The sequence below is a fragment of the Paludibacterium purpuratum genome (assembly GCF_004363805.1).
Classification (GTDB): Bacteria; Pseudomonadota; Gammaproteobacteria; order Burkholderiales; family Chromobacteriaceae; genus Paludibacterium; species Paludibacterium purpuratum.
The window spans coordinates 1-113,515 of the sequence record NZ_SNZP01000003.1; the positions used below are offsets into that span (position 1 = coordinate 1).

110 protein-coding genes and 1 tRNA gene (1 of these 111 cut by a window edge) are annotated in these 113,515 nt (G+C 62.0%); 66 read left to right on the plus strand and 45 right to left on the minus strand.

Going from position 1 to position 113,515, the window contains the following annotated elements:
* Window positions 1–2: 2 nt before the first annotated feature.
* On the plus strand, window positions 3–95 hold the full coding sequence (locus DFP86_RS04020) for a hypothetical protein (RefSeq protein WP_481848688.1): 93 nt from the start codon (window positions 3–5) through the stop codon (window positions 93–95).
* 74 nt (window positions 96–169) lie between these two features.
* Here DFP86_RS04020 and DFP86_RS04025 read toward each other — a convergent pair whose 3' ends face one another.
* The 3 genes from DFP86_RS04025 to DFP86_RS04035 form a co-directional block, all read right to left on the minus strand.
* Complete coding sequence (locus DFP86_RS04025; protein WP_133678733.1) at window positions 170–1,228, minus strand: patatin-like phospholipase family protein; 1,059 nt, start codon at window positions 1,226–1,228, stop codon at window positions 170–172.
* 122 nt (window positions 1,229–1,350) lie between these two features.
* Window positions 1,351–1,908 carry an adenine phosphoribosyltransferase gene (locus DFP86_RS04030; protein WP_133678734.1) on the minus strand — a complete coding sequence of 186 codons (558 nt, stop codon included), beginning with the start codon at window positions 1,906–1,908 and terminating at the stop codon, window positions 1,351–1,353.
* 17 nt (window positions 1,909–1,925) lie between these two features.
* Window positions 1,926–3,221, minus strand: a complete 1,296-nt coding sequence (locus DFP86_RS04035) for an NCS2 family permease (RefSeq protein WP_133678735.1) — start codon at window positions 3,219–3,221, stop codon at window positions 1,926–1,928.
* A 164-nt stretch (window positions 3,222–3,385) separates the two neighbouring features.
* Between DFP86_RS04035 and gmk the strand changes: the two genes are divergently transcribed.
* From gmk to DFP86_RS19705, 11 genes are all read left to right on the plus strand, one after another.
* Window positions 3,386–4,015, plus strand: a complete 630-nt coding sequence (gene gmk, locus DFP86_RS04040; RefSeq protein ID WP_424991620.1) for a guanylate kinase — start codon at window positions 3,386–3,388, stop codon at window positions 4,013–4,015.
* 64 nt (window positions 4,016–4,079) lie between these two features.
* The gene (gene rpoZ, locus DFP86_RS04045) at window positions 4,080–4,286 is read left to right on the plus strand and encodes a DNA-directed RNA polymerase subunit omega (RefSeq protein WP_133678737.1); all 207 of its coding nucleotides are present in this window, start codon (window positions 4,080–4,082) and stop codon (window positions 4,284–4,286) included.
* A 22-nt stretch (window positions 4,287–4,308) separates the two neighbouring features.
* On the plus strand, window positions 4,309–6,465 hold the full coding sequence (locus DFP86_RS04050) for a RelA/SpoT family protein (RefSeq protein WP_133678738.1): 2,157 nt from the start codon (window positions 4,309–4,311) through the stop codon (window positions 6,463–6,465).
* Window positions 6,462–6,674 carry a sulfur carrier protein ThiS gene (gene thiS, locus DFP86_RS04055; RefSeq protein ID WP_279526888.1) on the plus strand — a complete coding sequence of 71 codons (213 nt, stop codon included), beginning with the start codon at window positions 6,462–6,464 and terminating at the stop codon, window positions 6,672–6,674. Before DFP86_RS04050 ends, thiS begins: the two co-directional genes overlap by 4 nt.
* 17 nt (window positions 6,675–6,691) lie before the next feature.
* The gene (locus DFP86_RS04060; protein WP_341802658.1) at window positions 6,692–7,492 is read left to right on the plus strand and encodes a thiazole synthase; all 801 of its coding nucleotides are present in this window, start codon (window positions 6,692–6,694) and stop codon (window positions 7,490–7,492) included.
* Between the two features lie 111 nt (window positions 7,493–7,603).
* Window positions 7,604–7,816 carry a 30S ribosomal protein S21 gene (rpsU, locus tag DFP86_RS04065; protein WP_133678739.1) on the plus strand — a complete coding sequence of 71 codons (213 nt, stop codon included), beginning with the start codon at window positions 7,604–7,606 and terminating at the stop codon, window positions 7,814–7,816.
* Window positions 7,817–7,917: 101 nt separating this feature from the next.
* Entirely contained in the window at window positions 7,918–8,364 is a 447-nt protein-coding gene (locus tag DFP86_RS04070) for a GatB/YqeY domain-containing protein (protein WP_133678740.1), read from the plus strand.
* Between the two features lie 15 nt (window positions 8,365–8,379).
* Window positions 8,380–10,146 carry a DNA primase gene (gene dnaG, locus DFP86_RS04075; protein ID WP_133678741.1) on the plus strand — a complete coding sequence of 589 codons (1,767 nt, stop codon included), beginning with the start codon at window positions 8,380–8,382 and terminating at the stop codon, window positions 10,144–10,146.
* Window positions 10,147–10,206: 60 nt separating this feature from the next.
* Window positions 10,207–12,126 (plus strand): RNA polymerase sigma factor RpoD, encoded by a 1,920-nt coding sequence (gene rpoD, locus DFP86_RS04080; RefSeq protein ID WP_133678742.1) that lies wholly within the window; start codon window positions 10,207–10,209, stop codon window positions 12,124–12,126.
* A 44-nt stretch (window positions 12,127–12,170) separates the two neighbouring features.
* A tRNA-Ile gene (locus DFP86_RS04085) sits at window positions 12,171–12,247 on the plus strand.
* 127 nt (window positions 12,248–12,374) lie between these two features.
* Entirely contained in the window at window positions 12,375–13,700 is a 1,326-nt protein-coding gene (locus tag DFP86_RS19705; protein WP_208108218.1) for a methyl-accepting chemotaxis protein, read from the plus strand.
* Between the two features lie 36 nt (window positions 13,701–13,736).
* Here the strand turns inward: DFP86_RS19705 and DFP86_RS04095 are convergent, their stop codons facing one another.
* The 5 genes from DFP86_RS04095 to DFP86_RS04115 all read right to left on the minus strand — a co-directional run bounded on the left by DFP86_RS04095 (window position 13,737) and on the right by DFP86_RS04115 (window position 16,602).
* Window positions 13,737–14,060, minus strand: a complete 324-nt coding sequence (locus DFP86_RS04095) for a hypothetical protein (RefSeq protein ID WP_133678744.1) — start codon at window positions 14,058–14,060, stop codon at window positions 13,737–13,739.
* 82 nt (window positions 14,061–14,142) lie between these two features.
* Window positions 14,143–14,367 (minus strand): hypothetical protein, encoded by a 225-nt coding sequence (locus DFP86_RS04100; RefSeq protein ID WP_133678745.1) that lies wholly within the window; start codon window positions 14,365–14,367, stop codon window positions 14,143–14,145.
* Between the two features lie 305 nt (window positions 14,368–14,672).
* Entirely contained in the window at window positions 14,673–15,977 is a 1,305-nt protein-coding gene (locus DFP86_RS04105) for a hypothetical protein (protein ID WP_133678746.1), read from the minus strand.
* The gene (locus tag DFP86_RS04110) at window positions 15,974–16,186 is read right to left on the minus strand and encodes a DUF2249 domain-containing protein (RefSeq protein ID WP_133678747.1); all 213 of its coding nucleotides are present in this window, start codon (window positions 16,184–16,186) and stop codon (window positions 15,974–15,976) included. Before DFP86_RS04110 ends, DFP86_RS04105 begins: the two co-directional genes overlap by 4 nt.
* Window positions 16,183–16,602, minus strand: coding sequence for a hemerythrin domain-containing protein (locus DFP86_RS04115; protein WP_133678748.1), 420 nt, complete (start codon window positions 16,600–16,602; stop codon window positions 16,183–16,185). Before DFP86_RS04115 ends, DFP86_RS04110 begins: the two co-directional genes overlap by 4 nt.
* Before the next feature lie 107 nt (window positions 16,603–16,709).
* On the opposite strand from DFP86_RS04115, the gene DFP86_RS04120 reads away from it, so the two are divergent.
* The gene (locus tag DFP86_RS04120; RefSeq protein ID WP_133678749.1) at window positions 16,710–17,402 is read left to right on the plus strand and encodes a Crp/Fnr family transcriptional regulator; all 693 of its coding nucleotides are present in this window, start codon (window positions 16,710–16,712) and stop codon (window positions 17,400–17,402) included.
* 119 nt (window positions 17,403–17,521) lie between these two features.
* Here DFP86_RS04120 and DFP86_RS04125 read toward each other — a convergent pair whose 3' ends face one another.
* The 7 genes from DFP86_RS04125 to DFP86_RS04155 form a co-directional block, all read right to left on the minus strand.
* A complete protein-coding gene (locus tag DFP86_RS04125) occupies window positions 17,522–17,758 on the minus strand; it encodes a hypothetical protein (protein WP_133678750.1) in 237 nt (78 codons plus the stop codon).
* Window positions 17,759–18,013: 255 nt separating this feature from the next.
* The gene (locus DFP86_RS04130; RefSeq protein WP_133678751.1) at window positions 18,014–18,838 is read right to left on the minus strand and encodes an ABC transporter permease; all 825 of its coding nucleotides are present in this window, start codon (window positions 18,836–18,838) and stop codon (window positions 18,014–18,016) included.
* 20 nt (window positions 18,839–18,858) lie between these two features.
* Complete coding sequence (locus DFP86_RS04135; protein WP_133678752.1) at window positions 18,859–20,127, minus strand: ABC transporter permease; 1,269 nt, start codon at window positions 20,125–20,127, stop codon at window positions 18,859–18,861.
* A 70-nt stretch (window positions 20,128–20,197) separates the two neighbouring features.
* Window positions 20,198–21,232, minus strand: a complete 1,035-nt coding sequence (locus DFP86_RS04140) for an ABC transporter substrate-binding protein (protein ID WP_133678753.1) — start codon at window positions 21,230–21,232, stop codon at window positions 20,198–20,200.
* 37 nt (window positions 21,233–21,269) lie between these two features.
* Entirely contained in the window at window positions 21,270–22,382 is a 1,113-nt protein-coding gene (locus DFP86_RS04145) for an ABC transporter ATP-binding protein (protein WP_133678754.1), read from the minus strand.
* 151 nt (window positions 22,383–22,533) lie between these two features.
* Complete coding sequence (locus DFP86_RS04150; protein WP_133678755.1) at window positions 22,534–23,163, minus strand: response regulator; 630 nt, start codon at window positions 23,161–23,163, stop codon at window positions 22,534–22,536.
* Window positions 23,160–25,457 carry a PAS domain-containing sensor histidine kinase gene (locus tag DFP86_RS04155; protein ID WP_208108219.1) on the minus strand — a complete coding sequence of 766 codons (2,298 nt, stop codon included), beginning with the start codon at window positions 25,455–25,457 and terminating at the stop codon, window positions 23,160–23,162. Before DFP86_RS04155 ends, DFP86_RS04150 begins: the two co-directional genes overlap by 4 nt.
* Window positions 25,458–25,939: 482 nt before the next feature.
* On the opposite strand from DFP86_RS04155, the gene vioA reads away from it, so the two are divergent.
* The 7 genes from vioA (at window position 25,940) to DFP86_RS04190 (ending at window position 34,738) form a co-directional block, all read left to right on the plus strand.
* A complete protein-coding gene (gene vioA / locus DFP86_RS04160) occupies window positions 25,940–27,196 on the plus strand; it encodes a flavin-dependent violacein biosynthesis tryptophan-2 monooxygenase VioA (RefSeq protein ID WP_133678757.1) in 1,257 nt (418 codons plus the stop codon).
* Window positions 27,197–27,217: 21 nt separating this feature from the next.
* A complete protein-coding gene (gene vioB, locus DFP86_RS04165) occupies window positions 27,218–30,205 on the plus strand; it encodes an iminophenyl-pyruvate dimer synthase VioB (protein ID WP_133678758.1) in 2,988 nt (995 codons plus the stop codon).
* Window positions 30,206–31,495, plus strand: a complete 1,290-nt coding sequence (gene vioC, locus DFP86_RS04170; protein ID WP_133678759.1) for an NADP-dependent violacein biosynthesis oxygenase VioC — start codon at window positions 30,206–30,208, stop codon at window positions 31,493–31,495. It begins immediately after the preceding gene.
* Window positions 31,495–32,616 carry a flavin-dependent violacein biosynthesis monooxygenase VioD gene (gene vioD / locus DFP86_RS04175; RefSeq protein WP_133678760.1) on the plus strand — a complete coding sequence of 374 codons (1,122 nt, stop codon included), beginning with the start codon at window positions 31,495–31,497 and terminating at the stop codon, window positions 32,614–32,616. The genes vioC and vioD overlap by 1 nt, the downstream gene beginning before the upstream one ends.
* Window positions 32,617–32,625: 9 nt before the next feature.
* A complete protein-coding gene (gene vioE, locus DFP86_RS04180) occupies window positions 32,626–33,207 on the plus strand; it encodes a violacein biosynthesis enzyme VioE (RefSeq protein ID WP_208108220.1) in 582 nt (193 codons plus the stop codon).
* Window positions 33,208–33,257: 50 nt separating this feature from the next.
* Window positions 33,258–34,205, plus strand: a complete 948-nt coding sequence (locus tag DFP86_RS04185) for an L-threonylcarbamoyladenylate synthase (protein ID WP_208108221.1) — start codon at window positions 33,258–33,260, stop codon at window positions 34,203–34,205.
* A gap of 77 nt (window positions 34,206–34,282) precedes the next feature.
* Window positions 34,283–34,738: a ferritin-like domain-containing protein gene (locus DFP86_RS04190; protein WP_133678763.1), complete on the plus strand. Its 456-nt coding sequence runs from the start codon at window positions 34,283–34,285 to the stop codon at window positions 34,736–34,738.
* A gap of 51 nt (window positions 34,739–34,789) precedes the next feature.
* Here the strand turns inward: DFP86_RS04190 and DFP86_RS04195 are convergent, their stop codons facing one another.
* Window positions 34,790–35,794 (minus strand): glycosyltransferase family 2 protein, encoded by a 1,005-nt coding sequence (locus DFP86_RS04195; RefSeq protein ID WP_133678764.1) that lies wholly within the window; start codon window positions 35,792–35,794, stop codon window positions 34,790–34,792.
* A gap of 336 nt (window positions 35,795–36,130) precedes the next feature.
* Between DFP86_RS04195 and kdpF the strand changes: the two genes are divergently transcribed.
* The 9 genes from kdpF to DFP86_RS04240 all read left to right on the plus strand — a co-directional run bounded on the left by kdpF (window position 36,131) and on the right by DFP86_RS04240 (window position 49,831).
* Entirely contained in the window at window positions 36,131–36,220 is a 90-nt protein-coding gene (gene kdpF, locus DFP86_RS04200; RefSeq protein ID WP_133678765.1) for a K(+)-transporting ATPase subunit F, read from the plus strand.
* Window position 36,221: 1 nt separating this feature from the next.
* The gene (gene kdpA, locus DFP86_RS04205; protein WP_133678766.1) at window positions 36,222–38,030 is read left to right on the plus strand and encodes a potassium-transporting ATPase subunit KdpA; all 1,809 of its coding nucleotides are present in this window, start codon (window positions 36,222–36,224) and stop codon (window positions 38,028–38,030) included.
* 22 nt (window positions 38,031–38,052) lie between these two features.
* Complete coding sequence (kdpB, locus tag DFP86_RS04210) at window positions 38,053–40,125, plus strand: potassium-transporting ATPase subunit KdpB (RefSeq protein WP_133678767.1); 2,073 nt, start codon at window positions 38,053–38,055, stop codon at window positions 40,123–40,125.
* Window positions 40,126–40,136: 11 nt separating this feature from the next.
* Complete coding sequence (gene kdpC, locus DFP86_RS04215) at window positions 40,137–40,706, plus strand: potassium-transporting ATPase subunit KdpC (protein ID WP_133678768.1); 570 nt, start codon at window positions 40,137–40,139, stop codon at window positions 40,704–40,706.
* Window positions 40,707–40,806: 100 nt separating this feature from the next.
* Window positions 40,807–43,491: a DUF4118 domain-containing protein gene (locus tag DFP86_RS04220; protein WP_133678769.1), complete on the plus strand. Its 2,685-nt coding sequence runs from the start codon at window positions 40,807–40,809 to the stop codon at window positions 43,489–43,491.
* A 4-nt stretch (window positions 43,492–43,495) separates the two neighbouring features.
* The gene (gene kdpE, locus DFP86_RS04225; protein ID WP_133678770.1) at window positions 43,496–44,194 is read left to right on the plus strand and encodes a two-component system response regulator KdpE; all 699 of its coding nucleotides are present in this window, start codon (window positions 43,496–43,498) and stop codon (window positions 44,192–44,194) included.
* A 139-nt stretch (window positions 44,195–44,333) separates the two neighbouring features.
* Window positions 44,334–45,620 (plus strand): murein transglycosylase A, encoded by a 1,287-nt coding sequence (mltA, locus tag DFP86_RS04230; RefSeq protein ID WP_243729300.1) that lies wholly within the window; start codon window positions 44,334–44,336, stop codon window positions 45,618–45,620.
* 16 nt (window positions 45,621–45,636) lie between these two features.
* Window positions 45,637–46,713, plus strand: coding sequence for an efflux RND transporter periplasmic adaptor subunit (locus DFP86_RS04235; protein WP_166642144.1), 1,077 nt, complete (start codon window positions 45,637–45,639; stop codon window positions 46,711–46,713).
* A 10-nt stretch (window positions 46,714–46,723) separates the two neighbouring features.
* Window positions 46,724–49,831, plus strand: a complete 3,108-nt coding sequence (locus tag DFP86_RS04240) for an efflux RND transporter permease subunit (protein WP_133678772.1) — start codon at window positions 46,724–46,726, stop codon at window positions 49,829–49,831.
* Window positions 49,832–49,900: 69 nt separating this feature from the next.
* Here the strand turns inward: DFP86_RS04240 and DFP86_RS04245 are convergent, their stop codons facing one another.
* Together DFP86_RS04245 and DFP86_RS04250 are read right to left on the minus strand one after the other, a co-directional pair.
* Entirely contained in the window at window positions 49,901–50,608 is a 708-nt protein-coding gene (locus DFP86_RS04245) for an alanyl-tRNA editing protein (protein WP_133678773.1), read from the minus strand.
* 25 nt (window positions 50,609–50,633) lie between these two features.
* Complete coding sequence (locus DFP86_RS04250; protein ID WP_133678774.1) at window positions 50,634–51,347, minus strand: alanyl-tRNA editing protein; 714 nt, start codon at window positions 51,345–51,347, stop codon at window positions 50,634–50,636.
* 187 nt (window positions 51,348–51,534) lie between these two features.
* On the opposite strand from DFP86_RS04250, the gene DFP86_RS04255 reads away from it, so the two are divergent.
* On the plus strand, window positions 51,535–52,071 hold the full coding sequence (locus DFP86_RS04255; RefSeq protein WP_133678775.1) for a hypothetical protein: 537 nt from the start codon (window positions 51,535–51,537) through the stop codon (window positions 52,069–52,071).
* A 2-nt stretch (window positions 52,072–52,073) separates the two neighbouring features.
* Here the strand turns inward: DFP86_RS04255 and DFP86_RS04260 are convergent, their stop codons facing one another.
* From DFP86_RS04260 to murJ, 3 genes are read right to left on the minus strand one after another with little or no spacing between them, the layout of a single operon-like run.
* The gene (locus DFP86_RS04260) at window positions 52,074–52,472 is read right to left on the minus strand and encodes a DUF2799 domain-containing protein (RefSeq protein ID WP_133678776.1); all 399 of its coding nucleotides are present in this window, start codon (window positions 52,470–52,472) and stop codon (window positions 52,074–52,076) included.
* A gap of 7 nt (window positions 52,473–52,479) precedes the next feature.
* A complete protein-coding gene (gene queF, locus DFP86_RS04265) occupies window positions 52,480–53,316 on the minus strand; it encodes an NADPH-dependent 7-cyano-7-deazaguanine reductase QueF (protein ID WP_133678777.1) in 837 nt (278 codons plus the stop codon).
* An 18-nt stretch (window positions 53,317–53,334) separates the two neighbouring features.
* Entirely contained in the window at window positions 53,335–54,864 is a 1,530-nt protein-coding gene (gene murJ / locus DFP86_RS04270) for a murein biosynthesis integral membrane protein MurJ (protein ID WP_133678778.1), read from the minus strand.
* Between the two features lie 184 nt (window positions 54,865–55,048).
* Between murJ and rpsT the strand changes: the two genes are divergently transcribed.
* The gene (rpsT, locus tag DFP86_RS04275) at window positions 55,049–55,315 is read left to right on the plus strand and encodes a 30S ribosomal protein S20 (protein WP_133678779.1); all 267 of its coding nucleotides are present in this window, start codon (window positions 55,049–55,051) and stop codon (window positions 55,313–55,315) included.
* A gap of 140 nt (window positions 55,316–55,455) precedes the next feature.
* The gene (locus tag DFP86_RS04280; protein WP_133678780.1) at window positions 55,456–56,286 is read left to right on the plus strand and encodes a hypothetical protein; all 831 of its coding nucleotides are present in this window, start codon (window positions 55,456–55,458) and stop codon (window positions 56,284–56,286) included.
* A 40-nt stretch (window positions 56,287–56,326) separates the two neighbouring features.
* Here the strand turns inward: DFP86_RS04280 and DFP86_RS04285 are convergent, their stop codons facing one another.
* Genes DFP86_RS04285 through fabI form a run of 3 tightly spaced genes read right to left on the minus strand, consistent with a single transcriptional unit; the run spans window position 56,327 to window position 59,209 of the window.
* On the minus strand, window positions 56,327–57,487 hold the full coding sequence (locus DFP86_RS04285) for an acetate/propionate family kinase (protein WP_133678781.1): 1,161 nt from the start codon (window positions 57,485–57,487) through the stop codon (window positions 56,327–56,329).
* On the minus strand, window positions 57,484–58,422 hold the full coding sequence (locus DFP86_RS04290) for a phosphate acetyltransferase (RefSeq protein WP_133678782.1): 939 nt from the start codon (window positions 58,420–58,422) through the stop codon (window positions 57,484–57,486). Before DFP86_RS04290 ends, DFP86_RS04285 begins: the two co-directional genes overlap by 4 nt.
* 10 nt (window positions 58,423–58,432) lie before the next feature.
* The gene (fabI, locus tag DFP86_RS04295) at window positions 58,433–59,209 is read right to left on the minus strand and encodes an enoyl-ACP reductase FabI (protein WP_133678783.1); all 777 of its coding nucleotides are present in this window, start codon (window positions 59,207–59,209) and stop codon (window positions 58,433–58,435) included.
* A 237-nt stretch (window positions 59,210–59,446) separates the two neighbouring features.
* Between fabI and DFP86_RS04300 the strand changes: the two genes are divergently transcribed.
* The 6 genes from DFP86_RS04300 (at window position 59,447) to DFP86_RS04325 (ending at window position 65,185) form a co-directional block, all read left to right on the plus strand.
* On the plus strand, window positions 59,447–59,695 hold the full coding sequence (locus DFP86_RS04300) for an FmdB family zinc ribbon protein (RefSeq protein WP_133678784.1): 249 nt from the start codon (window positions 59,447–59,449) through the stop codon (window positions 59,693–59,695).
* A 1-nt stretch (window position 59,696) separates the two neighbouring features.
* A complete protein-coding gene (locus tag DFP86_RS04305) occupies window positions 59,697–60,323 on the plus strand; it encodes a DUF502 domain-containing protein (protein ID WP_133678785.1) in 627 nt (208 codons plus the stop codon).
* 149 nt (window positions 60,324–60,472) lie between these two features.
* On the plus strand, window positions 60,473–62,257 hold the full coding sequence (aspS, locus tag DFP86_RS04310; RefSeq protein WP_133678786.1) for an aspartate--tRNA ligase: 1,785 nt from the start codon (window positions 60,473–60,475) through the stop codon (window positions 62,255–62,257).
* 360 nt (window positions 62,258–62,617) lie between these two features.
* Entirely contained in the window at window positions 62,618–63,235 is a 618-nt protein-coding gene (locus DFP86_RS04315) for a peroxiredoxin (RefSeq protein WP_133678981.1), read from the plus strand.
* A gap of 307 nt (window positions 63,236–63,542) precedes the next feature.
* Window positions 63,543–64,091: a VCBS domain-containing protein gene (locus DFP86_RS04320; RefSeq protein ID WP_133678787.1), complete on the plus strand. Its 549-nt coding sequence runs from the start codon at window positions 63,543–63,545 to the stop codon at window positions 64,089–64,091.
* Window positions 64,092–64,204: 113 nt separating this feature from the next.
* Window positions 64,205–65,185: an alpha/beta hydrolase gene (locus DFP86_RS04325; protein ID WP_133678788.1), complete on the plus strand. Its 981-nt coding sequence runs from the start codon at window positions 64,205–64,207 to the stop codon at window positions 65,183–65,185.
* Here DFP86_RS04325 and DFP86_RS04330 read toward each other — a convergent pair.
* Both DFP86_RS04330 and DFP86_RS04335 read right to left on the minus strand, forming a co-directional pair.
* Window positions 65,142–66,380, minus strand: a complete 1,239-nt coding sequence (locus DFP86_RS04330) for an MFS transporter (RefSeq protein ID WP_166642145.1) — start codon at window positions 66,378–66,380, stop codon at window positions 65,142–65,144. The two genes, DFP86_RS04325 and DFP86_RS04330, sit on opposite strands and share 44 nt — an antisense overlap.
* Before the next feature lie 91 nt (window positions 66,381–66,471).
* On the minus strand, window positions 66,472–67,071 hold the full coding sequence (locus DFP86_RS04335; RefSeq protein WP_133678790.1) for an arylesterase: 600 nt from the start codon (window positions 67,069–67,071) through the stop codon (window positions 66,472–66,474).
* A 10-nt stretch (window positions 67,072–67,081) separates the two neighbouring features.
* Between DFP86_RS04335 and DFP86_RS04340 the strand changes: the two genes are divergently transcribed.
* Window positions 67,082–67,774: an ABC transporter ATP-binding protein gene (locus tag DFP86_RS04340; RefSeq protein WP_133678791.1), complete on the plus strand. Its 693-nt coding sequence runs from the start codon at window positions 67,082–67,084 to the stop codon at window positions 67,772–67,774.
* Entirely contained in the window at window positions 67,771–70,251 is a 2,481-nt protein-coding gene (locus DFP86_RS04345; RefSeq protein ID WP_133678792.1) for an ABC transporter permease, read from the plus strand. Before DFP86_RS04340 ends, DFP86_RS04345 begins: the two co-directional genes overlap by 4 nt.
* A gap of 33 nt (window positions 70,252–70,284) precedes the next feature.
* Here DFP86_RS04345 and DFP86_RS04350 read toward each other — a convergent pair whose 3' ends face one another.
* The gene (locus DFP86_RS04350; protein ID WP_133678793.1) at window positions 70,285–70,914 is read right to left on the minus strand and encodes a DUF3313 family protein; all 630 of its coding nucleotides are present in this window, start codon (window positions 70,912–70,914) and stop codon (window positions 70,285–70,287) included.
* Window positions 70,915–71,084: 170 nt separating this feature from the next.
* On the opposite strand from DFP86_RS04350, the gene mltG reads away from it, so the two are divergent.
* The 6 genes from mltG (at window position 71,085) to DFP86_RS04380 (ending at window position 76,719) form a co-directional block, all read left to right on the plus strand.
* A complete protein-coding gene (gene mltG / locus DFP86_RS04355; protein WP_208108223.1) occupies window positions 71,085–72,077 on the plus strand; it encodes an endolytic transglycosylase MltG in 993 nt (330 codons plus the stop codon).
* A gap of 3 nt (window positions 72,078–72,080) precedes the next feature.
* The gene (tmk, locus tag DFP86_RS04360; RefSeq protein ID WP_133678795.1) at window positions 72,081–72,701 is read left to right on the plus strand and encodes a dTMP kinase; all 621 of its coding nucleotides are present in this window, start codon (window positions 72,081–72,083) and stop codon (window positions 72,699–72,701) included.
* A complete protein-coding gene (locus DFP86_RS04365) occupies window positions 72,701–73,675 on the plus strand; it encodes a DNA polymerase III subunit delta' (RefSeq protein WP_133678796.1) in 975 nt (324 codons plus the stop codon). Before tmk ends, DFP86_RS04365 begins: the two co-directional genes overlap by 1 nt.
* Window positions 73,676–73,708: 33 nt before the next feature.
* A complete protein-coding gene (locus DFP86_RS04370) occupies window positions 73,709–74,506 on the plus strand; it encodes a TatD family hydrolase (protein ID WP_133678797.1) in 798 nt (265 codons plus the stop codon).
* Entirely contained in the window at window positions 74,503–75,276 is a 774-nt protein-coding gene (locus tag DFP86_RS04375) for an MBL fold metallo-hydrolase (RefSeq protein WP_208108224.1), read from the plus strand. Before DFP86_RS04370 ends, DFP86_RS04375 begins: the two co-directional genes overlap by 4 nt.
* A gap of 240 nt (window positions 75,277–75,516) precedes the next feature.
* Window positions 75,517–76,719, plus strand: coding sequence for a dicarboxylate/amino acid:cation symporter (locus DFP86_RS04380; RefSeq protein WP_243729301.1), 1,203 nt, complete (start codon window positions 75,517–75,519; stop codon window positions 76,717–76,719).
* Window positions 76,720–76,804: 85 nt separating this feature from the next.
* Here DFP86_RS04380 and trpS read toward each other — a convergent pair whose 3' ends face one another.
* Complete coding sequence (gene trpS / locus DFP86_RS04385; protein ID WP_133678798.1) at window positions 76,805–77,827, minus strand: tryptophan--tRNA ligase; 1,023 nt, start codon at window positions 77,825–77,827, stop codon at window positions 76,805–76,807.
* A gap of 210 nt (window positions 77,828–78,037) precedes the next feature.
* Window positions 78,038–78,859 carry a posphoenolpyruvate synthetase regulatory kinase/phosphorylase PpsR gene (ppsR, locus tag DFP86_RS04390; RefSeq protein ID WP_133678799.1) on the minus strand — a complete coding sequence of 274 codons (822 nt, stop codon included), beginning with the start codon at window positions 78,857–78,859 and terminating at the stop codon, window positions 78,038–78,040.
* Between the two features lie 298 nt (window positions 78,860–79,157).
* On the opposite strand from ppsR, the gene ppsA reads away from it, so the two are divergent.
* Together ppsA and DFP86_RS04400 are read left to right on the plus strand one after the other, a co-directional pair.
* Window positions 79,158–81,545 carry a phosphoenolpyruvate synthase gene (ppsA, locus tag DFP86_RS04395; protein ID WP_133678800.1) on the plus strand — a complete coding sequence of 796 codons (2,388 nt, stop codon included), beginning with the start codon at window positions 79,158–79,160 and terminating at the stop codon, window positions 81,543–81,545.
* 154 nt (window positions 81,546–81,699) lie between these two features.
* Complete coding sequence (locus tag DFP86_RS04400) at window positions 81,700–82,572, plus strand: DMT family transporter (protein WP_133678801.1); 873 nt, start codon at window positions 81,700–81,702, stop codon at window positions 82,570–82,572.
* An 89-nt stretch (window positions 82,573–82,661) separates the two neighbouring features.
* Here DFP86_RS04400 and DFP86_RS04405 read toward each other — a convergent pair whose 3' ends face one another.
* Entirely contained in the window at window positions 82,662–85,607 is a 2,946-nt protein-coding gene (locus DFP86_RS04405) for a ricin-type beta-trefoil lectin domain protein (RefSeq protein ID WP_133678802.1), read from the minus strand.
* Window positions 85,608–85,766: 159 nt separating this feature from the next.
* A complete protein-coding gene (gene mfd, locus DFP86_RS04410) occupies window positions 85,767–89,171 on the minus strand; it encodes a transcription-repair coupling factor (protein ID WP_133678803.1) in 3,405 nt (1,134 codons plus the stop codon).
* Between the two features lie 137 nt (window positions 89,172–89,308).
* Here mfd and DFP86_RS04415 point away from each other — a divergent pair, with 137 nt between their 5' ends.
* The 7 genes from DFP86_RS04415 (at window position 89,309) to rplI (ending at window position 95,297) form a co-directional block, all read left to right on the plus strand.
* The gene (locus tag DFP86_RS04415) at window positions 89,309–92,542 is read left to right on the plus strand and encodes an EAL domain-containing protein (protein ID WP_243729302.1); all 3,234 of its coding nucleotides are present in this window, start codon (window positions 89,309–89,311) and stop codon (window positions 92,540–92,542) included.
* Window positions 92,543–92,639: 97 nt separating this feature from the next.
* A complete protein-coding gene (rlmB, locus tag DFP86_RS04420; protein ID WP_133678804.1) occupies window positions 92,640–93,395 on the plus strand; it encodes a 23S rRNA (guanosine(2251)-2'-O)-methyltransferase RlmB in 756 nt (251 codons plus the stop codon).
* The gene (locus tag DFP86_RS04425; RefSeq protein ID WP_133678805.1) at window positions 93,392–93,706 is read left to right on the plus strand and encodes a metal-sensitive transcriptional regulator; all 315 of its coding nucleotides are present in this window, start codon (window positions 93,392–93,394) and stop codon (window positions 93,704–93,706) included. The genes rlmB and DFP86_RS04425 overlap by 4 nt, the downstream gene beginning before the upstream one ends.
* A 200-nt stretch (window positions 93,707–93,906) precedes the next feature.
* Entirely contained in the window at window positions 93,907–94,284 is a 378-nt protein-coding gene (gene rpsF / locus DFP86_RS04430; protein WP_133678806.1) for a 30S ribosomal protein S6, read from the plus strand.
* Window positions 94,285–94,294: 10 nt separating this feature from the next.
* The gene (gene priB, locus DFP86_RS04435; protein ID WP_133678807.1) at window positions 94,295–94,594 is read left to right on the plus strand and encodes a primosomal replication protein N; all 300 of its coding nucleotides are present in this window, start codon (window positions 94,295–94,297) and stop codon (window positions 94,592–94,594) included.
* Between the two features lie 4 nt (window positions 94,595–94,598).
* Entirely contained in the window at window positions 94,599–94,826 is a 228-nt protein-coding gene (gene rpsR / locus DFP86_RS04440; protein ID WP_133678808.1) for a 30S ribosomal protein S18, read from the plus strand.
* Between the two features lie 21 nt (window positions 94,827–94,847).
* On the plus strand, window positions 94,848–95,297 hold the full coding sequence (gene rplI, locus DFP86_RS04445; protein ID WP_133678809.1) for a 50S ribosomal protein L9: 450 nt from the start codon (window positions 94,848–94,850) through the stop codon (window positions 95,295–95,297).
* Between the two features lie 85 nt (window positions 95,298–95,382).
* Here rplI and DFP86_RS04450 read toward each other — a convergent pair whose 3' ends face one another.
* The 10 genes from DFP86_RS04450 to purM form a co-directional block, all read right to left on the minus strand.
* A complete protein-coding gene (locus DFP86_RS04450) occupies window positions 95,383–95,937 on the minus strand; it encodes a hydrolase (protein WP_133678810.1) in 555 nt (184 codons plus the stop codon).
* An 82-nt stretch (window positions 95,938–96,019) separates the two neighbouring features.
* Window positions 96,020–97,264, minus strand: a complete 1,245-nt coding sequence (locus tag DFP86_RS04455) for a uracil-xanthine permease family protein (protein WP_133678811.1) — start codon at window positions 97,262–97,264, stop codon at window positions 96,020–96,022.
* Between the two features lie 33 nt (window positions 97,265–97,297).
* The gene (locus DFP86_RS04460; RefSeq protein ID WP_133678812.1) at window positions 97,298–97,936 is read right to left on the minus strand and encodes a hypothetical protein; all 639 of its coding nucleotides are present in this window, start codon (window positions 97,934–97,936) and stop codon (window positions 97,298–97,300) included.
* A 91-nt stretch (window positions 97,937–98,027) separates the two neighbouring features.
* Entirely contained in the window at window positions 98,028–98,660 is a 633-nt protein-coding gene (upp, locus tag DFP86_RS04465) for a uracil phosphoribosyltransferase (RefSeq protein ID WP_133678813.1), read from the minus strand.
* A 212-nt stretch (window positions 98,661–98,872) separates the two neighbouring features.
* Window positions 98,873–99,190, minus strand: a complete 318-nt coding sequence (grxD, locus tag DFP86_RS04470; protein ID WP_133678814.1) for a Grx4 family monothiol glutaredoxin — start codon at window positions 99,188–99,190, stop codon at window positions 98,873–98,875.
* Window positions 99,191–99,247: 57 nt separating this feature from the next.
* Window positions 99,248–100,615, minus strand: coding sequence for a chloride channel protein (locus DFP86_RS04475; RefSeq protein ID WP_133678815.1), 1,368 nt, complete (start codon window positions 100,613–100,615; stop codon window positions 99,248–99,250).
* 51 nt (window positions 100,616–100,666) lie between these two features.
* Window positions 100,667–101,920, minus strand: coding sequence for an RsmB/NOP family class I SAM-dependent RNA methyltransferase (locus tag DFP86_RS04480; RefSeq protein ID WP_208108235.1), 1,254 nt, complete (start codon window positions 101,918–101,920; stop codon window positions 100,667–100,669).
* Window positions 101,920–102,972: a DUF3108 domain-containing protein gene (locus tag DFP86_RS04485; RefSeq protein ID WP_133678817.1), complete on the minus strand. Its 1,053-nt coding sequence runs from the start codon at window positions 102,970–102,972 to the stop codon at window positions 101,920–101,922. The genes DFP86_RS04480 and DFP86_RS04485 overlap by 1 nt, the downstream gene beginning before the upstream one ends.
* Entirely contained in the window at window positions 102,969–103,604 is a 636-nt protein-coding gene (purN, locus tag DFP86_RS04490) for a phosphoribosylglycinamide formyltransferase (protein ID WP_133678818.1), read from the minus strand. The genes DFP86_RS04485 and purN overlap by 4 nt, the downstream gene beginning before the upstream one ends.
* Before the next feature lie 63 nt (window positions 103,605–103,667).
* The gene (gene purM / locus DFP86_RS04495; RefSeq protein ID WP_166642146.1) at window positions 103,668–104,705 is read right to left on the minus strand and encodes a phosphoribosylformylglycinamidine cyclo-ligase; all 1,038 of its coding nucleotides are present in this window, start codon (window positions 104,703–104,705) and stop codon (window positions 103,668–103,670) included.
* Window positions 104,706–104,913: 208 nt separating this feature from the next.
* Between purM and hda the strand changes: the two genes are divergently transcribed.
* The 5 genes from hda to DFP86_RS04520 are packed head-to-tail and all read left to right on the plus strand — an operon-like array spanning window position 104,914 to window position 108,489.
* A complete protein-coding gene (gene hda / locus DFP86_RS04500) occupies window positions 104,914–105,588 on the plus strand; it encodes a DnaA regulatory inactivator Hda (RefSeq protein ID WP_133678820.1) in 675 nt (224 codons plus the stop codon).
* Window positions 105,585–106,250, plus strand: coding sequence for an HAD family hydrolase (locus DFP86_RS04505; protein ID WP_133678821.1), 666 nt, complete (start codon window positions 105,585–105,587; stop codon window positions 106,248–106,250). The genes hda and DFP86_RS04505 overlap by 4 nt, the downstream gene beginning before the upstream one ends.
* Before the next feature lie 9 nt (window positions 106,251–106,259).
* Window positions 106,260–107,123 (plus strand): ATP-binding protein, encoded by an 864-nt coding sequence (locus DFP86_RS04510; RefSeq protein ID WP_133678822.1) that lies wholly within the window; start codon window positions 106,260–106,262, stop codon window positions 107,121–107,123.
* A complete protein-coding gene (locus DFP86_RS04515) occupies window positions 107,123–108,070 on the plus strand; it encodes a Nudix family hydrolase (RefSeq protein ID WP_133678823.1) in 948 nt (315 codons plus the stop codon). The genes DFP86_RS04510 and DFP86_RS04515 overlap by 1 nt, the downstream gene beginning before the upstream one ends.
* A complete protein-coding gene (locus DFP86_RS04520) occupies window positions 108,067–108,489 on the plus strand; it encodes a hypothetical protein (RefSeq protein ID WP_133678824.1) in 423 nt (140 codons plus the stop codon). The genes DFP86_RS04515 and DFP86_RS04520 overlap by 4 nt, the downstream gene beginning before the upstream one ends.
* A 68-nt stretch (window positions 108,490–108,557) precedes the next feature.
* Here the strand turns inward: DFP86_RS04520 and DFP86_RS19235 are convergent, their stop codons facing one another.
* The 4 genes from DFP86_RS19235 to DFP86_RS04530 form a co-directional block, all read right to left on the minus strand.
* On the minus strand, window positions 108,558–108,713 hold the full coding sequence (locus DFP86_RS19235; protein WP_166642147.1) for a hypothetical protein: 156 nt from the start codon (window positions 108,711–108,713) through the stop codon (window positions 108,558–108,560).
* Window positions 108,714–108,858: 145 nt separating this feature from the next.
* Window positions 108,859–109,002, minus strand: a complete 144-nt coding sequence (locus tag DFP86_RS19240) for a hypothetical protein (protein WP_166642148.1) — start codon at window positions 109,000–109,002, stop codon at window positions 108,859–108,861.
* A 39-nt stretch (window positions 109,003–109,041) separates the two neighbouring features.
* A complete protein-coding gene (ubiA, locus tag DFP86_RS04525; RefSeq protein WP_133678825.1) occupies window positions 109,042–109,911 on the minus strand; it encodes a 4-hydroxybenzoate octaprenyltransferase in 870 nt (289 codons plus the stop codon).
* Entirely contained in the window at window positions 109,908–110,438 is a 531-nt protein-coding gene (locus DFP86_RS04530; protein WP_243729303.1) for a chorismate--pyruvate lyase family protein, read from the minus strand. The genes ubiA and DFP86_RS04530 overlap by 4 nt, the downstream gene beginning before the upstream one ends.
* Before the next feature lie 81 nt (window positions 110,439–110,519).
* Between DFP86_RS04530 and DFP86_RS04535 the strand changes: the two genes are divergently transcribed.
* From DFP86_RS04535 to DFP86_RS04560, 6 genes are all read left to right on the plus strand, one after another.
* Window positions 110,520–110,873, plus strand: a complete 354-nt coding sequence (locus tag DFP86_RS04535) for a CidA/LrgA family protein (protein ID WP_133678827.1) — start codon at window positions 110,520–110,522, stop codon at window positions 110,871–110,873.
* Complete coding sequence (locus tag DFP86_RS04540) at window positions 110,870–111,580, plus strand: LrgB family protein (protein ID WP_133678828.1); 711 nt, start codon at window positions 110,870–110,872, stop codon at window positions 111,578–111,580. Before DFP86_RS04535 ends, DFP86_RS04540 begins: the two co-directional genes overlap by 4 nt.
* Before the next feature lie 30 nt (window positions 111,581–111,610).
* Complete coding sequence (locus DFP86_RS04545) at window positions 111,611–112,069, plus strand: SixA phosphatase family protein (RefSeq protein ID WP_133678829.1); 459 nt, start codon at window positions 111,611–111,613, stop codon at window positions 112,067–112,069.
* Between the two features lie 70 nt (window positions 112,070–112,139).
* Entirely contained in the window at window positions 112,140–112,766 is a 627-nt protein-coding gene (flgA, locus tag DFP86_RS04550) for a flagellar basal body P-ring formation chaperone FlgA (protein ID WP_166642149.1), read from the plus strand.
* Window positions 112,767–112,841: 75 nt separating this feature from the next.
* Window positions 112,842–113,138 carry a flagellar biosynthesis anti-sigma factor FlgM gene (flgM, locus tag DFP86_RS04555; RefSeq protein ID WP_133678831.1) on the plus strand — a complete coding sequence of 99 codons (297 nt, stop codon included), beginning with the start codon at window positions 112,842–112,844 and terminating at the stop codon, window positions 113,136–113,138.
* A gap of 35 nt (window positions 113,139–113,173) precedes the next feature.
* Window positions 113,174–113,515 carry the 5' portion of a flagella synthesis protein FlgN gene (locus tag DFP86_RS04560; protein ID WP_133678832.1) on the plus strand. 123 nt of this gene lie beyond the right edge of the window, so 342 of the gene's 465 nt are visible here — the first part of the coding sequence; it begins with the start codon at window positions 113,174–113,176; its stop codon lies beyond the right edge, outside the window.

The window sequence follows — 113,515 nt, forward strand, 5'->3', positions numbered from 1 at the left end:
ACGTGTTCGAGTCGCCGATGTCGCTGGTGTTCGAGCAAGCGGAAAACCGCATGCACACCATCAAGTCCATCCTGGTCTCCACGCTGGGCGACTAAGCGTAGTCGGGTAAAATACAGCCCCTCGGCCGCAAGGCCGGGGGGCTTTGTCTTTTATGGCCGCGGCGGCGCGGCTATAGGCCCAATGCCGCCGCGTTTTGGTCGCAGAACAGGTGGCCCGCTTCGTAGCCGATGTCGTAGAGTCGCGCCAAGTTACTGTGCGACCAGGCCAGCTCCTGGGCGAAGTCCGCCGTGCTCAACAAGGACTCGTAGTTGACCCGCAATACCTCGCTACGCTTTTTCCCCGTGTCCGGGTCGATGTTGTGCAATGCCTCGAATAGTTTCAGGTCGTCGCGAGCCAGCTCGACCAGCGGGGTGATGATCGACTGTACCCAGGCATCGTAGAGGTCGGTCGGCGGATGCATGATGCGTTCGCAGCCCAGGACGTCGAACACCACGATGCTGTCGATCGGCGCGCGGTGGTGCTGGTATAGGCTTTTGAAGTTCAGCGTGTCGATGGCGGCGCCTTCGATGTAATAGTCGCCGTCAAGCAGATAGGGTGGGTAGATAAAGGGGAAGGACAGTGCGGCGAGGAACTGGTCTTTGCCGATCTGCGTTTTGTCCCAACAATCCATGCGATGCTTGGTCAGATTGTAAGCGTTCAAATAGAACTGCGAGTCGCTCGTGGCCAGGGCATCGAAGTCGACGATGTGGTCGATGAACGGGACGTGGGCGCACAGGCCGGTGCTCTTGGCGCTGAGGTCGCTTGGGCACAGGGTGGCCAGGATCAACTGGGCCCAGTCATTGAGAAAACGCCCGCCCGCACCATCGTCCTGTTGCCGTTGCAGTGCGGCCACCAATGGATTGGCGGCGACCAGTTGGCGCCAGAAATCGGCTAACGGTCCCGGTTTGTTGAAGACCTTGTAATTGACTGGAAACCGATCGTAGATGGCGTCATCCACGCCCATATCGATCAGGGCGCGCAGCGAGGCGCGCGGATCGCCGGATTTGGGGGCGCTGTAGAGCAGGCCGATCAGGGCGCCGGCACCGGCGGTGGAGATGACGTCGAAGTGGACTTTACGGTCGATGAAGGCTTCCAGCGAGCCTGCCATCAGTGTGGCATTGGGTGCGCCGCCCCCCAGAACCAGGGCAACGGATTTCGTGTCGGCGGCGGCTTTGCGCGGCGTGGCCATGACGCGGCTCCTTGTGGTGGGATTCACGTCGTAATGTAGCAGGAATGGTTGAAAGCACAATGTCATTTGTGCGGTTGCAGCATCGGGTGGAGCGGGGAGAGCGGTTTCTCTCCCGCGTCAGCTTACAGACCTTCGAATTCGCACACGGTAAAGAGCGGCAAGCCTTCGTTGCGAACCAGCTTGCTGCCGCCCAGTTCGGGCAAGTCGATGATCGCCGCGGCTTCCAGTACCTCGGCGCCTAATTTCTTCAGCAGCTTGTAGCCGGCGATCATGGTGCCGCCGGTGGCCACCAGGTCATCGATCAGCACCACGCGGTCGCCTTGCTTGCAGGCATCGGTATGCATTTCGACCGAGGCGTTGCCGTATTCCAGCACGTACTCTTCGGCGACCGTGGTGAAGGGCAGCTTGCCCTTTTTGCGGATCGGCACGAAGCCGACATTGAGTTCGTAAGCCAACACCGAGCCGATGATGAAGCCGCGGGCGTCCAGGCCGGCGATCAAGTCGACCTGCTCGGACATGTAGCGGTGCACGAACAGATCGATCAGAACGCGGAACGACTTGGGGTTTTGCAGCAGCGGCGTGATGTCGCGAAACATCACGCCCTCGTGCGGCCAGTCGGGAACGGTACGGATCCAGCCCTTGAGGTAGCTGGCGTAATCCAGGTTGCTTAGATTTTCCATACCGCTATTGTACTCAATCAGAACATGGCCAGCTTGAAAATCCACAATGCGGCGATGACCACTACCGCCGGCTTGAGGTCGCGGAAACGACCGGCCAGAATCTTGATCACGGCATAGCTGATGAAGCCGAAAGCGATGCCGTCGGCGATCGAGAAGGTGAACGGCATGGCCAGTGCGGTCATGACGGCCGGCGCGGACTCGGTCAGGTCGTGCCACTCGATTTCAGCCAGGCCGCGCGCCATCAATACGGCGACATAGCACAGGGCCGGCGCGGTGGCATAGGCCGGTACGGTCTTGGCCAGCGGCGACAGCCACAGGCAGGCCAGGAACAGGATGGCGACCACGGTGGCGGTCAGGCCGGTACGGCCGCCGACGGCGGTGCCGGCCGCGGATTCGATGTAGGCGGTGGTGGACGAGGTGCCCATCACGGCGCCGACGGTGATGGCGATCGAGTCGGCCAACAGCGCGCGCTTCAGGCGCGGCAGTTTGCCGTTCGCGTCGAGCAGGCCGGCGCGGTGCGATACGCCGATCAAAGTGCCGGTGGTGTCGAACAGATCGACGAAGAAGAACACGAAGACCACGCCGAGCAGACCGATGCTGGCCGCGCCGTGCAGATCCATCTTCATCCAGGTGGGCGATATGCTCGGAACCGGTGCGACGATGCCCTGGAACTTCGACAGGCCGAGCAGGATCGACAGGACGGTCACCACCAGAATGCCGATGATGATCGAGCCGTGCACGCGGCGGTATTCCAGCGCGACGATCAGGAAGAAGCCGAAGATGGCCAAGAGGGTGGTTGGGTTGTGTAAGTCGCCCAGGGTCAGGTAGGTGACCGGGTGCGAGGTGACGACACCGGCGTTCTTCAAGGCGATGATGGCCAGGAACATGCCGACGCCTGCGGAGATGGCGAATTTCAGCGATTGCGGAATGGCGTTGACGATGGCCTCACGCACTTTCAGCAGGCTGACGGCCAGGAACACCAGGCCGGAAATGAACACGGCACCCAGCGCGACCTGCCAGGGCACGCCCATGCCCTTGACCACGGTGAAGGTGAAGTAGGCGTTCAAGCCCATGCCCGGCGCCAAGGCCATCGGGTAGTTGGCGACCAGGCCCATGATGGCGGTGCCCAGCGCGGCGGCCAGACAGGTGGCGACGAAGACGGCGTTCAGATCCATGCCGGTGGACGACAGGATCAGCGGGTTGACCAGGACGATGTAGGCCATGGTCAGGAATGTGGTGAAACCGGCCAGCACTTCTGTCTTGACAGTCGTATGGTGTTCTTTCAGCTTGAAAAAACTTTCCAGTAGCTGCATTGTTCTTCGCTCCCTCAGCAACTCATGCATTGCAACAAAACCGGGGATTCTAATCGCTAAGTCAGTGATTTTCCTAAATTTTGACGTGAAAATAGTTGGCCGGATTCCATGGGGCTCCGGTTTGTGGTATCCTGAAAAATTATATTTTTACGGGTTTTCGGCGCATCATGACACAGGCAAGCGGCACGATCTTCATCGTCGTAGCGCCTTCCGGGGCGGGTAAGACTTCGCTGGTGGCAGCCTTGCTGGAAGCCGAGCCGACGGTCGGCCTGTCGGTGTCCTATACCACGCGCAAACCGCGCGAGGGCGAGATCGACGGCAAGCATTATCACTTCATCTCGCACGCCGAGTTCGAATCCATGATCAGCCGCGGCGATTTCCTCGAGTACGCCGAGGTGTACGGCAACTATTACGGCACCAGTCGCGGTTGGATCCGATCGCAGCTGGCCGAGGGGCACGACATCTTGCTGGAAATCGATTGGCAAGGTGCGCGCCAGGTGCGCCAAGCCTTTCCCGAGGCGGTGGGCATTTTTATCGTGCCGCCGTCGATCGAGGAGCTGGAACGTCGGCTGCGCGGCCGCGCCACCGATACGCCCGAAGTGATCGCGCGCCGGTTGGCTTCGGCGCGCCAGGAAGTCGACATGATTCCCGAGTATGACTACATGGTGGTCAACGAGCAGTTCGAGCGCGCGCGCTTCGACCTGATCAGCATCGTGCGCGCACAACGGTTGCGCACCGAAGTGCAACGCGTTCGATTCGCCGACAAGCTGGCGCATATGGGCAGCCAACGCTGAACGATTGGTTTGCCGGCGGATTTTCGTTATAGTTTTCCCTTAATCTCTACCTGAAAGAACCGACATGGCCCGCATTACCGTAGATGACTGCCTGGATCGTATTACCAATCGCTTCGACCTGACGCTGGCCGCCGCTTATCGTGCCCGCCAAGTCGCCTCCGGTGCCGCCGCCTTCGTGGAAGCCGGCCGCCATAAACCGACTGTCGTCGCCCTGCGTGAAATCGCCGCCGGCCATGTCGGCAAGGAACTCCTGACCCGTAGTCGTAGCTAAGCCGATCCGGTAGCACGCCGCCATGAATGCCGACGCAGTTTCGCCAATCGATTATCAGGCCGTCATCGATCGCGACGCCGAGGCATTTTTCGCAGCCGCGGCGCGCTATCTCAAGCCCGATGATGTCAAGCTGCTGCAGCAGGCATTCGCGTTAAGCCGGGAGGCGCACGAAGGGCAGACCCGTAAGAGCGGCGAACCCTATATCACGCACCCGTTGGCGGTGGCGACCATGCTCACCGACTGGCGCGTCGATGCCCAAGGGCTGGCCGCGGCGTTGCTGCATGACGTGCTGGAAGATACCGGCGTCACCAAGCCCGCCCTGAACGAAAAATTCGGCCGCACCATCGCCGATCTTGTCGACGGCCTATCCAAGCTCGAACGTCTCGAATACCAGACGCGCGAAACCGCCCAGGCGGAAAATTTCCGCAAGATGGTGCTGGCGATGGCGCGCGACATCCGCGTGATCATCGTTAAGCTGGCCGACCGGCTGCACAATATGCGCACGCTGGATTCGATGCGCGAAGACAAGCGCAAGCGTATCGCGCTGGAAACCCTGGAGATCTACGCGCCGGTCGCCAATCGTATCGGCCTGAACCGCGTCTATCGCGAATTGCAGGATCTGGCGTTCAAGCACCTGCACTATCATCGTTACAACGTGCTTAACAAGGCTGTGCGCGCGGCGCGCGGCAACCGTCGCGAGGTGGTCAACAAGATCTTGCAGGCTGTGAGCCAGAAGTTGGTCAGCTGCAATATCGAGGCGGTGATCAAAGGGCGCGAGAAAAACCTCTACAGTATCTACAAGAAGATGCAGGAAAAGCACCTGTCGTTTTCCGAGGTGCTGGATATCTACGGCTTCCGCGTTGTCGTCAACGACATCCCCAGTTGCTATTTGGCACTTGGGGCGCTGCACAGCCTGTACAAGCCGATTCCCGGCAAGTTCAAAGATTACATTGCCATTCCCAAGGGGAATGGCTACCAAAGTCTGCATACCACGCTGTTCGGGCCATACGGCACGCCGGTGGAGATGCAGATCCGCACGCGCGACATGAATCGCGTGGCCGAGGCCGGCGTGGCCTCGCATTGGATGTACAAGAGCGGAGACGCTAGCCTGGATACCGCCCAGCAGCGCACGCACCAGTGGCTGCAGAGCATTCTCGACATTCAGGCCGAGAGCGATGATCCGGTTGAATTCTTCGAGCACATCAAGATCGATCTGTTTCCGGACGAGGCCTACGTCTTCACGCCAAAAGGCAAGATCCTGGTTTTGCCGCAGGGCTCGACGCCGGTCGACTTCGCCTATGCCGTGCACACCGACGTCGGTCACCGCTGCATCGCGGCGCGAGTCAATCATGCGCTGGTGCCGTTGCGTACCGTGCTGCGCAACGGCGATACCGTCGAAATCATTACGTCGACCCAGGCCAAGCCCAATCCATCATGGCTGAGCTTCGTGCAAAGCGGTCGCGCGCGTTCGTGCATCCGCAGTTATCTGAAGAGTATGCAACGCAGCGAAGCCGTCCAATTGGGCGAAAAGATGTTGCGTCAGGCGGTGGGGGCGCTGGCGGCCTCGCCGCTGCAAATCGACGACGCTTTGCGTGAGGCTTACCTGCGCGAGCATGGCGACAAGCTCGACAGCTTCCAGGATCTGCTGGTGGAAATCGGGGTGGGCAAGCTGTTGCCGGTGGTGGCGGCGCGTCGTCTGATCGAGCTGGCCGGCCAGCGATTGGGCGAGGATCTGCACCTGGCGCCGGTCGCCATTCGCGGCAACGAGGGTGGTTCGGTACAGTTGTCCGCCTGCTGCAACCCGATTCCGGGCGACGATATCGTCGGCGTCATCACCAAGGGGCAGGGCTTGGTCATCCACCGTTCCACTTGCCCGAACGCCAAACGCGCCGATGCCGACAAATTGCTGGCCGTAACCTGGGATGCGCAGAAGGATCGAATGTTCGGCGCCACCATCAGCGTGTTGGCGCGCAAAGAGCGCGGCGCGCTGGCTGAAATCGCCACCGCCATTTCGCTGGCCTCGGCCAATATCGAGGGTGTCGACACCTTGGATACCCATATGGGCGACGATTTCCTGCATATCCACTTCCGCGTGCAGGTCGAAGGCCTGAACCATCTCGATCGGGTGCTGGCCGAAATCAGTCAGGTGGACTTCGTGCAGCGCGCCGAGAGGAAATGAATTCCATGCTCCAGTTGATGATCAATGGCGAAGCCAAGCGCTTCGAGAGCGTCGCTACCGTCGCCGAGCTGATTCAGGCGTTATCGCTGGGCGACAAGCGTGTGGCTGTGGAGCGAAACGGCGAAATCGTACCGAAGAGTCGGCATCGCGAAACGCTTTTGGTCGACCACGATGTGCTGGAAATCGTGGTGGCGGTTGGTGGTGGTTGATTTAGGGAGACGAGCTAGTGTTGCAAAATGACCAATTGGTGATCGCGGGGAAAAGCTATGCTTCCCGTCTGTTGGTAGGCACCGGGAAATACCGTGATTTCCAGCAAACCGCGGACGCGTTGGACGCTTCCGGTTGCGAAATCGTCACGGTCGCCATTCGCCGCGTCAATCTCGGTCAGAATGCTAACGAGCCGAATTTGCTCGACTTTTTACCTAAAAACCGGTATACATTGCTGCCCAATACGGCGGGCTGCTATAGCGCGGACGATGCGGTGCGTACTTTGCGCCTGGCGCGAGAGCTGCTCGACGATCATCGGTTGGTCAAGCTGGAAGTCCTGGGTGACGCTGCCTCGCTGTACCCCAATGTGCGTGAAACGCTGAAGGCTGCCGAAACGCTGGTGAACGAAGGTTTCGACGTGATGGTGTATACCTCCGACGATCCCATCGTGGCCCGCGAACTGGAGGCCATCGGTTGTTGTGCCATCATGCCGCTGGCTAGCTTGATCGGTTCCGGAATGGGGATTGTCAACCCATGGAATCTAGGGTTGATTATCGAATCGGTTAACGTACCGGTGCTGGTGGATGCCGGCGTCGGTACCGCGTCGGACGCGGCCATAGCCATGGAGCTTGGCTGCGACGGCGCACTGATGAATACCGCGATCGCTGCAGCAGACGATCCGGTGCTCATGGCCTATGCCATGAAACAGGCTGTTGAGGCTGGCCGCGCTGCCTATAAGGCGGGGCGGATGCCTAAACGTTTTTATAGTGCAACACCAAGTTCGCCGAGTCTGGGGGTGATTTCGACCCGCAAGGCATGATGACGTCGCCTTGCACTGTCGTCGACGGGGTTTCATAAATCTCGTCAATTGGTTACAATATTAGATTACATCGAGCATCGCGCTCTTTTCAGTTTTTAAGGATGATGGTTAATGCCTCATATTCGTGTTAAAGAGAATGAGCCGTTTGAAGTAGCAATGCGTCGCTTCAAGCGTTCGGTTGAAAAGACTGGTCTGTTGACCGAACTGCGCGCCCGCGAGTTCTACGAAAAGCCGACCACCGAGCGCAAGCGCAAGCATGCTGCCGCCGTAAAGCGCCACTACAAGCGCATCCGCAGCCAGATGCTGCCGCCGAAGCTGTTCTAAGCGCTTCGCTGTTCGGCAGTCCCGCAGGACCGCAGGTTTAACCTGCGGTTTTGCCGTTTATACGATCGGTTTTTCGATCTCCCTCATTTGGACAAGCAAGCATGAGTCTCAAAGCCCGTATCCAGGAAGATATGAAGGCCGCCATGAAGGCGCGGGAAACCGATCGTCTGGCGGCCATCCGCTTGTTGATGGCTGCGATGAAGCAGAAGGAAATCGACGAGCGCATCGAACTGGACGATGCCGGGGTGACTGCCGTGATCGATAAGATGATCAAGCAGCGCCGCGATTCGATCTCCCAGTACGAAATGGCCAAGCGCATGGACTTGGTGGATAAGGAGCGCTTCGAGCTGGATACCCTGTCCGCCTACCTGCCGCAGCAGCTTGACGAGGCCGAGATCGATGCAATGATCGAAGCCGCCGTGCAGCAGTCCGGTGCGGCATCGATGCAGGATATGGGCAAGGTCATGGGGTTGTTGAAGCCGCAAATGGCCGGTCGCGCGGATATGGGCGCGGTCTCCGCCCGCATCAAGGCCCGGCTCGCTCGTTAAGCGCGAGTTGCCGCTGTGATCCCGCAGGATTTCGTCGATCAGCTCTTGTCGCGCGTCGACATCGTCGACGTGGTGGATCGTTACGTTCCACTGAAGAAGGGCGGGCAGAACTATTTGGCGTGTTGCCCGTTCCATAAGGAAAAATCGCCGTCGTTCACCGTCAGCCCCTCCAAACAGTTCTACCACTGTTTCGGGTGTGGGGCGCATGGCTCGGCCATCGGCTTCGTCATGGAATACCAAGGGCTGGGTTTCGTCGACGCGGTGAAGCTCTTGGCGGAAAACGTCGGCATGACGGTGCCGCAGTCGGTCAGGAGTGCCGATCCGGTCGCCGAGCAGGCGGCGCGGGTGCGGCGGTTGTCCCTTGAGGAGTTCCTGCAGCAGGCTGCCGGCTACTACAAGAAGCAACTGAAATCTGGGCCCAATGCGGTGGCGTATTGCAAGCGCCGCGGATTGTCCGGCGAAATTGCCGCCCGTTACGGACTAGGCTATGCGCCGGACGGCTGGCAAAACCTGGCCGAGATTTTTACCGACTACCAGGACGAACGGCTGGTCGAGACGGGGCTGGTCATCCTGCACGAAGAGGGGCGCCGTTACGACCGCTTCCGCGACCGGTTGATGTTCCCGATCCGCAACCAGCGCGGCGGCATCATCGGCTTCGGTGGTCGTGTGTTGGGGCAGGGCGAGCCTAAATACCTGAACTCGCCTGAAACCCCGCTGTTCGAAAAGGGGCGCGAGCTCTACGGTCTGTACGAAGCCAGACTGGGCATTCGTACGCACAACCGGGTTTTGGTGGTCGAAGGCTATATGGATGTGGTGGCCCTGGCGCAGTTCGGCGTCGACTACGCCGTCGCCACATTGGGCACGGCCACCACGGGCGAACATGTGCGCAAGCTGATGCGGCACGCCGATCACGTGTATTTCTGCTTCGACGGCGACCGTGCCGGTCAGAAAGCCGCGTGGCGGGCGCTGGAGAACAGCCTGCCGCAGTTGCAGGACGGCAAGTCGTTGCATTTCCTCTTCCTGCCGGAAGAGCACGATCCGGACAGTTTTGTCCGCGAGGCAGGCAGGGAGAAATTCGAGACTTTGCTGCAAGAGCAAAGCTTGCCGCTCTCGACGTACTTTACGCGCGAACTTACTGCGCGCGTTGACATGAATTCGCCGGAAGGGCGTGCCGACCTGATTCGTCAGGCCATGCCACTTTTGGCACAGATTGCGGCTCCGGCCCTGGCTCTCATCATTAAAAAGCGGCTGGCGGAACTCGCCGGCATTGATGTCGACGAATTCGACATGCTGATGGGGCAGAAGAAACCGGAGCGCAAAGGCAAGCGCGAATACCGCCTGCCAGCCGGATCCGTCAGGCCGGTCCAGATGTCCATCGTCCGCCGTCAGTTGAAATGGCTGCTGATGAACCCGCTCTGGGCCGAGGATGTGCAAATGCCCGATAGCCTGACGCTTTCCGACGAGTTGGCCTGCTTTGCCATGTTGGCCGAACGCGCCCGCGAACACGGGGCCGAGCCCACCACGGCACAGATGATCGAATCCATCCGCGGCACCCCCTGGGAACCGCTGGTGGATAGCGTGCTGCAGCAGGCCATGCAAGACCCGGAAGAATTCGCCGCCCCGGACGACGACGACAGACTGCAGTTTCGCGATGGCAACGAAAAATTGCTGCGACTGCTACGCGATGCCGAGCTTGATCGGCTAAAACAAAAGTCCCGGAGTGAGCGATTGACGACGGAAGAATCGAAACTGATGCTTGAATTGCTGAGTCGAAAGACCTGAATTCAACTTATTGGTGCTATACTCAACTGTTTTTTTCGGCTTTTTCAAGCAGGAAGCGAAATGGCGGCCTCTCCCGAAAATCAAAAGGAAGTACAGGAACAGGCGATGAGCCTCGAAGAACAGCGCAAGCGGCTACGTCAGCTGATTGCCCTGGGCAAAGAGCGCGGTTACCTGACCTACGCGGAAATCAACGACCATCTTCCCGAAGATGTGTCCGATGCCGAACAAATCGAAAACATCGTGACCATGATCAGCGGTCTCGGCATCCAGGTTTATGACGAAGCCCCCGATGCCGACACGTTGCTGATGTCCGATGCGGCGCCTGCCGTGGCCGACGAAGATGCCGTCGAAGAAGCGGAGGCGGCGCTGTCCTCGGTCGACTCCGAATTCGGCCGCACCACCGATCCGGTTCGCATGTACATGCGTGAAATGGGCTCGGTCGAACTCTTGACCCGCGAAGGCGAAATCGAAATCGCCAAGCGCATCGAGGACGGCCTCAAGTTCATGATCCAGGCCATTTCGGCGTGCCCTGGCACCATCTCCGACGTTCTCGAACTGATCGACCGCGTCGAACGCGAGGAAATCCGCGTCGACGAAGTGGTGGACGGCTTCATCGACCCCGACGCCGCCGAGACGGAAGAAGTCCCCTTCTCCACAGAGCCGGCCGTCGAGGAAGAAGAGCTGCTCGAAGACGAAGCGGATGAAGACGCCGATGCCGAAGCCGACGTCGAGGCCGCTGCCAGCGCCAACCTCGAAGAACTCAAGCAGCAAGCGCTCGAGCACTTCGCCACGGTGCGCGCGCTGTTCGACAAGATGGTCAAGGAGCTGGCCAAGCACGGCTCGCATAGCCAGGCTTACCTGCAACTGCAGGAAGCCATCTCGGCCGAGTTCATGAAGGTTCGTTTCTCCACGCGCCAGATCGAAAGCCTGTGCGAATCGCTGCGCCGTCGCGTCAACGAGATCCGCACTTTCGAACGCGATATCCAAGATATCTGCGTTACCCGCGTGCGCATGGAACGGGCTCACTTCATCAAGTGCTTCCCGGGCAACGAATGCAATCTCGAATGGGTCGAGACGGAGATCAACGCCGGCCACGCATGGTCCGAATCGTTGACCCGATTCAAGTATGCCATCATTGAAAAGCAGTCCAAACTGGCCGAATTGCAGGAAAAGGCCATGCTGCCGATCAAGGAGCTGAAGGAAATCAACCGGCAGATGTCTTCCGGCGAATCCAAGGCTCGGCGTGCCAAGAAGGAAATGATCGAGGCCAACCTGCGTCTGGTCATCTCGATTGCCAAGAAGTACACCAACCGCGGTCTGCAGTTCCTCGACCTGATCCAGGAAGGCAACATCGGCCTGATGAAGGCGGTGGACAAGTTCGAATACCGCCGAGGCTACAAGTTCTCGACCTACGCCACCTGGTGGATTCGCCAGGCGATCACCCGCTCCATCGCGGATCAGGCGCGCACCATCCGTATTCCGGTGCACATGATCGAGACCATCAACAAGATGAACCGCATCAGTCGGCAGATTCTGCAGGAAACCGGGCGCGAGCCCGATCCGGCCGAGCTTGCCGAGCGCATGGAAATGCCCGAGGAGAAGATCCGCAAGATCATGAAGATCTCCAAGGAGCCGATCTCCATGGAAACCCCGATCGGCGACGACGACGACAGCCATCTGGGCGACTTCATCGAAGACTCGGTGACCCTGGCGCCGTCCGAGGCGGTGATGTACTCCAGCCTCAAGGACGCCACCAAGGAAGTGCTCGACACCCTGACGCCGCGCGAAGCCAAGGTGCTGCGCATGCGTTTCGGCATCGACATGAACACTGACCACACGCTGGAAGAAGTCGGCAAGCAGTTCGACGTCACCCGCGAGCGGATTCGCCAGATCGAAGCCAAGGCACTGCGCAAACTGCGTCACCCGACCCGTTCGGAACGCCTGCGCAGCTTCCTCGACAACGAACCGGGCAATCAGTAAAGGTCTGGAACCCGGGAGAGGTTTTGGTATAATGCCCCTCCCACGGGCCTTTAGCTCAGTTGGTTAGAGCAGAGGACTCATAATCCTTTGGTCGCGGGTTCGAACCCCGCAGGGCCCACCAAACAAATCAACGGCTTGCAGAGAAATCTGCAAGCCGTTTTGCTTTTTTGTCCTTACATCGAGGTGTGCGTTCCTGCGCGTTGGCTATAGTGATCATGCAGGCCAAAGTAACGCTAGGAGCGACGCCGATGTTCAATCGAAAATTGCACGATGCCATTGCCGAACTGACGCAAGAGAAACAAGCGCTGCAAGCGGTGCTTGATGCGGTAGGCAAATCGACGGCCATCGTCCGCTTCGACTTGAATGGCAATGTGATCGACGCCAATCCCAACTTTATCAACCTCATGGGCTACAACTCCGCCGATGAGATAAAAGGCCTGCCTCACAAGACCTTCTGCGATAAGGCCTATGCATCGTCGCGCGACTATGAAATATTCTGGGCGAATCTGCGCAATGGACAACTGTTCTCCGGGCAAATCAAACGTGTGAAGAAGAATGGCGACCCGGTTTGGTTGGAGGCAACGTATAACCCGATCAAAGACGCCGATGGCAAGGTCGTCGGCTTCATCAAGTTTGCCAGCGACGTATCGGCACGCGTCGATGCCGGCATGAAAAGCCAAGCCTTCGTCAATGCCATGGATCGCTCCATGGCGATTATCGAATTCACCATCGATGGCACCATTATCGCCGCCAACGATAATTTCCTCACGGCGATGGGCTATACCAGGGCTGAGCTGATCGGTCGTCATCATCGCCAGCTCTGCCCGGACTCGCTTGTGAATAGCGAAGAATACGCTCGGCTGTGGAATAACCTGCGCAGCGGGCAATTTTTCTCGGGCCGGATTCTGCGTATTGCACGCGATGGCACCGATCGCTGGCTAGAAGCCAGCTATAACCCTGTCATTGACGATCAAGGGCAGGTGGTATCGGTGGTCAAGTTCGCGACCGACATTTCCCATTCCGTTAAACGGCACAAGCAGGAGCAGGACAGCGCTGTCTTTGCCTACAACACCTCCCAACAAACCCGCCACTGGGCGGATGAGGGGGTCACCAGCATCCAGACCGCAGTGAATCAGATCGAGGCCATGGAGACCGACATCGGTAAGGCGGGGGAAAATGTCGAGCGCTTGGGAACGGATTCGCAGGAAATCGGAACGATTGTGCAAACCATTAAAGAGATCGCGGATCAGACGAACCTACTGGCTCTCAACGCCGCCATCGAGGCCGCACGCGCGGGCGAAACGGGCCGTGGCTTCGCAGTCGTTGCCGATGAAGTGCGCAAGCTAGCCGAGCGCACGACGGCCTCGACCACGCAAATTTCAGTCATGGTGAACAATATTCAGACCAGCACCGACTTGGCGATCGATAGCATGGCGGGCATCTCTGTCAAAGCCCGGTCAAGCGTGGAGGATGTCAGCAAGGTGGGCGATGTGATTTTCCAAATCCGTTCCGGTGCAGATTCCGTCGTTACGGCGATCCAACAGATCGCTAGTGAGCGGGGTGTTTCTTCCTGAGGCGCGGCCAATTCGTCTGCCGTCCTGTCTACCACGCTATGGCGTGGCAGCGTCGGCTACATTTGCGGCTTGATCCGCTCGGCGATCTTGCCCACGGTTTTGCTGAGCCATCGGTTGGCATTGGAGCGCAATGGGGAATGCCTTGGCGATCTCGCCGGCATCGTCTCCCATGAAGCTGTAGTAGAACACGCGCCAGCCGTTGTTTTCGGCCAGCGGCATTAGATCCTTGACCAGAAATTCGGTTTTGCCCATGCGGCGTGGCGCAAACAAAGTGAGGGCGGAAGAGAGGCCGGCCGTAAGCATCCGCAGCACGGATTGGGCGAGCTGTTCGCGCGGGTGGAGCAGGGTGTCTGGTGCCATCGCTAGCCACTCTTAGCTATCGGCTTGCATAGTTATGCATTACATGGCTAATTGTGGCTAATTGATGCTGGTCGGCCCGCCCTTAGTCCTCGGAGAACCAGCGGCTCGATTTCTTCGGCTCGGCTGAGGTCGGCAGGCCTTGGCTGATGATTTTGCCGGTGCCCGGTTCGGTGATGGTGAGATTGTCGTTCAACCGGTAATTGAACTTGGTCAGGTTGCGGCAGGAAGTGCAGATGCCGATGGCGCTGATGGCATACAGGGTCCCCGTTGTCCGGACGACCGTACCCCTGAGAGCATGACGGCGCAAAGCCGACTTGCAGAATCGACATTCGCCCAGGATGTGGTTGAAACGGGCAAAACCACCGGGAGTTGGCTGTCGACGGTGGGGCCCGCCAGCAAGCTAAATTCCGCATCGGATAATTGCATCAGCAAGGCACGTGCTTCCGTGCTTTTTTTCTTTCTTAACATTCGCTACTTGAATCAGGAAAAAGGACTGCTCACCAGGGGCGGTCGAATTCAGCCCCCGTGTACATGGGGAGGTCATTGGCGCTGCCGCCAAAAATGAGTGGGCAGGGTAATCATCTCGTGGCGAGCTGTCAATTCGGCAGCTCGTCAGTGGGGCGGGGATGAAGGGGTCGGAACGATCCTGCTCGCCTGGATTTGCTGCTGGACGGCTCGGTACTGGTTGGCGATGCGCAGGCCTAGCCAGGCCAGCGTACCGGCGAGGAGTGCGGAGGCGGCGGCGAACAGCCACTGAGTCGATTGCGGCGCCAAACACCATAGCACGCCGGCGGCCACCCACAGGACGTGCAGCATGCCGACGCGCCGATGGTGTGTTTCCGATAGAAAACCGTGCGTCGATGGCAAGAGCCCGCGCGGCGGATTCTGCGCCTTCAGGTGCAGCCAGCAGAGAAACGGCACGATCTTGCCCAACATGGCCAGCATCACGCCCAATCCCAGGCCGCCGAGCCACAGGAAGCCGGCCAACAGCGGCAGTTCGGCCCGTGTCGGCCAGGCGAGGCAGCTCAGCGCCAACAATGCGGCGGCGAGTAAAGACAGCATGGCGCGTAGCCACTGCGCGCGCGCCGGGTCTTGCGGCCTGCGCCCTTGACGCAGCAAACGCAACGTCAACAGACCGTAGGCGCTAACGCCCAGCCAGAGCGCCAGGGCGAGGGCATCGGTGCCGGGCAGCGGCCAGAAGGTGAAGACAGCGATGGCCGCCAGTAGCGGTAATAAGCCGGCGCTCAACCAGCGCACGGCGCGCGGGTAGGGCGGGGTGATCAGAAACATCGGCACGACGGTTTGGCTGATGGCGATCAACAAGCCAAGCAGCCAACCGATGCCGGCCCACAACACATGGCTATGCATGAGCGGCAACAGCGGTAGCGCGGTGTGCCCGCTCAACGTCGCCACCATGGCGAGGCCGAGTGTGGCGGCCAGCGCCAGGGCCGAGAGCGCGAGCAGCATGCCGCGGCTGGCACTGTCGCGTGCCGGCGAACGCAACAGGCCGACAATCCCGTGACCGAGAAGCCCCGCCAGCGCCAAGACGAGCAGAAAACCGCCCGCCGAGAGCAGTCGCGGCGCGAAGCCGGTGGCGAAACCCGCGCATAACAAGCCGCTGCCGGCTTGCCACGGCAGCCAGACCAGCCACAGCATGCGTGCCGGGCGTTTGAGCGGCAGGCCGGCCAGCACCGCCAGCAGCTGAAGGGCCGCGCCCAGCATGATGTTGCCGAGCACGCCGAGCGCCAGTTCGTGCGTCAACGCCACCGTCAGCGGTTGAAAGCGGTTCGGTGCCTGCGGCGTCGCCACCGCCAGGGTCAGCGTCAGTACCGCGAGCCAGCCGAGCGCCGCCAGGAAGAAGCGCATCGGCAGCCAGATCGGCGGCGCCTTGTCGTAAGAGAGCCAAGCTTGGCTCATGGCCGTTCGACGTGCAGGATCACGCCGCCATCGCCGGCCAGTTCGCAGCGATAGCGCACGCCCTGTTGCTCCAAGAGCGGGTACAGCGGCAGCGGGTGGTGCGGCAGGATGTAGCTCAGCGTCTGACCGGCCGCCAGCGTCTCGACGGCGTCGAGGATGACCTCCATCGGTTGCGGCGGCGGCAGGTGTCGCAGGTCTTGCGCGCTCACGATTGCGGCACCAATGTTTCGAACTCGGCGACGTGCTGGGCGCACATCGGGTAGAGCACGTTCTCTTCTTTCATATTGTGCTGCTGCATCAGGATCAGCAGCGTTTCGCCTTGGCCGAGAAAAGCCTCGCTATCCTGCGCCGCCAGCGCCGCTCGCAATTCGGCGAATAGCTCGCGCATTTCGGCGTGCTCGCCGCGCATCACGGCGGTCGGCCCCATGGTCATGCCGGTCGCCGCCTCGAAGGCCGGAAACAAGTGCTCCTCCTCCAGGGCGAAATGGCGTTGCATGTCGGCTTCGAAGGGCTGCCAGGCGGCAAGGGCCGTGGTCCAATCGCCGTCGCGCACGGCGGCCTCGGCCCGGACCAGAAAATCGTCGCAGCCGCGGTGTTGTTCGATCAGTCTTGCGATGGCACTCATGTTGAATCTTCCCCGGCAATGAAAAATGATATTGCGTGGCAGTATGTCGAAACGCCTCATCCAGCTAGAATGATTTGCATCAAGGATTTCAAAAGCCCATCAAGCCTATGTCCCACATTGATATTCCTACCCTACTGCGTCATCAACCCTTATTTCAGGCCTTGGCGCCCGAACAACTGTCGGCGCTGGTGTCGCATGTACGCGAAGTGCGGTGCGAGAAGGGGCGGGTGTTGTTTCAGAAGGGCGATCCGTGCGATGGCATGTATGTGGTGGTGTACGGCCGCGTCAAGTTGTCGCTGTTCTCCTCCCAAGGGGGCGAAAAAGTGGTCGAGGTGATCCAACCGGGCCAGAGTTTCGCCGAGGCGGTGATGTTCCTGGGTTATGCCTATCCGGTCTTGGCGCAATGCCTCGACGACGCCTTGCTGCTCAAAATCGAGGCGGTCGGTATCCTGCAGGCGCTGGCCGGCGACGGCGACTTCGCTCGCCGGTTGTTGGCCGGCATGTCGATGCGCTTGCACGGCCTGATCCGCGACGTCGAACGCTATTCGACGGAAAGTTCGATGCAGCGCGTCAGCGGCTATCTGCAGCAAGCCTGGATCGATGCCGGCGAACCGGATAGCGCCTTTCCGCTGCCGCTCAACAAGAATCTGATCGCCTCCCGCCTCAACCTGACGCCGGAAACCTTCTCCCGCGTACTGCAGCGCTTGATGACCGCACAGCTGATCCAGGTCGCCGGCCGCGAAGTGCGCGTGCTCGATCCGGAAGGTTTGCGCGAATTCGCGGGCGAGGACAAGGGCTGACTTGCTGTAAAGCAAGCACTCGTGGCGGGGAGAAGGCGTTAGCCGGGTCCTCCTTCGAGCTGTCGCAAGGCGACGGCCCCGGCTAACGCCTTCTCCATGGCAACGCTTGTGGCATGGGGTTACAACAACGCGATCAACTGTCGCGTCTGCCGCTGCAATTCGGCGCATGGCGTTGCCAGCGCGGCATGCAGCTGGTCGGCCGGTAGCGTCCGGGCCCGTCTTAGCGCCTGTTCGATACGCAGCAAGGCGCCGGTGTATTCGGCGAGCCGCAGCTGGGTGTCGGCCAGCCGGTCGAGTGCCAGGGTGCAGAGAGAGGGTGAATCGGTGAATGCGGGATGAGCGTGTTCGGAAGCCATTGGCAATCTCCTGCAAAGAAGACCCACCCAGGCAGGGGTGGAGGGCTGTCCTACGCTCATAGCGTTGCAAAAAGCGTTCGGGATCTTACGATGGCCCGCAGCCCCCCGGCGAAATGGTACGTCCGGCCAGGCGGGGCCTGGCCGGTGGGGGCAACGCTATGATTTAGGAGCCCCCACCCTAATGGTGGGCGACCCCTAAGGTCTAACTTGCGCGGTCGGGGTATTTCAACATGCTCGCATAACGGCCGTTGGCAATCATGATGGCGCGCTCTGCAGCCGCTCCATGCGGCCGCGCAGCCATTCCAGCGTCAACAGCAGCAACACCGAAAAGCCGATGAGTAGGCTCGCGGCGGCGGCAATGGTCGGGCTGAGGTTCTCGCGGATGCCGCTGAACATTTGACGCGGCAAGGTCGCCTGCTCCGGCCCGGCCAGAAACAGCGTCACCACCACTTCGTCGAACGAGGTGGCGAAGGCGAACAAGGCGCCGGAAATGACGCCCGGCGCGATCATCGGTAACGTGATGCGCAGGAAAGCCACCAGCGGCGGTGCCCCCAGGCTGGCGGCGGCACGCGTCAGGTTGTGGTTGTAACCCTGTAGCGTGGCGGTGACGGTGATGATCACGAACGGCACGCCGAGTGCCGCATGTTCCAGGATCAGCGTCAGATAGCTGTTGTCCATTCCCAGCGGCGCGAAGAACAGATAGCTCGCCACGCCGATGATCACCACCGGTACCACCATCGGCGAGATCAGCACGAACATGATCAGCGATTTGCCGCGAAAGTCGGCGCGCGTCAGTCCGATCGACGCCAGCGTGCCCAGCACCATGGCGATGGTCGTGGCGGCCGGCGCCACGATCAGGCTATTTTTCAGCGAGCGGATCCACTCCGGCGCACTGAACAGTTCCTGATACCAACGCAGCGAAAAGCCGGTGAGCGGATAGACCAGGAATGTCCCGTCGTTGAACGACAGCGGAATGATGACCAGCACCGGCAGCAGCAGAAACAGCAGTACCAGCGCGCAGAACACGCGCAGCGCATAGTGCCAGGCGCGTTCGATCGGCGAGAGGGTCTGATTCAACATGATGGCGTTCTCCTGCCCGGTTAGCCCAGGCGCAGCCGGTTGGCGCCAACCAGCCAGTTGTAGACGATATACAGCAAGAGCGTGGCGGCCAGTAGTAGTCCGCCCAGCGCGGTGGCCATGCCCCAGTTGATCGAGGTGTTGGTATAGAAGGCCACGAAATAGCTGACCATCTGGTCGTTCGGGCTGCCGAGCAGCGCCGGCGTGATGTAGTAGCCGATGGACAGAATGAAGACCAACAGGGCGCCCGCGGCGACGCCGGAGACGGTCTGCGGGAAGTACACGCGCCAGAAACTGGCGAACGGGTGGCAGCCGAGCGATATCGCCGCCTTCATGTAGGACGGCGAAATGCCCTTCATGACGCTATAGATCGGCAGGATCATGAACGGCAGCAGGATGTGCACCATGGCGATGTAGACACCGGTGCGATTGAACACCAACTGCAGCGGCTGATCGATGATGCCGAGCCAGTGCAAGGTACTGTTGATCAAGCCGCCGGACTGCAGCAGCACGATCCAGGCGGCGACCCGCACCAGCACCGAGGTCCAGAAGGGCAGCAGCACCAGGATCATCAGCAGATTGCTGCGGCGCGTGGGCAGATTGACCAGCAGATAGGCCAGCGGATACGCCAGTGCCAGGCACAGGATGGTCACCACCAGGCTCATCCAGAAGGTGCGGGCGAAGATGTCGAGATAAATCGCCTGATCGGGCGCGGCGGGGGCGAGTTCGCCCAGATCGTCGATACGGTGATCGAGCGCCGCCAGCAGGTAATAGGGCGTGTGGGTCGAGGTGTTGCGACGAATGGCCTGCCAATAGGTCGGATCGCCCCAGCGCTCGTCGAGCGCGGTGAGCGCCGTTTTGTACGACAGGGGCGCGGGCGTCAGCGGCAGCTGGCGGACAGTCTTGTTGAGCAGGCTGCGATAGCCGGGGACTTCCATGTTAAGACGCTTGCCGACGTCGCCCAGGGTCTGCGCGTCGCGCGCGGCGGGCAGGTCGGCGGCCAGGGCCCGATAGGCGTCCTCCGGCGGCAGGGCGCGGCCATTCCAGGCCGCGACGGCTTTGACCGTCTGCGGCAGGCCGCCCGCCACTTCCGGGTTCTCGGTACTATGCAGCAGCAAGGCGGCGATCGGGACCACGAAGACCAACAGCACGAACAGCAATAACGGCAGGATCATCGACAGCGACTGATAGCGATGGAGGCGCTCGGCGCGCGCCAGCTTTTTCTTCAGCGCGCGCGGCGCCTCGATGGGCGCTTGGGCGGCATCGGACAGGGTGGCAGAGTTAGCGGTCATCGGCGTTTCCATAGGGCGATGGGTCGGGATGGCGGCGCCGGGCGCGGATGGCCCCGGCGCCGCTGCCAGGTTACTTGGCGGCCCAGGCGTTGAAGCGCTGTTCCAGCGATTCGCCGTAATCGGCCCAGAACGCCACATCGACGGCCAGGCCGCTCTTGATGTTCTGCGGCGCGGTGGGCAGCGTGGCGGCCACGTTTTTGCTCAAGAGGCCGACGGCTTTCTTGTTGCTCGGACCATAGGCGATTTGTTGCGAGTAGACCTTCTGGTTTTCCGGCTTGCTCGCGAAGGCGATGAACTTCAGCGCGGCATCCTTGTTGGGCGAGCCTTTGGGAATGGCCCAGGAGTCGAAGTCGTACATGCCGCCGTTCCAGACGATCTTCAGGTTCTTGCCGTCCTTCTGCGATGCGGCGATACGGCCGTTATAGGCCGAGCTCATCACCACGTCGCCCGACACCAGGTATTGCGGCGGTTGCGCGCCGGCCTCCCACCACTGAATGTTCGGCTTGAGCCGGTCGAGCATCTTGAAGGCCCGATCTTGCCCGGCCTGGGTGGCCAGCACCTTGTAAACATCCTTCGGCGCTACGCCATCGGCCATCAAGGCGACTTCCAGCGTGTACTTGGCGCCCTTGCGCAGACCCCGCTTGCCGGGGAATTTCTTCACGTCCCAGAAATCCTTCCAACTGCCGGGGGCGCTCTTGAGCTGGTCGGCGTTGTACGCCAGTACCGTCGACCAGACGAAGATGCCGATGCCGCAGGTTTGCACCGCGCCGGGGACGAAGTCGTTCTTGTTGATCTTGCTGTAATCCAGCTTCTCGAACAGTCCTTCGTCGCAGCCGCGCGCCAGTTCCGGCGATTCGACTTCGAGCACGTCCCAGGACACGCTGCGCGTGTCGACCATCGCTTTCACTTTGGCCATCTCGCCGTTATATTCGCCGCCGACCACCGATACGCCGGTGGCCTGTGTGAACGGTGCGTAATAGGCTTTTTCCTGCGCGGCTTTATTGGCGCCGCCGAAAGAAATCACGGTCAGGTCGCCGGCCAACGCGCTCGACGCACAGCAGGCGGCGGCAATCGCCAACGTCCAGGTTTTCACTGCAGTCTCCATCGATGTTTCTCCTTGAGTTATTGGAATCACATGCGTACTACTCGGCGACGACGGTGGGGTCGAGCGCCCTGACATGCTCTACATGCCACGTCAGCGGAATCACGTCGCCGACGGAAAGGGAGGCATCCAACTGGGCAATGGGTTGTTTGACGATGAATTGGCTGTTGCCGCAGGCTTCGAGCCGGATTCTGACGTGGTCGCCCAGATAGATGAATTCGCGGATACGGCCGGAGAAACGGTTGTGGCTGCCTTCGCTGCCCGCGCCGAGGCTCACGCGTTCCGGACGGATGGATAGCGAGACCGGCTGTCCCGGCGCCGCATCGTGCACCGCCATGGCCTCGATGCACTCGCCGCTGTCCAGCCCGACCGTGCAGCGCTCGCCGTCACGGCTAAGTAGCTTGCCGGACAGCCGGTTGTTTTCGCCGATGAAGTTGGCGACGAAGGTATTGCGCGGGTGCTCGTACAGCCCTTCCGGCGTATCGATCTGCTGAATCTCGCCGTGGTGGAACACCGCGACGCGGTCGGACATGGTCAGCGCCTCGCTTTGATCGTGAGTGACGTACACGACGGTGACGCCCAGGCGCTCATGCAGGTGTTTGATCTCGATCTGCATGTGCTCGCGCAATTGCTTGTCCAGTGCGCCCAGCGGTTCGTCCATCAACACCAATTGCGGTTCGAACACCAAGGCGCGCGCCAACGCCACCCGCTGCTGCTGGCCGCCGGATAACTGGCCGGGGTAGCGCTGCGCGAATTTTTCCAACTGCACCATGGCCAGCGCGCGTTTGACGCGCTCGGCGATGTCCGTCTTGTCCAGGCGTCGCACCTTGAGCGGAAAAGCCAGGTTCTGCGCCACGGTCATATGGGGGAACAAGGCGTAGTTTTGAAAGACCATGCCGATGTCGCGCTTGTGCGGCGGTACTCGGTTGAGCGACCGCCCGCCCAGCAGGATCTCGCCGGCGGTCGGGGTTTCGAATCCGGCCAGCATCATCAGGCTGGTGGTTTTGCCGGAGCCGGAAGGGCCCAGCAAAGTCAGGAATTCGCCCTTGCGGATATCCAGGTTGAGCTGTTTGACGATCAGGCTTTCGCCGTCGTAGCTCTTCTGGACATCGCGGAATCGAACCAGAATATCGTTCGCGTTCGCCTCGGTCATGATCAACCCCGTGCAATGAGAATGTCATGAGTGTAGGCAAGCGCGAGCGGCGGGCGTATCGGGGGCGGACGGATTTTGCTGTCGGTCGAAGTCCTAGCTATAGGTAGGGATATCCCTACACATTGGATGCCGATCGACGATTGGTTTGGGCCTAGAGCAGGTGGTGTTCGATGGCGTAGCGCACCATGTCGGCGACCGAGTGGGCGTGCAGCTTCTGCATCAGCCGAACTTTGTGGGTGCTGACCGTCTTGGCGCTGATCGCCAGTTGCAGGGCGATTTCGTTGACGTTGGTGCCACGCACCAGCCGTTCGAAGACTTGATACTCGCGTTCGGACAGCAGGGTATGCGGCGGACGTTCGTCGTCGAGCCCTCCCTCGAACACCATGCGGTTGGCCAGTGCCGGCTCCAGGTAGCGGCCGCCGCCGGCCACTTTGCGAATGGCGGAGAGCAGCAGCGCCGGGTCGCTGTCCTTGGTGGCGTAGCCGGCGGCGCCGGCTTTGAGGGCGCGGGCCACAATCTGTACTTCATCGTGCATCGATAACATCAGGATGGCCGGGGCCGGCGTGAGTGCGCGAATGCGGGCGATGGCCTCCAGCCCGCTGCCGCCCGGCATGGAGATGTCGAGCAGCACCACGTCGCACGGTGTGGCGCGCAGTTGCGACAGCAACGGGCCGACATGGGTCGCCTCGCCCACCACGCTCAGGTCGGGCGCCATCGAGACCAATTGCTTGATGCCTTCGCGTACGATGGCGTGATCTTCCGCGATGATGACCTTGATCATTGGATTTCCTCTCGGCAATCGACCGGTAGCCGCACCAGCAGTGTGGTGCCCTGTCCGGGCTGGCTGTCGATCTGCAGTTCGCCGCCTAAGAGCCACACGCGTTCGCGCATGCCGACCAGGCCGAAGGAGCGGCCGGCCGGTTGCCGCTCGGGCTGAAAGCCCTTGCCGTCGTCCGCGATGCTGAGGCTCACCCGGCGCGCCTCCGCGCTTAAACCGATGCTTACGGTCGCGGCTTCGGCATGGCGCAGCACATTGGTCAGCGCCTCTTGCAGAATGCGGAATAGGCCGATGGCCTGGGTGTCGTCCAGATGCAGCGGCGTATCGGGTACCGACACCAGGCAAGCGATACCGGTGCGGCTCTCGAAGCGCCGCGCTTGCCATTCGATGGCCGAGCCGAGTCCGGCGTCGAGCACCGGCGGTCGCAAGGCGCTGGCGACGTCGCGGACGATCTGGAAAGTGCTTTCGATCAGCTTCTTCATGTTGCCCAAGCGTTCGGCCAGCTTGGTGTCCAAATGCGCGAAGCCTAGCTCGCACATCGAGGTTTCCAGCCGCAGCACGGTAAGAATCTGTCCAAGTTCGTCATGCACCTCGCGCGCGATGCGCGCTTTTTCTTCTTCGCGCACCGATTCCAGGTGCGCCGCCAGGCTGCGCAATTGGCTGCGCGACTCGGCCAGTTGCAATTCGTGGTGTTTGTTCTGGCTGATGTCCCAGACGATACCGTCCCAGACCCGGCGGCCGTCGTCGAAACGTCGCACGCTGGCGCGCAGGTCGACCCAGTTCGAATGGCCGTCACGATGGCGCAGGCGGCCCTGCCAGCGCCAATCTCGCGCCTCGTCGACCGCCTGATGCCAGGCGGCGAGATAACCCGGCAGATCGGCCTCGTCGACCGCCTGCCGCCAGCCCTGCGACCATCCCTGCACCGTCTGTGCCGGATAGCCGAGCAGATGCTGGCTGGCGGCGCCGACGAAGGCTAAGCGCGGCGGCTCGCCGGCTTGCGGCGTTTCCAACCGGAACACCATACCCGGCACATTGGCGGCCATGCTCTTGTAACGTGCCTCGCTTTCGGCCAGTGCGGCGCGCGCCATGTAACGCTCGGTGATGTCGTTGAGATAAACCACCAGATATTCGGCGCGGCCGAATTGCAGAAAGCTCAGCGTGACCGACACCGCCAGCGGCTGCCCATCCAGCCGCCGGCATTGGGTCTCGAAGCTCTGGATCTCGTGGTTTGTTCGCAGCCGGTTCCAGGCATCGAGCCAGGTGTGGCTATCGAGCAGCGGTTCGAGTTCGGCGAGCCGGCGCGCGAGTAGCGCGCCTTGGGCATAGCCCAGCATGCGCTCGGCCGTGCGATTGGCGTAGCGGATACGGCTATCCCAGCTGACCCACAAAATGCCGACGGTGCTATTGTCGATGGAAAACTGCGACAGCCGCAGCTCGGCTTCGGTGGCGTTGCGCGTTTCCAGCTCTTGCCAGGCCGACAGCAGCCGCGCTTCCGCATGCCGGCGAGCGCGACGTTGCCGCCGCCACAGGCCCAGCGCCAGTAGTGCGGCGATAGTTAGCGCCAGCGTCAGGCGCTGCCAAAAGACGATGGTGTCGAGTAGGCGTGGATAGTTGGGACGAAGCCAAGTGGCGCGGATTTTTTCCAGACGCTCGGGCGGTAGTTGCGATAGTGCCTGGTCGAGCAGCGCTGGTAGTTCGGGCCAATCCTTGCGCACCGCAAGACGCAACAGGCGGGTATCGCCGATATCGCCGACGACCGCCAGGTTGGAGAAAGCCGGCTCTTTGAACAAGAGCGCCAATTGCGCTTCGTCGACGATGGCGTATTGCGCGCGTTGCTGCTCGACCGCCTGCACGGCCTGGCGATCCGATCGCGCCGGAAGCCGCGTCAACTCGGGGTAGTTGCGCTCGACGAACTGCCAAGCATCGCTGGATTGATCGATGGCCAGGCGTTCGTTCAACGCCAGGCGGTCGAGCTCCACCACATCGGCGCTCTCGGCGCGGAAGCCCACCAGCTTGTGCGGAACCCTGAGGTAGGGGAGCGAGAACAGCCAATGCCGCAAAGTGGCGGGTGTCTGCTGCATGCCCGGCGCCACGTCGACTTCGTCGCGCTCGACCGCCGCATCCAGTGCGTTCTGATTAGGGTATACCCGCCAGGATAGATGCAGGCCGTTCTGGCTTGCCAGCAGATTCATGAATTCGACATCGGCACCTTCCAGCCAAGGGCCGTGCGCGCTTTGCTGGAGATAGGGCGCCTGCAGTACCGCACCGACGCGCCAGTCGCGGCGAGCCGCCGGCAAGGCAGACGCCCAGGCCGCCGACGATAGCGCGGCAATGCCTGTCAGACCGAGTAGCAGGCGGCGGACGTTGCGGGCGGCATGTTGGTCTGACTTGGGCTTCAGTGTCGTTTCCTCGCCCGTCTAACAGTGTGAACAGGCTCTAAAAGTGGGCGACGTATCGCGTGAAAGGGAATGTCGATAAGCAGTCACTCTACTCATTGCGATAACAATAATAAACACCATCGCATGGTGCACCGCCCACCCCCAGTTTTGCCTGTTGCCGCTTTTCGCCCTTCTCTTGCCGATATGTAGCATTTTCCACTGCTTTTACCTGCCCGTTGGGACAGTTTATGTTGGATTGTCCAGCAATATGATTGATGTTGCTGGCTGGTGTGGCTAAGTTCCGTTAATGACTTTGGCATTGGCTGGTTGTGTTTATATGCCTTTGGATTGTTATGGTGGTGGGGCTGGGCCGTGCGGATGACATACGCCAGGGGAAGGTGATGAGGGTTTTTTCGGATATTTGCATTATCGGGGCGGGGGTCGGCGGGCTCTACTGCGCGAATGAACTAGCCAGTGCGGCGGCTTGCCGAGGCTTGTCGATCCGCGTCTTCGACCTGCGTCCAGAGGTGGGGGGGCGGATTCGCTCCAGCACGGCGGATGGCCGCCAGCCGGTCGAGTTGGGGGCTGAGCGATATAGCCCGGCGCTTCATCCGCATGTGCTGAATATATTGCAGCGCCACGATCGCAAGAGCCAGCCTTATCCGTTCGCCGGCCAGACGGCCGAGAGCCCGACGCAGCAGGCGGTACGGGCGGCACTGGCCGAACTGTCATCCATGCCGGCCGAGCTGCGCCAGGAGCCGTTTTTTGCGACGCTCGGCCGCCGCCTAGGGCGCGAAACGGCCACGAGCCTGATACGCTCGCTCGGCTACGACGCCTTGTTCCTGCCGACTATTTCGGCCGCCATGGCTGACGGCATTGTCGGCTCGCATCCCGAGACGCAGGCTCTGACCGGCAACGGCGCCAATCCGTGGTTTTGCGTCGAGGGCGGCATGCAGGGGCTGCTGAAGGAGATGCAGGCACGTGCGGAAGCGGGCGGGGCGGCGTTTAGTCTGCATCACCACTTGCAGTCGGTGACGGCCACGCCGGATGGCTACAGTCTGACGCTGCTCGATGAGCAGGAGCGTGTGGTGACGTACGAAACCCGCCATTTGATTCTAGCGCTGCCGCCGACCGCAATGCGCCTGCTCAATCTGGATTTTCCGCAAGCCTGGAGCACGGCGAGTTATGGCTCGCTACCGTTGTTCAAGGGCTTCCTGTTCTATTCGCAGCCGTGGTGGCTGGCGCATGGCCTGAGCGACCAGGTGCGGATCGTCGACAACCCGTTGCGCAAGGTGTACTTCCGCAGCGATCGGTACGTGTTCTTCTACAACGACAGCGAGAGTGCCAGCTATTGGCGAAGTTGCCTGGCCGATGGCGAACAATGGTATTTGACCACGGTGCGCCGCTATCTCGCCGAAGCGCTGGGACTGGATGAAGCCGCCATCCCCGAACCCAGTCACCAGCTGCACCATTTTTGGCGGCATGGCGTCGAATTCCATCAGTCGGGCACCGACAGGCATCCGTTGGCCTTGCGGCATGCGACAAACGGCATCATCGCCTGCTCCGATGCGTACACCGCGCATTGCGGCTGGATGGAAGGGAGCCTGCAAAGCGCCGGCGAGGCTTGTCGGCTGTTGCTCGCGCGTTTGTCCTCTTAATCGTCGCACCCGGTTCTAACTATGAGTGTTCTTGATTTTCCGAGGCTGTATTTCAGAGGCCATGCCCGCGCGAACATACCGACCGCCAACCGTAACGAACACGGCCAGATCGATATGGCCAGCAACACGGTCCGCATGGCGGGTGCACCCTTCGATCTCGCGTTGCCGCCGACCGTGTTCCACCAATATCTGCAACAACTGGGGCCGCGCTTCGATGCCGAGGGGCATCCCGACGCCGACGGTATCTTCAGCCAGGCGGTCGGGTTCAACGCTTGCGGCAACAACCATTTCTCCTGGGAGGCGGTGACGGTCAGCGCGGTGCAGACGGACGTCGGCGCGCCGGTGACCGATGACGACCTGGTGGGGGCCCGGTTGTCGTTGTGGGGGCACTATAACGACTACCTGAGAACGACCTTCAACCGCGCTCGCTGGGTGGATAGCGATCCGACCCGACCCGACGCGGTGCAGATTTACGCCGGGCAGTTCGTCATCGGCGAGCGCGAGACGGCCGCGCATGCGCCGTCGCTGTTTTCGGCCGACCTGGCGCAGGCGCACTCGGCACGCTGGGTGCACGGCAGTCATATCCTGGAGTTGCCCCAACATTTTTTGCGCGAGGATTTCGCCCGCGCCCGTCTGTTCCAGTTTTCGCTAGCAAAAGCCGACGCCCACTTCCTGTTCTCTCCCGAGGCCGAGCGCTTCACCGCCTTGACGCACTTGCGGCAGGCGATGGCGGATGAGTCGGTGCTGGGGCTGACGGTGCAGTACGCATTGTTCAATATGGCACCCCCGCCAGGGCCGAACTCGCCGGCCTTCTTCGAGCTGGTCGGCGTACTCGGCTTGTGGCGCAGAAACGAGCTGGCCACTTACCCGACCGGGCGTTTACTGCTGCCGCGCGATACGGCGCTCGGGCCGATGACGGTGCGTATCGGCGCCGAGCATGTGTCGTTCAATATGCCGACCAGTATTCCCTTCTCGGCGCGCAGCGCTAGCTGCGAGGGCCGTCCGACGCCGATGCTGGCCGCCAAACTGCCCTTGGGCGAGCTGGTGTTGCGCGATCAGCTCGGATGCGCAATCGCGCGCGTACCGCAAGCGGTGTATCTCGACTATTGGCGCCATCATGGGGTACTGGACGTGGCGTGCTTGGCCGAGCCCGTCGGTGCGCTCAGCCTGCAAGGCGATTGGGTGCGCTGGGACGAGCAAGAGTGGGTTTCGCAGTCGGACAGCGACAATCTGTATTTGGAAGCGCCGGATCGTCGGCGCGGCCGGGTATTCCCGCAGGCGCTGACGGTTCAGAGCTACTGGCGCGGCGAACATCGGCCGTATCCGGCGTTGGCTTTGCGCGTGGAGGGCGAAGGGCAGGCGCAGGCGTCGGCGCTGGTGCGCGACAACGCCCTCGAAGTGACGCTCGCCGGCCAGCGGCCCGGTTGCGCGCGTCTGTACTTGGGCGATGGCGAAGCGTTTGTGCATCTGCGTGTCTTGCCAGACGATTGGCATCTGGCCGATACCCCGGTCGAGGCGGTCGATTATGCCTTCCTGTACCGGCACGTCATGAGTTACTACGAACTGATCTATCCCTTCATGGCCGACAAGGTGTTCAGTCTGGCCGACCGGTGCAAGTGCGAAACCTACGCCCGGTTGATGTGGCAGATGTGCGACCCGCAAAACCGCGATAAAAGCTATTACATGCCCAGTACTCGCGAACTGTCCGAGCCGAAGGCCATGTTGTTCCTGAAATACCTGGCGCATGTCGAGGCGGCGGCCGCACCGGTTGTCACCGCAGCCGAACCGCCGGTTATCGGCGACAGGGCACAGCTGGTGGCGGCGTTGAAGACGGCGGTGGATCTAGAGTTGTCCATCATGCTGCAGTACGCGTTCGCCGGCTATTCGATTCCCTCCTATGCCCAGGGCCAGGCGCGCGTGGCATGCGGGCAATGGCAGCCGGCACAGCTCGCGCTGGCTTGCGGCAGCGGCGACCGCCGGCGCGATGGCGGTATGCGCGGCACTTTGCTGGAAATCGCGCATGAAGAAATGATCCACTACCTGGTGGTCAACAATCTGCTGATGGCCTTGGGCGAGCCGTTCTATCCGGGGCGTGCGCTGGTCGGCGAGGAGGCGCGACAGGTTTTCGGGCTGGATACCGAATTCGCCTTCGAGCCGTTTTCCGAACATGTGCTGGCCCGTTTCGTTCGCTGGGAATGGCCGAACTTTATCCCCGCGCCCGGCCCCTCCATCGCCGGATTCTATGCCGCCATCCGCCAGGCGCTTGCGACGCTGCCGGCACTGTTCGTCGGCGTCGACGGCAAGTGCGGCGGCGAGCACCACCTCTTTCTGAACGAACTGACCAACCGCGCTTACCCGGCTTATCAATTGGATGTGTTCGACCGCGATAGCGCGTTGTTCGCCATCGACTTCGTGACGGCGCAAGGCGAGGGCGCCGCATTGGACTCGGCGCATTTTGCCCAGTCGCATTTCCAGCGCTTGCGGCAGTTGAACAGCCAGTTGCTGCAACAACCGGTGCCGTTCGAACCGGCGCTGCCGGTACTGAAGAATCCGGTGCTGCGCGAGCGGGCGGGGTGCACGGTGGTGCTCGATGAGCAGGCCCGGACATTGATGGCGCTCTATCAAGGCGGTTACGACTTGATGTTGCAGATGATGGCGCTGCATTTCGCACAGCGGCCGCTGGGCAGCCTGCGCCGCTCTCGGCTGATGAATGCCGCCATCGATCTCATGACCGGCTGGTTGCGACCGTTGTCGCTGGCCCTGATGCAATTGCCGTCCGGCGAGCCCGGTCGCTATGCCGGCCCGCCGGTGCCCGAGCCGATAGGCGCCGGCGTCGCCGACGATTATGTCGAAGGCTGTCGGATGTTGGCCGAGCGCTGTCGGGCGCTGAGCGCACAGGCGGTGGCCATGGCGCCTGGCGGACTCGGTGCCGCGCCACGGGAATTGTTGGACTTTTATACCCGTCAGCTGATGGATCTGGCTGACGGCAAGGTAACGAGAGAGGCTTAAATGCAGAAAGTGATCATTGTCGGAGGCGGACTGGCCGGCGGGTTGACGGCGATCTATCTGGCGCGGCGCGGTTTTCATGTGCACGTGGTGGAAAAACGCGGCGATCCGCTCTGCGATATCGGCGGATACGTCGATACGGTCAGTTCTCGCGCCATCGGCGTCAGCATGACGGTACGCGGCATCCAGGCGGTGCTGGCCGCCGGCATCCCGCGCGACCAACTGGAGCAGTGCGGCGAGCGTATCGTCGGTATGGCTTTCTGTGTCGGCGGTAAATACCGGGTGCGCGATTTGCGGCCGCAAGAGGAGATGTACCCGCTGTCGTTGAACCGGGCGGCCTTTCAGCGCTTGCTGAATACCCACGCCGTGGCGCTTGGCGTGACCTACGATTTCGAGCAGAAATGCCTGGACGTCGACCTGGAGGAGAAGTCGGTGCTGCTGCAGGCCGCGGACGGCCAGATACGACGCCTGCAAGGCGACTGGATCATCGGCGCGGACGGCGCTTATTCCGCCGTGCGCCAGGCCATGCAAAATAGCCTGCGGCGCTTCGAGTTCCAGCAGACTTTCTTCCGCCATGGTTACAAGACCCTGGTGTTGCCCGATGCCGAAGCGTTGGGATTCCGCAAAGACCTGCTGTATTTCTTCGGCATGGATTCGAAAGGCTTGTTCGCCGGGCGGGCGGCGACCATTCCCGATGGCAGCGTCAGCATTGCGGTCTGCCTGCCTTATCACGGCGAACCCAGTCTGGCATCCGAAGACCGGACGTCGATGAAGACGTTCTTCAGCCAGTATTTCATCGGTTTGCCGCAATGGGCGCTCGACGAGATGTTGGCGCAGTTCCTGGTCAAACCCAGCAACGACCTCATCAATGTCCGTTCCAGCACTTTCCATTACAAGCACCACGCCCTGCTGCTGGGCGACGCGGCGCACGCTACCGCGCCTTTCCTGGGGCAGGGGATGAATATGGCGTTGGAAGACGCGCGCAGCCTCGATAGCCTGTTGGATCAATACGGTAACGATCTGCTCCGGGTGCTGCCGGCATTCACGCAGCAACGCAAGGTGCAGGCCGATGCGATGCAGGACATGGCGCGCGCCAATTACGACGTCTTAAGTAGCGCCAGCCCGATCTTTTTCTTGCGCACTCGTTATACGCGCTACATGCACCGGAAATTTCCCCGGCATTTTCCGCCGGACATGGCCGATAAGCTGTACTTCACCGCAGTACCGTACGACGTGTTGCAGCAAATTCAGCGCAAGCAGAACGTTTGGTACAAATTTGGGAGAGTCAACTGATGAATATTCTGGTTATTGGTGCGGGCCCGGCGGGGTTGGTATTTGCCAGTCAACTGAAATTGGCTCGGCCCGACTGGCGTATCCGCATGATCGAAAAGCAGGATCCGGAGTCGGTGACCGGCTGGGGGGTGGTGCTGCCAGGCCGGCCCGGCCAGCATCCGGCCAACCCCTTGTCTTATCTGGATGATGCCGACACGCTGAATCCGCAGTTCCTGGAGGAATTCCAATTCGTCCATGGCGATCAATCGAGCCGGATGCCGATCGGCGTGCTGATGTGCGGTGTCGGGCGGCGCGGCCTGGTACATGCGTTGCGGGCGAAATGCCAGTCGCTCGGCATTGAAATTCGTTACGGCGCCGCGCCGACGAACGTGACCGACGGCGTCGGCGGCGAGTTCGACCTGGTCGTCGTCGCCAATGGCGTCGGCCACAAGCATGACGGCATGGCCGAGGCGCTGCGGCCGCGGTTGGAGTACGGCGGCAATCGCTACATCTGGTATGGCACCACGCGGCTTTTCGACCAGATGAACCTGATTTTCCGGGCGCACGAGACCGGCACGTTCGTCGCGCATGCCTATCGCTATGCCGACCGGATGAGTACTTTCATCGTCGAGTGTAGTGCCGCGACCCATGCCTGTGCCGGACTCGAACGGATGTCGGAACGAGAGTCGGCGACCTTCATCTCCGATGTCTTCCAGTCGACCCTGCGCGGGCATGCCCTGCTGGGCCAGCCTGCGCAGGGCTGGCGCCAGTTCATGACGCTCAGCCATGAAACCGCCGCCGAAGGCCGTCTGGCGCTGTTGGGCGATGCCTTGCAATCCGGGCATTTCTCCATTGGCCATGGCACGACCATGGCGGTGGTCGAGGCCCAGCTGTTGGTGAAGGCGCTGTGTACCGAAGCCGATCTGCCCGCTGCGTTGGCCAATTTCAATGCGCACGTGCTACCGCTGGTGCAACTGTTCAAGTCGCATGCCGATTGCAGCCGGTTGTGGTTCGAGACCATCGATGAACGCATGCACCTGAATCATGCCGAACTGGCGCAGCACTTCGATGCCCGGCGCAAGGCGTTGCCGCCGCTGCCCGAGGCACTGGGGCGCGAGCTTGGCTACGCGCTGGCCCGCTAGGAGATGGCGATGACCCGGATTCCGCCGCTACTGCCTCAGCAATGGAGCAGTGCCTACATCTCGTATTGGTCGCCGATGATGCCGGAGGATCAAATCAGCTCTGGTTATTGCTGGTTCGATTACACGCGCAATCTCTGTCGTATCGATGGTCTGTTCAATCCTTGGTCCGAACGTACGACCGGTTACCGCTTGTGGATGTCGGAAACCGGCAATGCCAGCGCGCGCCGCACGCATAAGCAGAAGGTGGCCTATGGCCGCGACGGCGTCGAGCTCAGCGCTCAGCCGCTGGCGGAGGAGTCCGCGTTATTCGAGCAGTTGTACTTGCCCCAGGGGGTGTTGCGCGAGCACCGGGCACGTCACGATGGCCGGCACGAAGTGCTGGGGTTGGTTGCCGATGCCTGGACTTACCAGCGGCCGGGCAAAGGGCCGGCGACCTTGTTCCTCAAGGCCGACACCGATTTACTGCTGCGCATGGTGACCGGCGACGCCGACGGGCATGCCTCGGTGCGGGATTTTCCCAATTTATGCACCCGGTCGATTCCGGCATGGATCTTCGCCGCCGATGCGGCGGGCAGGTCAGATTTTGCCTAGTTGGGCGTCGGCATGGATAATGAGGCATCCTCGTCTGAATGATCGTTGCCGTGAACCCCACTCTCACCACTGATATCGATCAGGCCTGCGCGCGTCTGCGTTCGGGCCTGCTGGTCGCCATACCCACCGAAACCGTCTACGGTTTGGCGGCGGATGCCTGCAATCTGGACGCGGTGCAAAAAGTCTTCAAGCTCAAGCGCCGTCCGGCCAGCAACCCGCTCATCGTGCACTTGGCCGATGCCGCGCAGTCCGACAATTGGGTCAAGTCGGTGCCGGTCGCCGCAGAGCGCCTGATGAAAACGTTCTGGCCCGGCCCGCTGACCCTGGTGCTGCCGGCGGCCGATCATGTGTCGCGCGTGATTACCGCCGGTCAGGGCAGCGTGGCCTTGCGCGTGCCTTCGCACCCGCAGGCGCGCGAACTGCTGCGGCGTTTCGGCGGCGGCCTGGTGGCGCCGTCGGCTAATCGCTATATGTCGATCAGTCCGACCTCGGCGGAACATGTGGCACGCCAGTTCGCCGGCGAGGATTTGCTGATTCTGGATGGGGGCGTTTGCAAGGTGGGGCTGGAGTCGACCATCGTCGGGCTGTTGCCCGGCGAGCCGCCGCGTCTGTTGCGCCATGGCATGATCGCCGTGACCGAGCTGGAAGCGGTGTTGGGCAGTAAATTGGTCGTGGGTGCTCACGGCGGCTTGCGCGTCCCGGGACAGCACCACCGGCATTATGCGCCGCATACCCCAGCCTGGCGTTTCGATACGCCGCCGCACGATGCGCTGGCCGATGCCGCCACCGCCTGGCTGTGGTGCGGCGGCGCCATACCGAGCGCCGGTCCGGCGCTGGATCTGGGCGCCGACCCCAAGGCTTACGCGCGAGCGCTGTACGATGCGCTCTACCAGCTCGACCATCTGGCCGCGGCGCGGCTGATGATCCAGACACCACCCGATTCGCCGGCCTGGGCGGCGGTGCACGACCGGCTCAATCGTGCGAGCCAGCCGCTCTAGGCAGGTATTTGGCGGATGAAGTGCTACATTCGAAAGGTTCGCCCATCTCGATGAGGGGGCCTTTAGAGGAGATCCGCATGAATGCCAAAGACAGCACCAAGGCCATTGCCGCGTTGAACCACATAATGGAGCTGGAACTTGCCGGGGTGGTGAAGTATACCCACTACGCCTTGATGGTCTACGGTTACAACCGTATCCCCATCGTCTCCTGGCTCAAGGACAACGCCACCGAGAGTCTCGATCATGCGCGCCGCGCCGGCGAGATGGTGACTTTGCTCGGCGGTCATCCTTCGTTGAAAATCGGCGCGTTGCTGGAAACCGAGCGCCACGACATCGGCGACATTCTGCGCGAGAGCTTGCAGCATGAGCAAAAGGCGCTCGACGCTTACTACGAGCTGCTGAAGATCAGTGTCGAAAAGTCGGTGCTGTTGGAGGAGTACGCGCGCGAGATGATCGTGCAGGAAGAGCTACATCTCGACGAGGTCAATAAGATGTTGCGCGCGCCGGGCGCCACCGCGCCATTCGCCGAGTGACGTATCGCTGACCGGCGGCGGCTTGTCGCCGCCGGTCAGTGTCTGTCGACCCTAAACCTTTTCTCGTTTTTGCCGCCGGCGCAGCTGGTAGTTGAGGAACACTCGCCCCAGCGACGGGTGCAAGAGCGGCAACCCCACCCATTTCCTCTGTCCCTGATCGATCGGCAGCTTGCGCAGCGCGCCCAACGTCAGTTCGCCGTCGATTTTCAGGCTGGCCAGCAGGCGCTGGTAGAGGAACTCGTCCAGCGATTGATCTCGGATCAGATCCTTGAAGCCCTCGCGGCCGAGAAAGCGGGCCGCCAGTTGCTGGAATTCCGCGCGCAAAGCCGGCCAGTGATGGCTCTGCTGCAGGGTGTCCTTGATGCGTTGCACGATGGTGATGCGATCTTCCACCAGGAAGGGGGCATATTGCGCGCGAATGCCTCGTTGGCGTTGGCGGCAACCGTACAGCGCCAGCGGCACGACTTGCAGCCGGGAGATCGACGCCATCAGGCGCACGGAAAACTCCAGATCCTCGTAGACCAGCCCCTCGGCGAAACGCATCTTGCCCAGACTTTCGCGGCGATACAGCCGGCAGCACACGCTGGCCGGCAATTCGCCGGTCAACAGCGCGCGCAGGGCTTCCGGTCCCGGCAAGCCTTTGCTGGCCACGGTATAAGTCGGCGGAAAGTTGCATGGGGTGCCATCGGCAAACCCGTGCATCCAGCACTGTACGACATCGGCATTGCTGTTTTCGGCGGCGTTGACCAAGGTATGCAGGAAAGTGGGATGCCACAGGTCGTCGGCATCGACAAAAGCAATGAAACGGCCGCGTGTCTGTTCCATGCCCGTGTTGCGCGCGGCGCCCACGCCGCCGCGCTGGCGGCGGGCATAGCGCAACCGGGTGTCGGCGGCAATCAGCGATCGCAGGCGCACAGGGGTTTCGTCGCTGCTGCCGTCATCGACGATGATCAGTTCGAAGTTGGTGAACGTTTGCGCCGTGATCGAGCGCAAGGTGGTCTCCAGGTAACTGAGATCGTTGTAGCTGGGAAGGATGATGGAAACGATGGGCTGCATGGCAAACCGCAAAAATGGAATGATTATCCATGCTCATCGGGTTACAAACAAGGCTGGCAGAACATTTTGGCATGGGATAGCCATCAACGATCGATCGATGCGGCGCGGGATGGCGGTAAATGAAAACGAATGGGGTAAATGCCTTTTTTACGCCATTTTTATATTCAAATAAGTAAGGTTCGACCATGGATGATCAGGCGGGTGCGAGTCGGTATTGCCCGCCATGGATAAACAAGGAGAGATCGCGATGGATCTGATCTACGTAGGTTTGACGCTGTTGTTCGCGCTGTTGACCTTCCTGCTGATCGCAGGTTGCGCGCGTTTGGGGGGCAAGTCATGAGCTTGATTTATCTGTTGAGCGCCGCCTCGGCCATCGGGCTATTGGTGTACCTGATTTATGCGCTGTTGAAACCGGAGAATTTCTAACATGACGTCTGATGCCCTGATTTTGCTGGGGACCTTTCTGGTCGCGCTGTTGTTGCTGTCGTATCCGCTGGGCGGCTACATGGCGCGAGTCATCAAGGGGGATGCCCCAGGTCCCGTCCGTTTCTTTGTGCCGGTCGAACGCTTTATCTATCGCCTGTGCGGGGTGGATCCGGAGCAGGAAACCGGCTGGAAGGGTTATACCTTCGGCCTGATTCTGTTCAGCCTGATCGGAACGTTGTTCGTGTATCTGCTGCAACGCGTCCAAGGCTTCTTGCCGCTCAATCCGCAAGGGATGGGGGCGGTGTCGCCCGACTCGGCCTTCAATACCGCCGTGTCGTTCGTGACCAATACCAACTGGCAGGGGTATGGCGGCGAAAGCACCATGAGCTACCTGGTTCAGATGGCGGCGCTGACCGTGCAGAACTTCCTGTCGGCGGCCAGCGGCATTGCCGTGGTGGTGGCGCTGATTCGCGGCTTCGCCCGCCACAGCGCCGCGGCGATCGGTAATCTGTGGGCCGACCTGACGCGCATCACGCTGTATATCTTGTTGCCGCTGTCGGTGGTGTTCGGCCTGTTGTTCGTCGGCCAGGGCGTGATTCAGAACCTGAGTCCGTACAAGGACGCGACCACGGTTCAGGCGACCCAATACCAAGTGCCGCGCCTCGATAAAGCCGGCAATCCGGTCAAGGATGCCGCCGGCAAGCCGGTGATCGATACGCTGACCAGCAAAACGCAGTCCTTGGCCATGGGCCCGGTCGCGTCGCAAGAAGCCATCAAGTTACTGGGGACCAATGGCGGCGGTTTCTTCAATGCCAATTCGGCCCATCCGTATGAAAATCCGACGCCGCTGGCCAATTTCCTGCAGATGCTGGCGATCTTCCTGATTCCCGCCGGGTTGTGCTTTACCTTCGGCGCCATGGTCGGCGACAAACGCCAGGGCTGGGCGGTGATCGCCGCCATGGCGGTGCTGTTCGTCGCGCTGGCCAGTGTGGGTCTGTGGGCTGAGCAGAAGGGGGTACCGGCACTGTCGCATCTGAATGTCGACCAGCAGGCCAGCGCGCTTCAGGCGGGCGGTAATATGGAAGGCAAGGAAACCCGTTTCGGCATCAACAGCACCATGCTGTTCGTCGCCGTAACCACCTCGGCCTCCTGCGGCGCGGTCAACGCCATGCACGATTCGTTGACGCCGATTGGCGGTCTGGTGCCGACCTTCCTGATGCAATTGGGCGAAGTGGTGTTCGGCGGTGTCGGTTCCGGTCTGTACGGTATGCTGATCTTCGCCATCCTGGCCGTGTTCATCGCCGGGCTGATGGTGGGACGCACGCCGGAGTATCTGGGCAAGAAGATCGAAATCTTCGAAATGAAGATGACCGCCCTGACGATTCTGGTCACCCCGACCTTGGTCCTGGTACTGACCGCCCTTGCCGTTCTGACCGACGGCGGTCGCGCCGGTATCGCCAATCCGGGTGCACACGGCTTCAGCGAGCTGCTCTATACCTTCACCTCGGCAGCCAACAACAACGGTAGCGCCTTCGCCGGCGTGTCGGCCAACACCCCTTGGTTCAACATCATGACCGGCATCGCCATGTGGTTCGGCCGCTTCTTCATGATTGTGCCGATTTTGGCCATCGGCGGTTCGCTGGCCGGCAAGAAGCGCCTGCAGGTGACCTCCGGCACCTTGCCGACCCATGGGCCGCTGTTCGTGGTGCTGCTGATCGGCGTGGTGTTGCTGGTGGGGGCGCTGAACTATGTGCCGGCACTGGCCCTGGGCCCGGTCGCCGAACATTTGCAAATGATCCTGGCGCACTAATCGACGACAGGAGAGACGAAAAATGAGCCAAACAATCAAAAATATGTCGATGTTCGATCCAAGCCTGGTCAAACCGGCGCTGATCGATTCGTTCCGCAAGCTGTCGCCGCGCAATCAGTGGCGTAACCCGGTGATGTTCGTGGTGTTCATCGGCAGTATTTTGACCACCTTGCTGCTGATTCCGGCCATGCAGGGCAAGGGAGAGGCCTCGTTCGGCTTCATCCTGGGCATTGCCCTGTGGTTGTGGTTTACCCTGCTGTTCGCCAATTTCGCCGAAGCGCTGGCCGAAGGCCGCAGCAAGGCCCAGGCAGCGAGTTTGCGTAGCGCCAAGAAGAACGTGATCGCCAAAAAGCTCGACGGCGAGAAATACGGCGCCAAGGTGGCCGTGATCGACGGTTCCAGCCTGCGCAAGGGCGATGTGGTGCTGGTCGAGGCCGGCGACACCATTCCGGTCGATGGCGAGGTGATCGAGGGCGTGGCCTCGGTGGACGAGTCGGCTATCACGGGCGAATCCGCGCCGGTGATCCGCGAGTTCGGCGGCGACTTTTCTTCGGTGACCGGCGGCACCCGCGTGCTGTCCGACTGGATCGTGGTACGCATCACGGCGAATCCCGGCGAAACCTTTCTCGATCGCATGATCGCCATGGTCGAGGGCGCCAAGCGCCAGAAGACCCCGAACGAGATCGCATTGACCATCTTGCTGGTCGCACTGACCATCGTCTTCCTGGTGGTGACCGTGACCTTGCTGCCGTACTCGATGTTTAGCGTCAGCGTGGCGCACGCCGGTACGCCGATCACCATCACGGCATTGGTGGCGTTGCTGGTGTGCCTGATCCCGACCACCATCGGCGGTCTGCTGTCCGCCATCGGCGTGGCCGGCATGAGCCGCATGATGCAGGCCAATGTGATCGCCACCTCGGGCCGCGCGGTGGAAGCCGCCGGCGACGTGGATGTGCTGTTGCTCGACAAGACCGGCACCATCACGCTGGGCAACCGCCAGGCATCGACTTTCCTGCCTGCCATGGGGGTGAGCGTGGAGATGCTGGCCGATGCGGCGCAACTGGCTTCGCTGGCCGACGAAACGCCGGAAGGCCGCAGTATCGTGGTGTTGGCCAAGCAGCAGTTCAACCTGCGTAGCCGCTCCTTGACGCAGCACGAGGCGACCTTCATTCCGTTCTCTGCGACGACCCGTATGTCCGGGGTCGATTACGACGGCCGCCAGATCCGCAAAGGCGCGATCGACGCCATCCGCAAGCATGTGCAGGCTGAGGGCGGCACCTTCCCCGAAGACGCCGGCCGTATCGCCGACGAGGTGGCCCGGCGCGGCAGTACGCCGCTGTTGGTGGCCGAGGGCGGCCGCGTGTTGGGCGTGATCGAGCTCAAGGATATCGTCAAGGGCGGCATCAAGGAACGTTTCGCCGAACTGCGCCAGATGGGCATCAAGACCATCATGATCACCGGCGACAATCCGCTGACCGCGGCGGCGATCGCCGCCGAAGCCGGTGTCGACGATTTCCTGGCCGAAGCCACGCCGGAGAACAAGCTGTCGTTGATCCGCAAGCATCAGGCCGAGGGCAAACTGGTGGCCATGACCGGCGACGGTACCAACGATGCACCGGCCTTGGCGCAAGCCGACGTCGCCGTGGCGATGAATACCGGCACGCAAGCCGCCAAGGAAGCCGGCAACATGGTCGACTTGGACTCCAATCCGACCAAGCTGATCGAGATCGTCGAGATCGGCAAGCAAATGCTGATGACGCGCGGCTCGTTGACCACGTTCTCGATCGCCAACGACGTGGCCAAGTACTTCGCCATCATTCCGGCGGCGTTCGCCTCGACTTATCCGCAGCTCAATGCGCTCAACGTCATGCATCTGAACAGCCCGAACTCGGCCATCCTGTCGGCGGTGATTTTCAACGCCCTGGTGATCGTGGCGCTGATCCCGCTGGCGCTCAAAGGCGTGAAGTACAAGGCTCAGGCCGCCGCGCAGCTGTTGCGCGACAACCTGCTGATCTATGGCCTGGGCGGCATTATCGTGCCCTTCGCCGGCATCAAGCTGATCGATATGGTCATCGGCGCCATGGGTTGGGCATAAAGGAGAATATTGTGAGCAAAACCATTCGTCCCGCCGTTGTGCTGTTTGCGGCGCTGACCATACTGACCGGCCTGCTGTATCCGCTACTGATGACCGGTGCCGCCCAACTGCTGTTTCCGAGCCAGGCCAACGGTAGCCTGGTGCAAAAGGACGGCAAGCTGATCGGTTCCAGCCTGATCGGGCAAAACTTCAGCGATAATCGCTATTTCTGGAGCCGGCCGTCGGCGACCTCGCCGCAACCGAACAATGCCGCCAATTCCGGCGCATCCAACCTGGGGCCGACCAATTCGGCGCTGACCGATGCCATCAAGGCGCGTATCGATGCGCTGAAGGCCGCCGGTCCGGTGCCGGCAGGCGCTGTGCCGGTCGATCTGGTGACGGCATCCGCCAGCGGTCTCGATCCGGATATCTCGCCGGCCGCGGCTTTTTACCAAGTGCTGCGCGTCGCCGCCGTGCGTAAGCTGCCGGCAGAGAAGGTTCAGGCTTTGGTCGAGCGCCACATCACGCCGCCGCAATGGGGCTTTCTTGGCGAAGCGCGCGTCAATGTGCTGCAATTGAACCTGGATCTCGATCGCCTGTAAGCGACCGAGATGCGGAATCGGGCCCGAGGCCTGCGCGGGATGCCCTGCGCGGGCCCGGGCTTTGCCGCCGTTAGGCGGGAATGCGTAGAGAGAACCAACCATGACCGATCAGCGCCCTGATCCGGACGAACTGCTCAATCAGCTCAAACGCGACGAAGCCGAAGCGCAACGCGGCCGGCTGAAAATCTTTTTTGGCGCTTGCGCCGGGGTCGGCAAGACCTATGCCATGCTCAGCGCCGCGCAGGAACGGGTCGCCTCCGGCGGCCAGGTGGTCGCCGGGGTGGTCGAAACGCATGGCCGCAAGGAGACCGAGGAGAAACTGGTCGGGCTTGAGCGGCTGCCGATGAAAGAGGTTGAATACAAAGGGCACAAGCTGCAGGAGTTCGATCTGGATGCCGCGTTGGCGATCGCGCCGCCCTTGATCCTGATCGACGAGTTCGCCCACTCCAACGTGCCGGGTTCGCGCCATCCCAAGCGCTGGCAGGACGTGGAGGAGTTGCTGGCCGCCGGCATCGACGTCTACACCACTTTGAACGTGCAGCACCTGGAGAGTCTGAACGACGTGGTCGGTCAGATTACCGGCATCGTGGTGCGTGAAACGCTGCCTGACAAGGTGTTCGATTCGGCCGACGAAGTCTCGCTGGTGGATTTGCCGCCGGAGGAACTGCTCGGGCGGCTGCACGCCGGCAAGGTGTATATCGCGCACCAAGCCAAACGGGCGGTCGACAATTTCTTCCGCAAGGGCAATCTGCTGGCGCTACGCGAGTTGGCGTTGCGCCGCACGGCCGACCGGGTCGACGCACAGATGCGCGCCTATCGCGCCGACCAGGCGATCAAACCGGTCTGGCAGGCGCGCGAACGGCTGCTGATCTGCCTCGGGCCCGCGCCCGGCGGCGAAAAACTGGTGCGTAGCGCCAAGCGCATGGCGGCCAACCTCGACGCCGACTGGATCGTTGTCTATGTCGAGACGCCGCATTTGCAGCGCTTGCCGCAGGAAAGCCGCGACCGCGTGCTGAAAGTGCTGAAGTTGGCGCAGGAGTTGGGGGCCGAGACCAGTGTGCTGGCCGGCGCGGCGCTGGCGGAGACGGTCGAGGCCTATGCCCATTCCCGCAACGTTTCCAAACTGGTGGTCGGCAAATCGCCCCGCAGCCGTTGGTCCCAGGTGTTTCGGCCGACGCTGGTGGACGAACTGTCGCGGCGCAATAGCCAGTTCGATATCTACGTGGTCGGTAACGATCTGGCGGGCGGCGAGGAGGGCGGCTCGCGCCGCCGTCATGCCGGCGGCGGCTTGTTCGAGGCGCCCGAGGCGCGCGCGCGTCAGCGGCTGGGCTACCTGGCGGCATTCGGCGTCACGGCCGCCACCACCGTGCTGGCGGGGGTGCTGGCCTCCGTGCTCGATTTGTCGAACATCATCATGATCTACTTGTTGGTGGTGGTCGGGATCGCCGTACGCTTCGGCCGTGGCCCGGGTGTGTTGGCGTCCTTCATTTCGGTGGCGCTGTTCGACTTTTTCTTCGTGCCGCCGCGCATGTCGTTCTCGGTGTCGGATACCCAGTACATCGTCACTTTCATCGTCATGTTGTCGGTGGCCTTGACCATCAGCCAACTGACCGCGCGCATGAGTTTCTCTGCGCGCATCGCCACACATCGCGAACGCCGTACCCGGGCGTTGTACGACCTGGGGCGCGAATTGGCCGGAGCGTTGACTGCGCAGCAGATCGTCGAAATCGGTGCCAGCCACGTCGAGGCGTTGTTCCAGGCGCGTTGCGAGGTGCTGACGCCCAATAGCCACGAGCAGGTTCGCGCCTTACTTTCGACCGGCATTGCCGACGTCGGCGTGGCGCAGTGGGTGTACGACCATCAGCAGCCAGCCGGCCTCGGCACCGATACCTTGCCGTCGAACGCCGCCCTGTACATGCCGCTCAAGGCCCCGATGCGCACGCGCGGGGTGCTGGCGCTGGTGCCGCAGGATGTGCACGAGGTCTTCATTCCCGAGCAGCAGCGCTTATTGGAGACGTGTGCGGCGCAGATCGCGCTGGCACTCGAACGCGTGCACTACGTCGAGGTGGCTCAGGACGCGATTGTCGCCATGGAGTCCGAGCGGCTGCGCAACAGCGTGTTGTCGGCGATCTCGCACGATCTGCGCACGCCGCTGACCACCATGGTCGGCTTGTCGACACTGCTGGCGCAGACGCTGTCGCGCGAGCAGCAGCTGGACGTGGCGCATTCGATCCACGACGAAGCGTTGCGCATGAACAACCTGGTGACCAACCTACTGGATATGGCGCGCCTGCAGTCCGGCGTGCGGCTCAACAAGCAGTGGCAGTTGCTGGACGACGTGGTCGGCAGTGCGCTGCGTTCGGCCGATACCTCGCTCGTCGGCCATCATTTGCAGATCGAGCTGCCGGCCGACTTGCCGCTGTTGGCCTTCGACGAAGTGCTGATCGAGCGGGTGTTGGTCAACCTGCTGCAAAATGCCGGCAAGTACACGCCGCCGGGGTCGACCATCCGCCTCTCGGCCGAAGTCGGCATTGGCGAAGCGACCGTCTCCGTCTGCGACGATGGCCCCGGCCTGCCCGCCGGGCTGGAATCGCGCTTGTTCGACAAGTTCACCCGCGGTACTTTCGAATCGCCCACGCCAGGCGTTGGTCTGGGCCTGGCCATTTGCCGTTCGATCGTCGAGGCGCATGGCGGTACGATCCAGGGCAGCAACCGTGTGCCGCACGGTGCTTGTTTCACCTTTACCCTGCCGCTGGGGCATCCCCCGGTGGTGCCGGAGGAGTGATGTCGTGAGCGAATTGCCGATTGCCATCGTTTTGATCGAGGATGAAAAGTCGATCTGCCATTTCCTGTCGGCCACGCTGGAGAGCGAGGGCATGCGTGTCTTTGCGGCCGAAACCGGTCGCCAGGGCCTGATCGAGGTGGAGACGCGCAAGCCGGATCTGGTGATTCTCGACCTGGGCCTGCCGGATCTCGATGGCGTCGAGGTGATCCGTCGTTTACGTCAATGGTCGCAAGTGCCGATCCTGGTGCTGTCGGCGCGCACCCAGGAGGAACAAAAGGTCGAGGCATTGGACGCCGGCGCCGAGGATTACCTGACCAAGCCGTTCGGCGTGGCCGAGTGCCTGGCGCGCGTGCGCGTGTTGTTGCGCCGCCGGGTGCGCGATAGCGCCTCCGCCAGCCAAGTGTTCCAATTCGGCGATGTGCGGGTCGATCCGGTGAACCGGCTGGTGTACAAGCAGGACGTCGAGGTGCGGCTGACGCCGGTCGAATATCGACTGCTGAGCGTACTGGTACGCGATGCCGGCAAGGTACTGACGCATCGCGAGTTGCTGCGCGAGGTATGGGGGCCGTCGTATTCGGAAAGCAATCAGTATCTGCGGGTGTACATGGGGCACTTGCGCCAGAAGCTGGAAGACAATCCGGCGATGCCGCGCCATATACTGACGGAAACCGGCGTCGGCTACCGTTTGTGCCCGACCGTCTGAGGTATTGCCCGCCGTCGGCGGCCGGCCGCGATGCCGCCGGCCACCCACCCGTCGTTTGGTCATGCTTAAGAATCAAGGCTTGGCGCGGTCTGGAGGGCGGGCTACACTCCTGACTTCCTTCGTTTCCGTTCGATACATCATGCCGCTGTCTCCGCGTTTTCTGCCGTTACTGTTTCCCCTTGTCCTGCTGACCGCGTGTTCGAGTCTGCCGCCATTGCCGGCAACGCCCACGACGGCGCAGCGCCCGACGCCGACAGCGACGTCGGGCTCGGTCAGTTTCAGCCCCGAGCCGGTCGGTGCGCTGCCGGACTGGCAACAGCAGGATTTGACCACCTCGTTGCAGGCGTTGCGGCAGAGCTGCCGCGTGGTGGCGCGCCAGCCTCAGTGGTCGGCGCCCTGCCAGGGCGTATCGGCGCTCGCCAGCGCCGACAATGCCGGGATCCATCAGTTTTTCGAAGCGCACTTCACCGCCTGGAGAATGCATGATGGCGCGCGCGACAGCGGGCTGATCACCGGCTATTACGAGCCGATCCTAAACGGTAGCCGCAGTCGAAGCGCCGCGACGCCGTATCCGTTGTACGGCGTGCCGGACGATCTGCTTTCGCTGACGCTGCCGGCCTCTGCGCGCAATACCGGGCCATGGGTGGCGCGCCGCGTGGCGAACAACCGTCTGGCGTTGGTGCCCGGCGCCACCCAGGCCGGGCCGGGAGAAGTTCTGGTCAATCCGGCCGACTTCCCGCCGGAAAGCCGCGCCCTGCTCAAGGGGCGTATCGACAACGGTCGCTTGGTGCCGTATTACACTCGGGCGGATCTCGCCGCCGGTCGCGGGGTCGACCGGGCGCCGGTGTTGGCCTGGGTCGAGGACTCGGTCGAGTTGTTCTTCCTGCAAATCCAGGGGGCGGGCCGCATCCAGCTCGACGATGGCAGCACCTTGCGTGTCGGCGTGGGCGACAATAACGGTTACGGCTACCAGTCGATCGGCCGCTGGCTGGCCGACCACGGCGAGATGCCGTTGTCCGCCGCCTCGATGAGCGGCATCCAGAACTGGGTACGCCTCCATCCCGACCGCCAGCAGGCGCTGTTCAACGTCAACCCGCGCTATATCTTTTTCCGCACGCTGCCGGGCAATGACGATGGGCCGCTCGGCGCGCTCGGCGTGCCGCTGACCGATGGCTACAGCATCGCCGTCGACCCGCACTATATCCCGCTCGGTACGCCGGTTTACCTGGCCACCACGCAGCCGCATTCTCAGGCGCCGCTCAATCGGTTGATGCACGCGCAGGATACCGGCAATGCCATTCGCGGCGCTTTGCGCGCCGATTTCTTCTGGGGCTTCGGCGCCGAGGCCGGCATGAACGCCGGCGGAATGAAACAAGCCGGCAGCATGTGGTTGCTGCTGCCCAATGGCATGAGCCCGTCCCTTTGAGATGAGAGTCCGCGCGATGTATCGACTGTTCTTTGTGCTATTGATCGGCGTGTTGGCGGGGTGCGGCGAGCACGAGCCCGCGGCGCCCGAGAAGCCGGTGTCGCGTCTGTTGGCGGCAGAGGATGTCCAGGTCGCGCAGAAGGGGGCGGTGGTCGACAGCCTGCCGTTCACCGGTACGCTCAATCCGTTGTCGAGCAGCGTGGTCGGCTCCGAATTGGAGGGTACGGTACTGGCGGTGCCGGTACGCGAGGGCGAGACGGTGCATCGCAATCAGGTTCTGGCGCGCATCGACAGCCGCGTGGCGCGCGAGGCCCTGATGGAGCAGGAGGCGCAGTTGGCCAATTACCAGTCCAAGCTGGGGCTGGCGCGTATCAAATTGGAGAAACAGCGCGAGCTGTTCCAAAAGGGCTTCATTTCCAAACTGGCGTTCGAAGAGGAATCGAGTAATTTCCGCATCGCCGAGGGCGAGTTCCGGGTGCAACAGACACAGCTGATGCGCGCGCGCAAAGTGCTGGCCGACAGTGTGCTGCGCGCGCCGATCGACGGCGTGCTTTATCAGCGCAAGATCAATCCGGGCGAGCAGGCGCAACGCGGCGTCAACCTGTTCAGCATCGCCGATCTGTCGGTGATGGAGGTGACGGCCAGCATTCCGTCGCAGCTGGTCGGGCGGCTGAAATTGGGCATGGCGGCGCAGTTTCGCACCGAGGCCGGCGGGCAAACGTTCCAGGGTCGGCTTGTGCGCATGAACCCGGTGGCGATGTCCGGCACGCGCAGTTTCGCCGTCTACATCCGGGTGGATAATCGCGACAGCCACTTGCGCGCCGGGCAGTTCGTGCAAGGCGGTATCGCGCTGTCGCGGATCGATGACCTGGTGGCCCTGCCGCTGCCGGCCGTACACGATATCGACGGGCAGCCCTGGGTGATGATCGTGCAAGCGGGCCGGCTTGTCCGGCAGTCGGTGACGTTGCGCCTGCGCTCGGAGACCAACCGCCAGGCGGCCGTGTCCGGCGTGGCGCCGGGACAAGTGGTCATGACCGGCAGCCTGCTCGGCCTGAAGGCCGGCGACGCCGTCACCCTGCCGACCCGCCGCTGAGGAACGCACCATGTGGCTCACGCGCATCAGTGTCAATAATCCCTATTTCGCCACCGTGCTGATGTTGGCGCTGGTGGTGCTCGGCGCCTTCGCCTGGTGGCGACTGCCGGTCGAGGAGTATCCCGATATCCGTTTCCCGGTGGCGGTGGTGATTACCCAGTACAACGGCGCATCGCCCGCGGTGGTGGAGAGCGAGGTATCGCGACCGCTGGAAGAGGCGGTTAACACCATCAGCGGCGTCAAACACATCCGCTCCTATTCCATGCTCGGCATCTCCTACGTGGTGGCCGAGTTCGAACTCGGTGTCGATCCCGCCGCCGCGTTGCAGGACGTGCGCGACCGCATCGGCGGCGTGCAGGGGCAGTTCCGCCGCGAGATTTCCACCCCGACGGTGTCGCAGTTCAACCCGAACGACCAGCCGCTGATGTCGTTGACGCTGAATTCGAACCAAGTCAATCAGCGCGCGTTGACCACCTGGATCCAGAAGTCGCTGAAAAAGCGGCTGCAGACGGTGGCCGGCGTCGGCGACGTGCGGGTGATCGGCGGCATGGCGCGCGAAATCCATATTCAACTCGATCCCTGGCGGCTGGAGGCGCAGGGCTTGTCGGTGCCGGATGTCTCCGATGCCATCCAGACCGCCAACCGCGATTTCCCGGCCGGCACGGTGAGTACGGCGCATAACGAGCTGGCGGTGCGTATCACCGGCAAATTGAAGACGCCGGAGGATTTCGCCCGCCTGGTGATCGGCTATCGCGACAGCAGCCCGATTACGCTTGCGGATGTGGCGACCGTGGCCGATGCCGAGGGCGAGCAGGACAGCGTGGCGTTGATCGACGGCAAGCCCGGGGTCGGCATCGATATTCGCGCCACGCGCGGCGCCAACGTCGTCAATGTGGCCGATGGCGTGCACCAGGTGCTCGACGACATGAAGAGCGCCATGCCGGCCGGCACCAGCGTCTATTTCACCGAGGATAAGTCGATCAGCATCAAGCGTTCGTTGGCCAACGTGCAATCCACGCTGATCGAGGGCGCCGTCTTGACGGTGCTGATCGTGTTCCTGTTCCTGGGCTCGTGGCGCAGCACGGTGATTACCGGCCTGACCTTGCCGGTGTCGCTGATCGGTACCATGTTCGCCGTGCAGGCGTCCGGTTTTACCCTCAATCTGATGACGCTGATGGCGCTGTCGCTGTCGATCGGCCTGTTGATCGACGACGCCATCGTGGTGCGCGAGAACATCGTGCGTCACCTGAATCTGGGCAAGAATCACCACCAGGCGGCGCTCGACGGCACCAATGAAATCGGCCTGGCGGTGCTGGCCACCACCTTGACCATCGTGGCGGTGTTTCTGCCGGTGGGGTTCATGAACGGGGTGATCGGCAAGTTCTTCCACCAATTCGGCCTGACGGTCACCGTGGCGGTGCTGATCTCCATGCTGGTGAGTTTCTCGCTCGATCCGATGTTGTCGTCGATCTGGCCCGATCCGCACCGCTACGGCGATCGGCATAAAGGGCCGCTTGGCCGACTGCTAGACGGCTTCGAGTCCTTGCTCGACCGGACGATGCGCCACTACGAGCGCGTACTCGACTGGTCGTTGCGCCACCGCAAAACGGTGCTGGCGGCGGCGCTGTTGCTGACGATCGGCAGCTTTGCGCTGATCCCGAGCATTGGCGGCGAATTCATGCCGCGGCAGGACAAGGGACGTTTCCTGGTCAGTTTCAAGACCGAGGCGGGTTCGTCGCTTGCCTACACCACCGACAAGGCGCGCATATTGGAAGCGCTGCTGCATCGGCAGATTCCAGAGGTGAAATCCATCGGCGTGTCGACCGGCAACGGCGACTTCGGTTCGGTGTCGTCCGAAGGTTCGCTACGGGTGGATATCGGCCCGCGCGATCAGCGCAAGCGTTCCCTGCCGGAGATCATCGAACAGGCCAGACAGCTGGCGCAGCAGATCGGCGGCATCGAGGTGCAGTCGGTGAGCGAGCTCGATCAGGAGGGCGGCGGCGGGCAGCCGGTCAACATCGCCGTGCGCGGCAACGATCTGGCGGCATTGTCGCAGGCGGCCAAGCAGTTTATCGCCGGCCTGTCGAAGGTGCCGGGTGTCACCGATGCGCGCTCTTCGCTGGCCGACACCGACCCGGCGCTGGATATCGAAGTACGGCGCGATGCCGCCGCGACGCTGGGGATCGATCTCAACCGCGTCGGCCAGACGCTGTCGACGTTATTGGGCGGTTCGGTGGTGACCACCTGGGAGGCGCCGGACGGCGAGAATTACGATGTGCGGCTGCAAGTCCCCAAGTCGCTGCGCCGCAGCGAACTGCTGGATGTGCTGACGGTGGCCGGCAATCGCGATGCCGCCGGCCCGGCCGCCATGGTACCGCTGTCGACCGTCACTCAGCTTAAAAACGGCCAGAGTCCGCGTCAGATCGACCGAGTCGACTTGCAACGGGAAATCACGGTAACCGCCAATATCGTCGGCCGCGACCCGGCGGCGGTGTTCGCCGATATCGATAAGATGATCGCCAAGACGGCGCTGCCGGAAGGCGTCTCGCTGGATCAGCAGGGCGACCGGCAGAATATGGAAGAGTCGCTGAAAGCGGCGCTGTCGGCACTGTCGATGGGCTTGATCTTCATTTACATGATCCTGGCGGCGCAGTTCCGCAGTTTTACCCTGCCGATCACCATCATGATGGCGCTGCCGCTGGCCTTCGTCGGCGTGTTCGTGGCGCTGTGGCTGTGCGGCTCGACGCTCAATATGTTCTCGGTCATCGGCATCGTGATGCTGATGGGGCTGGCGGCCAAGAACGGGATCTTGCTGGTCGATTTCATCAATCAGTCGCGGCGCGAGGGCTTGTCGCGTCACGAGGCGATCCTGGCGGCCGGCCGGGTGCGTTTGCGGCCGATCGTGATGACCAGCCTGGCGATGATCTTCGGCATGCTGCCGCTGGCGCTATCGATGGGCGACGGCGCCGAAACCCAGCGGCCGATGGCCCAGGCCATCATCGGCGGCCTGATCACTTCGACGCTATTGACGCTTTTGGTGGTGCCGGTGGTGTACACGCTGATGGATGGACTGCGCGGCTTCATCCGGCGCCGGCTGGGGGTCTCGCAGCAGGCGTAGCGCGTGTGCGCCGGAGGCAACGCACGTTTTCGGGTATGCAAAAATCGTGCGTTGCTTCGCGAACGCACGCTACAACAGAGTCAGGTGCACGCGCTTATTGCGCGCGCCCTTGTTCTCGATCTTCTTCACCAGAACCTGGCCCACTTCCGCGGTGCTGCGCACATGCGTGCCGGCACAGGATTGCAGGTCGACCCCTTCGATTTCCACCAAATGCACTTCCTCGGCATCCATCGGCGGCGGCGCGGTCATGGTCTTGACCAATTCCGGCTGCGAGCGCAGCGCTTCGCTGCTGGTGATGTGCAGGCGTACGGCGTGGTCCTCGGCGATCAGCCGGTCGAGTTCGCGCTGGATGCTCTCCTTGTCGAGCACCACGCCTTCCGGCAGGTTGAAGTCCATACGGCCGCCTTCTTCGTTGAGGTTGCCGCCGGTCACTTCGTAAGGCAGCACCACCGACAGGAGATGCTGGCAGGTATGCATGCGCATATGGCGGTAGCGGCGCGCCCAGTCGAGTTCCAGCGTGACCTGGGCGCCGACCGGCAGTTCGGGGGCGCCGGCCAGGTAGTGGGTGATCTGGCCGCTGTCAGGGTCGCGCAGGGTGTTGACCACCGGGTAGCCGATGCCATCGGCGGTGCAGAGCGTGCCGGTGTCGGCAGGCTGTCCGCCGCCGAGCGGGTAACACAGCGTGTCGGCCAAAATCACGCCGCCTTGGGCGTCTTGGCCGACGACGGTGGTTTCGAGCCGGGTCTGGTAGGGGTCTTGATAGAATTGTTCTGCCACAGTCTTTGTCTCCTGGTTCGGATCGTTATTCTTCCGCGAAAGCGATGATGACGCGCTTGTTGCGCTTGCCCTTGTTTTCGATTTTCTTCACCGCCACGCGGCCGATTTCGGCGGTGTGGCGAACGTGAGTGCCGCCACAAGGTTCGAGACTGACGCTCTGGATTTCCACCAGGTGCACTTCCGGCTTGTCGAGCGGCGGCGGCAGTGCCATCGAGGCGATCAAGTCAGGCTGGGTGATCAATTCGGCACTGGGGATCATCTTCATGATCACCGCATGATCGGCGTCGATCATGCAGTTGAGCCGGGTTTCGATGTCTTGTTTGTCCAGTTCCTCGCCTTCCGGCAAGTTGAAGTCCAGCCGGGCGCTTTCCGCTGTCAGATTACCGCTGGTGACTTCATATTTCAGCACCTCGGACAACAGATGCAGACAGGTGTGCATCCGCATGTGGCGGTGTCGGCGCGCCCAATCGATCTGTACCACGACCGGCGTGCCGGAGCGGGGGTACTGCGCATTGTCGGGCAGGAAGTGCACGATATCGCCGCTTTCGGGGTCGCGGCGGGTGTTCTCGATCGACAGGGTCGTGCCGTCGGGCAGGGTTAGCGTGCCGGTGTCGCCGGGCTGTCCGCCGCCTTGCGGATAGCAAATGGTGTCGGACAGTACCACACCGCCTTCGCGGTGGCGTACCACGCTGGTTTCCAGGCGAGTTTGATAGGGGTCGAGATAGAAGCATTCCTGCATGGTGGCGATCCTTGTACGGCATAGGTTAGCGGATATTGTTATACCTTGAGGGCGTGGGACGTCAAATGCAACCGCGGCGCTATCTGCCGGGTCTGAACTTTGCGGGTGTTTTCCGACCTGATGCTTGTGCCTGGCGAGTCTTGGGGCATCTGCCGGCGAGGGAGGAAAAATTGTGAACATTTGTCAAATGACCCCAAGGTTCGAACGCGGTCGCGCCTTGGCGGTGTTTCTGTCTCTGTCGGTGTTTGTGCACCTAGGACTATTGGCTTGGGGCTCGCGCGGCGCCATGGCGCCGTCGGCGGCCATGCCGGCCAGTACTATCACGCTGACGTTGTCGACTCGCCCGGCTGCCGTGTCAGTGCCGGCTATCTCGGCGCCTGCGGTACGGCCTGCCGTTTCCGGCGAGCGTCGACAGACCCCCATCTCGCGAGCAGGGCGGCCGTCCGCATCGAGCGGCGCCGCGCACACCCCCGCGGTGGATCTTGGTCAGGCGACGATCCGTGCCGCGGCCGGCGCGGTCATGCGCGAGCAGCGCGAGACGGCGGCGCGGAGCACGGCCGGGCGGTTGTCGCCCGATGCGACGCCACCAGCCAAGACGCCGCTACAGCAGTCGCTGGAAGCCAGCGCGAGGCCGGAATGTCGCCATGCCTACAGCGGGATGGGGTTGCTGGCGATTGTGCCATTGGTGGTGGATACCGCGACCGACCGGGGGTGCCGCTGGTAGTCCTAATACCTCATCGGCCAAGGAAACCAGAACGGCCCGCTTCGCGTGTCGTCGAGGTATTCGCGATAGGCCGGGCGGTATTTTGCCAGGAAGGCGGGTTCGGACTGCGCCGGGCAGACGCCCTCGTAGGTTTCGCCGCGCTCGCCGACCTTTTCGCCGTTGTCCGGGGTGCAGTAACTCTTAAGACCCTGTTCGCGCGCCGCCAGGTAGGCGGCGCGATCGAAATCGATGCCGAAGCGAGCACACGATTCGACATGCTTGTCGAGTCGCCACAAGCCGTAACCCTGCTGGCCGTCCTTCTGCCCCAACTGAGCCGGCGTAATCGTCCGGCATTCTTGTTCGTTGAGGGTGGCGCAACCGGTCAGCGCCAGCGTAAGAAGTAGCAGCGGCAGGGTTTTCATGAGTGCCTCATTGCCTTGCGGTGCGCAGATTGACCGGCGCGCTGGCATTCGGGTCGTTGCTGCGCCAGGGGTTGATGTCCAGACCGCCGCGGCGGGTATAGCGGGCGTACACGGTCAAAACTTCGGGCCGGCATTGGCGCAGTAGGTCGACGAAGATACGTTCGACGCACTGCTCGTGGAATTCGTTGTGCTGGCGGAAGCCGATCAGGTAGCGCAGCAGACCCTCGCGATCGATGCGAGCGCCACGGTAGTGCACGGTGACGCTGCCCCAATCGGGTTGGCCGGTGACCAAACAGTTGGATTTCAGCAGGTCGGAGCACAGCGTCTCCTCGACGATGTCGCCGGCGTGGGCCGTCAGTCGGCTTGGGTCGGGGCTATAGTCGTCGACCGCGATGTCGAGTTCGTCGATCGATTCGCCAGGTAGCTCGGCAAAGCGCTCGGCGACGAAAGCGGCGGGGCGGGTCAGCGTGACCAAAACTTGCGCGCCGGCGGCGTGGCTCAGGTCGCGCGTCAGGCAATCGATCACCGCCTGATCGTTATCCAGCCGCGTTTGGTTGAAGGTGTTCAGATATAGCTTGAACGACTTCGATTCGATCAGGCTCGGCGATTCGGCGGGAATGACGATGGTGGCGATGGCGATCTGCGGCTTGCCGCGCGCGTTGAGCCAGGACAGCTCGTAACCGTTCCAGATGTCGCAGCCGGCGAAGGGCAGCGCCGCTTCGTCGACACCGATCTCCTCGCGCTTGGCGCGACGCGGGATCGGGAACAGCAGCGTCGGATCGTAGTGATCCTGATAATCGACTTTTTTGCCCAGCGGCGAGTGTTCCGGTTGTTGCGTGGTCATGCGGGATGAACTCCGTTGTTATGGATGACGCAGGTGGCGCGGACGTAGCCCGAGCGCCAACAGCGCCAGAAAATAACCGATGGCGCCAAGCCCGATCAACAGGGCGAGCCCTGTCATGCGCCCAGTGCCGAGTCGATCCCAGCCCACGGGCAAATCGGCCTGTACTTGCAGCAGGATCAGCGCCATGACGGCGAGCGCGGCGAATAATCGCAGCAGGAACGCCTGCCAGCCGGCACCCGGCCGATAGATGCGCACGCGCCACAATTCATAGAGTAGCAGGCCGGCATTGAATAGGGCGGCCAGTCCGATGGACAAGGCCAGGCCGGCGTGGCGTAGCGGCGCGATGAAAAGCAGGTTCATCGCCAGCGTGGCCAGCAGCGTCCATACGGCGATACGCACCGGCGCACGCAGATTCTGCCGCGCGAGAAAGCCCGGCACCAGGACTTTGATCAGAATCAGGCCGACCAATCCCAAGGCGTAGGCGATCAGGGCCTGACGCGTCATGGCGGCGTCCAACGGTGTGAATTGGCCGTAGCGGAACAGCGTATCGGTCAACGGGCCGGCCAGCATGGCCAGGCCGACGGTGGCAGGCAGCGCCAGCAGCAATGTCAGGCGAATGCCCCAGTCGAGCAGCGCACTATAGGCCGCGTGATCGCGCGTTGCCGCGTGCCGGCTGAGCGACGGCAGCAGAATGGTGCCGAGCGCGGCGCCGAGTACGCCGGTGGGAAATTCCATCAAGCGGTCGGCGTAGTACATCCACGACACGCTGCCGGTGGGTAGGAAGGAGGCGAAGGTCGAATTGAGCAGCAGCGAGATCTGCGCCACCGAGACGCTGAAGATGGCCGGCAGCATGCGGTAGACCATGCGCCAGGCGGCCTGGTCGCGCAGGTCGAGGCGCGGGCGCGGCAGCAGGTCGAGGCGTTTGAGCGCGAACAATGGATAGAGCAACTGCAAGCAGCCGCCGGCGAAGGTGGCCCACGCCAGCACCATCACCGGCGGATCGAAGTGCTTCGCCAGCCCGAGCGCGAAAGCGATGAAGGTCAGGTTGAGCAGTGCCGGCGTGAAGGCCGGCACGGAAAAACGGCCCCAGGCGTTGAGAATGCTGCCGGCCAGCGACGACAGCGAGATCAGTAGGATATAAGGCAGGGTGATGCGCAGCAGTTCGACGGTCAGGGCGAATTGATGACTGTTGCGGCTGAAACCCGGCGCCATCAGCCAGACCAGGAGCGGCGCGGCCAGCATGCACAATGCGGTGAACAGGCTGAGCGCCAGGCCAAGCATAGCGGTGATGTTGGCGATGAAGGCGCGGGTCTCGGCGTGCGGCTTGCCGTGCCGATGTTCGCTCAACATCGGCACGAACGCCTGGGCAAACGCGCCCTCGGAAAACAAGCGGCGCAGCAGGTTGGGCAGCTTGAAGGCAACGAAGAAGGCATCGGTGGCCGGGCCCGCGCCGAATAGACGCGCAATCAGCGTGTCGCGCGCGAATCCCAGAATGCGCGACAGCAGGGTGATGCTGCTGACGCGGGCCAATGTCTTGAAAAGGTTCATGCCCGAAATGACGGAGTGCGAAGGGGCACAAGTTTAGCCTAAACCCTGTCTGTCGTAGCTTTTCGGCCCCGCCAAATGTGGCGCTTGCAGCCCGCCTGAAGGGTCGTCGGTATTTTTCTTGCAAAACGAGAACTTAAAGCATAAAATCGCGGGTTTCAGATTCAGTTCACCAGGAGAAAGTTTCATGGCTAATAGCGCACAAGCTCGCAAGCGTGCACGCCAGGCTCTCAAGCAGCGCGCGCACAACGCCAGCCTGCGCACTGCGTTTCGCACCGCAGTGAAGAAAGTACTCAAGGCTGTCGAGGCCGGCGACAAGGCTGCCGCCCGCGAAGTCTTCCAGGTATCGGTCAAGGTTCTCGATCGCATCGCCGACAAGGGCGTGTTCCACAAGAATAAGGCCGCTCGCCATAAGAGCCGTCTGTCTGCTCAAATCAAGGCAATGGCCGCCTAAGCGGTTTAGCTGCGATATGAGGCGAAAAAGGCTCCCACGGGAGCTTTTTTGCTATCTGTCGCTGCCGTTTTTCCCTACCTTGAAAAATCTTCGGTCAGTGCCGATTCTGTAAGCGTCACCTAAACGAAGGTGGATCGACGATGAACAGGCGCTGTCCCATTCTTGATCCGCTGGCGATAGCCGCCGCGGTTTTCTGCGCCGTCGCCATACCGGCGATTGCCGGCAATTGGAAAGCAGGGGACGCGCTGCCGCCCAATACCTCGCCTGAAGACGCCGCGCTGCAATATTTGCATGACGGCCAAACTGGATCGCTTGCGGCGACGAAAGCCACGCGCGTTTGGTTTTCTCGGAATTTTACCGTCTCCGGAACGCGCTATCGCACGGTGTTCTTGGTGACGGCAGTCGATGGCAGCCATGTCGGCCAAGCGCATATCGGGGCCGTGACTTTTCGTATTAAGGATGGCGTGCCCGAGGTATGGGGGAGGGCACAACCCCACTTCGCAGAAGCCGGTTCGTTCGGCGATGTCCACGCGATAAAAGACCCGAATGCGCCGTTTGATTCTCCTGCGCGCGTTGAGGCGAAAATGGTTTCGCTGGCGGGCTGCAAGATGGCCCTGACGGTGGATGAGCGGGATGCCGGCCCGGGCGCGGTCTACGTCTGGCGCAGCATTTTCTTGTTTGACCAAAACGGCTGGCATGGCGCCGGCGCGATCCTAAGCGCAAGCAGCAAGTCGGCGGATTGTCGCAAGGCCGCCGTGGGCGAAGTGCCAACGTCCGGCCGCAAGCGGCTGCCATGCTTTTCGTGGCTTATCGATACAGCCCGGTTCGACGATAACGGCAAAAAAGACTGGCCGGATCTCCTCGTCAAAACCCGCGGCACCGAAATCCGGGGGGGCGTGCTCGCGCGCGTTTCCGGTGCCTGGGTTCGCTATCGATATGTTGGCGGCGAATACGTCTCTTCGACAAAATGACCGCATTCACTTTCGCTCGATGCGGTCGGTACAGCGCGCTTTATGTCGCCAGCAGTTCGGCGGCGGCACGCGCCATTTCCCCTTCTTCATCGGTGGGTAGCAAGTAAGCGTGTCGGGTACTGGCCGGTGCGGTGAGACGACGTGCCTGCGCCAGGTTGGCCGCCAGGTCGAGTTCGAAACCCAGCCAATGCAGTTGCGTCAGGATGCGGGCACGGATCTCCGGCGAGCGCTCGCCGATGCCGGCGGTGAAGATCAACGCATCGATGCCTTTCATGCTGGCGGCCAAAGCCCCGACCTCGCGCACCACCCGGTAGCAGAACAGCTCCACCGCCTCGCGCGCGGCCGGCAACGGGCTCGCCAGCAGTTGGCGCATGTCGGCCGACAGGCCGGATACCCCAAGTAGGCCGGAGTTCTTGTACAGCTCGCGCCGCACTTCCCGCACCCCCATGCCTTCGTGCTCCATCCAGTAGAGCAGTACCTCGGCGTCGATCGACCCCGGCCGGGTAGACATCATCAGCCCTTCCACGGTGGAGAAGCCGGTGCTGGCGGCCACGCTTGCGCCATCGAGCAGTGCGCAGGCGCTGGCGCCGCTGCCGAGATGGCACACCACCACCCGTCCCTGGGCCAGCCCCAGCTCCGGCAGGCGGCGCGCGATCGAGGCATAGGACAGACCGTGGAAGCCGTAGCGGCGGATGCCTTCGTCGTGCCAGTGGCGCGCAATGCCGAAGCGGGTGGCGACTTCCGGTTGGGTCGCGTGGAAGGCGGTGTCGAAGCAGGCGATCTGGCACAGACCGGGATCGAGCGCGCTGAAGGCGTCGATCACCGCCAGACTGATCGGCTGATGCAACGGCGCCAGCGGTATCCACTGAGCCATACGCTCGCGAACCTCGTCGGTCAGCCGCACCGGGCTGGTATAGACACCGCCGCCATGAACCACGCGGTGCACGACCGCATCGACGCGCAGGCGGTGGTCGGCCAGCGTGTTGATCATCGCCGCCACCGCGGCCTCCTTGCCGGCCTCTTGCAGCGTTTTTTCCTCTAGCCGGTTGCCGCGAGCGTCCGACAGGGTCAACACACTGTCGGCGGGTTCGCCGAAGCGGTCGATCAGGCCGCTGACCAGCAGGTCGGCGCCGTCGTCGGCGTAGACGCGGAACTTGAGCGTGGCGGAGCCGGCGTTGACGGCGAGCAGGCTGGGCCTCATGCGATCTTCCCGATCTTGTGCCGACGATGCGCCAGCAGGTTGGCGATGGCGGCCGATGCCAGGCGCCCCGGCGCGTCTTCCGAGCGGCTGGTAAGTACGATCGGCACGCGCGCGCCCATGACGATACCGGCAGAGGCCGCCGCCGCCAGGTAGGTCAACTGCTTGGCCAGCATGTTGCCGGACTCCAGGTCCGGCACCAGCAGGATGTCGGGGCTGCCGGCCACCGACGAGACGATGCCCTTGGTGTCGGCCGCCTGTAGCGAAATGGCATTGTCGAAGGCCAGCGGGCCGTCCAGCAGCGCGCCTCGGATCTGGCCGCGGTCGGCCATCTTGCAGAGGGCGGCGGCGTCGACGGTGGAACCGATTTCCGGCGTGATGGTCTCGACGGCCGACAGAATCGCGACCTTGGGCTCGGCGATGCCGAGGGAGTGGCACAGGTCGATGGCGTTCTGGCAGATATCCCGCTTGGTCATCAGGTCCGGGCTGATGTTGATGGCGGCATCGGTGATGAACAGATAACGCGGATAGCTCTCGACGCGCATGATGAACACATGGCTGATGCGGCGGTCAGTGCGTACCCCGGTGGCGCGTGCCAGCACTTCGGTCATGAATTCGTCGGTGTGTAGACTGCCTTTCATCAGGATGTCGGCCTTGCCGTCGCGTGCCAAAGCAACGGCGGTCTCGGCCGCCGCATGGCTATGCGGCACGTCGATGACCTCGATATCCTGCAGGTCGAGGTCGATCTCTTCCGCCAGCCGGCGAATTTTGTTTTCCGGGCCGATCAGAATCGGCGTCGCTACCCCGTCCAGGAAGGTTTCCACCGCGCCCAGCAGCGATTCGCGGCTGCAAGGGTGCGCCACCGCCATCGGTAGCGGGCCGAGCCGTTTGGCTTCTTCGCGGATGTCTTCGAATGCATGCGCGTCGCGTAGTAACATGTTTACCCCCTCAGGCCATGATGTTGAAACCACCGTCGACATAGATCGTTGCGCCGGTCAGGGCGCGCGCGGCGTCTGAAATCAGGAAGGCGGCGACTTGGCCGACGTCCTCGATGTCCACCAGGCGGCTCTGCGGCGCGCGGGCGATGGCCTCGTTGATCAGACTGTCGAAATGGGCGATACCCGATGCCGCGCGGGTTTTCAGCGGCCCCGGCGACAGGGCGTGCACGCGGATGCCCTTGGGGCCCAGCTCGTGCGCCATGTAACGGCTGACGCTCTCCAGCGCCGCCTTGACTGGCCCCATGATATTGTAATTTTCCACTACCTTGTCGGAGCCGTAGTAGCTCATGGTCAAGAGCGTGCCGCCATGCGTCATCAACGGCTCGGCATGCCGGGCCAGTTCCAGGAAGGAGTAGCAAGATACCCGCATGGCTTGTTGGAAGCCGGGCAACGAGCAGTCCACCACGCGGCCGTGCAAGTCTTCCATGGGGCAGAAGGCGATCGAGTGCACGACAAAGTCCAGTTGTCCCCAGTCGCGATGGATTTGCTCGAACACCTGCGCCATCTGCCCAGGCTCTTCGACGTTGAGCGGCAGGATCAGTTGCGCACCCAGGCCTTCGGCCAGCGGCCGGACGTATTTTTCCGCTTTCTCGTTCAAATAGGTGACGGCCAATTCCGCCCCGAGTTCGCGCAGTACGCTGGCGCAGCCGTAAGCGATGCTCTGATCGTTGGCGATGCCGACCACCAAGCCTCTCTTGCCTGCGATGATGTTGCCGCTCACGTCCATGGACACTCCTGTGTCGGGTTCAAATACTTCATGGTAGACGTGGTTTGTTGCAATGCAATATCAAGAATGTTTCCGCATGTGCATTAGGCTGCGATAACCTCCGTTGTCGGATATAATCGCCTTTCCCCCTTGAGTTTGTGCCAGTTGGCCTCATCTGCGCCTCAACGGTGCGGAACGCCTGGGCTCGAATCGAATTTGCCCCGGCCGTATCAATGTCATCAGTGCGGAGTATGTAATATGCCGATTTATGAGTATCGCTGCGACGACTGTGGCAGCCAGAAGGAACACCTGCAAAAAATGACCGACGAGCAGATCGCCAACTGCCCGTCCTGCGGCAGCACCCAGTACCGCAAGCTGCTGTCGGCCGCCGGTTTCCAGTTGAAGGGCAAGGGCTGGTATGCCACCGACTTCAAGGGTGGCGGTTGCCCGGCAGCCGATTCGTCTGCCGGCGGTCACGCCTGTTCCGGAGCCTGCAGCCACTCCTGACATGAAACCGATAAAGATGACCCTTAAGGGGTATTTGGTTACCGGCCTGTTATTGTGGCTCCCGCTGGCGGTGACGCTCTGGGTGCTGAACCTGATCGTCGGCACGCTGGATCAGACCTTGACGCTGCTGCCGGATGCCTGGCGTCCCGACCATCTGCTCGGCGTCAATATTCCGGGTTTCGGGGTCATCTTCGCGGTGCTGGTGCTGCTTGGCACCGGCATGCTGACCGCCAATGTGCTGGGCCAGCGGCTGTTGATGTTCTGGCACGGGGTGATCTCGCGCACGCCGGTGGTCAAATCGATCTACAACAGCGTCAAGCAGGTGAGCGATACCCTGCTGTCCGACTCCGGACAGGCCTTCCGTCGTGCGCTGCTGGTGCGTTTCCCGCATCAGGATGCGTGGACCGTGGCCTTTCAGACCGGCCGCCCGTCCGACAACCTGGCACCGCTGTTGGGTGCGGACGAATACATCAGCGTTTACGTGCCGACGACGCCGAATCCGACTTCCGGCTATTTCATCATGGTGGCGAAGAAGGATACGCGAGAGCTCGAAATGAGCGTCGACGAGGCGCTGAAATACGTGATTTCCATGGGGGTGGTGGCACCTCAGTCCGCTCGCAAGCACTGACGGGCGTTCTCGTCCGCCGGCGGTGCGCCGGTTTTTTGCTGTTCATGCCACGCTCTTTCCGCTTGGCGGCTGCCTGATTTTGTTTCGGCGCCCAAACGCGTTAAGCTACTCCTCTTTACGAATTTGATTGAATTAAAGCGATTGTAAATATGCGAACCGATTACTGCGGACTGATTGACAAGAAATATCTGGGCCAGACCGTGACGGTCAAGGGCTGGGCACATCGCCGCCGCGACCATGGCGGCGTGATCTTCATCGACCTGCGCGACCGTGAAGGCCTGGTGCAGGTGGTGATCGATCCGGATACCCCGGAAGCCTTTGCCACCGCCGATGCCAGCCGCAACGAGTTCGTTCTGTCGGTGACCGGGATCGTGCGCGAGCGCCCGGCCGGTACCGGCAACGCCAACCTGATTTCCGGCGAGATCGAGATTCTCGCCAAGGAAATCGAAGTGCTGAACAGCGCCGTGACCCCGCCGTTCCAGATCGACGACGAAGGCCTGTCGGAAAATGTCCGCCTGACCCACCGCGTCATCGACCTGCGCCGTCCGCAAATGCAGAAGAATCTGCGTCTGCGCTACCGCGTGGCCATGGGCGTGCGCCAGTACCTCGACCGCAAGGGCTTCATCGATATCGAAACGCCGATGCTGACCCGCTCGACGCCGGAAGGCGCTCGCGACTACCTGGTACCGTCGCGCGTGCACCCGGGTGAATTCTTCGCTCTGCCGCAATCGCCGCAGTTGTTCAAGCAGCTGTTGATGGTGGCCGGCTTCGACCGCTACTACCAGATCACCAAGTGCTTCCGCGACGAGGACCTGCGCGCCGACCGTCAGCCGGAATTCACGCAGATCGATATCGAAACCTCGTTCTTGGGCGAGGAAGAGATCATGGATATCACCGAGTCCATGACGCGCGAGATCTTCCGCGACGTGCTGGACGTCGAGTTGCCCGCGTTCCCGCGCATGACCTACGCCGACGCGATGTTCTACTACGGTTCCGACAAGCCGGATATGCGCGTGCCGCTGGCCTTTACCGAATTGACCGATCTGATGAAGACCGAGTCGTTCAAGGTATTCCGTGCCGCCGCCGACCTGCCGAACGGCCGTGTCGCCGCGCTGAAGATTCCGGGCGGCGCAGCGCTCTCGCGCAAGGAAATCGACGACTACACCCAGTTTGTCGCCATCTATGGCGCCAAGGGCCTGGCCTACATCAAGGTCAACGACGTCACCAAGCTGACCAACGGCGAAGACAGCGGCCTGCAGTCGCCGATCGTCAAGTTCTTGTCGGACGCCGCGCTGGCGGAAATCATCCGCCGTACCGAAGCCCAGAACGGCGACCTGATCTTCTTCGGCGCCGACAGCGCCAAGGTGGTCAACGAATCGTTGGGTGCGCTGCGCATCAAGGTCGGCCACGAGAAGGGTTTGGCCAGCAAGGAATGGCGTCCGCTGTGGGTGGTCGACTTCCCGATGTTCGAACACGACGATGAAGACGACCGTTGGACGGCTTGCCACCACCCGTTCACTTCGCCCAAGCCTGGGCACGAGGACATGCTGGAGAGCAATCCGGGCGCGTGCCTGGCGCGTGCCTACGACATGGTGCTCAACGGCTGGGAAATCGGTGGCGGTTCGATCCGTATCCATCGCGCCGAAGTGCAGGAGAAGGTATTCGCCGCACTGAAGATTACGCCGGAAGAGCAACAGAACAAGTTCGGCTTCCTGCTCGACAACCTGAAATTCGGCGCACCGCCGCATGGCGGTTTGGCCTTCGGCCTCGACCGTTTGGTGACGCTGATGGCCGGTGCCGAGTCGATCCGCGACGTGATCGCCTTCCCCAAGACTCAGCGTGCCCAGTGCCTGTTGACCCAGGCGCCGAACCACGTCGACGACAAGCAACTGCGCGAGCTGAACCTGCGCCTGCGCAAAACCGAAGGCCAATAAGCGGGCGGCGCAAGCCTACCCGATCAACAACAGCCCAGAGGCATCGACGCCTCCGGGCTGTTTGTTTTTGTGCGCTAGCGCCGGTTCATCCTCTTTCGCGGCGAAAAGGGCGTACAGTCAGCCGGCGGATTCCCGAGGAAGGCCTCTCATTTTCTTGTTGCGTCGGTTGTCGCCAGCGCATACAGCTACACTGTGCATGGCCTCGGTGTGTAAGTAGGTAAGAGTATGATTTTCAATGGGCATTGAGAAAATTAATTACTCCGATATTTATTTACAATTTCCGCTGGCGCCGGGCTTGCGCTATAAATATGCCAACTCCTGGCGCTTGACGCCAAACAGATGCTAAAAAGGAGATCCATGATGGCAGTACTTGTTGGTAAGCAAGCTCCGTTTTTCCATGATGCAGACAAGCGTTTCGCCGCAGTGTTGGGCGATGGCCAGATCGTCGAAGACTACAACTTCCAAAAATCGACGGCTGGCAAATACGCGGTGGTGTTCTTTTACCCGCTGGACTTCACGTTCGTATGCCCGTCCGAATTGATCGCTTTCGACCATCGCCTAGAAGAATTCAAAAAGCGTAACGTCGAAGTGATCGGGGTTTCGATCGACAGCGAGTTCACCCACAACGCATGGCGTAACACCGCCGTCGAAAAGGGCGGTATCGGCCAAGTGGGCTATACCCTGATCGCCGACGTCAACCATGCACTGGCTCGCGCTTTCGACGTCGAGTCGGATGAAGGCCCGGCTTTCCGCGGCACCTTCCTGATCGACAAGAGCGGCGTGGTTCGCCATCAGGTCGTCAACGATATGCCGCTGGGGCGCAATATCGACGAAGCCCTGCGTATGGTCGATGCCCTGCAGTTCTTTGAAGAAAACGGCGACGTATGCCCGGCAGGTTGGAACAAGGGCAAGAAGGCCATGCAAGCCAGCATTAGCGGTGTGGCCTCCTACCTGGCGGAAAATGCCGAATCGCTGTAAACGACAGTTACAAGACGCCCGTTTCGCAAGAACGGATAAAAGCCCGACCGGTTCCCCGGCGGGCTTTTTTCTTGTGCGCCCGGTTGGTGGTGCAGCCCCATTGCGTCCTCTCTGCCGATTTCCGATGTCAAAAGGGTATCGGCGATGCACGTTCCGACGGCTTTATCGGAAGTGATGGGAAATGGGGTTTGTTTCCTTGAATCATTTGTAATTTATTGTTTAATGTTGGCTGTGCGTGAGCGCATGAATTACGCGTAGCGTACGAGAACTTGAACAACAGATTGCAAACTCTTTTGAGGATTCTCCGATGAGCAATAGTAATGTCAACTCGATGACTTCCCAGGCAAATACGGCGGGCAATACCGGAAGCGGGAACCACCCGGCGAGGTTCCGATTCAGCAGCGATGTCATGCTGGAATGGGACGAGCGCGGTGCCAATGCCGTGGCCAGCGTCGATAACACGAATATCAACGTGGAAGATGTCGATTCAGGCGAAAATCGCTTGCAGTCGCAAGACTGGCAGGAAGTGCCGCTGCTGAGGCTCAATGGGTTTCATGCTGATCAGGGGGCCGGTGCGATTCGTTTCATGATCGATGCGGAGGGGCAGCCACATTTCGATACCACGAAGGTCGACGAACTGGGGGCGGGCAAATGGGCGGTGGCTAAGCTTCCCGTGAAGAGTTTCGATGGCAGCAGCGAGTCGCACCTGGAGTTTACGATCATGGGGCCGAGAGAAAGCTGCGCCTGCCCCGCCGTACAACGAGACGAGTCGCAGGATGGACTGATGGTCGCGGACAATTCGGGCTATTCGGAGTTGGCTCGCTATCTTGACGCGGGTTCTGCCATCGTCGTGTAAGCCAGATGCAAGCGAGGCGTTGTGCACGCCCTTCGAAAAGCCAGTCGGATCGACTGGCTTTTTTGTGTCAACTTGTTATGCTTTATGAATATTTTGGCGCCTAGGAGATGTCAATGGCCGAGAGCGAACTCAATCCACAACTGGCGGACTGGCTTAACGCATTCAACCAAAAAGTGGCGCAGATGCTCGCCAATGGTTACAAGCCGACAGCCATTGGCGCGCGCGAAGCGCTAGCCGGTGTGACACGACAGTTGGTCTCGGATGGACCGGCTATCGCCTGGGTCAACGACGACCTTATCGCCGGCCGGGATTACGCCGTGCCGGTACGCATCTACCACCCCGCACCTGGCGAGGCCAGGCCGGTGCTGCTGTATCTGCACGGCGGCGGTCATACCGCCGGCAGCGTCAGCGTCTATGATCCCATCAGCCGGCGCTTGGCCGCTGCCACCGGGCACATTGTCATGGTGCCGGAATACCGCCTGGCGCCGGAAAATCCTTATCCGGCCGCTGTGCTCGATGCTTACACGGCGGCCAAGGGCGCATTCGCGCTGCTGCAGACGCGGCAACTGACATTTACCCCGCGCTTGGCGTTAGCGGGCGATTCGGCCGGCGCCGCACTGGCCGCGACACTCTCGGCGCGCCTGCAGTACGAGCCCGATGTGCCGCTCGCGCGGCAAGTGCTGCTCTATCCCTGCCTGGATTACACCATGTCGGCGCCATCGATGGATCAAAAGGGCCTGGGCTATTTTCTGACGCGCGCACGCATCGCGTGGTATTTCGAGCAATACTTCCAGCACGGCGAGGATCGCCGCGCCGTCTCGCCGCTCCATCTGCCTATCGGATCCGGCATGCCCGCCACGTTGATAGTCAGCGCGGGGTTCGATCCGCTGTGCGACGAAGCGACACATTATCTACAGCGTCTGCAGACTGCCGGTGTGGCGGTCGAACAGCTGCATCACCCGGACATGCTGCATGCCTTTCTGAACATGGAGCAGTGCGCTAAAGCGGCTTGCGACCAGACCTACCGCCGCATTGCCGAGTTTCTCGACTTCAAGCCTGCTGGGCGACGGCCTCATCGGGCGGCGCCTGGTTGAGGATGATGCGTACCGGCGTCAGTTGGATCAGTGCGGCCAGGACCGTGGCCAGCGCACAGCCGACCCACAGGGTGGTGCCGCCGGCGGTACCGTAAACCCAAGCGCCCAGCGCCGGCGCGAACAAGGTGCGGCCAGCCCAGGCCGAGCTATAAAGACCCATGTAACGCCCGCGCAGGCGGCCTTCCGAGCGGCGCATCACCAATAACATAAAGGCCGGCGAGATCAGCAGCTCCGAGGTGGTCTGCGCGATCACCATCAGGATCGGCCAGATGGGCTGCGGCCCGACCAACAGCAACAAATAGCTCAAGCCGGTCAGCACCACGCCCCACTGCGCACAGCGGCCGACTCCCCATTGTTCCATGCGACGCGCGATCGGCACCTGCAAAAACACCACCATCAGTCCGTTGATGGTGAACAAAATGCCCAACCAGTTCGGGCCGAGATGGTTGTATTCGGCCAGGTACAGTCCGACCACCGAATAGAGCTGGTCGAAGACCGCCGCCGCCACCACCATGCCGCCTAGCAGCCGCAAGAAGGGCACGTCGCGCCATGGGCTCAGATGCGCCAGGTTTGCCCCGGCGTTTTCGCTATGGCGTTGCTCCAGTACGACCGGTGTGCGCCGGTAGGCCCAAGCCAGCCAAAGGGCGGCGATGCCGGTGGCGACGCCATTGCTCAAATACACCCACTGATAGCCCAGCGTGGCCAGAAAGCCGCCGGTGATGCCGCTCATCGCCACGCCGAGGTTCATGGCGATACGCAACATGCCTTGCGCCTGCGCGCGCCGCGCCGGTGGACAGGGCTCAAGTGCCAGCCGTTGATTGAGTGGGCGAAAAGCGCCGTCGCACAAGCCCGAAACCAGAAGCACCGGTGCGAACAGCCACAACGGAATCGGCATGGACAGCAGGATCATGGAGAGCGCGGCGCCCGCTAGGAACAGTTTGGACAGAAGCCGGCTGTCGTAGCGATCGGACAGACTGCCGCCGCGATACGCACCGATCAAAACCCCAAAACCGTAAGCCGATACCATGGTGCCGACCCAGCGGTAGCCGACACCGTAGTTGGCGTGCAAATACAGCGGCAGGAACAGCTTGGCCATGCCGCCCATGTTGTTGGTCAGCGAACAGACCAGCTGAATGTAGACCGAGCGTGGTAGGCCGCGATACGGCGCCAGTAAGTGTTTGAGGCGGGTGCGCATGCACATTGCTTTCTTCTTGAGGTGTTCAGAAGGCCCTAAGCAACATTTCTGAACCATTCCAGGCCGATGGGGCCAGCCTGCTTGCGTAATCTTAAAGCGGTAAGCGCCGTTTGACGGTCTGCATCATTTTCGTTTGCGCCGACGCGGCGGGGTGAATGCCGTCCGGCTGGAATTGGCGCAAATCGCCGGCGAAACCAGCCATCAAATCGGGTACATAGGCCAGTCGCGCCTGCTGGGCCAGTCGGTCGTAAACCGTGTGAAACGCTTGGGTATAGCTTCGACCGTAGTTGGGGGGCAGCTCGATGCCGACGAGCAGTACCCGGGCATGCGCTTGCCGGCACAACTGCACCATTTGGCGTAGATTGGCCTGCATGGCCGCCAGCGGCAAACCGCGCAGGCCATCGTTGCCGCCGAGCGCAATGATGACCCAGTCCGGTCGATTTTCCACCAGAGCGCGCGGCAGACGGGTTAGTCCATCGGCGGTGGTTGCGCCCGACACGCTGGCGTTGACCACCTTGTGCCGCGGCGCTAAATCGCGGGCGAGCAGCTTGACCCAGCCTTGCTCCACCGTCGGCAGACCGTAACCGGCCGAGAGGCTATCGCCGAGCACCAGAATGGTTGCGGCTTGCAATCGCGGTGCCAGGCAGCACAGCAGCAGCAACCAGACAAACATATATCGCAGGGAGCGCATCCTTACCGCCATGAGTGACGATCCGAAAGTCAGGGTGTTATCCGCCACACATTTGGCGCGGAACATTCTATTTCAAGGTGAAACGATTTCCATTCTGCATGACATCAGCCTTGATGTATACCATGGCGATAGCGTGGCGATCGTCGGCGTGTCCGGTTCGGGCAAATCGACACTGCTGTCGCTGCTGGCAGGGCTGGACTTGCCGACATCGGGTGAAGTCGTGCTGTTCGGCCAGCCGCTGATGTCGCTGGATGAAGACGGTCGGGCGCTGTTGCGTCGTCGGCAGGTCGGCTTTGTGTTCCAGAGTTTCCAGTTGATGTCGCCGCTGACGGCGCTGGAGAACGTCATGCTGCCGCTGGCGCTGGCAGGTGAGACGAATGCCCGGGAGCGGGCGACGGACATGCTGGCGCGGGTCGGGCTCGCGCACCGCCTGCGCCATTACCCGCGCCATCTGTCCGGTGGGGAGCAACAGCGCGTGGCACTGGCGCGCGCCTTTGTCGGCGGCCCGGCGCTGTTGTTCGCCGACGAACCGACCGGCAATCTCGATACCGTTTCCGGTGCCCAGGTGATCGAACTGTTGTTCGAGCTGAATCGCGAGCAAGGTACGGCGCTGGTGCTGGTGACGCACGACGCCGATCTGGCCGAGCGTTGCGGCACGGTATACCGCTTGGCGCAGGGCCGATTATCGGCGGAGCGATCATGAAGCGGCTGGCGGCGGCTTGGCGCTTCGCCTGGCGCGAATTGCTGTCGGGCGAGTTGACCCTGTTGGCGCTGGCGCTACTGGTGGCTGTTTGCGCCACCAGCAGCGTGGCATTTTTCGCCGACCGCGTGCGCCAGGGATTGACCCTGCACGCCAACCAATTATTGGCGGCCGATCTTGCCATTGAATCCGATGCGCCGCTGCCGTCGTCATTGGTCCTCTCTGCGCGTCAAGCCGGTCTGCAGGTCAGCGGTAGCCAGACTTTCCCTTCCATGGTGACCACCGCCGGTGCGGTGGCGCTGGCCAGCTTGCGCGCGGTACCGGACAACTACCCGCTGCGAGGCGAGATGCGGGTGCGTCTGGCGGATGGCAAGGTGCGCGTGGGCGCGTGGCGTCCCGCGCCGGGCGACGCCTGGGCCGACAGCCGGTTGATGGCGCGGCTCGGCATCCGGCTGGGCGACCGTCTGCGGCTTGGCAACCTCAGCCTGCGTCTGAGCGGCGAACTGCTGCGCGAACCGGATGGTGCATTGGCCGGATACAGTTTTATGCCGCGCCTGTTGTTCAATCAGGCCGATGTGACGGCAACCGGACTCTTGGGGCCGGGTGCCAGAGCCCGCTGGCGCCTGATGGTCAGTGGGCAGCCGGTTGCGGTCGATGCCTGGCGGCGGGGCGTCGAGGCACGGCTGCCGGCGGGAGCGCGCGTCGAAAGCGTGGAAGACGCCAGGCCCGAATTGCGTAGCGCCATGACGCGAGCGCGCCGTTTCCTCGGTCTGACCGCCATGTTGACCGCTACCTTGGCCGCGGCGGCCATGATGCTAGCCGTGCGGCGTTTTCTGGCGCGGCAGTGGCAGCCGGTGGCGGTACTGCGCTGTCTCGGACTGACGGGCACCGAAATTACCGGGTTATTCGCCACGGTGTTGCTGGCCCTGGCCCTGATCGGCGGAGGGCTCGGCAGTGCACTGGGCTACGGGGTGCAGGCGGCGTTGGCCGGCATCGCTATTCCCGATGCCGGCGAGACGTTGCCGCCGCCAGCGGTTTGGCTGATTGGGCTTGGCCCCGCCTCGGCGCTCTTGCTATTGATCGGCTTGGCGCTGCCGCCGGTGATGGCGTTGCGCCGTGTGCCGCCATCGGCCGTCTTGCGGGCCGAGGTGCCGCCAAGGTCGGTGGGGATGGGACTGCCGCCGCTGGCCATCCTGCTGCTGATCGCCTTGTCGTTGTGGCAGATGGACGACTGGCGCCTGGCAGGCTGGCTGCTAGCCGGTATGAGCGGCTATTTCCTGGTTGCCGGCGGGGCGGCTTGGTGCCTGGTGCTCGGTTCGCGACGCTTGTCGCGCGGCGAAGGCGCCATCGGCTGGCGCTTTGGCGTGGCGGCGCTGGCGCGGCGTCCGTGGCTGGCTGTGCTGCAAGTGGTGGCGTTGTCGACGGGGTTGATGGCGCTGCTGACGCTGACCGTGGTGCGGACCGATCTGCTCGACGCATGGCGCCAGAGCCTGCCGCCCGACGCCCCCAACCAGTTCGTCATCAACCTGCAGCCGGATCAGGTGCAGGACTTCAATGCGATGTTCGCCGCGGCACGACTGCCGATGCCGGAGATCGCGCCGATTGCACGGGGCCGCTTGCTGGCGATCAACGGCCGGCCGGTACAGCCGGCTCAGTACCGCGACGAGCAGGCCCAGCGCTTGGCCGGTCGCGAATTCAATCTGTCCTGGCGGGATGCGCCGCCCGAGGCTAACCGCCTGGTTGCCGGACAATGGTGGTCGACGGCGGCCGTGGACGAATTTTCGCTGGAGCAGGAGATGGCGCAAGCGATGGGCATCCGCCTGGGCGACCTGCTGACTTTCGATGTGGCCGGTACGCAGCTAGTTGGCCGGGTGACCAGCTTGCGCACGGTGGCCTGGAACAGTTTTCGGCTCAATTTCTTTGTATTGGCGCCGCGCGCCATGCTGGCCAGTCGTGCCACCAGTTTGGTGGCCGCCTTCTACCTGCCGCCGGCGCAACGCGGTTTTGCCGATCGATTGGTGCGGCGCTTCGCCAATCTGACCGCCGTCGATGTCAGTGATGTGCTGGATCAAGTTCGGGAAGTGATCGACCGGCTGGCTCAGGCGGTCGAGGCGCTGTTCGTGCTGACGCTGTGCGCCGGCGTGCTGGTGTTGTGGGCGGCGCTGGGGGCGACGCGCGACGAGCGCTTGGCGGATGCGGCATTGATGCGGGCGCTGGGTGCCTCGCGCCGGCAGCTGCGCACCGTGGTGTTGGCCGAGCTCTTGTGGCTGGGGGGCTTCACCGGCCTGTTGGCCGGTAGCGGCGCCATGCTGCTCGGGGCGTTCGCCGGCTGGAAACTGCTCGAACTGCCGCTGCGCTGCAACGGTCTGTTGCCGGTCTTGGGGCTGCTATGCGGCATGTTGTTGGTGCCGTTGGCCGGTTGGCCGCTGCTGCGCCGCGTCGTGCGTCAGACGCCGCTGTCGACTTTGCAGGCGCGTTGATCTGGCAAACGCGTACACGCACGCATCAGCCGGTCAACCGTGCCCCAGTATCAGGGCGATCCGGTCGGCACTGGCCAGGCTGAAGCTATCGAGCATGCCCAGCATCTCTTCGCGGTCTGCCGGGGCGGGGCGCGTCGTGGTCAACAACTCGGCGCTGCCGGCCAATACCAGATTGCTTTGCGAATCCACCACCTGGCCGACCGCCTGCACGCGCCGCAGGTAGTGCGCCATGCTGTCGCCGAGCGTTGCCAGGTTCAATGCGGTTTCCACGGGTTGCTTGCGTGCGTCGAGCGCCAGCGCCAGCTGCAAACGCATGACATCCGGCGCCGGCGCCTCGGCCACGGTCAGCCCATGGGCATGCAGGGCTTGAATCATGGCCTGGCGAAAGTGGCGATCCAACGGATTGTCCGGCAGCGCGCGCAGCAGCAGCCAGTCGCCGTTTTCGGATTGCGTCAGGAAGGATAGCGGTTCGAGCAGAACGCCATGGTAGTGGCTCAGATCCATGTCCGGGCGAACGAAGCCGAAACGTCCGGGGTGCTCCTCCGACATGTTGTAGGCGCTAGCCGGCAGTGCGGACAGCGGCTGCATCGTCTCGGCGCCGGCGGAAAGAGACAAGGCCGACCAGGCGACCAATGCGCAGGCCAGTTTGTAGAAGGCATTCATCAATACGCTCAACTTATGCTTTGGGTCTGAAAGAGACCAAAGTAATACCCAATGGTTCAAAACCTATCTATCTGCATGGTCGGTAGTTGCCCGCCAGTCTGCTATCATGCACATACTTTTTCTCGCCGGCGCTTGGCCTGCCGGTCGTATTGACTTTGCGGATGTAGTTGATGATTAAATGGTTGATTCGTTTGGCGCTGCTTGCATTACTGACGGCGCTTGTCTGGTTTTCCTGGATCGTGTTCGTCCCTGTCGAACCGCCGACCTCTCCCTATGCCATGACCATTGGTCCGAACCGTACCCTGTCGCAGGTGGCGAACAGCCTGAAGCAGGAGGGCGTCATCAAGAGCCGCGACGTCATGGTGTTGCTCGCTCGCCTGCAGGGCACCGACCGGCACATCAAAGCCGGTCTGTACCGTTTCGACGGCACGGTCAGCTTGTGGACCATTTTGCAGCGTTTCGCCGAGGGCAAGCCGGATGAGGCCAGCGCCACGGTGGTGGAGGGCTGGACCTTCCATCAGTTCCGCGCATTGCTGGATCAAAACCCGGATGTACGGCATGACGGCGCCGGCCTGAGCGATGCCGAAATTCTCGCTCGCATCGGCGCCGGCGAACAGCAGCCCGAGGGGCTGTTTTTCCCGAGCACCTATTACTTCACGCCCGGTGCCAGCGATCTCGAGCTCTATCGCCGCGCCTACGCCACCATGCAGCGTAAGCTGGCGGAAGCATGGCAATCGCGCTCGGGCGGTCTACCGGTCAGCTCGCCCTATCAATTGTTGACTTTGGCGAGCCTGGTGGAGAAGGAAACCGCCCGTCAGGAAGATCGAACCCTGATCGCAGCGGTATTCGTCAACCGGCTGACCAAGAACATGCGGCTGCAGACCGACCCATCGGTGATCTACGGTATGGGCAACGCCTACCGCGGCAACATCACCAAGGCCGACCTGCGACGCGATACGCCTTACAATACCTATACCCGCAATGGCCTGACGCCGACCCCGATCGCGCTGCCTGGCGCGGCGGCGTTGAAGGCGGCGGCGCATCCGGCCGCCAGCGACGTACTGTATTTCGTGGCGCGCGGCGACGGTAGCAGCTATTTCTCGCAGACGCTCGACGAACACAACGACGCGGTGCGCAAGTACATTCTCAAGAAGGGCAACTGACCGATGCCACCACGTTTCATTACTCTCGAAGGCATTGATGGCGCCGGCAAGAGTTCGCATCTGGCCTTCATCCGCGAGTGGCTGGGCGAACACGGTATCGATGCCGTCTTCACGCGCGAGCCGGGCGGCACCGATTTGGCCGAAAAGCTGCGCGCGCTGCTGCTGGCGCCCGAGACCGACGTCTCGCTGGAAACCGAGACCCTGCTGCTGTTCGCTGCGCGCCAGGATCATATCCAGCGCGTGATCGCGCCGGCATTGGAGGCGGGGCGCTGGGTGGTCTCCGACCGCTTTACCGATGCTTCGTTCGCTTACCAGGGCGGCGGCCGCGGATTGGCCAACGAACGGCTGGCCGTGCTGGAGGATTGGGTGCAGCAGGGACTGCAGCCCGATTTGACCCTGCTGTTCGACGTCTCGATCGACGTGGCGCAAAGCCGCATGGCCGCCACCCGTTCGCTCGACCGGTTCGAGCGCGAGGCGAGCGATTTCCATCAGCGGGTGCGCCAGGCCTACCTGGCGCGTGCCGCGCGTTATCCGCGTTTTTGCGTGCTGGATTCGAGCCGTCGCCTCGATGAGATCCGCGCCGACATCGCCGACCGACTCGGTGCGCTGGTGGAGCACGACTGATGCGCTATCCTTGGCAAAACGACGATTGGCGGCGAATCAACCAGGAGCGCGAGCGTCTGCCCAACGCCTGGCTGCTGACCGGGCTGGCCGGCATCGGCAAATCGGCTTTTGCCGAGGAGTTGGCGCGCTCGCTGCTGTGCGACCGCCCGGGGCCGGAGCATGCCGCCTGCGGCGAATGCGAGTCCTGCCGCTGGTTTGCGTTGGGCAGCCACCCCGATTACCGCCGACTGTCGCCGTTGCAGGACGATGACGAGGAGAAGGCCAGCCGCAAGCTGCCGGTGATCAAGATCGAGGCGGTGCGCGAGGTGATCGATTTCGCTCACTTGACCTCGCACCGTCACGGCCAGCGCGTGGTGATGGTGGAACCGGCCGAGGCGCTCAACCCGGCCGCCGCCAACGCCCTGTTGAAGATTCTCGAAGAGCCGCCGGCCGATGTGCTGTTCCTGTTGGTGGCGCACGCGCCTCAACGTCTGTTGCCGACCATCCGCAGCCGTTGCCGTCAATTCGCCATGACTGCGCCGGCGCGCGACACGGCGCTCGCCTGGCTGCGTCAGCAGGGCGTCGCCGATCCGGATACCGAGCTGGCACACCATGGCGGCGCGCCCTTGTTCGACCACGATCCTGCATTGGCTAGCGCGCGCACGGCCTTTCTCGACGGATTGATCCAACCGACTTTGGCCAATGTGCTGCAGATGGCCGAGCGGACCGACAAGCAGAAGCTGCCACTGGCGGTGCCGCTGGAGTGGCTGCAGATGTGGTTGCACGACCTGGCGGCGTTACGCCTGTCCGGCACGTTACGCTACTATCCGGATCACCGCGTGGCACTGCACAATCTGGCTCGGCGCGCCGATCTGTCAAAGTTGATGCAGGCCGCCGGCGCGCTCGACAAGCTGGCGCCCTATGGCCAGCATACCTTGAACGTCAGGTTGCAGTTGGAGTCCGCCCTGATGGAATATTTGAAGATCTTCGCCTAGGGCGCTTGCTGCGCCCGGTAAACTGGATGCCCCATGCTCGTCGATTCTCATTGCCATCTGAACTTTCCCGATCTGGTCGCCCGGCTGCCCGAAGTGATGGATACCATGCGCGCGGCACAGGTGACCCATGCGCTGGTGATCGGCGTCACCCTGCCGGATTTTCCTTCGGTACTGGCGTTGGCCGAGGCGCACGACAATCTGTGGGCGACAGTCGGCGTCCACCCGGACAACCAGGACGCCGTCGAGCCGACGTGCGAACAATTGGTGCAATTGGCTAGCCACCCGCGCGTGGTCGGCATCGGCGAAACCGGTCTCGACTATTACTGGTGCAAGGGCGAGCTGGGTTGGCAGCACGAGCGTTTTCGCACGCATATCCGCGCCGCACGCGAATGCGGTCTGCCGCTGGTGGTGCATACCCGCGAGTCGGTGGTCGATACGCTGCGCTTGCTCGACGAGGAAAACGCCGGCGATTGCGGCGGCGTCATGCATTGTTTCACTGAGGATTGGGACAGCGCCAAGCGCGCGCTCGACCTGGGCATGCACATCTCGATCTCCGGCATCGTCACCTTCAAGAATGCCGCCCAGGTGCAAGAGGTCGCAAGCAAAGTGCCGCTCGACCGGCTGCTGGTGGAGACCGATTCGCCCTACCTGGCTCCGGTACCTTATCGCGGCAAGCAAAACCAGCCGGGGTACGTGCGACATGTGGCCGAGTTCATCGCCGGTCTGCGCGGCATACCGTTCGAACAACTGGCCGCTGCCACCAGCGACAATTTCTTTCGGCTGTTCGCCAAGACCGGGCAACGAAGCCACATCCAAGGAGAGGTGTCGTGAGCCAGGCCGTCGAAGTCGTTTTACTGGGCTGCGGTTCCAGTTCCGGTACGCCGGTCATCGGTTGCGATTGCCCGACCTGTCGCTCCGACGATCCGAAGAATCGTCGCCGTCGCGCCAGCCTGGCCATCCGGAGCCAAGGCCAAACCTTCCTGATCGACACCGGGCCGGATTTGCGCGCCCAGGCGTTGGAGCACGGGGTGGACTGGCTCGACGCCGTACTCTATACCCACCCACACGCCGACCATCTCAACGGCATCGACGACTTACGCGCATTTTGCTATCGCCGTAAGGGGGCGCTGACGCTGTACGGCAACGCCTTTACGCTGAAGAACATTCACAGCCGCTTCGGCTATGCCTTGCACGCGCCATCCAGCCATTGGGACAAGCCGGTGTTGTCCCCCGTGGAGGTCGACCGTCCATTCGAGCACGGCGGCGTATTGTTGACGCCGCTGCCGCTGCAGCACGGCGCTTGGCCCTGCCTGGGCTGGCGTGTCGGCGACATGGCCTGGTTAACCGACCTGTCGACGATCCCCGATACCACTTTGCCGCTCCTGTCCGGCGTGAAGCTTGTGTTTCTCGATTGTCTGCGCCACGCCCCTTACCACTCGCACCTGTCGGTCGAAGAATCCCTTGCCTGGGCCCGTCGCATCGGCGCCGAGCGCACCGTGTTGATCCACATGACCCACGAATTGGAATACCACGCACTGCAAGCGCTGTGTCCGCCCGGCGTCGAGGTGGGGTATGACGGCATGCGCTTCCAGTTGGGTTGAAGCGCGCCGGATCGCCACCGACTACGCTTGTCGCGGCCACCTGGCAAATGTGGCGGTGGGCGCGCGGTTTTTGCTGCGATTGTCCCGTTAATTGCCATGACGAATGCGTGATTTTTTTGTAATACGTCTGAATGTGGATGACAGACGTTTATGCGAAAATACATTTAAAAATCATGCATTTGACGCGTAAAAAATCTCGGCCGAGACTGGAGGCTTTCTGACACTGAATGGTGAGTTTAAGTGGCGATCCATGCTAGAAAGTTTCTGCCGCCCTGGGCGGTTATTCTGTTGTCGATGGTGCTGGGGGTCGCCGCCGGCATGGTGCTGGGCGAAGACGCCGCCCGTCTCCAACCGCTGGGCGACCTGTTCGTCGCCTTGATCCGCATGGTGGTCATGCCGGTGATCTTCGTTTCGCTGGTGTGTGCCGTCACTTCTCTGCACGACTTGACGCGCATGCGCCGCATCGCCTGCAAAGCGCTGGCGATCTACTGTGGCACCATGATGCTCTCGGCGGCGCTGACCATGTCGTTGGCCGAGGCATTCGACATCGGCCGCGGCCTGTCCTATGCCCGCCAGGCGGAGGTGCCTGGCGCCGCGATGGACTGGTCGTACCTGATGCCTGCCAATCCGGTACAGGCGATGGCGCAGGGGCAGGTGATGCCGGTGATGTTGTTCGCGCTGCTGTTCGGTATCGCCATCAATCTGAGCGGCGAGGCCGGCCGGCCGGTGGCGCACTTCTTCGAGTCGCTCAACCATGTGATCTTCCGGCTGGTCGGCATGCTGTTGCGTTACGCGCCGATCGGCGTGTTCGCCCTGATGGCGGCGGTGAGCGCCACCTGCGGACTTGATATGCTGTCGCAGTTGGGCGCGTTGGTGGGGACGCTTTATCTGGCGTGCCTGCTGATGCTGACCGTGGTGTACGGCACGCTGTTAGGCCTCGCCGGGCTCAACCCGCTGCCCTTCATGACCAAGATGATTCCGGTGCAGTTGTTCGCCTTTTCTTCCTGTAGTTCCAACGCCTCGCTGCCGATGACGCTGGAGACGGCCAACCGGCTAGGCGTGCCGCGCGCCATCTCGGCCTTTGTGCTGCCGCTGGGCTCGACCGTCAATATGAATGGCCTGGCCATCTATCTGGGCGCCGTGGCGATCTTTGCCGCCAATGCCGCAGGGGTGGAGCTCTCCTGGATGCAAAAGGCGATGGTCATGCTGACCGTCACCTTCGGCGCATTGGGCGCGGCCGGCATGCCGGGTACCGGGCTGATCGTGATGAGCCTGGTGCTTACCAGCGTCGGCCTACCGCTGGAAGTGATCGCGGCCGTGGCGGCGGTCGATCGCATCATCGACATGATCAATACCTCGACCAATGTCTCGGGCGATGCGCTGGCGGCGGTGTTGGTGGCGAAAAGCGAGGCGGACTTCGATCGCGAGGCTTATTCGGCGTAGGGTGCGTTCGCGAAGCAAGGCACCAACCGCGTCATGGTGGGGTGCCTTCGGCGCCCCCCTACAGCCGTTCCGATAGCGACACTGTTTAGAAGTAGTTGATGCCCATCGCTGCTTTGACATCGGACAGTGTCTGGCCCGCGGTCTCGCGCGCCTTCTGCGTGCCCGCTTTCAGAATGGCCATCACTTGTGCCGGATCCTTGGCGTACTGTTCGCGGCGTTCGCGGATCGGCGCGAGCAGCGCTTGCAGGATGTCTTCCAGTCGGCGTTTGATCACCATGTCGCCCAGGCCGCCGCGACGGTAGTGGGCTTTGAGCTCTTCTACCGCGGCCTGGTCGGCATCGAAAGCGTCGAGGTAGGTGAACACCACGTTGCCTTCCACTTGCCCCGGATCGGCGACGCGCAGGTGGTTGGGGTCGGTGAACATCATTTTCACCGCCTGGCGGATCTCGTCCGGCGAGGCCGACAGCGCGAGCGCGTTGCCTAGCGACTTGGACATCTTGGCCTTGCCGTCGATGCCGGGCAGGCGGGCGCCGTTTTCCGGCACCAGCGCGCGACATTCGACCAGGATCTCGGCATTCACGCTGTTGTTGAAGCGGCGCACGATTTCGTTGGTCTGCTCGATCATCGGGATCTGGTCGGCGCCGACCGGTACCACGGTGGCCTTGAAGGCGGTGATGTCGGCGGCCTGTGCGGCCGGGTAGGTCAGGAAGCCGGCCGGAATATCGCGCTCGAAGCCACGCAGCTTGATCTCATCCTTGATGGTCGGGTTGCGTTCGAGCCGCGCGACGGTCACCAGGTTCAGATAGTAGGACGACAGTTCGGACAGCTCGGGCACCAGGCTCTGGATGAAGATGGTGCTCTTGGCGGGATCGATGCCGGCGGCCAGATAGTCGAGCGCCACCTGCAGCACGTTGTCGCGCACCTTGACGTAGTTGCCCATGTTGTCGGTCAGCGCCTGGGCGTCGGCGAGCAACAGGAACTGCTTGCAGACGTCTTGCAGTACCACGCGGTTCTTCAGCGAACCGACGAAGTGGCCAAGATGCAGCGGGCCGGTGGTGCGGTCGCCGGTCAGAATGATGTCTTGGCTGCTGACTTTTTGCGAATCCATGAAACAGTCTCCATTTTTCAGATTTTTGGAGACCGCCAGCCGACGTCCGGAATAAAAAAACCCGGGGTACGCCTGGCAGGCTGCCTCCGGGTGTTTGGGTACGACTCTCCCGGTGCGCCTAGTTGCGGCGCCACCACCAGTTGGAGAGGCGTTGGGTCGAATCGATCATGTCGGGTATATCACCACGTTGGGGCGTTTCCGTCAAGGCGGTCAGAAATGACGTTCGAGCGTGGCCTTGTGCATGATGGTCGAGGCGATTTCCTCGATCGACTTGTGCGTGGTGCTGATGAACGGTACGGCGTGCTGGCGGAACATCGACTCGGCCTCGTTCACTTCGAATCGGCAATTGTCCAGGCTGGCATAGCGCGAATCGGGCCGGCGCTCTGAGCGGATGTGGTGCAAGCGCGCCGGGTCGATGGTCAGGCCGAACAGTTTACTGCGATAGGGCAGCAGGATCTTGGGCAGCGAAGTCGTGTCCAGATCCTCCGGGGTCAGCGGATAATTGGCCGCCTTGATGCCGTACTGCAGCGCCAGGTACAGACAGGTCGGGGTCTTGCCGGAGCGCGACACGCCCACCAGGACGACGTCGGCCTCGGCCAGATCCTTCAGCTTGACGCCATCGTCGTGATTGAGCGAGAAGTTCACCGCTTCGATACGGTGATCGTACTTCTCCTCGCTGATCATTCCGTGCGCCTTGCCCATCGTCAGCGAGGCATTTTGACCCAATTCGGCCTCCAGCTCGCTGATGAAGGTTTCGAAAAAGTCGATGGTCAGCGCGTTGTCGATCTTGAGTACCCGGCGGATTTCCGGATTGACGATACTGGTGAACACCAACGGCTTGTGGTGGTCGATCTGCGCGCGTTCGCGAATGCGCGCGGCCAACGCCTCGGCCTTCTCCACCGTATCGATGAACGGCACCGTTTCGCGATGGAACTCCAGCGTGTCGAACTGTGTCAGCAGGGTCTGTCCCAGCGACTCGGCCGTGATGCCGGTACGGTCGGAAATGAAGAAGGCGGAGCGGTGGTGTGGCATGGATGCACCTATTTGCACAAGAAAACTAGTAATCAAGTATACCGCGTTGCCGCGATGACGCTGGAGTTGTCATAGGGGTTTTCGTGCAGCAGGTTGCCCGTCCCTTGTAGTTTGAAGACTACATTAACTTTATGTGAAGATATTTTTATGAGGGCGGCATGCTCTTGGTATTGTCGAAAATGCGCCTGAAACCCCGACAAATCGGGATTGTGCAATGCAAAATGGACTACGCAAACTACAGGCTATTCGGATAGAATTAGCACTTCTACCGTTCCAATCCAATACAGGAAATGAAGTGATGGCAGAGAATTACGTGATCTGGTTCGAGCAGCTGCGAATGACCGATGTCGAACAGGTGGGCGGCAAGAACGCCTCCCTGGGTGAAATGATCAGCCAGCTGGCCAGCTCCGGCGTCCGCGTGCCGGGCGGTTTTGCAACCACAGCCGAAGCCTACCGTGATTTCCTGCAGCACAACGGCCTGGCCGACCGCATCAATGCGGCGCTCGCCAAGCTCGACGTGGAAGACGTGTCCGAACTGGCGCGTGTCGGCAAGGAAATCCGCCAGTGGATCATCGATATCCCGTTCCCGGAAAAACTCGAACACGACATCAAGGTCGCTTGGGACAAGATGGTGGCCGATGCGGGCGGCGCAGACATCTCGGTGGCCGTGCGCTCGTCGGCGACTGCAGAAGACTTGCCGGACGCTTCGTTCGCCGGTCAGCAGGAGACCTTCCTGAACATCCGCGGTCTGGAAAACGTGAAAGAGGCGATCAAGCATGTGTTCGCCTCTTTGTACAATGACCGCGCCATTTCCTACCGCGTGCACAAGGGCTTCGCCCATGACGTGGTGGCCCTGTCGGCCGGTATCCAGCGCATGGTGCGCTCCGATCTGGGCGCTGCCGGCGTGATGTTCACCATCGATACCGAATCCGGTTTCGAAGACGTGGTATTCGTCACCGCCTCCTACGGCTTGGGCGAGACCGTGGTGCAAGGTGCGGTCAACCCGGACGAATTCTATGTGCACAAGCCGACCCTCGCTGCCGGCCGTCCCGCCATTCTGCGCAAGAACCGCGGTTCCAAGCTGATCAAGATGGAATTCACCGACGCCTCGCAAGCCGGCCGCTCGGTTCGCACGGTCGATGTGGCCGAAACGGAACGGTTGAGCTTCTCGATCTCCGACGCCGAAGTGACCGAATTGGCCAAGTACGCGCTGATCATCGAAAAACACTACGGTCGTCCGATGGATATCGAGTGGGGCCGCGACGGCCTCGACGGCAAGCTATATATCCTGCAGGCACGGCCGGAAACCGTGAAGTCGCAGGAAAACCGCGTTGAAACCCTGCGCCGTTACCGTCTGAAGAACAAGTCGAAAATCCTGTGCGAAGGTCGCGCCATCGGCCAGAAGGTGGGCCAGGGCGTGGTACGTCTGATCAAGAACGCTTCCGAGATGGATCGCGTCAAGGCGGGCGACGTGCTGGTGACCGACATGACCGACCCGGATTGGGAACCTGTGATGAAGCGTGCTGCCGCCATCGTAACCAACCGTGGCGGCCGTACCTGCCACGCGGCGATCATCGCGCGCGAACTCGGCATTCCGGCCGTGGTCGGCTGCGGCGACGCCACCGATGTGCTGTCCGACGGCATGGCGGTGACCGTGTCGTGCTCCGAAGGCGACACCGGCAACATCTATGATGGCCTGCTGGACATCGACATCATCGATCTGGCGCTCGACAAGATGCCGAAGAGCCCGGTCAAGATCATGATGAACGTCGGCAACCCCGAACTGGCCTTCGACTTCGCGCAACTGCCGAACGAAGGTGTGGGCTTGGCCCGCCTGGAGTTCGTCATCAACCGTCAGATCGGCATCCACCCGAAGGCTCTGCTGGAGTTCGACAAGCAGTCGGACGAACTGAAGGCGGTGATTCGCGAGCGCATCGCCGGCTACGCCAACCCCGTGCAGTTCTATGTCGACAAGCTGGCCGAAGGCATCGCCACCCTGGCCGCCGCGTTCTATCCGAAGAAGGTCATCGTGCGCATGTCGGACTTCAAGTCCAACGAGTACGCCAACCTGATCGGCGGTCAGGCTTACGAGCCGCACGAGGAAAACCCGATGATCGGTTTCCGCGGCGCCGCGCGCTACGTATCGGAAAGTTTCCGCGATTGCTTCGACCTCGAATGCCGTGCCTTGAAGAAAGTGCGCGACGAAATGGGGCTGACCAACATCGAGGTGATGATCCCGTTCGTGCGTACGCTGGCCGAAGCGCAGAAGGTGGTTGAGCTGCTGGCCGCCAACGGCCTCAAACGCGGTGAAAACGGCCTGCGCCTGATCATGATGTGCGAGTTGCCGACCAATGCCGTGCTGGCCGACAAGTTCTTGCAGCATTTCGATGGCTTCTCCATCGGCTCCAACGACATGACTCAGCTGACGTTGGGCGTCGACCGCGATTCCGGCGGCCCGATCGCTTCGACCTTCGACGAGCGCAACGAGGCGGTCAAGGCGATGTTGTCGATGGCCATCCAGGCTTGCCGTAAGCAAGACAAGTACATCGGTATCTGCGGTCAAGGCCCGTCCGATCATCCGGATTTCGCCAAGTGGCTGGTGGAAGAGGGCATCGCCACCGTGTCGCTCAACCCGGATACCGTGGTGGAAACCTGGCTGTACCTGGCCAAGGAACTCAACGCCTAAGCCAGGCCGACGCCTCCAGATGCCGCTCGCGGGCGGTGTCGATAAACGAAACCCACGACTTGTCGTGGGTTTTTCATTATTCGACAACCCAAGCCCGGCACGCGACAATATGTATTCGAAAACAATAAACAACCATGCTTAGGCATGGAATGAAATGGGGTTGCCGGTGCCGTATCTTGCCATTCTGACCGCGATGTTCCTGTGGTCGAGTACCTTTGTCGTCCTCAAGCTGGTTTTTGCCGTATTCGATCCGATGGTGGTGCTATTTGCCCGTATGTTGGTGGCCTCGCTGTGCCTGGGCTTGTTGATCTGGCTGCGCGGGGGCGTGCGCTGCGACTATCGCGAGGGCGACTGGAAGTGGCTGTTGCTCATGGGCTTGATCGAGCCCTGTCTGTACTTTCTGTTCGAGGCCAATGCGCTGCGCTATACCAGCGCGTCGCAGGCCGGGATGATCACCAGTGCCATGCCGTTCCTGGCTTCGCTCGGTGCCATGTTGTTTCTGCACGAGAAGCTCGGCCTGCACAAATGGCTGGGCATGCTGGTGTCTTGCGCCGGGATCGTCTGGTTGACCTGGTCTGGGCATCCGGATAGCCACGCGCCCAATCCGCTATTGGGCAACCTACTGGAATTGGCCGCCATGTGCTGCTCGGCGGCCTTTGTGCTGATCGTCAAGAAACTCTCCGATCGGTATTCGCCGTTGTTGATGACCGGTATGCCGGCGTTGATGGGCTGCCTGTGGTTCGGTGCCGGCCTGCTGCTGCCGGGGGTGCAGCTACCGCACGCGTTTCCGCTCATGCCGAGCTTGCTGATTCTGTATCTTGGCGCAGGCGTGACCCTGGGGGCTTATGGTCTGCATATTTGGGCGGTCACCCGGGTCCCGGTTTCCGTGGCCGCCTCCTTCAACAATCTGATTCCGGTCATGACCGTGTTGAGCGCCTGGGCGGTGCTGGGCGAAACGCTTTCGCCGATGCAGATGGTGGCTTGCCTGCTGGTACTCGCCGGCGTGCTGGTCGGACAGCGCCGTTAGCCTGATGGCGGTTGGCGGATTGCCTTCGGTGCCTTCACCCTACGAGCAGGTGTTTCGCTCGTAGGGTGGATGCACCGCCGGCTCCTCGATCAGCGTCGGGCGGGATCGGCGTGATCCCAGTGCCAAGTGTCGTGTCCTACCGGGTGCTTGTCGTCGATCTCCACTTGCTGTTTGTTGTTAACGGCCAACCTGTTCGGCGCCCAATCGAGGTTGGCCAACTGGTTCGCACCATCGAAAAGCCAGTGCTTGTTCGATCCGGGCAGTCCGCAATCTTCCAGCCGCGCCGATTGGCCGCTGGACACCAGGCATTGCTGATAGTGCAGGTTGCGCAAAGACAAGTCGCTTTCGAAGCGCCACCGTTGCTCGCGCGCACTCGCCTGGCAGTTGGCAAGATCGACGCCGATCCTCCCTTGACCGGTGATTTTGGCGGCCAGGCACAGATCGCTGATACGGTCTATGCTCGACCGCCGCCAGCGCAATGCGCGGAATTGATCCGTCGGCGCCATATTCCGGGCGTCGCCGACGTATTGCAGATTGTGTAACGCCCAGCGCTTGGCCTGCACCGCCATCCAATCGGTCGGGCGGGCACCCAAATCGTCCGGCGCCATCGGCTTGCGCGGCGAAGTCGTGCCGGCCGGCTGCTGATAACGCCAGCGGTAGCTCTCGTACTGATCACTGGGATTCGCTACGCCAATCGATACGCTTTGGCCGGCATTGCTGCGGGCATGAAAGCGTAGCGAGAGCTTGGGGTTGTCTCGCAACAGCAACTGATCGCCGCCATCATTTGCCCTTTCGTCTTTTTGTTCGCAGATACGCTGGTTATTTTTCCCGACATTACATTTCCGCGTGCTGTACCAGGCCCAGCGCTGGGAGGGTTCTTCCGGCCGACATGGCTGCAACGCCGCGTAGCCGGTGCTCTTGTAACCAAGTCCTGGCGCATTGTAGAGCGAGGCTTGGCCGAGCTTATTGCGGTTGCGTCCTAAGCAAAATCCCGGGAAAGCATCGTTCACCAGGGTCGCGTCGGGGTTGAGCGTCCAGCGCTGCGCCTTGTCGCGCGAGGCGCATTCGCGGACATCCACGCGCTTTTCGCCGGCCGCGAATGACCACGGCGTTTCATCGAGCACGCTCAAGCAGCGTGGCGCCGAATACTCTTTGCGGTGTGCGTCGTAGTGGAATACGCCGCCCTGCAGAACGATCTGCCGCTCGATGGGCCGCTCGACTTGCGCGATACCCGTGGCGCCGATCTGTTGGGGCAGCGGTAACGGGGTTGCGCCTGCGGGCGTTCTGGCGGCAAGCCAGGTATAGCTGCTGCGGTCTGCGCGCGTGTAACCAAAGTACGGAAAGCCGTGAGCCGCTTCAAGCACGCGGAAATCGTCGCGGACGATCGGGTTGATCCGCGAGGCGATGTAGACCTCGAGGTCGTTGCTTCTATGGTCTTGCCCCACCCATAGCAGCTCCCATTTTTGCGGGCGTCTGCGCTGATCGCAGCGTTGCAGCCCGGCATAGATCGGATACTCGTCATCGGCGCGTTTCGCCAGGCTAATGTTGCCGAGGCAATAGTCGCGATAATGGTTGCTGACGATTTGTCCTTGGCGCAGTAGCCATTGCTGCGTCGAAGCGGCGTTACAGGGCCGCAGACGGGCGTAATGTTCGCTGGTCACCAGCAGATGCGCATCGCCGGGTTCGGCCGTGAGGCATTGTTGGCGGTTTTTGAAGACATAGAGATGCGCGGCGTCATCTTGAATCTTCCTGACCGGGTAGCTCCACGGATCGGCACTCGGTTTCTGCACGGAACGATCTTGCACATTCGCGGCCGCGATCGCCTGTGCTTCAAGCAACTTGCGCTCTGTCGGCATGTGGGAGAGCGGTTGCCACTGGGCCTGAAAGCGCTGATCCACGGGCCAAGCGAAGAAACGCTGGCTGTCGGCGTGGTAGCTGAGTTGCAATTGGGGGTTGGTCTGGTTGACGATTTGTCCGCCTTCACGCCGCCAGCGCTGTTTGGGGTCGCTTGAATTGCAGCGTTCCAGCGAGGCGTCTTGCGTCGGCACGATGCCGCTCAAGCATAATGTCGGCGCGGCGAGGTTGTGCACGCTGCCGTCATCGAGCAATGCCCAACGTTGGGTCGCGTACTCGGCATTGCAGTGGGCCGCGTGTAAGCGGCGGCCGTTTTCCTCCTTGAGTCCGCTCTCCTTCATGTTGAGCGGGCCCGCCGCCAGACATCGCCCCCCCGGCATGGCCCATTGCTGGTAGGGCCGGCCGGCGCGTGTCAGCTTGCGCTGGATCGTCTCGTCCGGCGCGTAATATTTTTTGATCGCCTCCTGGTCGAGTTTGGACAATTCCTGAAACTTATTGCCCGTCGCCATCAGACCTTGGCGCATGCGCACTCTCAGCACGTCCATCGGATCGCGCTGCTTATCCAGGCGCTCAGGCGTTTGGACCACGCTGTATGTGATGGAGTCGAAATCGAGCGCGATGCTGTTGTCGGCGTAGTATTGCTGCGCTTGCTGGGTACGCGCCTTGTCCATGAGCATATTGATGCGCTCGTTCTCGTGCGAGAAGCCCAGCACATGCATGAGTTCATGCACGGCAAGCGCCCGGTTTTTGCAATGGGGCGTGTCGGCAATTTGCAGGAACGCGCTTTGACCCCGCCCCTGGCTTGCTTTGCCGCAAATGTTCTTGTCCACGCTCCACGGCATCAGCGAAATTTTCAGCCGGTCGGGATGTTGGGTTTTTGACTGGGTTTCATCGATGAAAACCACTTGTTTGTTGGTGAGGGTCTGGATGTGGTTCATGGCGTCGAGAATTTCTTGACGCGCCACTTTATCGGCCACGATCGGTAGCCGCGCGTTATTCCAATCGCGCGTCGCGGGCGAGGCCAGACTTTCGAACTCGAAATAGACGACGCCGTTCTCCCATAAATACCATGTCCGGTCGGCGACGAAATGATGGGGCATGGCATGGCCCCAGGCGGCACTGGGCGCGAATAACCATGAAAGTGCGAAAAGCACGCGGCGCGTGCAGAAGAACTCTTGCATGAGACAGGAACTCCTGGCGGTTGTGAAAGGAAAGTGCGCCGCATGGCGGTGCGCTATTTAGTCACGACCTATCGGAGTTCAATCTGTCCTTAGGCGGATTTGGCCAGGTTCCGTCGGGTGGTTCGGCCTTCTCTGTCGGTAGATGAGGCCTTAGGGGCCTTAGCTCAATTCCTTGAACAATTCCTTCACTCGTACCACCCTGAGCGCGACGTCGTCGATGGCGACTTCGACGCGCAGCTTGTCCTGGCCCGCCAGCCGATAGTTCCGTTTGCTTTGGATCAGACCAATGATCTTTATCGGCTCGATGGGCGGGTTGGGGATGAAGGTCAGTTGGATGGCGCTATCGCTGGCATCGACTTTCTGCACGCCAAGTCGTTTGGCGGCCAGCCGCAGCCGGTGGCTGTCGATCAAGGTTTTGACCGCTTGCGGCGGCAGACCGAAACGGTCGACCAGTTCTTCGTGAATGGCATCGACCTCGCCATCGGTCTCGCAGGTTGCCAGCCGTTTGTACAGCACCAGTCGTTCATGCACGTCCGGGCAATAGCCTTCCGGCAGCAGCGCAGGGCTGTGCAGGTTGATTTCGGTGCTGACGCCCAGTGGCGCGTCCAAGTCGGGCTGGCGGCCCTTCTTCAGATCGCGCACTGCTTGTTTGAGCATTTCGGTGAACAGCGCGAAGCCGACTTCCTGCATCTCGCCCGATTGCCCTTCGCCCAGTACCTCACCCGCGCCGCGGATTTCCAGGTCGTGCATCGCCAGGTAGAAGCCCGCGCCCAGTTCGCCGGACAGTTGGATCGCCTCAAGCCGCTTGGCGGCGTCGCGCGTCATGCCGTCGGGCGTGAGCAGATAGGCATAAGCCTGGTGGTGTGAGCGACCGACCCGGCCGCGCAACTGGTGCAGTTGCGCCAGGCCGAATTTGTCGGCGCGGTTGATCAGGATGGTGTTGGCGTTGGGAATGTCGATGCCGGTTTCGATAATGGTCGAGCACAACAGCACATTGAAGCGCTGTTGCAGAAAGTCGCGCATCACCTGTTCCAGTTCGCGTTCGCGCAGCTGGCCGTGGGCGACGCCGATGCGCGCCTCCGGCACCAACTCGGTCAGCTTCTCGCGCATGTTCTCGATGGTGTCGACCTCGTTGTGCAGGAAGAACACTTGGCCGCCACGTTTGAGTTCGCGCAGCATGGCCTCGCGGATGACGCCGTTGGACAGTGGCGAGACGAAGGTCTTGACCGCCAGTCGCCGCGATGGCGCGGTGGCGATGGCCGAGAAATCGCGCAGCCCCTCGAGCGCCATCGACAGCGTGCGCGGGATCGGCGTGGCGGTCAGCGTCAGTACATCGACATTGGCGCGCAGGCGCTTGAGTTGTTCTTTCTGGCGTACCCCGAAGCGGTGTTCCTCGTCGATGATCACCAAGCCCAGGTTCTTGAACTCGATATCCGGCTGCACCAGTTTGTGGGTGCCGATGACGATGTCGACCGTGCCTTTTTGCAGTCCTTCCAGCGCCGCCCGGCTTTCCTTGCCCGAACGAAAGCGCGACAGTTCGGCGAGCTTGATCGGCCAATCGGCGAAGCGGTCGCTGAAATTCTGAAAATGCTGCTCGGCCAATAGCGTGGTCGGCACCAATACGGCCACTTGCTTGCCGCCCATCACGGCGACGAAGGCGGCTCTGAGCGCGACTTCGGTTTTGCCGAAACCGACATCGCCGCACACCAGACGATCCATCGGCTTACCGGAACACATGTCCTCGATGACGGCGTTGATGGCGGTTGCCTGATCCGGGGTTTCCTCGAAGCCGAAGCCGGCGGCGAAGGCATCGTAGTCGTGATGCGAGAGGGTGAAGCTGTGGCCTTCGCGCGCGGCGCGCTGGGCGTACAGATTGAGTAATTCCGCAGCGGTATCGCGTGCCTTTTCCGCGGCCTTGCGCTTGGCTTTTTCCCACTGCGGCGCCCCCAGGCGGTGTAGTGGTGCCGAATCGGTCGCGGATCCGGCGTAACGCGAAATCAGATGCAACTGCGAGACGGGGACGTAGAGCTTGGCATCGTCTGCGTATTCGAGCTGCATCATTTCGCTGATGCCTTCGCCCAAATCCATGGAGACCAGGCCCATATAGCGACCGATGCCATGTTGCTCGTGCACCACCGGATCGCCAACCTTGATTTCGGCCAGGTCGCGCAATACGGCATCGGACTGCGGACGTTGGCGCGCGCGTCTGTTCTGGCTCTTGGCGATGTGCTGATAGAGCTCGGTTTCGGTGATGACGGCGATGGCCGGTGTGGTGAGCTGAAAGCCGCGGTAGAGCGGCGAGACGGTCAGCGCCAAGGGATGCGTGCCGGCGAGGAAGGCCTGCCAGCTATCGACCGTTTCCGGGCGGATACCGTTTTCGGCCAGAAACTGCAGCATGGTCTCGCGCCGGCCCATGCTTTCGGCAATCAACAGCACGCGCGCCGGTTGCTGGCGCAGGAAGTCGCTCAGCCGGTGCAGCGGTTGCTCGGCGCGCCGGTCGACCGCTAATTCGGGAAGCGGCAAGGTGCCGGGGCAAGGCTCGCCCACGCTCGGGATTTCGATGCGGGCGAAATCCTTGAGACGGCGCATGATGTCGTCCGGCCGTAGAAACAGTTCCGCCGGCGGTAGCACGGGCCGTTCGCTGTCGCTACGGGCCATTTGGTAGCGGCCGTCGACCTCGCGCCAGAATTGCTCGGCATCCGCCACGTCGACGCGGTAGAGCGCCAGTAGCGATTGTTCGCCGAGATAGTCGAACAAGGTGGCGGTCTGGTCGAAGAACAGCGGCAGGTAGTATTCGATGCCGGCCGGAAACAGTTGCTGCGAGACGTCGCGATAGATGCGGCTCTTGGACGGGTCGCCTTCGATTTTTTCGCGATAGTGTTGGCGAAAATGCGTGACGCCGCTCTCGTCGGCCGGGTATTCGCGCGCCGGCAGCATGCGGATTTCCTGCACCGGATACAGCGTGCGCTGGGTATCCGGATCGAAGGTGCGCAGCGTTTCGATTTCCTGGTCGAACAGGTCGATGCGGTACGGCAGCACCGAACCCATCGGGAACAGATCGATCAGGCCGCCGCGCAGCGAGAATTCGCCGGGCACCATCACTTGAGTGACGTGATTGTAGCCGGCGGTGACCAGGTCGGCGCGCAGCTGTTCGACGTCGAGCGTCTCGCCGGTCTTGAGGAAAAAGGTGCGCGACAGCAGAAAGGCCACCGGCGGCAGCCGGGTCATGACGGTCGACAGCGGCGCCAACACCACGTCGCACTCGCCGTGACGGATCTGCCACAAGGTGGCCAGCCGCTCGCTGACCAGGTCGCTGTGCGGCGAAAAATGGTCGTAGGGCAGCGTTTCCCAATCGGGAAACAGCGCCACGCGTAGCGCGGGATCGAAGAAGGGCAACTCGGCCTGCAGCCGTTGCGCCGTTTGTGCATCGGCGGTAAGGATCAGCAGGGGACGGCCGGCGTGGCGGGCCAACCCGGCAAGCCAGGCGGCATCCAATCCGTCGGGCAAAGTGCCGATGCGTTGTTTCTGTCCGGGTGAGGGAATATCTGGGTATTTGTCCAACATAAAATGCTTCACATTCATGGCGCTCACGGTATTATACCAGCAGCCCGAAGGCGGTTTCAGAAAGGTTCCCGACTGGATCGATCATCCAGGAGAACGGGCGGCCGGCCGAGGGTGCGACGATGAGGGAATTCGCGGGCGTGAATGCCAAAAGATTGTCCGACGCAGGGGGCTTCCTCTGTTTTCTTGTTGCCCTGGCGTTGTGGCCACGGGCGCCGCTTGCCGCCATTTCGCTGGCCTCTTTTTTGCCGCATGGGCTATTTGCCGCGCAGATCGTGCGTGCACGCCGGGCCGGCTTGCTCTGGTGGTGGCCGCTCGCCGCGTTCCTCGGCATGTTGCCGTTCGCCTCGGCAGGCTGGGCGCTCACCCTGGCGGCTTCCCTATACTTGCTGGCCGCGGCGCTGACGCTCGTCGGCCTGACCGTGGAGCGCGATTGGCTGGCCAGCCCGCTATGGCTGCTGCGGCTGGTCGCCCGGTTGATCTTCTATCCCGCCTTATTGGTGGCGCTGCTGCTATCGCTGCTGTCGCTGCTGTTCGATGTGTCGGTGCATTTGTTGTCCTGGGGCGGCATGGCTTGGGGCGACATCAGTCTCTGTCTGGCGGCGCTTGTGCCGATGGTGTTCTGCGCCGAACTGGGTTCGCGTCGGCGCCTGTTCGAACTGGCGATGTACGGGCTCTTGACGCTAGGGATCGGCATGGCGCTCTATCCGGGGCGCCACCTGCTCTTATTCCCCAGCGCACTGCTGTTCCTGCCGGTCATGCTGGTGGCGGCCTTCCGACTCACCTTGCGCGGTGTGGCGCTGGTCAGCGCCACGGTGATGGTGATGTTGACCTTGTTCAACGCCGGCGGGCCGGCCTATGGCGCGCTGGCCGACGGCGTGGTGCTGCTCTCGGCGGTGATCGCCGGCTTGATGATGGCGGCGGTGGTGGAGATCCAGCGTCGCAACGAGCGCAGCCTGGGCGAATTCCAGGCCCGCATCGAAGCGCTCGTCAATAACAGCCCGAATCTGATGGCCTTCAAGGGGCTCGATGGCCGCTACGCCATGGTCAACCGCGCTTATGCCGCCCATGTCGGTAAGGCGCCGATCGACATGATCGGCAAGCGGCCGAGCGAACTGTTCCCGGTCGAGATCGCCACGCGCATCCGCGCCCAGGACGAGATGGTGCTGCGTTGCCTGGAGCCGCGGCAGTTCGAATACGACAACGATCTGGGCGGCGGCGATTATTTCCTGCTCGAAACCAAATTCCCGCTATTCGACGCACAAGGTCTGCCGGCCGGCATCGGTTCGGTGGTGACCGATATCTCCGAATCGCGCAAACAACAGCAGGCAGTGCTGGAGGCCGAACAGAAATACGGTGCGCTCATCGAGCAGTCGCTGGCCGGGATCTTCATTTTCCAAGATGGCCGGTTGGTCTATCTGAATGCCAAGCTGGCCGAGATGCTGGGCGGCAGCACCGAAATGCTGGAGAACTGCCGCCTGGAGGATATCCTGCCTTCGAGCGAGCTTGCGCGTGTGCGCGATTTGATACGGCACCGCTTTGACGACAATGTGCAGGTCATGCACTACACCACGCGTATCGTCCGCGCGGACGGCAGTCTTTTGGATGTCGAGGTGCATAGCCGGCTGTTCGATTACAACGGGCGTCCGGCCAGTATCGGTTTTGCGCTCGACATTTCCGATCGCATCGCCGCCGACGCCAACCAGAAGTTGACCGCCAAGGTATTCGAAACCTCGGCGGAGGGAATTTTGATCTGCGATGCCGAGCTGCGCATCATTGCAGTCAACGGGGCGTTCTCCCGTATCACCGGCTACTTGCGCGAGGAAGCGCTTGGCAAGGTGTCGCGCGTGTTCAGCGATGAAAGCCGCGGCAACTACGCCCAGATGATGAGCGCACTGAACGAACAGGGCTACTGGCGTGGCGAAATGTTGGATCGGCGCAAGAGCGGCGACTGGTATCCGGCCGAGCTATCGCTATCGCTGGTGCGCGATCCGCAAGGCGAAGTGGTCAATTATGTCGGGCTGTTCGCCGACATCACCGTGCGCAAGCAGGCGCAGGAACGGATGAACTTCCTGGCCAACCACGACCCGCTGACCCGGCTGCCTAACCGCAGTTGCCTGATTTCGGCGCTGGAAGACCGGCTGCTGTCTATGAAGGAGGGCGAGGGCCAGTTGGCGGTCATCTTCATCGACCTGGACCGCTTTAAGCTGATCAACGATTCCTTCGGTCACCAGTCGGGCGACGAGCTGCTGCGGGTGATCGCCATCCGCTTGGCCAATACGGTCGGCGAGCGCGGCATGCTGGCACGCCTGGGCGGCGACGAATTCACTTTGCTGGTGTCGAGCTTCGACGGGCTTGGCGACCTGTCTGCGATTGCCGAACAGGTGTTGGGTGTGCTGGCCAAGCCGCTGCGGCTGGAAGAGCACGAGGTGTACGTGACCGGCAGTATCGGTATCAGCGTCTATCCCAACGATGGCGCCGACGCGCGCACACTGCTGAAGAATGCCGATGTGGCGATGTATCGCGCCAAGGATTCGGGCAAGAATACCCACGAGTTTTTCAATGCCGAAATGAACGCTCAGACCGTGGAGCGGCTGGTGTTGGAAAACAGTCTGCGCCAGGCGCTGGAACGCGACGAGTTCGAGTTGCATTTCCAGCCGCAGGTGAATGCGGTCAGCCGAGAACTGGTCGGCGTCGAGGTCTTGCTGCGCTGGCGGCATCCGCAGCAGGGGTTGGTGGCGCCGGGGCGCTTCATCCCGCTGGCCGAGGAAACCGGCTTGATCAAGCCGATCGGCGCCTGGGTGTTGCAGGCGGCCTGCCATCAGCTGCGACGCTGGGATCGCGAAGGGCTGATCATTCCGCGCGTGGCGGTCAATTTGTCGGCGCGTCAGTTCGAACAACCGAACCTGATCAGCCTGGTGGCCGGCGCGCTGGAGGAGAGCGGACTGGCGCCGCAACGACTTGAGCTCGAGATCACCGAGAGCATGATTATGCAGAATCCGGTCGAAACTGTGCGTATTCTCAATGAGCTGAAGCATTTGGGCGTGCAATTGGCGATCGACGATTTCGGTACGGGGTATTCCTCGCTATCCATCCTCAAACGTTTTCCGCTCGATTCGCTCAAGATCGACCGCTCGTTCGTCGACGGTCTGCCGCAAGATGGCGATAGCGCGGCGATCACCGAGGCGGTTCTGGCCATGGCGCGCAAGCTCGGCTTCGCCGTGGTGGCCGAAGGGGTCGAACACGAGGGGCAGGCGAACTTCCTGCAGGCCATCGGTTGCGACAGCTTACAGGGCTATTTCTTCGGTAAGCCGATGCCGGCCGAACATTTTGTCGTTTGGCTGGCTGCCGGCGAAGCCACGTTCGCACCGTAGCGTGCGTTCGCCGCAGCAAGCACCGCAACTAGGTGCCAAGGTTGCATTCGCCGCGGGCGCGCGGTTAAATAGCCGCGAATCCTTATATGAGTAAACAATGAGCAACAAGCGCCTGATACACGGGTTTCATGCCGTGAATGCCCGTCTGTGGCAAAACCCCAAGAGCCTGATCGAGATCTACCTGGGCAATGGCCGTCAAGACGAACGCGCGCGCGCCGTGGCCGAACGTGCCCAAGCGGAGGGGGTCAAGGTGCATCTGGTCGATAAGGCCCGGCTCGATAGCCTGACCGGCAATGCGCGTCATCAGGGGGTGGCGGCTTGGATCGACGCCAGCCATCAGTTCGTCAGCGTCGAGGACGTGCTGGAGAATTTACAGGAGCCGCCGCTGTTGCTGATTCTCGATGGCGTTACCGATCCGCACAATCTGGGTGCCTGCCTGCGGGTGGCCGACGCCATGGGCGCGCATGCGGTGATCGCCCCCAAGGATCGCGCGGCCAGCATCAACGCCACGGTGTCCAAGGTCGCCTGTGGCGCGGCGGAAAGCGTGCCTTACATCATGGTGACCAATCTGGCGCGCACGCTACGCGATCTCAAGGATGCCGGCATCTGGATCGCCGGCACCACGATGGAAGCCGATACCGATCTGTTCCACTTCGACCAGCGCGGGCCATTGGCCTGGGTGATGGGCGCCGAAGGCGAGGGCATGCGCCGCCTGACGCGCGAACATTGCGATGTGCTGGTGTCTATCCCGATGTTCGGCACGGTGGAAAGCCTGAATGTGTCGGTCTCGTCCGGCATGGTGCTGGCCGAGAGCCGCCGCCAGCGCGTCTTGGCCGGGGAGGGCCGGACATGAGCGAAACGTCGCGCGATTGCGGTTGTGCGCCACTGAACGACAAGTCGGTGGTTCAGCCGGACAAGACCAAACTGTTGCAGCGTCTGGCGCGCATCGAGGGCCAGGTGCGCGGCATCGGCGGCATGATCGCCGACGACCGCTACTGCGTCGACATCCTGACCCAGGTCGCGGCAGTCAAGTCGGCACTGGACGCCGTGGCGATGCAATTGCTGGAAAACCACGTTCACGGCTGCGTGACCCGTTCGCTCGGTACCGCCTCCGCCGAGGATATGGCGGCCGAATTGCTGGAAGTGGTGAAGAAGATTCGCTAGAACACGACGGTAGGCGCGGCTGTAGGGGGGATTTGTCGTAGGCAATCCGCCATCTCGCGATTGGTGCGATGCTGCGCGATCGCACCCTACACCCGCTCCTGCTTGCCCTCTGCGCGCAACTCGCGTAAAATCGCCCGGTTTAAACCCTTGCCTTCCCACACAACGCATGGTGGAAAGGCTTTAAGCCATAAGGAGTTCACATGCGGCATTACGAAATTGTGTTCATCGTCCATCCGGATCAGAGCGAACAAGTTCCGGCGATGATCGAACGCTACAAGGGCATGGTTGTCAGCGCTGGCGGTATCATTCATCGCCTGGAAGACTGGGGCCGCCGTCAACTGGCCTACCCGATCCAGAAGCTGCACAAGGCTCACTATGTTCTGATGAACATCGAGTGCGCGACCGAAACCCTCGCTGAACTTGAACACGCATTCAAATTCAACGACGCGGTTCTGCGTCATCTGACCATCAAGATGGCTCACGCTGTGACCGAAGCTTCCCCGATGATGAAGGACGAGAAGGCGAAAAACCTGCTCGACGGTCAGCAGCCGGCTGAAGAGGCTGAAGCCGCTGCTTGAGGCGGATGCATTGCAGAATCATTTGGTATTGACCGCGTCGGTCGAACGCGAAGAAGTCCTGAGATATACGCCCGCCGGCCTGCCGGTGCTGGAAATGTGGCTCAGACATCATTCGAAACAGAATGAAGCAGGCTTCGAGCGGGACGTGACCTGTGAAATCCAGGCCGTCTTGATCGGTAAACAGGCACCGCTTCACGCGGGGAAGTTGGCGGGCAACACGGTGGCTCTCACCGGGTTCCTCTCCCAGCGAAGCCTGAAAAATCCGCGGTTGGTACTGCATATCGAACACGTTGAATTTGTAAAAGGTTAGACAAATGGCACGTCAACTCTTTAAGCGCAAGAAGTTCTGCCGCTTCACGGCAGAAGGCATCAAGGAAATCGACTACAAGTCGGTTGAATTGCTGAAGGATTTCATCGCCGAAAACGGCAAGATCATCCCGGCTCGCATCACCGGTACCAAGGCTCGCTATCAGCGTCAGCTGACCACTGCGATCAAGCGTGCTCGCTTCCTGGCGTTCCTGCCGTACACCGATCAGCACTAATCCGGGAAAGGAACAGACAAGATGCAAGTAATTCTGCTCGAAAAAGTAGCCAACCTGGGTCAACTGGGCGATGTCGTCAAGGTCAAGGACGGCTACGGCCGTAACTTCCTGATCCCGCAAGGCAAGGCCAAGCGTGCGACCGAAGCCAACCTGAAGGAATTCGAAGCTCGCCGTGCCGAGCTCGAAGCCAAGCAGGCAGAGATCCTGGCTGATGCCAAGGCTCGTGGCGTGAAGCTGGAAGGCGCTGTTGTGACCATCGAACAAAAGGCCGGCGTTGACGGTCGTCTGTTCGGTTCGGTTACCAACGTCGACATCGCCGATGCGGTTACCGCGTTCGGCGTTGAAATCAAGCGTTACGAAGTTCGTCTGCCGAACGGCCCGCTGAAGGCCATCGGCGAATACGAACTGGAAATCGCCCTGCACCACGACGTGGTTGCACCGATCAAGGTGGTTGTGGCTGCTCTGGCCTAATCCCTTTATCTCGGCGTTTCTTAAAAGGCTGCCTGCGGGCAGCCTTTTTTATTGACTCGACGTGCCGGTGACGGCGCAACAGGAGCTAATCGGGCTGGTCGCCTTGCAGCCAGGCAACGCTGGCGGCTTTAAACGCCGCGGTGCCGGCTTGGCGTAGGGTTTCGAACAGCACCATCTCGCGGCTGACAATGTGCGCGCCGGCCTGGCGCAGACGTTCGAGGGCCAGTTGATGGTCGAGTGCGCGCCGGCTGCCGATCGCATCGGCGACGACGAACACGGTCTTGCCAAGGCGGAGTAGGCCCTCGGCGGTTTGCAGCACGCAGACATGGCTTTCCATGCCGCACAGCACGAACTGTTGCTGCGACAGCGTCCATTCGGGCAGACAGCCGGCTGCCACGCAGCAGAAATGCACCTTTTCCACGGCTGGCGCATCGGGGGCCAGCGCCCTCAGTGCGGGGATCGTATGCCCCAGGCCGCGCGGGTACTGCTCGGAGAAAACGATCGGCAGGCCGCCGTCCCGACAGACGCCGATCAGCCAGGCTAGGCGGCTTTGCAGCCGGTCGGCATCCTGGATGGCGGGTAGCAGTTTTTCCTGTACGTCGATGACCAGTAGGACGGCTTGTTCCTTGTCGAGCAGCATGGCGGACTCCGCGATGGTTTATGCGATGATCATAGCGCAATGATGGTCGGCCCGGCGACTGTCATTACCGGGCCGACTCGCGTCAGATGTCCTGTCCTTCCTCGATGCCTTGATGGTTGGCGCTGCGTGCCGGGAGTACCAGATTCAGAATCAACGCCAACAGCGAGCATAGCCCGACACCGGCCAGGCCGAGGTCGCCGATCTTGAGTTCCAGCCCGCCAATGCCGACGGTCAGTACCACCGAGATAATGACCAGGTTGCGCGGTTGCATCAGGTCGACCTTGGCTTCGATCAGCGTTTTCAGGCCGATGGAGGCGATGGTGCCGAACAGTAGAACCATGATGCCGCCCATGACCGGCATCGGGATCGATTGCAACAATGCGTTGAATTTGCCGAAGAACGCCATGGCGATGGCGAAAAGCGCCGCCCAGGTCATGGTGACCGGATTGAAATTGCGCGTGATCATCACGGCGCCAGTGACTTCGGCATAGGTGGTGACCGGCGGGCCGCCGATCAGACCGGCGATGCAGACACCCAAGCCATCGCCGAACAGCGTGCGGTGCAGGCCCGGCGTCTTGGTGTAGTCCTTGCCGGTGACGCCGCCGATGGCCATGACGCCGCCGATGTGCTCGATGGCCGGGGCAATGGCCACAGGCAGCATGAAGAGCGCCGCCGCCCAGTTAACCTGGGGCGAGGCGAAGTGCGGCACGGCGAACCAGGGGGCGTCGGCGATCTTGCCGAGGTCGACCAAGCCCATGGCGACAGCGCTCAGGTAGCCGACGATGACGCCGGCCAGAATCGGCACCAGGCGGAACATGCCGCGGGCGAACAACGAGACGACGATGGTCGTGGCGAGCGATATGGCGGCCAGCAACAAGGCGCTATGGTAGGCAACCACCTGGGCGCCGCCGGCCCGACCCATGGCCATGTTGGAGGCGGCTTGCGCCACCGACAGACCGATGATCATGATGACCGGGCCGATGACCACCGGCGGCAGCAGCCGGTTGACCAATCCGATACCGCGCCAGCGGATCAGGGCCGAGAACACGAAGTACATGAAGCCGGCGCAAAAGAGGCCGAACATGGTCGAGGGCATGCCCCATGTGTGGGACGAGTAGATGATCGGGCCGATGAAGGCGAACGAGGAGCCGAGAAAGATCGGCACCTGGGCGCGGGTGCATAGCTGGAACATCAGGGTGCCGATGCCGCCGCCCAATAGCGCCATGGCCGGATTCAAGCCGGTCAGGAGCGGTACCAGAACCAGCGCGCCGAAAGCGACGAACAGGATCTGGGCGCCGGAGACGGCTTGCTTGAGGTGTTGAAACATAGATGATCTCTCAGTCTTGTGAAATATTTTTGGTTAAACCGTGCAGTACATGATGGCCTGGGCAATGATGTTGTTCTGATCTTGCGCCAGCGTGCTGTGCTGCCTGAACGACTGCACCATCCCTTGTACCCTGGTATAGGTTTCGTGATTCGGCAGGGCCTGGTAGGCGATGTCGACGCCTAGGCGCGCCGCCACCTTTTTGATGGTGGTCGGTTTGATGCAAACGTGCTCGAACGGCTTGCTGTAGGCGAGAAAGCAAGTGACCACGGGCCACTTGGCCGGGTTGGCGTTGTGGTCGTGGCGGCATAATTGCAGCACGTCGACAAAATTCGCGAAGCTCTCCGGGCCGAAGTGGTGCAATAGCTCGTACAAAGCTTGCAGGAACGGCTGGTGAATGTCGCTAAAACCCAGGTAATTGCGAAAGGCCATTTTTTCGAAAGTGCTGACCGTGGTGCTGCGGCCGATGATCTGGCGGCAGGTTTCGATCAGGGGCGCCAGTCTGCCTTGTGCCAGCGCCGCTGCCATGGTGTGCTCGGCCAGCCCCTCTTCGCACAGGCGGATGACGCTGGTAACGCTTTTGTGTTTTTTGCCCAGCTCTAGCCAGTCGGGGTCGGCGAGGCCGCCGGGAAAACGCAGCAGAAAGTCATGGTCGATTTGTTGCCAGTGATTCATGGCGCATCTCCTTCCAGGTTGCATGAGCGCAGGTTGAAAAAAAGCCGCTTGTCCGAAAGTGGCAAGCGGCGGTGGGTCTGGCATACATGGTTCAGGCGTGTTTGGTGCCGAAGATCTTGTCGCCGGCGTCGCCTAGCCCGGGGATGATGTAGCCGACCTCGTTGAGGTGGCTGTCGAGCGAGGCGGCATAGATCTGCACGTCGGGGTGGGCTTCGTTGACGATGCGCACGCCCTCGGGCGCGGCGACCATCACCACGGCCTTGATGTGCCGGCAACCCTTGCGCTTGAGCAGGTCGATGGTGGCGACCATCGAGCCGCCGGTGGCCAGCATCGGGTCGATGATCAGCGCAATGCGCTCGTTCAGGTTGTCGACGAACTTGTCGAAGTAGGGGACCGGTTCGAGGGTTTCCTCGTTGCGATACAGACCGACTACGCTGATCTTGGCCGAGGGCACCAGGTCGAGCACGCCGTCGAGCATGCCGATGCCGGCACGCAGGATAGGTACGACGGTGACTTTCTTGCCCTTGATTTGCTGAACTTCGATCGGGCCGCACCAGCCTTCGATGGTGACGGTTTCCAGCTCGAAATCGCGCGTGGCCTCATAGGCCAGCAGGCGGGCCAGTTCTTGCGTCAGTTGGCGGAATTTCATGGTGCTGATCTCGCCCTCGCGTAACAGGCCGAGTTTGTGCTGGATCAGCGGATGATTGACGACGGTGATGTTCATGCTTTGTCCCAGACCTTGAGAAAAAGCTGTTTTTCACCGACCGCGGTCGAGGAAAAACAGCTTTTTATACGTCACCGGCAGCTTTCGCTGCCGGCAGTAGCGGGTGTCTCGGCCGGCGCCGGTCGCCGGCGCCAACACCTGTCAGACACTGACGCAGGTATGGGAGGGTATTTTAGCACGGTGCGGCGCACAAAACCATGCCCTCTGAAATTTCAGACAGCGAATTCCTGCAGCAGGGTTTGCAGTTCGCCGTTCTGGTACATCTCGGCCAGGATGTCCGAGCCGCCGATGAACTCGCCCTTGACGTAGAGCTGGGGGATGGTCGGCCAGTTGGCGTAATCCTTGATGCCTTGGCGCACCAGCGGGTCGGCCAGGACGTCGACGGTGACGAACTTGTTGACGCCACAGGCCTTGATCAGTTGTACGGCGCGCGAGGAGAAGCCGCACTGCGGGAACTGGGCCGAACCCTTCATGTAGAGGACGACCGGATTTTCGGTCACGGTTTGCTTGATGAGTTGCTGGGTGTCCATGCGGGCTCCTGAATAATGGCTTGCGGGTCAATACCCGACCGTTTGAGTCGGGTTATTTTACGTGTCGCGTCGAAGCTGGTCAATTTGCGCTTCTTCGCGTCGGGCTTTGCGTAACAGCATGTAGCCCAATTCGCCATACAGCGCCTTGCGCGAGATGAGGCGCGATAGATTGGCGGCGATCAGCGCCGAAGCCATCAGCGGGATGATCATGCTGGAAGAATCGCTCATTTCCATCACGATGACGAAACCGGTCATCGGTGCCCTGGTCATGCCGGAGAAGAAGGCCACCATCCCGAGCAGGATGATGGCGGTCTGCGGTAGATCCGGCATGAGCGACGCCAGATTGAGGCCGATCCCGGCGCCAACGGCCAGCGACGGCGCTAGCGTGCCGCCGGGGGCGCCGCTGATGAAGCTGATCAGCATGGTCAACCATTTGAGCGGGCCGTAAGCTTCGAGACCGTCGCCGCCTTGCAGAATGATTTCCCGCGCGCGCCAGTAGCCGGTACCGAATGTGATGCCGCCCGCCATGATGCCGATGGCGGCGATGGCGATGCCACAGGCAATGGCGAACAGGATCGGGTTTTGCTGGCGCAAGCGATGGAATGGCCCTGGCAGGTTGGCGGACAGTTTCAGCATGATGCGGGCGGTCAAGCCGCCGATCAGCCCGCCGGCGATGCCGCAGACCGGCATGGCGATCCAGCCGTGGCGCAGGTCGAGCGTCACCGAGGTGATACCGAAATAGTTGTAATTGCCCTCCAGGCTCATCGCGGTCAGACCGGCGATGATCACCGACAGCAGGATGGTGGAGGTGGCGCGCTGATCGAAGGCGTGACTCATCTCCTCGATGGCGAACACGATGCCGGCAAGCGGGGCATTAAAGGCCGCGGCCACGCTGGCGGCGGCACCCGCCAGGATCAGACTGCGCGAGGTGCCTTCGTTCTTGATCGCCGCGCCGCGGTTGAGGCTGTATTTGATGGCTGCGCCGACCTGGACGATTGGCCCCTCGTAGCCGAAGGTGGCGCCGGAGGAGATGCCGATCAGCGTCAGCAACACTTGGCCTAAGGCCGCCTTGAGGGTGAGCAGTCGTTCGCGCAGCACCAGCGTGCCAGGGTGCAACGCGGCGATGGCCTGGGGGATACCGCCGCCGACCGCGCCGGCAAAGTATCGATTGAGCAGGAAGACCGATAGGCCCAGGCCGCATGGCGTGATCAACAAAGACCAGTAGGGCGAGTGGGCATAGGCGGCCTCGAACAGGATGTGCGCCCAATTGCTGCCGGTGGAGAAGACGAATGCCGTACAGCCGATCAACACGGCGGCGAGCCAGATCGGCGCACGCCGGCGCCATAGCGCGGTCGACAGGACGAAGTGCCGCAGGCGGCGACTCACCTGTTGCCTGAGCAGACCGGCGACATGTTGATCAGGCATGCGGCAATCGTCCTTTTCGAGGATTCGAATTTACTAATATTCTATGTTAAGTTATTTGCCATCCTTTGCCAAGATAACGGCAAAAAATCCATCCATGTTATCGCGCGCTGGGTTGATCGCTAGTGCATCGCCCATTGCCAGTGGAATCTTCAGCTCTTCGAGTGCCGTGCCTACCGGCACGATCCGATATTCCGGATGCGTGGAGAGGAAGGCATCGACGATCTGCTGATTCTCCTGCGGCAGCAGACTGCACGTCGCGTAGACCAGGCGGCCGCCGTCGCGCACCAGGCGGCTGGCGCTTTGCAGGATCGAGAGCTGCTGTTGATTGAGTGCCGCCACCGTTTCCGGCGATTGGCGGAACTTCAGGTCCGGGTTGCGGCGCAAGGTGCCCAGGCCGGAGCAGGGTGCGTCGACCAGCACACGGTCGATCTTGCCGGCCAGACGCTTGATGCGCGCGTCGTTCTCGTTGGCGATCAGTTGCGGGTGCACGTTCGACAGGCCCGAACGTGCCAGTCGCGGTTTGAGGTTGGCCAGGCGCCTTTCGGAAATGTCGAAGGCATAGAGGCGGCCGGTGGAGGCCATCTGCGCACCCAAGAGCAAGGTCTTGCCGCCGGCGCCGGCGCAGAAATCGGCCACCATCTCGCCGCGGCGTGCGCCAACTAGCAGACCGAGCAATTGGCTGCCTTCGTCCTGAACTTCGATAGCGCCGCTCTTGAATAGCTCAAGCCGGTTGAGCGCCGGTTTGCCCTCGACGCGAATACCGATCGGCGAGTAGGGAGTGGCGCAAGCCTTGATACCGGCTTCGTCCAGGCGGCACAGCGCTTCGTCGCGCTTCATCTTCAGGGTGTTGACGCGCAGATCGAGCGGCGCGCTCTGCATCATGGCGCGGCCCAATGCCATCACCGCTTCGGGCGAGGCGTCTTCCAGTCGGTCGATCACCCACTGCGGCAGCTCGGCCTGAATCGCCAGATCGTCCGGCAGCGTCCGGGCCTTGAGGGTGGACAGCCATTCGCTCTCGCTGTTTTTCAGGCAGCCGCCAAACTCTTTGAGGTTTAGGCCGCGCACCCGCGCCAGGGTGGCGAGCGCCAGGCGGCGCGCCGTAATGCGGTCGGGCTCGATAAGCGCGCGCAGTTGCGACAAGCGGCGCAAGCAGGCAAAGGCGGTCTCGGCGATCAGATGCCGATCCTGGGCCCCCAGCTTGTTGTTTTGGTGGAAATAATTCGACAGCACGGCGTCGGCCGGGCGGTCGAAGCTGAGAATCTGTCCGATAACGTTTTCGATATGTCCCAATTGGGCGGCGTGAATCATTTTTCGTGCTTTCTTGGTGTAGGTTTGGGCAGGTGCCACTCACTGTTGTCGTCGATGACGATGTCGGTGACGCGCATGTCCAGTTTCATTCTAGAGTCCGAACGAATAATTCGGATGGGTTGATTGGCGAAGTCCGGCGCGAGCCAGAATTCGGTGGTGTCGTCATTGCCGCTGGCGCGGAAGACCAGCGCGCGGATTTTGCCGAAGCCGGTGTCGAAATCGGCTTGGCCGACCGGCGCCAGTGGGTATTGGTAGACTTTCTTGCCGGTGGTGATTTGTACCGGTGGCGCCTCGGCCCCTTTCAGCGCCAATTGATAGATCAGACTGAAGATGTCTTGGGCGCCGTGCTGTAGCGGGACTTGTTGGCGGTTGTCGTCGCCGAAGTCCAGCACTTGTTGTTCCCAATCGAAGTGGGCGTGTTCGCGCGGCTCCTCGTTGCGCCAGGCTGCATAGTCGCTGGGCTGCAGGCCGTGGCGGCCGATATTGCCGCTGGAGCGATAGCGCAGCCTGGGGCCGATGATCGGCGCGATACGGCTCTCCAGCGTGTAATGTGTGCCTTCGCGCTGCCAATCGATGACGGCGATGCCGGCCATGAGCGCACCGTAGTACACCTGGTATTTGAGTTCGGCTGCCTTCGGGAAGCGCTTGAGCACGTGGTCGGGCAGCAGCCGGTTGTCGTCGTCCCCCTCCGCCAACGGAGCCGACGCGTCGTCAGGCGGGGTGGTTGCCACTTGATCTGTCGGTGCGGAGGCCGCTGCGCGGGCTTCGGCGCTTGAGGCGTCGCTGTGCGTCTTGGGGCTGGCGACGTTGCGTGGTTTGGCCGGCAGCGCGGCGATACGCATGCGTCCCGGAGGCGGGGCGCTCGGCGTGGGCGACCGCGCCGGCGCATTATCGAGTCGCATCGCGGTGAGCTTGATGCTGATGGGATCGAGCTTGTCGTCCGGCAGCGGCGCGAACGAGGGCAGCCAGCCCGATGCCATGATCGCCAGATGTAAGAGCAGCGATAGCAGCAGGGCCAGCGCCAGCGTGTAGCGCTTGGTGCGTTTCATTCGTCCGGGTTCGCCAGGGTGCCGGTTGCGCCGACATCGCCATGAACATAGACGCGGCCGTCGCGCCAAACCAGCCGGTCGGCGGCGAACCAGCCGATCACCTGCGGGTAGAGCCGGTGTTCCTGGGCCAGAACGCGGGCCGCCAGGCTCGTTTCATCGTCGTCCGGCAGTACCGGCACGGCTGCCTGGGCCACGATCGGGCCGTGATCGAGCTCGGCCGTGACAAAGTGCACGGTACATCCGGCCAGTTTGCAACCCGCCTCGATGGCTCGCCGATGGGTATGCAGGCCGGTGAAGGCCGGCAGCAGCGACGGATGGATGTTGAGCATCCTGCCCTCGTAGTGGCGGGTGAAGCCGGCGCTCAGGATGCGCATGAAGCCGGCCAAGACCACCAGGTCTGGCGCGAATTGGTCGATCTGGGCCTGCAGCGCGGCATCGAAGGTTTCGCGCGAGTCGTAGTGCCGATGATCGACGACGCGGGTCTCGATGCCGTGCTCGCGCGCGAAGGTCAGGCCGGCGGCATCGGCACGGTTGGCCAGCACCGCCTTGATCTGCGCGCCGGCGATGCGGGCACGCACGATGGCTTCCATATTGGAGCCGCGGCCGGAAATCAGGATGACGATGTTTTTCATGGGTATTGATCAAAAAAATGACGGCGCCGCGGGAGTCCTCCGCGGCGCCGTGACGGACGGGAGTCAGCTTACCCGGGTCTGGTGCTCGGCGCCATCCCGTTGACGGATCTTGCCAATGGTATAGACCGTTTCGCCCTGTTGCGTCAGGAACTCGCTCGCGGTTTGGGCGTGCTCGGCGGCCACCACCACCACCATGCCGATACCGCAATTGAACGTGCGGTACATTTCCTGCGCATCGACGCCGCCTTGTTGTTGCAGCCATTGGAACAGCGGAGGCAGCGGCCAGCTTTGGGCGTCGATTTCCGCTACCACGCCATCCGGCAGCACGCGCGGCGTATTTTCGGTGATGCCGCCGCCGGTGATGTGCGCCATGCCTTTGACCGGCAAGTGCTGCATCAGTGCCAATAGCGGTTTGACGTAGATGCGCGTCGGGGCGATGACCGCTTCGCGCAGCGACTGGCCGTTGGCGAACGGTGCATCCAGTTCGGGGTTGGCCCGTTCGATGATCTTGCGAATCAACGAATAGCCGTTGGAGTGCGCACCGTTCGATGCCAGCCCCAGCACCACGTCGCCCGGGCGGATGTCCTGGCCGGTGATGATGGCCGACTTTTCCACCACGCCGACGGCGAAGCCTGCCAGATCGTATTCGCCGATCGGGTACATGCCAGGCATCTCGGCGGTCTCGCCGCCGATCAGCGCGCAGCCAGCCTGTTCGCAACCGGCGGCGATACCTTTGACCACTTCGGTGGCTTGGGGCACGTCGAGCTTGCCGCAGGCGAAGTAGTCGAGGAAGAACAGCGGTTCGGCGCCTTGCACCAGGATGTCGTTGACACTCATGGCGACCAGGTCGATGCCCACGGTATCGTGGCGCTGCCAGTCGAAGGCCAGTTTCAGCTTGGTGCCGACACCGTCGGTACCGGAAACCAGTACCGGTTCGCGGTACTTTTTGGAAATTTCCACCAGTGCGCCGAAACCGCCGATACCGCCCAGCACTTCCGGACGCATAGTGCGCTTGGCATAGGGCTTGATGTTTTCGACTAGCGCATCGCCGGCGTCGATGTCGACACCGGCATCGCGATAACTGAGGGACGTGGGATTCAAGATCTGCTCGCTTTCTTCACGTGACATAGTTTGACGTCGAGCTTTCATCGGCATGAAAGCCGCTGTATTTTAACCGAATTTCGCTCATTGAGCAGGTTAATCTCCCGTCATGAGTCGTGAAAATGAGCTGGGAAAAAAACAAGGTTTCGCGAGTAGGGTGTCTCGGCGTAAAATCGAGGTCTGAACTTTCCTTCTTATACCTAAGATCTTGGATCAGCTCGTACTGGATTTAGCCCCCGTTCCCTTGCCGGTTTTCGATACCTTCGTCGCCGAGCGCAACCGGGAAGTGATCGCCGCCCTGGCCGACCCGGGCTGCGAGCGCTTTATCTATCTATGGGGCGAGGTCGGCAGCGGCAAGACCCACTTGCTGCAGGCCTGGATCGCCCATGCCGAAACTTTGGGGCGGTCGTCGATCTATCTCGACGCCAAGGCGGAGCGTCTGCCCGATTTCGCGCGCGAGGCCAGCTTCATCGCCGTCGATCACATCGACGACCTCGATCCGGACGATCAAATCACGCTGTTCTCCATCTACAACTCGCTCAAAGATGCTGGCACAGGCTATCTGCTGATGGCCGGACGCAAACCGCCGATGGCCTTGGCGTTGCGCGACGACTTGCGCACCCGGTTGGGTTGGGGACTGGTGTTCGAGGTCAAGGCGCTGTCGGACGAAGACAAGCTCGCGGCGCTGCATGCCCACGCCGCCAAGCGCCAGCTCGCCGTGGCCGACGATGTGTTCCGTTACCTGTTGACCCACTGGCGACGCGACCTGACCAGCCTGATCGCCATGCTCGACATGCTCGATCGCTATTCGTTGGCGATGCGCCGACCGATCACCGTGCCGCTGGTGAAGAACGTATTGCAAACCACAAGAGCCCAGCCATGAATCTCGCGATTTTCGATCTCGACAACACATTGATCAGTGGCGACTCCGAAGCGGAATGGCCGCGCTTCATGCAAAAGCGCGGACTGCTGCCGCAGTCGCATCTGGATCAGAGCGAGGTCTACTACCAGCAATACCTGGCCGGCACGCTGGATCTGAAAGCGGCGCTCGACCATCAACTGGCGCACCTGGCCGACTTCAGCCGTACCGAACTGGAACAGTTGCACGCCGAATACATGGTCGAACGCATTTTGCCGATCATTCCCGGCAAGGCGCGCGCCTTGCTGGCCGCCCACCGTGCCCAGGGCGACCTGGTGCTGATCATCACCGCCACCAATCGCTTCCTGACCGCGCCGATCGCCCGAGAGCTCGGCGTCGAGCACCTGATCGCCATCGAATTGGCCGAGGATGCCGACGGCAACTTCACCGGCCGTGCAGAGGGCGTGCTGAGCTTTCGCGAAGGCAAGATCGAGCGGCTGCATGCCTGGCTCGCCGAACGCGGCGAGCGCTTGGCGGATTACCGGCAAACCTTCTTCTACAGCGATTCGAAAAACGACCTGCCGCTCCTGTCGGTCGTCAGTCATCCGGTGGCGGTCGACCCCGATCCGGTATTGCTCGAGCACGCCGAGGCGCATGGTTGGCCGGTGATCTCGCTGCGCGACTGAGGATTGGGCATGGACAAGTTCGAACAGCTGATCGGCCGTGCCGAAGCCGTATTGGCGCGGCTGGAAACGCTGCTGCCGCCCGCCCCCAATCCGCCCGACTGGACCGCGTTAGCCTTCGTCTGGCGCCGCCAGGGCGCGGCCGGCTGGCTCGCAACCGTGCGCGAGCCGCACACTTTGCATCCCGAGCAATTGACCCATATCGATCGTCAGCGCGATCTGCTGATCCAGAACACGCGCCAGTTCGTGCTCGGCCGCCCGGCCAACAACGTGCTGCTGACCGGCGCGCGCGGTACCGGCAAAACCTCGCTGATCAAGACGTTGTTGCCGTTGTTCGCCGAGCGAGGCCTGCGTCTCATCGAAGTCGACAAGGGGCACCTGGCCGACCTGCCTATGATCGTCGACCTGGTGGCCGAGCGGCCCGAGCGGTTTATTCTGTTTTGCGACGATCTGTCGTTCGAGTCCGGCGACGATGGCTACAAGGCGCTCAAGGTGGCGCTCGACGGCGGCATTGGCCGCCGTGCCGATAACCTGCTGGTCTACGCGACCTCCAACCGTCGCCACTTGCTACCCGAGCAGCAGGCCGACAATCTCGACACCCACGCCCGCGACGGCGAGATCCACCCCGGTGAGGCCATCGAGGAAAAGATCTCCCTTTCCGATCGCTTCGGCTTGTGGTTGTCGTTCTATCCGTTCGATCAAGAAGCCTATCTGGATGCCGTGACGGGCTGGCTCGCACATTTCGGCGTCGAATTCGACCCGGTGGCCGAGCGCGCGGCACTACAGTGGGCACTGACGCGGGGCGGGCGCTCCGGTCGGGTGGCATGGCAATTCGCCTGCGACTGGGCCGGCCGCCGCAAAAAGGAGCGCAAGTGATGAGTCTCGACGCGAATACGCCGCGCATCATCGAAGTGGTGGCCGGCGTGCTGATGCGCCCGGACGGTAGCTATATGTTGGGCAGCCGGCCGGAGGGCAAGCCTTATGCCGGCTATTGGGAGTTTCCCGGCGGCAAGGTCGAGGCGGGCGAAAGCTTCGAACAAGCCCTGGCGCGCGAACTCGACGAAGAAATGGGCATCCGCATGTCGCGGGCCAGCTTCTGGTTGACGCGTGTGCATCACTACGAGCATGCCTCGGTGCGCCTGCACTTTTTCCGCGTCTGGGACTGGCAGGGCGAGCCGCGCCCGCTCGAAGGTCAGCGCTTTGCCTGGATGGCGCCGGGCACCGCGTCGGTCGAGCCGATGCTGCCGGCCAACGGGCCGATCCTCAAGGCGCTGGCGCTACCGTTCGTCTATGCCGTCACCTGTGCCCACTTGCTTGGCGAAGCGGCCATCCTGCGACGGTTGTCGGAGCCCGACGCACCGCAACTGGTGCTGGTGCGCGAGCCTGGTCTCGCGCCGGCCGAACTGGCGCGCTTTACCGCCGCAGTGGCCGAGCGGGTGCACGACTATGGCGGGCGCGTGCTGCTTCATGGCGACACACCGGAACTCGAAGGGCTGCCGGTGGACGGCGTGCATCTACCGGCGCGCCAACTCGCCGCCTGCACGGTACGGCCGGATGTTCCATGGGTGGGTGCCTCGGTGCATAACGCCGGCGAATTGGCACGCGCCGGCGAACTGGGGTTCGACTATGCGCTGCTCGGCCATGTGCAGCCGACCGATAGCCATCCCGGGCAGTCGCCGCTCGGCTGGGAGGGCTTCGAGGCGATACGGGCAGCGACCACGCTGCCGGTCTATGCCTTGGGCGGTCTGAACATGCGGGATCTGGATCTGGCTCAACGCCATGGTGCGCACGGCGTGGCGTTGATGCGCGGGGCCTGGGCATGAGCCGACGCCAGTGGCTGCTGTTCGGTGCGGCGTTGCTGGCGCTGGGGTTGGTCAAATTGGCATTGGTGGCTTGGTATCTGCGCGGTCATGACGATACTGCGGAAGAAACCGTGTCGTGCGCACAGGGGGCCGGCGATTGTCGGCTACCGGGTGGTGCCCGGCTGCGTTTCCTTGATCAGCCGAGGGCTGGACAGCCGTTTTCGATCGAACTATCCGGTGTGACGGCGGGAATCGAACCCGCGGCCGAGTTCAGCATGCAAAGCATGGATATGGGTTTCAATCGTTACCGCTTCGTGCCGGACCATGCGGTGTGGCGCCTGCGCGCGACGCTGCCTGTATGCGTGAGCGGTCGGCGCGATTGGCAGATGACGCTGTTGCTCGATGGTCATCGCTACCGCATGCCGCTGCAGGTACGCTGAGACCGCCGGGTGCCTAAACGACAACGGGCGCATGCGGCGCCCGTTGCAGGATGTCGACGCGACGAGCGTTAGGCGGCCGAAGCCATCTTCTTCTTCATCATCTTCTTGTGCATCGGCTTGTGTTGCTTTTCCATCTTCTTCATGTGCATCGGCGCCGAGGCATCGGCGGCAAAGGTGGGCAGGGCGATAGCGCAGGCGATCATCATGGCGAGCAGTTTTTTCATGGTAATGCGTTTCCTTTGCTGAATGGACTGAAAGAACCGCGCCCCGATTCGACGCGCGGTATCCGATAATAAGCAATATGAATAAAAGATGGTAGCCGTATAAAAGAACGGGCCGGCCGCCGCGGGCTCCTACTCGCTGCGTTGCTTAGTTCTTTAAGTGATGATCCAGCTCTTGGTGGGCTTTTTTGTGTAGCACTTTATGAGCTTTGTGGTGGAGGCTTTGTTGTGCGGCAACGGCGGGCAGCACCAAGGACGCTGCAATGAGCGCCACGAATACGCGTTTCATCATCTCGTCATCTCCTGTGGTGAATAACCGCGAGAACGCGTGCTATCGCAGCAAATAATCCAGTGCGATACCGGCAAAGAGTGCGGCGCCAACCCGATTATTATCCAGAAAAACCTTGAAGCAGCGCTGGCGGTCGCGGCCCTTGATCTCGCGATACTGAATAATAATCAAAATCACAGAAAATAATACAAAGACATAAAATGTGTTGCCGAAGCGCCACTGCAGCCCGAGCCAGGACAGCAGCAGCAGGAAGACCGCATGGCACAGCATGATGGCCAGAACGTCATGGTCGCCGAAGGTAATGGCCGAGGTTTTGATGCCGATCTTCAGGTCGTCCGGCTTGTCGGCCATGGCGTAGGCGGTATCGTAGGCGACCACCCAGAAGCCGGTGGCCAGCGTCAATAGCCAGGCCGTGCCCGGTACCGTGCCGGTGATGGCGGCGAACGCCATCGGGATGCCGAAGGAGAAGGCGATGCCCAAGTAGGCCTGCGGCAGCGGAAAGAAACGCTTGGTAAACGGATAACTCGCGGCGACCAGCACGGCGATCACGCTCAATTCCAGCGTCAGTGCGTTGAGCGGCAGGATCAGCAGCAGCGACAACAGCGCCAGGCCAGTGGCCAAGAGCAGTGCCTCGCGGCCGCTGACTGCCTTGCGGGCGAACGGTCGGCCGCTGGTACGGGCCACCTGGCCGTCGAAGTCGCGGTCGGCATAGTCGTTGATCACGCAGCCCGCCGAGCGCATCAGGAAGGTGCCGAGCACGAAGATCGCCAGGATGGCTAGCGGCGGGTGGCCGTTGGATGCGATCCATATCGCCCACAGGGTCGGCCATAGCAATAGCAGGGTGCCGATCGGCTTGTCGATTCGCATCAACTGGCAGTACAGCGCCAGCCGTTGCCGCAGCGCCGGACTCATAGGAAGGTCTCCAACACGGGTAGAAAGACTTCGCAGACGTTCAACGCGGCCGCATCGAGGATGAAATTCGAGCGCCGGGCGGCATAGCGCGACGCATCGGACAGATCCAGGCCCCGCGCCAGATTGAACAGCGCCAGACCTGGGTGAAGCTCACGGTAGTGCAAGGGGGCGCGTATAATCTCGCTACTTCGGTCGAACAGCGTCAGACCCAGCGAGCGGCTGCCGCGCGCCAGCACCGGTTCCCAAATCGGGCAACCGCTCCGGGCGATGCTGCGTGCGACGACGACGCAAACGCCGTCGAGCATGAGGGCGACATGCCGGGCCGTGAGCGGCGCTCCGGCGTCGAGGCCGATCAGCCCCGCCTCGTCGGGCGCGGCGGCGGAGGGACCCTGGTATAAGACGCGCACGGAGAAGTCGTGCCCGGTGGCGATCAGTCGCTCGGTCAGGGAGCCTTCTTCCGTGAGGCAGGATCGCATGGCGGGCGAAAGGTGTGGCGGGTTGCCCGCCCAATATTTATCGGCAAACATGGCACACATTATGCCAAACGTAAGGTTCGCTGTCCCGTGCCGGCCTGGCGCATGGGGTATCGATAAGAATCGAGCGACATCATGTTGAATGCACTGATCTGGCTGTTGGGCTATCAAATCGCGGGCGAGGCCATCTGCCGAGCGCTGTCGCTGCCTGTGCCGGGGCCAGTATTGGGCATGCTGCTATTGTTCTTGACCCTGTGTGTGCGCCGCACGGTTCCCGATGCATTGCGCGCCACCGTTCCGGGGTTGTTGCGCCATCTGTCGCTGCTATTCATTCCGGCCGGCGTCGGCGTCGTGCTGTGGCGGTCGCTGCTGGCGCCATTCGCCTGGCAGTTGCTGCTGATCGTCTTCATGGCGACATGCCTCACCTGGCTGGCCGCAGCCGGCCTGCTGCACTGGCTCCGCCGCCCAACGCACGGGAGCCGCGCATGAACGCCGCGCTCGACGCGATCCGGCATTCGCCGTTGACTGGGCTATTTCTCACGTTGCTGGCCTACCGGCTGGCCATCGCGCTCAACCGACGTTGCCACGGCCACCCGTTGACCAATACCGTGCTGGTCGGCGTACTGCTCGTTATCTCGGTGTTGTGGGGCTCGGGCATGCAATACCAGGAATATATGTCAGGCGCGCGCTTCATCCATCTGCTGCTTGGTCCGGCCACCGTGGCGCTGGCGGTACCGCTGTACGACAACCTGCATCATCTGAAGCGCAGCGCGCCGGCATTGTTTTTTGCGCTGCTGTTCGGCGGCGTGGTCGGCATCCTGTCTGGCGCGGTGCTCGGCCAGTTGTTCGGCCTGCCTCGTCCTATCCTGTTGTCCATCCTGCCGCGATCGGCGACCACGCCGATCGCCATGGGGATCGCCGAGCAGGTGGGGGGCATTCCATCGGTGGCGGCGGCCTGCGTCATTCTGACCGGTATCGTCGGCGCCGCCATGCTCGGGCCGTTGCGCCAGCGCTTTCCTCGGCTGGACGATCTGACGCTGGGCTTCGCCACCGGTATCGCCGCCCATGGCGTCGGCACGGCGCGCGCCCTGCAGTTGTCGGAAACCGCCGGTGCTTTCGCCGGCCTGGCCATGGGACTCAACGGCCTCATGACGGCCGTGCTGGTGCCATTGTTTTGCAGTATTCTGCAGTTATAACTGGTTCGAATTTTAAAACATGGAGGGGCGATGGATCTGATTCTATGGCGTCACGCCGAGGCCGAGGAGGGCTCGGACGATCTGCACAGGGCGCTGACCCGCAAGGGGCAGCAGCAAGGGCGCAGCATGGCGGCATGGCTTAGCCAGCGTTTGCCTGACGACTATGTGGTACTGGCCTCCGAGGCGAAGCGTTCGAAGCAGACCGCCGCCTTTCTCAGCAAGGGCTACCAGGTGGATGCCGGGCTTAACCCCGGTGCGGCGCTGGAAGACGTGCTGGCGGTGATCGACCAGTACCACGAGGTGGACACGGTGGTGTTGGTCGGCCACCAACCCTATCTCGGTCGCTTGGCTGCGCGGCTGATGTCCGGCGATCCGCAATACTGGAACATCAAGAAGGGCGCCATTTGGTGGCTGGGACTACGTCACCAGACCGGTGGCGACCCGGTGCGACTCAAGGCCATGATCACCCCTGGCATGTTGGATGATTGACTTACGCTACAATGGCGGCATGAAACAGTTTTTTCTTATATTGTTTGCGCTTCTCCTGGCAATGCCAGCCATGGCCGCCAATCAGAATATGGCGCTCTTGGAGCAGTTGGCGCGTAGTTACGTCAAAGGCGAGCTCAGCCAACGGCCGCAGGCGACCTTCCGATTGGGGAAACTCGACCGCAGGCTGGCGGTGCCCGCCTGCGTCGATCCCCAGATTGCCTGGAGCGACGGTGCCGAGCCGAGCGGCAATACCTTCTTGGACATCTATTGCCTGTCGCCCGGCTGGCGGTTGCGTCTGCCGGTCTCGATCAGCGACGCCGCGATGGGGCTGATTCTGACCCGGCCGGTGCGCGCCGGCGATATGCTCGGTCCGGATGATATTCGGCAAGTGCCGCTACCCGATTCGTCCATGGCGCGCGACATTCTGGCGGATCCGGCTCAAGTGGTTGGACAGAGCATGACAAGTGGCGCGGCGGCCGGAATCTGGTTGAGAAGCTTTATGGTCAGGCCGCCATTTGTTGTGAAAATGAATCAGCGCGTCAAGGTGGTGGTCAGCGGCGACGGTTTCAGCGTCGAAGCCGAGGGGGTCGCCATCGCCAATGGCCGCGCGGGTGACGTGGTTCCGGTGCGTATGCCCAACGGGCAGTTGTTGCGTGGCGTGGCGGGACAGGATGGTGTGGTCAGCCTATCCAATTAAAATAATTGCTCATGTAATTGCTATTTGAGACGATAATACGGGTAACCATGAAGTCTTGAAGGAAGGGGCCCAAACATGAAAATCGACCAATCGGGCAATATCCAGAACCTTTACCCCACTCAGGGTAAGAGCGCGAAGCGCAAGAACGACACCGAGTCGACGGGTGGGAATGCGCCATCCTCGCAGGTTGCGATCAATCCGCTGGCAAGCCAGATCAATGCCGTCTCGCAGGACATGGCAGCAGAGCCGTCTTTCGATGTCAGCAAGGTCGAAGCCATTAAGAGCGCGATCGCTTCGGGCAGTTTTCAGATCAATCCGGAAAATATCGCCGATGGCTTGATTGCCTCGACCAAGCAGCTGCTGGCGGGTTAAGTCGGCGCGGATGATAGTTAGAAATTCGGGTGGGTATGGCGGATATTGAATTGTTTGCCAAACTGTGCCGGGACGAAACCGAACAGGTGTCCCGGCTTATTGCTTTTCTGGAACAGGAACAGCAGGCGCTGATCGCCGGCGAGGCGTTGCGCCTGGAGGCGCTGGCCGATGAGAAGGGCCGCGCGCTGGAAGCGCTGGCGCTCGTCAGTCGAGAGCGTCAGCTTTGGCTGCGGGCTCAGGGCGTCACCGATCGCGAGTCGGTGCTAACCTGGCTTAAGGACAAACCGCAAGCCTGCGAGGCCTGGTTTCTGTTGGAGAGCTCATTGGGCCGTGCCATGGCGCTCAACGAGTTCAATGGCAAGCAGATCAATCTCGGC

Coding starts and splice junctions, on each gene's coding strand:
- DFP86_RS04330 (WP_166642145.1), bottom strand. CDS start 66,380: ATGCGCACCCGCCTCAAACACTTACTGGCGCCGTATCGCGGCCTACCA.
- DFP86_RS04240 (WP_133678772.1), top strand. CDS start 46,724: ATGTGGCTCACGCGCATCAGTGTCAATAATCCCTATTTCGCCACCGTG.
- grxD (WP_133678814.1), bottom strand. CDS start 99,190: ATGGACACCCAGCAACTCATCAAGCAAACCGTGACCGAAAATCCGGTC.
- DFP86_RS04050 (WP_133678738.1), top strand. CDS start 4,309: ATGAATGCCGACGCAGTTTCGCCAATCGATTATCAGGCCGTCATCGAT.
- aspS (WP_133678786.1), top strand. CDS start 60,473: ATGCGAACCGATTACTGCGGACTGATTGACAAGAAATATCTGGGCCAG.
- DFP86_RS04350 (WP_133678793.1), bottom strand. CDS start 70,914: ATGAATGCCTTCTACAAACTGGCCTGCGCATTGGTCGCCTGGTCGGCC.
- ubiA (WP_133678825.1), bottom strand. CDS start 109,911: ATGAGTCCGGCGCTGCGGCAACGGCTGGCGCTGTACTGCCAGTTGATG.
- DFP86_RS04290 (WP_133678782.1), bottom strand. CDS start 58,422: ATGTTACTACGCGACGCGCATGCATTCGAAGACATCCGCGAAGAAGCC.
- fabI (WP_133678783.1), bottom strand. CDS start 59,209: ATGGACGTGAGCGGCAACATCATCGCAGGCAAGAGAGGCTTGGTGGTC.
- DFP86_RS04425 (WP_133678805.1), top strand. CDS start 93,392: ATGAGCGAAACGTCGCGCGATTGCGGTTGTGCGCCACTGAACGACAAG.
- DFP86_RS04300 (WP_133678784.1), top strand. CDS start 59,447: ATGCCGATTTATGAGTATCGCTGCGACGACTGTGGCAGCCAGAAGGAA.
- DFP86_RS04145 (WP_133678754.1), bottom strand. CDS start 22,382: ATGACCGAGGCGAACGCGAACGATATTCTGGTTCGATTCCGCGATGTC.
- DFP86_RS04150 (WP_133678755.1), bottom strand. CDS start 23,163: ATGATCAAGGTCATCATCGCGGAAGATCACGCCATCGTACGCGAAGGC.
- trpS (WP_133678798.1), bottom strand. CDS start 77,827: ATGGATTCGCAAAAAGTCAGCAGCCAAGACATCATTCTGACCGGCGAC.
- rlmB (WP_133678804.1), top strand. CDS start 92,640: ATGAGCAACAAGCGCCTGATACACGGGTTTCATGCCGTGAATGCCCGT.
- DFP86_RS04260 (WP_133678776.1), bottom strand. CDS start 52,472: ATGAAAACCCTGCCGCTGCTACTTCTTACGCTGGCGCTGACCGGTTGC.
- vioB (WP_133678758.1), top strand. CDS start 27,218: ATGAGTGTTCTTGATTTTCCGAGGCTGTATTTCAGAGGCCATGCCCGC.
- DFP86_RS04325 (WP_133678788.1), top strand. CDS start 64,205: ATGGCCGAGAGCGAACTCAATCCACAACTGGCGGACTGGCTTAACGCA.
- queF (WP_133678777.1), bottom strand. CDS start 53,316: ATGACCACGCAACAACCGGAACACTCGCCGCTGGGCAAAAAAGTCGAT.
- kdpF (WP_133678765.1), top strand. CDS start 36,131: ATGAGCTTGATTTATCTGTTGAGCGCCGCCTCGGCCATCGGGCTATTG.
- ppsR (WP_133678799.1), bottom strand. CDS start 78,859: ATGCCACACCACCGCTCCGCCTTCTTCATTTCCGACCGTACCGGCATC.
- DFP86_RS04345 (WP_133678792.1), top strand. CDS start 67,771: ATGAAGCGGCTGGCGGCGGCTTGGCGCTTCGCCTGGCGCGAATTGCTG.
- purN (WP_133678818.1), bottom strand. CDS start 103,604: ATGAAAAACATCGTCATCCTGATTTCCGGCCGCGGCTCCAATATGGAA.
- DFP86_RS04135 (WP_133678752.1), bottom strand. CDS start 20,127: ATGACCGCTAACTCTGCCACCCTGTCCGATGCCGCCCAAGCGCCCATC.
- DFP86_RS04365 (WP_133678796.1), top strand. CDS start 72,701: ATGCGCTATCCTTGGCAAAACGACGATTGGCGGCGAATCAACCAGGAG.
- rpoZ (WP_133678737.1), top strand. CDS start 4,080: ATGGCCCGCATTACCGTAGATGACTGCCTGGATCGTATTACCAATCGC.
- DFP86_RS04540 (WP_133678828.1), top strand. CDS start 110,870: ATGAACGCCGCGCTCGACGCGATCCGGCATTCGCCGTTGACTGGGCTA.
- rpsU (WP_133678739.1), top strand. CDS start 7,604: ATGCCTCATATTCGTGTTAAAGAGAATGAGCCGTTTGAAGTAGCAATG.
- vioD (WP_133678760.1), top strand. CDS start 31,495: ATGAATATTCTGGTTATTGGTGCGGGCCCGGCGGGGTTGGTATTTGCC.
- DFP86_RS04515 (WP_133678823.1), top strand. CDS start 107,123: ATGAGTCTCGACGCGAATACGCCGCGCATCATCGAAGTGGTGGCCGGC.
- DFP86_RS04025 (WP_133678733.1), bottom strand. CDS start 1,228: ATGGCCACGCCGCGCAAAGCCGCCGCCGACACGAAATCCGTTGCCCTG.
- rpsF (WP_133678806.1), top strand. CDS start 93,907: ATGCGGCATTACGAAATTGTGTTCATCGTCCATCCGGATCAGAGCGAA.
- DFP86_RS04255 (WP_133678775.1), top strand. CDS start 51,535: ATGACCCCAAGGTTCGAACGCGGTCGCGCCTTGGCGGTGTTTCTGTCT.
- vioA (WP_133678757.1), top strand. CDS start 25,940: ATGAGGGTTTTTTCGGATATTTGCATTATCGGGGCGGGGGTCGGCGGG.
- DFP86_RS04475 (WP_133678815.1), bottom strand. CDS start 100,615: ATGCCTGATCAACATGTCGCCGGTCTGCTCAGGCAACAGGTGAGTCGC.
- DFP86_RS04030 (WP_133678734.1), bottom strand. CDS start 1,908: ATGGAAAATCTAAGCAACCTGGATTACGCCAGCTACCTCAAGGGCTGG.
- DFP86_RS04285 (WP_133678781.1), bottom strand. CDS start 57,487: ATGAGGCCCAGCCTGCTCGCCGTCAACGCCGGCTCCGCCACGCTCAAG.
- DFP86_RS04120 (WP_133678749.1), top strand. CDS start 16,710: ATGTCCCACATTGATATTCCTACCCTACTGCGTCATCAACCCTTATTT.
- DFP86_RS04190 (WP_133678763.1), top strand. CDS start 34,283: ATGAATGCCAAAGACAGCACCAAGGCCATTGCCGCGTTGAACCACATA.
- vioE (WP_208108220.1), top strand. CDS start 32,626: ATGACCCGGATTCCGCCGCTACTGCCTCAGCAATGGAGCAGTGCCTAC.
- DFP86_RS04320 (WP_133678787.1), top strand. CDS start 63,543: ATGAGCAATAGTAATGTCAACTCGATGACTTCCCAGGCAAATACGGCG.
- DFP86_RS04035 (WP_133678735.1), bottom strand. CDS start 3,221: ATGCAGCTACTGGAAAGTTTTTTCAAGCTGAAAGAACACCATACGACT.
- vioC (WP_133678759.1), top strand. CDS start 30,206: ATGCAGAAAGTGATCATTGTCGGAGGCGGACTGGCCGGCGGGTTGACG.
- DFP86_RS04335 (WP_133678790.1), bottom strand. CDS start 67,071: ATGCGCTCCCTGCGATATATGTTTGTCTGGTTGCTGCTGCTGTGCTGC.
- rpoD (WP_133678742.1), top strand. CDS start 10,207: ATGGCGGCCTCTCCCGAAAATCAAAAGGAAGTACAGGAACAGGCGATG.
- DFP86_RS04235 (WP_166642144.1), top strand. CDS start 45,637: ATGTATCGACTGTTCTTTGTGCTATTGATCGGCGTGTTGGCGGGGTGC.
- DFP86_RS04115 (WP_133678748.1), bottom strand. CDS start 16,602: ATGAGTGCCATCGCAAGACTGATCGAACAACACCGCGGCTGCGACGAT.
- rpsT (WP_133678779.1), top strand. CDS start 55,049: ATGGCTAATAGCGCACAAGCTCGCAAGCGTGCACGCCAGGCTCTCAAG.
- DFP86_RS04105 (WP_133678746.1), bottom strand. CDS start 15,977: ATGAGCCAAGCTTGGCTCTCTTACGACAAGGCGCCGCCGATCTGGCTG.
- rplI (WP_133678809.1), top strand. CDS start 94,848: ATGCAAGTAATTCTGCTCGAAAAAGTAGCCAACCTGGGTCAACTGGGC.
- DFP86_RS04070 (WP_133678740.1), top strand. CDS start 7,918: ATGAGTCTCAAAGCCCGTATCCAGGAAGATATGAAGGCCGCCATGAAG.
- DFP86_RS04280 (WP_133678780.1), top strand. CDS start 55,456: ATGAACAGGCGCTGTCCCATTCTTGATCCGCTGGCGATAGCCGCCGCG.
- DFP86_RS04130 (WP_133678751.1), bottom strand. CDS start 18,838: ATGTTGAATCAGACCCTCTCGCCGATCGAACGCGCCTGGCACTATGCG.
- DFP86_RS04460 (WP_133678812.1), bottom strand. CDS start 97,936: ATGAATCACTGGCAACAAATCGACCATGACTTTCTGCTGCGTTTTCCC.
- tmk (WP_133678795.1), top strand. CDS start 72,081: ATGCCACCACGTTTCATTACTCTCGAAGGCATTGATGGCGCCGGCAAG.
- thiS (WP_279526888.1), top strand. CDS start 6,462: ATGAATTCCATGCTCCAGTTGATGATCAATGGCGAAGCCAAGCGCTTC.
- kdpA (WP_133678766.1), top strand. CDS start 36,222: ATGACGTCTGATGCCCTGATTTTGCTGGGGACCTTTCTGGTCGCGCTG.
- flgM (WP_133678831.1), top strand. CDS start 112,842: ATGAAAATCGACCAATCGGGCAATATCCAGAACCTTTACCCCACTCAG.
- DFP86_RS19235 (WP_166642147.1), bottom strand. CDS start 108,713: ATGAAAAAACTGCTCGCCATGATGATCGCCTGCGCTATCGCCCTGCCC.
- DFP86_RS04340 (WP_133678791.1), top strand. CDS start 67,082: ATGAGTGACGATCCGAAAGTCAGGGTGTTATCCGCCACACATTTGGCG.
- DFP86_RS04125 (WP_133678750.1), bottom strand. CDS start 17,758: ATGGCTTCCGAACACGCTCATCCCGCATTCACCGATTCACCCTCTCTC.
- DFP86_RS19705 (WP_208108218.1), top strand. CDS start 12,375: ATGTTCAATCGAAAATTGCACGATGCCATTGCCGAACTGACGCAAGAG.
- DFP86_RS04520 (WP_133678824.1), top strand. CDS start 108,067: ATGAGCCGACGCCAGTGGCTGCTGTTCGGTGCGGCGTTGCTGGCGCTG.
- DFP86_RS04140 (WP_133678753.1), bottom strand. CDS start 21,232: ATGGAGACTGCAGTGAAAACCTGGACGTTGGCGATTGCCGCCGCCTGC.
- ppsA (WP_133678800.1), top strand. CDS start 79,158: ATGGCAGAGAATTACGTGATCTGGTTCGAGCAGCTGCGAATGACCGAT.
- DFP86_RS04510 (WP_133678822.1), top strand. CDS start 106,260: ATGGACAAGTTCGAACAGCTGATCGGCCGTGCCGAAGCCGTATTGGCG.
- DFP86_RS04485 (WP_133678817.1), bottom strand. CDS start 102,972: ATGAAACGCACCAAGCGCTACACGCTGGCGCTGGCCCTGCTGCTATCG.
- DFP86_RS04095 (WP_133678744.1), bottom strand. CDS start 14,060: ATGGCACCAGACACCCTGCTCCACCCGCGCGAACAGCTCGCCCAATCC.
- DFP86_RS04400 (WP_133678801.1), top strand. CDS start 81,700: ATGGGGTTGCCGGTGCCGTATCTTGCCATTCTGACCGCGATGTTCCTG.
- DFP86_RS04545 (WP_133678829.1), top strand. CDS start 111,611: ATGGATCTGATTCTATGGCGTCACGCCGAGGCCGAGGAGGGCTCGGAC.
- DFP86_RS04195 (WP_133678764.1), bottom strand. CDS start 35,794: ATGCAGCCCATCGTTTCCATCATCCTTCCCAGCTACAACGATCTCAGT.
- DFP86_RS04450 (WP_133678810.1), bottom strand. CDS start 95,937: ATGCTGCTCGACAAGGAACAAGCCGTCCTACTGGTCATCGACGTACAG.
- DFP86_RS04305 (WP_133678785.1), top strand. CDS start 59,697: ATGAAACCGATAAAGATGACCCTTAAGGGGTATTTGGTTACCGGCCTG.
- DFP86_RS04535 (WP_133678827.1), top strand. CDS start 110,520: ATGTTGAATGCACTGATCTGGCTGTTGGGCTATCAAATCGCGGGCGAG.
- DFP86_RS04250 (WP_133678774.1), bottom strand. CDS start 51,347: ATGCAGGAATGCTTCTATCTCGACCCCTATCAAACTCGCCTGGAAACC.
- mltA (WP_243729300.1), top strand. CDS start 44,334: ATGCCGCTGTCTCCGCGTTTTCTGCCGTTACTGTTTCCCCTTGTCCTG.
- flgA (WP_166642149.1), top strand. CDS start 112,140: ATGGCCGCCAATCAGAATATGGCGCTCTTGGAGCAGTTGGCGCGTAGT.
- murJ (WP_133678778.1), bottom strand. CDS start 54,864: ATGAACCTTTTCAAGACATTGGCCCGCGTCAGCAGCATCACCCTGCTG.
- DFP86_RS04455 (WP_133678811.1), bottom strand. CDS start 97,264: ATGTTTCAACACCTCAAGCAAGCCGTCTCCGGCGCCCAGATCCTGTTC.
- mltG (WP_208108223.1), top strand. CDS start 71,085: ATGATTAAATGGTTGATTCGTTTGGCGCTGCTTGCATTACTGACGGCG.
- kdpB (WP_133678767.1), top strand. CDS start 38,053: ATGAGCCAAACAATCAAAAATATGTCGATGTTCGATCCAAGCCTGGTC.
- DFP86_RS04220 (WP_133678769.1), top strand. CDS start 40,807: ATGACCGATCAGCGCCCTGATCCGGACGAACTGCTCAATCAGCTCAAA.
- DFP86_RS04530 (WP_243729303.1), bottom strand. CDS start 110,438: ATGTTTGCCGATAAATATTGGGCGGGCAACCCGCCACACCTTTCGCCC.
- DFP86_RS04315 (WP_133678981.1), top strand. CDS start 62,618: ATGGCAGTACTTGTTGGTAAGCAAGCTCCGTTTTTCCATGATGCAGAC.
- DFP86_RS19240 (WP_166642148.1), bottom strand. CDS start 109,002: ATGATGAAACGCGTATTCGTGGCGCTCATTGCAGCGTCCTTGGTGCTG.
- rpsR (WP_133678808.1), top strand. CDS start 94,599: ATGGCACGTCAACTCTTTAAGCGCAAGAAGTTCTGCCGCTTCACGGCA.
- upp (WP_133678813.1), bottom strand. CDS start 98,660: ATGAACATCACCGTCGTCAATCATCCGCTGATCCAGCACAAACTCGGC.
- DFP86_RS04370 (WP_133678797.1), top strand. CDS start 73,709: ATGCTCGTCGATTCTCATTGCCATCTGAACTTTCCCGATCTGGTCGCC.
- DFP86_RS04405 (WP_133678802.1), bottom strand. CDS start 85,607: ATGCAAGAGTTCTTCTGCACGCGCCGCGTGCTTTTCGCACTTTCATGG.
- DFP86_RS04505 (WP_133678821.1), top strand. CDS start 105,585: ATGAATCTCGCGATTTTCGATCTCGACAACACATTGATCAGTGGCGAC.
- mfd (WP_133678803.1), bottom strand. CDS start 89,171: ATGTTGGACAAATACCCAGATATTCCCTCACCCGGACAGAAACAACGC.